The 90,812-nt window shown below is 46.4% G+C and carries 54 protein-coding genes and 1 riboswitch; of the genes, 8 read left to right on the top strand and 46 right to left on the bottom strand.

The features are described from left to right. Nucleotides 1–189 precede the first annotated feature (189 nt). Nucleotides 190–2,976 (top strand): transglycosylase domain-containing protein, encoded by a 2,787-nt coding sequence (locus ACLTL4_RS00270; protein ID WP_412290291.1) that lies wholly within the window; start codon nucleotides 190–192, stop codon nucleotides 2,974–2,976. A gap of 179 nt (nucleotides 2,977–3,155) precedes the next feature. On the opposite strand, the gene ACLTL4_RS00265 is transcribed toward ACLTL4_RS00270, so the two are convergent. The 4 genes from ACLTL4_RS00265 to ftsH form a co-directional block, all read right to left on the bottom strand. Further along, on the bottom strand, nucleotides 3,156–4,088 hold the full coding sequence (locus ACLTL4_RS00265) for an ROK family glucokinase (RefSeq protein ID WP_412290292.1): 933 nt from the start codon (nucleotides 4,086–4,088) through the stop codon (nucleotides 3,156–3,158). Further along, entirely contained in the window at nucleotides 4,085–5,035 is a 951-nt protein-coding gene (gene hprK, locus ACLTL4_RS00260) for an HPr(Ser) kinase/phosphatase (protein ID WP_147631930.1), read from the bottom strand. Before hprK ends, ACLTL4_RS00265 begins: the two co-directional genes overlap by 4 nt. Nucleotides 5,036–5,261: 226 nt before the next feature. Then, nucleotides 5,262–7,118, bottom strand: a complete 1,857-nt coding sequence (uvrC, locus tag ACLTL4_RS00255; protein ID WP_173897651.1) for an excinuclease ABC subunit UvrC — start codon at nucleotides 7,116–7,118, stop codon at nucleotides 5,262–5,264. A gap of 18 nt (nucleotides 7,119–7,136) precedes the next feature. Continuing rightward, entirely contained in the window at nucleotides 7,137–9,125 is a 1,989-nt protein-coding gene (gene ftsH, locus ACLTL4_RS00250; protein WP_147631946.1) for an ATP-dependent zinc metalloprotease FtsH, read from the bottom strand. Between the two features lie 249 nt (nucleotides 9,126–9,374). Here ftsH and ACLTL4_RS00245 point away from each other — a divergent pair, with 249 nt between their 5' ends. Further along, nucleotides 9,375–10,853 (top strand): DUF1846 domain-containing protein, encoded by a 1,479-nt coding sequence (locus tag ACLTL4_RS00245; protein WP_412290294.1) that lies wholly within the window; start codon nucleotides 9,375–9,377, stop codon nucleotides 10,851–10,853. Between the two features lie 145 nt (nucleotides 10,854–10,998). Next, nucleotides 10,999–12,609, top strand: coding sequence for a CTP synthase (locus tag ACLTL4_RS00240; RefSeq protein WP_022119540.1), 1,611 nt, complete (start codon nucleotides 10,999–11,001; stop codon nucleotides 12,607–12,609). A 174-nt stretch (nucleotides 12,610–12,783) separates the two neighbouring features. Here ACLTL4_RS00240 and ACLTL4_RS00235 read toward each other — a convergent pair whose 3' ends face one another. From ACLTL4_RS00235 to ACLTL4_RS00135, 21 genes are all read right to left on the bottom strand, one after another. Then, a complete protein-coding gene (locus tag ACLTL4_RS00235) occupies nucleotides 12,784–14,124 on the bottom strand; it encodes a polysaccharide deacetylase family protein (protein WP_412290296.1) in 1,341 nt (446 codons plus the stop codon). A gap of 6 nt (nucleotides 14,125–14,130) precedes the next feature. Continuing rightward, the gene (locus tag ACLTL4_RS00230) at nucleotides 14,131–14,358 is read right to left on the bottom strand and encodes an HPr family phosphocarrier protein (RefSeq protein WP_147631926.1); all 228 of its coding nucleotides are present in this window, start codon (nucleotides 14,356–14,358) and stop codon (nucleotides 14,131–14,133) included. 112 nt (nucleotides 14,359–14,470) lie between these two features. Then, nucleotides 14,471–14,947, bottom strand: a complete 477-nt coding sequence (locus tag ACLTL4_RS00225; RefSeq protein ID WP_022119537.1) for a COG2426 family protein — start codon at nucleotides 14,945–14,947, stop codon at nucleotides 14,471–14,473. Between the two features lie 198 nt (nucleotides 14,948–15,145). Further along, nucleotides 15,146–17,575: a transglutaminase-like domain-containing protein gene (locus ACLTL4_RS00220; protein ID WP_412290298.1), complete on the bottom strand. Its 2,430-nt coding sequence runs from the start codon at nucleotides 17,573–17,575 to the stop codon at nucleotides 15,146–15,148. A 9-nt stretch (nucleotides 17,576–17,584) separates the two neighbouring features. Next, nucleotides 17,585–18,682, bottom strand: a complete 1,098-nt coding sequence (locus ACLTL4_RS00215; RefSeq protein WP_173895253.1) for a DUF58 domain-containing protein — start codon at nucleotides 18,680–18,682, stop codon at nucleotides 17,585–17,587. A gap of 9 nt (nucleotides 18,683–18,691) precedes the next feature. Then, a complete protein-coding gene (locus ACLTL4_RS00210; RefSeq protein ID WP_412290300.1) occupies nucleotides 18,692–19,621 on the bottom strand; it encodes an AAA family ATPase in 930 nt (309 codons plus the stop codon). A gap of 146 nt (nucleotides 19,622–19,767) precedes the next feature. Then, entirely contained in the window at nucleotides 19,768–21,123 is a 1,356-nt protein-coding gene (locus ACLTL4_RS00205; RefSeq protein WP_412290302.1) for a prenyltransferase/squalene oxidase repeat-containing protein, read from the bottom strand. After that, on the bottom strand, nucleotides 21,117–23,276 hold the full coding sequence (locus ACLTL4_RS00200; RefSeq protein WP_412290303.1) for a DUF4430 domain-containing protein: 2,160 nt from the start codon (nucleotides 23,274–23,276) through the stop codon (nucleotides 21,117–21,119). The genes ACLTL4_RS00205 and ACLTL4_RS00200 overlap by 7 nt, the downstream gene beginning before the upstream one ends. 82 nt (nucleotides 23,277–23,358) lie before the next feature. Further along, nucleotides 23,359–27,327, bottom strand: coding sequence for an InlB B-repeat-containing protein (locus ACLTL4_RS00195; protein ID WP_412320132.1), 3,969 nt, complete (start codon nucleotides 27,325–27,327; stop codon nucleotides 23,359–23,361). Nucleotides 27,328–27,492: 165 nt separating this feature from the next. Then, nucleotides 27,493–34,740 (bottom strand): Ig-like domain-containing protein, encoded by a 7,248-nt coding sequence (locus ACLTL4_RS00190; RefSeq protein ID WP_412320131.1) that lies wholly within the window; start codon nucleotides 34,738–34,740, stop codon nucleotides 27,493–27,495. Nucleotides 34,741–34,926: 186 nt separating this feature from the next. Beyond that, nucleotides 34,927–35,120, bottom strand: a riboswitch (cobalamin riboswitch). A 213-nt stretch (nucleotides 35,121–35,333) separates the two neighbouring features. Continuing rightward, nucleotides 35,334–35,855 (bottom strand): flavodoxin domain-containing protein, encoded by a 522-nt coding sequence (locus ACLTL4_RS00185; protein ID WP_022119529.1) that lies wholly within the window; start codon nucleotides 35,853–35,855, stop codon nucleotides 35,334–35,336. Between the two features lie 177 nt (nucleotides 35,856–36,032). Then, nucleotides 36,033–37,760: an ABC transporter ATP-binding protein gene (locus ACLTL4_RS00180; RefSeq protein ID WP_147631918.1), complete on the bottom strand. Its 1,728-nt coding sequence runs from the start codon at nucleotides 37,758–37,760 to the stop codon at nucleotides 36,033–36,035. Then, nucleotides 37,757–39,502: an ABC transporter ATP-binding protein gene (locus ACLTL4_RS00175; protein WP_412320130.1), complete on the bottom strand. Its 1,746-nt coding sequence runs from the start codon at nucleotides 39,500–39,502 to the stop codon at nucleotides 37,757–37,759. Before ACLTL4_RS00175 ends, ACLTL4_RS00180 begins: the two co-directional genes overlap by 4 nt. A 218-nt stretch (nucleotides 39,503–39,720) precedes the next feature. Next, nucleotides 39,721–44,445, bottom strand: coding sequence for a glycoside hydrolase family 2 TIM barrel-domain containing protein (locus ACLTL4_RS00170; RefSeq protein WP_173895246.1), 4,725 nt, complete (start codon nucleotides 44,443–44,445; stop codon nucleotides 39,721–39,723). Between the two features lie 780 nt (nucleotides 44,446–45,225). Beyond that, nucleotides 45,226–46,338 carry a peptidyl-prolyl cis-trans isomerase gene (locus ACLTL4_RS00165; protein WP_173895245.1) on the bottom strand — a complete coding sequence of 371 codons (1,113 nt, stop codon included), beginning with the start codon at nucleotides 46,336–46,338 and terminating at the stop codon, nucleotides 45,226–45,228. 176 nt (nucleotides 46,339–46,514) lie between these two features. After that, nucleotides 46,515–50,036, bottom strand: a complete 3,522-nt coding sequence (gene mfd, locus ACLTL4_RS00160) for a transcription-repair coupling factor (protein WP_173866563.1) — start codon at nucleotides 50,034–50,036, stop codon at nucleotides 46,515–46,517. Between the two features lie 30 nt (nucleotides 50,037–50,066). Beyond that, on the bottom strand, nucleotides 50,067–50,642 hold the full coding sequence (gene pth, locus ACLTL4_RS00155) for an aminoacyl-tRNA hydrolase (protein ID WP_022119523.1): 576 nt from the start codon (nucleotides 50,640–50,642) through the stop codon (nucleotides 50,067–50,069). A gap of 158 nt (nucleotides 50,643–50,800) precedes the next feature. Beyond that, entirely contained in the window at nucleotides 50,801–52,219 is a 1,419-nt protein-coding gene (locus ACLTL4_RS00150; RefSeq protein ID WP_412320129.1) for a sensor histidine kinase, read from the bottom strand. Next, nucleotides 52,200–52,895, bottom strand: a complete 696-nt coding sequence (locus ACLTL4_RS00145) for a response regulator transcription factor (protein ID WP_412320128.1) — start codon at nucleotides 52,893–52,895, stop codon at nucleotides 52,200–52,202. Before ACLTL4_RS00145 ends, ACLTL4_RS00150 begins: the two co-directional genes overlap by 20 nt. A gap of 233 nt (nucleotides 52,896–53,128) precedes the next feature. After that, on the bottom strand, nucleotides 53,129–54,247 hold the full coding sequence (gene glgD / locus ACLTL4_RS00140; RefSeq protein ID WP_173866566.1) for a glucose-1-phosphate adenylyltransferase subunit GlgD: 1,119 nt from the start codon (nucleotides 54,245–54,247) through the stop codon (nucleotides 53,129–53,131). Then, a complete protein-coding gene (locus ACLTL4_RS00135; RefSeq protein ID WP_022119518.1) occupies nucleotides 54,244–55,518 on the bottom strand; it encodes a glucose-1-phosphate adenylyltransferase in 1,275 nt (424 codons plus the stop codon). The genes glgD and ACLTL4_RS00135 overlap by 4 nt, the downstream gene beginning before the upstream one ends. Nucleotides 55,519–55,832: 314 nt before the next feature. Here ACLTL4_RS00135 and murC point away from each other — a divergent pair, with 314 nt between their 5' ends. From murC to ACLTL4_RS00115, 4 genes are all read left to right on the top strand, one after another. Beyond that, nucleotides 55,833–57,212, top strand: coding sequence for a UDP-N-acetylmuramate--L-alanine ligase (gene murC, locus ACLTL4_RS00130; protein WP_173895242.1), 1,380 nt, complete (start codon nucleotides 55,833–55,835; stop codon nucleotides 57,210–57,212). Between the two features lie 209 nt (nucleotides 57,213–57,421). Further along, nucleotides 57,422–58,525, top strand: a complete 1,104-nt coding sequence (locus ACLTL4_RS00125; RefSeq protein WP_173895241.1) for a DnaD domain protein — start codon at nucleotides 57,422–57,424, stop codon at nucleotides 58,523–58,525. Between the two features lie 10 nt (nucleotides 58,526–58,535). Then, nucleotides 58,536–59,534, top strand: a complete 999-nt coding sequence (locus tag ACLTL4_RS00120; RefSeq protein ID WP_147631909.1) for an ATP-binding protein — start codon at nucleotides 58,536–58,538, stop codon at nucleotides 59,532–59,534. A gap of 100 nt (nucleotides 59,535–59,634) precedes the next feature. Further along, complete coding sequence (locus tag ACLTL4_RS00115; protein ID WP_022119515.1) at nucleotides 59,635–60,807, top strand: ribose-phosphate pyrophosphokinase; 1,173 nt, start codon at nucleotides 59,635–59,637, stop codon at nucleotides 60,805–60,807. Nucleotides 60,808–61,687: 880 nt separating this feature from the next. Here the strand turns inward: ACLTL4_RS00115 and ACLTL4_RS00110 are convergent. The 9 genes from ACLTL4_RS00110 to ACLTL4_RS00070 all read right to left on the bottom strand — a co-directional run bounded on the left by ACLTL4_RS00110 (nucleotide 61,688) and on the right by ACLTL4_RS00070 (nucleotide 71,365). Then, nucleotides 61,688–63,424 (bottom strand): ATP-binding protein, encoded by a 1,737-nt coding sequence (locus tag ACLTL4_RS00110; protein WP_173866570.1) that lies wholly within the window; start codon nucleotides 63,422–63,424, stop codon nucleotides 61,688–61,690. Nucleotides 63,425–63,430: 6 nt separating this feature from the next. Next, nucleotides 63,431–64,483 carry a metallophosphoesterase family protein gene (locus ACLTL4_RS00105; RefSeq protein WP_412320126.1) on the bottom strand — a complete coding sequence of 351 codons (1,053 nt, stop codon included), beginning with the start codon at nucleotides 64,481–64,483 and terminating at the stop codon, nucleotides 63,431–63,433. A 17-nt stretch (nucleotides 64,484–64,500) separates the two neighbouring features. Then, on the bottom strand, nucleotides 64,501–65,451 hold the full coding sequence (locus tag ACLTL4_RS00100; protein WP_022119512.1) for a serine O-acetyltransferase: 951 nt from the start codon (nucleotides 65,449–65,451) through the stop codon (nucleotides 64,501–64,503). Between the two features lie 76 nt (nucleotides 65,452–65,527). Further along, the gene (locus tag ACLTL4_RS00095; protein WP_412320125.1) at nucleotides 65,528–66,949 is read right to left on the bottom strand and encodes a DUF6034 family protein; all 1,422 of its coding nucleotides are present in this window, start codon (nucleotides 66,947–66,949) and stop codon (nucleotides 65,528–65,530) included. Between the two features lie 9 nt (nucleotides 66,950–66,958). Continuing rightward, on the bottom strand, nucleotides 66,959–68,353 hold the full coding sequence (locus ACLTL4_RS00090; protein ID WP_412320124.1) for an ATP-binding protein: 1,395 nt from the start codon (nucleotides 68,351–68,353) through the stop codon (nucleotides 66,959–66,961). 1 nt (nucleotide 68,354) lies between these two features. Then, a complete protein-coding gene (locus ACLTL4_RS00085; protein ID WP_173895236.1) occupies nucleotides 68,355–69,014 on the bottom strand; it encodes a response regulator transcription factor in 660 nt (219 codons plus the stop codon). A gap of 63 nt (nucleotides 69,015–69,077) precedes the next feature. Further along, complete coding sequence (locus ACLTL4_RS00080; RefSeq protein WP_412320123.1) at nucleotides 69,078–69,665, bottom strand: Maf family protein; 588 nt, start codon at nucleotides 69,663–69,665, stop codon at nucleotides 69,078–69,080. A 118-nt stretch (nucleotides 69,666–69,783) separates the two neighbouring features. Beyond that, the gene (locus ACLTL4_RS00075; protein WP_283094988.1) at nucleotides 69,784–70,842 is read right to left on the bottom strand and encodes a branched-chain amino acid aminotransferase; all 1,059 of its coding nucleotides are present in this window, start codon (nucleotides 70,840–70,842) and stop codon (nucleotides 69,784–69,786) included. Between the two features lie 127 nt (nucleotides 70,843–70,969). Beyond that, the gene (locus ACLTL4_RS00070; RefSeq protein ID WP_412320121.1) at nucleotides 70,970–71,365 is read right to left on the bottom strand and encodes a hypothetical protein; all 396 of its coding nucleotides are present in this window, start codon (nucleotides 71,363–71,365) and stop codon (nucleotides 70,970–70,972) included. A gap of 353 nt (nucleotides 71,366–71,718) precedes the next feature. On the opposite strand from ACLTL4_RS00070, the gene ACLTL4_RS00065 reads away from it, so the two are divergent. Continuing rightward, nucleotides 71,719–72,228 (top strand): Gx transporter family protein, encoded by a 510-nt coding sequence (locus ACLTL4_RS00065; protein ID WP_412320119.1) that lies wholly within the window; start codon nucleotides 71,719–71,721, stop codon nucleotides 72,226–72,228. Between the two features lie 149 nt (nucleotides 72,229–72,377). Here ACLTL4_RS00065 and ACLTL4_RS00060 read toward each other — a convergent pair whose 3' ends face one another. The 12 genes from ACLTL4_RS00060 to ACLTL4_RS00005 all read right to left on the bottom strand — a co-directional run. Further along, a complete protein-coding gene (locus ACLTL4_RS00060) occupies nucleotides 72,378–78,566 on the bottom strand; it encodes a glycoside hydrolase family 2 TIM barrel-domain containing protein (RefSeq protein ID WP_412320117.1) in 6,189 nt (2,062 codons plus the stop codon). Nucleotides 78,567–79,002: 436 nt separating this feature from the next. After that, entirely contained in the window at nucleotides 79,003–79,359 is a 357-nt protein-coding gene (locus ACLTL4_RS00055) for a hypothetical protein (RefSeq protein WP_173895232.1), read from the bottom strand. A gap of 268 nt (nucleotides 79,360–79,627) precedes the next feature. After that, nucleotides 79,628–80,698, bottom strand: a complete 1,071-nt coding sequence (locus ACLTL4_RS00050) for a galactose/methyl galactoside ABC transporter permease MglC (RefSeq protein WP_173895231.1) — start codon at nucleotides 80,696–80,698, stop codon at nucleotides 79,628–79,630. A gap of 14 nt (nucleotides 80,699–80,712) precedes the next feature. Next, the gene (locus ACLTL4_RS00045; protein ID WP_173865927.1) at nucleotides 80,713–82,209 is read right to left on the bottom strand and encodes a sugar ABC transporter ATP-binding protein; all 1,497 of its coding nucleotides are present in this window, start codon (nucleotides 82,207–82,209) and stop codon (nucleotides 80,713–80,715) included. A 138-nt stretch (nucleotides 82,210–82,347) separates the two neighbouring features. Next, nucleotides 82,348–83,574 carry a galactose ABC transporter substrate-binding protein gene (locus ACLTL4_RS00040; RefSeq protein WP_412290327.1) on the bottom strand — a complete coding sequence of 409 codons (1,227 nt, stop codon included), beginning with the start codon at nucleotides 83,572–83,574 and terminating at the stop codon, nucleotides 82,348–82,350. Nucleotides 83,575–83,735: 161 nt separating this feature from the next. Further along, the gene (locus ACLTL4_RS00035; protein WP_022119497.1) at nucleotides 83,736–84,755 is read right to left on the bottom strand and encodes a substrate-binding domain-containing protein; all 1,020 of its coding nucleotides are present in this window, start codon (nucleotides 84,753–84,755) and stop codon (nucleotides 83,736–83,738) included. Then, complete coding sequence (locus ACLTL4_RS00030; protein WP_412290328.1) at nucleotides 84,742–86,469, bottom strand: sensor histidine kinase; 1,728 nt, start codon at nucleotides 86,467–86,469, stop codon at nucleotides 84,742–84,744. The genes ACLTL4_RS00035 and ACLTL4_RS00030 overlap by 14 nt, the downstream gene beginning before the upstream one ends. After that, the gene (locus ACLTL4_RS00025; protein ID WP_173865930.1) at nucleotides 86,453–88,057 is read right to left on the bottom strand and encodes a response regulator transcription factor; all 1,605 of its coding nucleotides are present in this window, start codon (nucleotides 88,055–88,057) and stop codon (nucleotides 86,453–86,455) included. The genes ACLTL4_RS00030 and ACLTL4_RS00025 overlap by 17 nt, the downstream gene beginning before the upstream one ends. 98 nt (nucleotides 88,058–88,155) lie before the next feature. Further along, nucleotides 88,156–88,770 carry a TIGR04100 family radical SAM protein gene (locus ACLTL4_RS00020; protein WP_412290329.1) on the bottom strand — a complete coding sequence of 205 codons (615 nt, stop codon included), beginning with the start codon at nucleotides 88,768–88,770 and terminating at the stop codon, nucleotides 88,156–88,158. A 15-nt stretch (nucleotides 88,771–88,785) separates the two neighbouring features. Further along, a complete protein-coding gene (locus ACLTL4_RS00015) occupies nucleotides 88,786–89,619 on the bottom strand; it encodes a pyridoxamine kinase (protein ID WP_412290330.1) in 834 nt (277 codons plus the stop codon). Between the two features lie 12 nt (nucleotides 89,620–89,631). Then, a complete protein-coding gene (locus ACLTL4_RS00010) occupies nucleotides 89,632–90,171 on the bottom strand; it encodes an ECF transporter S component (RefSeq protein ID WP_022119492.1) in 540 nt (179 codons plus the stop codon). A 156-nt stretch (nucleotides 90,172–90,327) separates the two neighbouring features. Continuing rightward, nucleotides 90,328–90,812: hypothetical protein (locus ACLTL4_RS00005; RefSeq protein ID WP_412320116.1), on the bottom strand; the 485-nt coding region annotated here is incomplete at its 5' end.

Genomic DNA, 90,812 nt, shown 5'->3' with positions numbered 1-90,812 from the left:
GTAGGATTGTGAAAGTACGCAGTACGGAACAATCCGTATGGCATCATGGGTTCCGCTAAATCATGAGAAAGCAGCCATTTTTCGCTGAAAAATGAGCGAATTTTGAATGATTTTGTAGCACATCCTGCTTTTTAAACGTTATCGTTTTTACATAGCAAAACTTACTGTCTTTTTTCGGAGGTATTTTATATGAATTTTGACAAAAACCACGTTGCCCACAAGAAGAGCATTCCAGCGGGAACCAGGATCTTCAGGCGTATTTCGCTTACGGCTCTGAAGATTTTTCTGGTACTTCTGCTGTTTTGCGTCATCCTTGGCACGGCGGCCGGTGTCGGCATGATCAAAGGGCTGATCGCCAGTGCCCCTAACATCGATTCTCTCTCGGTTGCACCGGCAGAATCGGCCACCTACATCTATAACACCGGCAATAAACCGGTCCAGAAGCTTGCCGAATCAACTTCCAACCGTATTCTTGTGAAGCTGGATCAGATCCCAGAGGATCTGCAGCATGCGATCGTTGCCGTCGAGGATGAGCGTTTTTACAAGCATCACGGCATCGATATCCAGGGTATCGCCCGTGCCGCGGTGATCGGCATCACCAGTGGGGATTTCTCAGAGGGTGCCAGTACGATCACGCAGCAGCTGATCAAGAATAATGTTTTTACGGACTGGGTGACGCAGACGGCTCTTTCTCAGAAGCTGCGTCGTAAGTTCCAGGAGCAGTATCTGGCTCTGCAGCTGGAGAAAAAGATGTCGAAGGACCAGATTTTGCAGGATTATCTGAACACGATCAACTTAGGTGCCAGCTCGTACGGCGTACAGGCTGCTGCCAAACGCTATTTTAATAAAGATGTATCTCAGCTGAATCTCTCGGAATCTACGGTCATTGCCGGCATTACACAGAATCCGACGCTGTACAATCCGATCATCAATCCGGATGAGAATGCAAAGCGACGCAAGATCATTCTTCAGAAAATGGTCGATCAGGGCTATATCAGCGAACAGCAGCAGCAGGATGCCCTTGCGGACGATGTGTATTCCCGTATCCAGAAAACGGCTCAGGAGACGGACGAGGTTTCTATTTACAGTTACTATACGGACGCTCTGATCGAACAGGTTATGGATGACCTTGTGGAAGTCAAGGGATACACCAGACAGCAGGCTTACAAAGCTGTTTACTCCGGCGGTCTGAAGATTTATTCCAATCAGGATGAAGAGATTCAAAAAATCTGCGATGAGGAGTTTGCCAACCCGGAGAATTATCCTTCGGTGACGCTGATCGGTCTCGATTATGCTTTAAGTATCCAGAAATCCGACGGCGAGATTATCAATTACAGCAGTGAAATGCTCCGCAGCTGGTTCCAGAAACAGGACAGCTCTTTTAACATGATGTTTGACGATGAGGAATCTGCAAAAGCTGCCGCAGAGACTTACAAAAACGCCATGGTTGAAAAAGGCGATACTGTGCTTGGCGAGCGTGTTTCTCTTGTTCCGCAGCCACAGGCCTCTGTCGTGATCATCGACAATGAGACCGGATATGTGAAGGCGATCGTCGGCGGACGTGGCGAAAAGGAAGCCAGCCTGACGCTGAACCGTGCCACGGAAACCCGCAGACAGCCTGGTTCGACTTTTAAGATCGTCAGCACATACGCTCCGGCTCTTGATGCCGAGAATATGACGCTTGCTACGGTATTCGACAATGCACCTTACAATTACACAAATGGTGTCCCGGTCAATAACTGGGCAGGTAAAAATGCCTACACCGGACTGACTACGATCCGTCAGGCGATCGCAGGTTCAATTAACGTAGTAGCAGTCAAATGTCTGACCGAGATCACACCGCGGCTTGGTTTTGAGTATGCCGAAGCTCTCGGCATCAGCACACTTTACGATGATGAAAATCTGGACGTACGCCAGCCGCTGGCTCTTGGCGGTATCACGGACGGTGTCGTAAACATCGAGCTGTGCGATGCCTATGCAACGATCGCTAACGGCGGCAAATACAACGAAGCGAAGTTTTATTCCCGTATCGAGGATTCCGAAGGAAAAGTGATCATTGACAACACTCCGGAAGAAAAGACGGTTTTAAAGGACAGCACCGCTTTCCTGCTGACACAGGCGATGATGGATGTTGTAAAAGCCGGCGGAACAGCCTCCGATGTCAGCCTCGGCGAGATGCCGATCGCCGGCAAGACCGGTACGACTTCGGACGACCGTGATATCTGGTTTGCCGCATACAGCCCGTATTATACGTGTACGGTCTGGGGCGGCTATGACAACCACGATACGCTCCCGTCCGGCGATCTTTACCACACGTATCACAAAAAACTGTGGACTGCGATCATGAGCCGCATCCACGAAAATCTTCCGGTCAGACAGTTTGAACAGCCGGACAGTGTAGAAACTGCCTATGTATGTAAGAAATCCGGACTGCTCGCCGTGGATGGTGTCTGCACCGGAGATCCGCGAGGCTCCATGGCTTACACGGAATATTTTGCAAAAGGCACGACACCGACCAAGAGCTGCGATGTGCACACGGCTGTAAAGGTCTGCTCTTCCACCGGACTGCTCCCGACTGCGACCTGTAGCACGACAACGAAAATCTTTGTCAAACGACCGGCCGGAAGCGAGGGCACAACGGAAGATTCCGCTTATGCTCCGCCAAGTGCGACCTGCAAAGGGCACAACATCCTGGATAAGATCACGGATATCCTGAATCCGAAAAAAGATGCGGCAGATATGGATGCCGATGATTCGAAGAAGGATGGTGCGACCACGCCGGGTTCTGATGCAAATTCCGGTTCAACAACTACACCTGACGGCAATTCCGGCTCCGGCGATTCTTCCGGAAGCGGAGGTAGCGGCTCTGGCACAGGTTCCGGCTCCGGCGGCAGCACTTCCGGCGGTGGCTCCGGCGGAGACTCCGGAGGCACCACGGCTCCGGGCGGAGATGACATCCTGGAGATCATTCCATAAAAGCATCTGCTCTGGTGTTCAAAGCATGTGTTGTCTGAATCTTAAAATTTCATTTGGATACAAAAAATTCCATGAGGATATTACTTAAATCAAGTAAATTCTCATGGAATTTTTATTTATCTCAATCGGAGAAGACTCTCACTTCTGCAAGTATTGCGGTGCTGACTGCCGTTGTTTTATTACAGCATCAGTTTTGCTGCACCGTAGATACCGGCATCATTGCCCAGTGTTGCCAGTGCAAATTTTGCATCTTTGCAGGATGGAAATGCATATTTTTTGTAATATTTCTCGATATAATCAAAGAGTATCTTTCCGGCTTTGGAGACGCCGCCGCCGATTACAAATACCTGCGGATCTACCACACCTGCGATGTTTGCACATGCAAGACCGAGGTATCTGCCGAATTCTTCTGCGATTTCCTGTGCAACTGCATCGCCTGCTTTTACGGCATCAAAGACGCTTTTTGCACTGACTTCTCCGTCACGCAGAACGGAAGGGGTATCGCAGGATGCCAGCTTTTTGTTTGCCAGATATACAACACCTGTCGCAGATGCAACCTGTTCCAGACATCCGGTGTTGCCACAGTTGCAAGGTTTGTCAACGCTGTCGGTTACATGGATATGTCCGATCTCACCGCCGGCTCCGTTGCTTCCGGTTACGATCTTGCCATTGATGATGATGCCGCCGCCGACACCGGTTCCAAGTGTCACCATAACAACATTGTGATAGCCGACTGCTCCGCCTTTCCACATTTCGCCGAGTGCTGCCACGTTTGCATCGTTTCCGACGCGTACCGCAAGGCCTGTCTTCTCGGAAAGCTCTTTGGAAAGTGGTACAAATCCCCAGTGCAGATTGACGGCTACCGGAACGTTGCCTTCTTCATCTGCCGGTCCCGGTACACCAACGCCTGCTCCAACGATCTCTTCTTTGTCCAGACCTTTTTCTGCGATCTTGGCATTTATCGTCTCTGCGATGTCTGCGATGATATTTTCGCCGTTGTTTTCGGTTCTTGTCTTAATTTCCCATTTATCCAGGACTTCTCCGTCTACATTAAAAAGTCCGCATTTTACGGTTGTTCCGCCGATATCGATTCCAAAACAATATTTTTTCATTTCTTCTGCTCCTCTTTTTTCTTTGCAAGTGACTTCTGAACACGGTTATAAAGCTCCTGAGCTGCATTGTAACCCATCTTTTTCTGTCTGTGGTTGACAGCAGCAGACTCTACGATCACAGCCAGACTTCGTCCCGGACGGATCGGAATGGAATGGCATACAACGCGGTTGCCGAGGAACTCGGTGTATTCTTCCTGAAGTCCAAGTCTGTCGTATTCTTTGTCCTTGTCCCACTCTTCTAATTTGATAACCAGGTCAATGGTCTGTGTATTTTTCACGCTCTCCACACCAAATAAGGTCTTGGCATCAATGATACCGATACCGCGAAGCTCGATAAAGTGGCGGGTGATATCCGGAGCACTTCCGACCAGGCTCGCATCGCTGACTTTGCGGATCTCTACGACGTCATCGGATACAAGACGATGGCCTCTCTTGATCAGCTCCAGAGCTGCCTCACTCTTACCGATGCCGCTCTCGCCCATGATCAGGACACCTTCGCCGTATACATCTACCAGCACGCCGTGGATAGAGATACAAGGAGCCAGCTCTACATTCAGCCAGCGGATGATCTCCGCCATAAACGGAGATGTATTTTTCTCTGTGGTAAAGACCGGAATACCGTTCTCTGTGGCGATACGCAGGATATCTTCATCCGGATCCGTTTTCGATGTAAAGATAATGCACGGAACCTTATGGGCACAGAACTGCTCATAGGCATGCACTCTCTGATTTCTCGTCATATGCTCCAGATAAGTAAATTCCACATAACCGACAATCTGTACACGCTCGGATGCGAAATGTTCGAAATATCCGGTCAGCTGCAGTGCCGGTCTGTTGATATCCGGTGTGGTCACCACGATCGATGAAATATCAACATCCGGTGTCAGATTCTTCAGTTCCATGCTTTTTGCAATTTTTGTCAATTCTACACTACTGTTACTGTTCATCTGTTTTTGTCCTTTCCTGTCAGTAAAGCGAACATTCACAATCCGCTTCGCTACTTGCTCATGAACGCACACAACATCGTCAAATCCATGCACGTTCCTTCGATTTCATGCTCTCATTCTATCACATCCGCACACATCATACAAGAAACAAAACAGATTCTGTAAAAAATTGTATATTGTTCACATGAAAATTCAAGAATGCCAGAGGCATTCTTGCTGCATACAATCATCCTTGTTCTTCTTTTTTCTTTTCATGGAAGAAAGCGTAGACTTTTCCTGCACTTAAGGCGGTCATTGAAGGCACTGCTGCCAGTTCCTCTTCGCTCGCCTCGCGGATCGCTTCCAGGGAGAGGAAATGACGCATCAGAGCCTTTCTTCTTGCCGGACCGATACCGTCAATGTCATCTAGGATCGAATGTACCTGATCTTTGCTTCGCAGGGAGCGGTGATACTCGATGGCAAAACGGTGGGCTTCATCCTGCACGCGGGTGATCAGTTTAAATCCCTCGCTGTCGCGGTCGATCGGGATCTCTACGTTATTATAATACAGGCCTCTGGTGCGGTGCCGGTCATCTTTTACCATACCGCAGACCGGGATGTTAAGATCTAGCTTTTCCAGAACGCCAAGTGCGATATTGACCTGACCGCGGCCGCCGTCCATCATGATCAGATCCGGCAGTTTTCCGAAACTGTCATACTCTTTTTTCTCAGGGTCACTCTCGTGTGTAAAACGTCTTGTCAGGACTTCTTCCATGCTTGCGTAGTCGTTTGGCCCCTGCACGGTTTTGATACGGAATTTGCGGTAATCACTTCGTTTTGGTTTGCCGCGTTCAAAGACTGCCATGGATCCGACCGACTCGAAACCGCTGATATTGGAAATATCATAGGCTTCCACTCGTACCAGATCTGGCAGATCCAGCCAGCCGGCAATTTCTTTCATCGCCCCGATTGTGCGTCCTTCTTCTCGTTTGATACGATCTTTGTCCTGTCGCAGGACAATCTCTGCATTCTGCGTGGCAAGCTCAACCAATTTTTCCCTGGTACCTTTTTTCGGTACTTTGATGTGCACCTTCTGCCCTTTTCGCTTTCCGAGCCACTCTTCTAAGACAGACTGATCTTCAATCTCACACGGGATCATGATCTCCCTTGGAATAAACGGCGTGCCGGAATAGAACTGCTTCATAAAACTGGAAATCACGATATTCTGCGAATCGTGCGGTGCGATCCGCAGGAAGAAATGGTCTCTGCCGATCAGCCTGCCCTGTCTGATAAAAAATACCTGGGCTACTGCGTCGCTGCCGTCCATTTTCACGGCGATCACATCTTTGTCCTCGCCGTCGCTGCTTGTGATCTTCTGCTTCTGTGCGATCTGGCTGACACTGTTTTTGAGGTCACGCCAGGTCGCTGCCTCCTCGTACTCCATACGCTCCGAGGCATCCAGCATCCGCTTTTCGAGCATTTTCAGGATTGGTCCGTAGTTTCCATTCAGAAAATCCATCGCTCCGTTTAAGGATCTGCGGTACTCTTCCTGACTGATATAGCCCTGACATGGTGCATCACACTGTTTGATGTGATAATTCAGGCAGGGACGCTCTTTTCCGATATCCTGCGGCAGTCTGCGATTACAGGTACGGACTTTGTAGATCTTACGGATCAGCTCGATCGTATCTTTGACTGCCCCGGCACTGGTGTACGGTCCGTAATATTTATTTTTATCCTTTTTCATGCTCCTTGAAAACAAAATCCGAGGATATGCCTCCGATGTCGTTACTTTTATAAATGGATAAGTCTTATCATCCTTGAGCATCGTATTGTACTTCGGGCGGTGTTCCTTGATCAGATTGCACTCCAGAACCAGTGCCTCCAGCTCGGAATCCGTCACGATATATTCAAATCTGGCGATCCTTGTGACCATCTGCTCGATTTTGGCACCTTTATTGCGGCTGGTCTGAAAATACTGCCGCACCCTGTTCTTCAGGCTGATCGCCTTGCCCACATAAATAATGGCATCTCTGTCATCATGCATAATATAAACTCCCGGCTTAGCCGGGAGCTTTTTTAATTCTTCCTGAATATCAAACATCTGCTTTTACATCCTCACTTACTCGGTTGCGGTGTCTGCTGTGTTCTCTTTTGAAAGATTTACTTTTGTGCTGTTTTCTTCGGTCTGTATTTCGCTGTTTTTCTGTGCTTCTTCTGCCTGTACTTTACGCAGGATCTCCATAAATTCCTTTCCGGTGATCGTCTCTTTCTCGATCAGGAAAGCGGCGATGTGATCCAGAATGCTGCGGTTTGCCGTAAGCATGTCTTTTGCTTCCTTATATGCCTTTTTGAGCATGGCAGTAATCTCTTTATCGACCTCGGCCTGTGTCACCTCACTGCAGTCCAGAACCGTCTGATTATCGAGGTACTGGTTTGCCGCACGCTCCAGACCGGTCAGACCGAATTTCTCAGACATACCGTAGCGTGTGATCATTGAGCGGGCAATGGAAGTTGCTTTCTCGATATCATTGGATGCTCCGGTTGTCACCGAACCAAATACGATCTCCTCTGCTGCACGGCCGCCGGTAAATTCTACCAGTCTCGCCCACAGTTCTTCTTTTGTATAGAGGCATTTCTCCTCTTCCGGAATGTTCATGACATATCCGAGTGCTCCGGATGTACGCGGCACGATCGTGATCTTCTGTACTGGCTCTGCATCTTTTTGCAGTGCACTGACCAGTGCGTGTCCGACTTCATGATAGGAAACGATCTCCCGCTCTTTTTTGCTCAGGATCTTGTTTTTCTTTTCTTTTCCCATCTCAACCAGCTCGACTGCTTCCGATAAATCTGCCTGAGATACGGCACTTCTTCCTGCTTTTACAGCAAGGATGGCTGCTTCATTGACCATATTTGCTAGGTCTGATCCGACAGCTCCGGCTGTTGCCAGGGCGATTTCTTTGAAATTGACCGTCTCATCAAGATTAACGTTCTTTGCGTGTACACGCAGAATATCTTCTCTTCCTTTGAGATCCGGGCGGTCTACGATCACTCGGCGGTCAAAACGTCCCGGACGCAGAAGTGCAGAGTCCAGAACTTCCGGACGGTTCGTTGCTGCAAGGATCAGCACACCTTTGGAGGAATCAAAACCATCCATCTCCGCAAGCAGCTGGTTCAGTGTCTGCTCACGCTCGTCGTTTCCGCCGCCATAACGGCTGTCACGGCTCTTACCGATCGCATCGATCTCATCGATAAAAATGATACACGGTGCACTCTTTTTGGCCTCTTCAAACAGGTCTCGCACACGCGATGCACCGACACCGACAAACATTTCTACGAAATCGGAACCGGAAATGGAGAAGAACGGCACGTGTGCCTCTCCTGCGACTGCCTTTGCCAGCAGTGTCTTACCGGTACCCGGAGGGCCGACAAGCAGTGCTCCTTTCGGCAGCTTCGCTCCGATCTTCACGTATTTCTGCGGATCTTCGAGAAATCCTACGACTTCCTGAAGCGATTCTTTTGCTTCATCCTGTCCGGCAACATCCTGGAAGGTCACACCGGTTTCCTTCTCGCCGTAAACTTTTGCCTTGCTCTTGCCGACACCCATGACTCCGCCGCCTGATCCCATACGACGCATGAAAAAGTAGAAAATAAATCCGATCATAACCAGCGGCAGAACATTTGCCACGATATTTAAGATCAGGTAAGAAGAATTGTCCGGTACGGTTTTGGTACACTGTACGCCTGCCTTGAGCAGTCGGTCTGTCAGTGTCGGATCGTCCATGATACCTGTATAACAGGTGATCTTCACACCCGGTATTGGCTGATTTTTCAGGTTGATGTCGATTCGATTGGAACCGATCTCTACAGATTCGACCTCTCCGCGGTCAACCATGTTAATAAACTGATTATAAGTGATCTCACGCTCGGTTGTATCTTTTACCATGCTGGTAACGATATTCGTGGCAAGCATCACAATCAAAGTAATCACCAGAAAAACCAGAATGCTTTTGCCGCCGCCTTGCTTTTTCCCATTGTTCTTATTGCGACCATTGTCCGGCTGTTTTTGTCCACCCGGTCCCTGTGGTCTGCCAGGACCGCCGCCCTGCATCTGATTGTTGTCCATTTTTGTCCTCCTCATATGCAAACTCCAACTTATCCCATTATAAGTACAGTTTCAGAAGAAATCAATATATAGATTGTGAAAAAAAGCTCACAATTATGAATCTTTTCTAAAAAAACGGTAGCCGAACGGGTATGATTTATTGTATACTAGTGCAAGAGTTACTTTGTAACAAGGAAATGCACGCCGGTTCTTGCGTGCATCCGACTTGAATTTTTAGGAAAGGTTCTTAATCATATGAAAAAAGGATTTGACAACGAAAAATATCTTGCTACACAGTCTCGCTGTATCCGCGAGCGTATTGACAAATTCGGAGACAAACTTTATCTGGAATTTGGCGGAAAGTTATTTGATGACTACCACGCTTCCCGTGTACTGCCGGGATTTGAGCCGGATTCCAAGCTTCAGCTTCTGATGCAGCTGTCCGAGCACGCAGAGATCGTCATCGTCATCAGTGCGGTGGATATTGAAAAAAATAAAATCCGCGGCGACCTCGGCATCACTTACGATACCGATGTACTGCGTCTGATCGACTCTTTCGAAGAACGTGGACTTTTTGTCGGAAGTGTCGTTATCACAAAATACTCCGGACAGACCAGTGCAGACCTGTTTAAACAACGTCTGATCAAACTCGGCATCAATGTTTACACCCTCTATATGATTCCGGGTTATCCGAATAATGTTTCTCATATCGTAAGTGATGAGGGATTCGGTAAAAATGACTACATCGAAACTTCCCGCCCTCTGGTCGTGATCACTGCCCCTGGTCCTGGAAGCGGAAAGATGGCTACCTGCTTATCTCAGCTTTATCAGGAGCATCGCAGAGGTATCCGTGCCGGATATGCGAAATTCGAGACTTTCCCGATCTGGAACATTCCGCTGAAACATCCGATCAACCTGGCATATGAAGCAGCAACGGCTGACCTGAACGATGTCAACATGATCGATCCGTTCCATCTGGAAGCTTATGGATTTACCACGGTAAACTACAACCGCGATGTGGAAATCTTCCCGGTTTTAAAAGCAATGTTTGAAAAGATCTACGGCGAAAGCCCTTATCAGTCTCCGACTGACATGGGCGTCAACATGGCCGGGAACTGCATCTGCGATGATGCACTCTGCCAGGAAGCTTCCCGCCAGGAGATCATCCGCCGCTACTTCAACGCACTGAACGGACTTCTGACCGGACGCAATCAGGAAGAGGAAGTTTATAAGATCGAGCTGATCATGAACCAGGCCGGCGTTACTGCAACCGACCGCAAGGTTGTTCCGGCTGCAAGACGTGTCGCAGAACTGACCGGTGCTCCGGCTGCTGCTATAGAACTGCCGGACGGCAGGATCATCACCGGAAAGACTTCTGACCTGCTCGGTGCCGCTTCTGCGGTTCTGTTAAATGCCTTAAAAGAGCTTGCCGGCATTGACCACGAGAAAAATATCATTGCACCGGAATCTCTGGAGCCGATCCAGCGTCTGAAAACTGCTTACCTCGGAAGCCGCAATCCGAGACTGCATACCGATGAGGTCCTGATCGCCCTGTCCATCAGTGCCGCCACTCATGAAGATGCTGCTCTGGCTATGAAACAGCTGCCGAAACTTGCCGAATGCCAGGCACATACTTCTGTTATGCTCTCCCCGGTGGATATCAAAAAGCTGAAACAGCTCGGTATCCAGTTCACGATGGAAGCAAAATATGAGAACAACAAAAACTATCACTAAAATTTCTTTGCACTTTTTTGAAAAATCCAGTATGATTTACTGGATTTTTTTCTTTGCATAGTGTATAATCTTTTCCGTATTTTTTTTAGGAACTTAATATCTAGTCAAAAAAAATGCGTGTTTTGTGCACAGAACGGAGGAAATTATGTCAGTAAAATATGTATTTGTAACAGGAGGTGTTGTTTCCGGACTGGGAAAGGGTATCACAGCCGCATCCCTCGGACGACTTCTGAAAGCACGTGGCTACAAAGTAACGATGCAGAAATTCGATCCTTATATCAATATCGACCCGGGAACGATGAATCCGATCCAGCATGGTGAGGTATTTGTAACCGACGACGGTGCTGAGACAGACCTGGACCTTGGACATTATGAGCGTTTTATCGACGAAAGTCTGACGAAAAATTCCAATGTCACAACCGGTAAGATTTACTGGTCCGTTCTGCAGAAAGAACGCCGCGGAGATTTCGGCGGTGGAACGGTACAGGTCATCCCTCATATCACCAATGAGATCAAGAGCCGTTTCCATCGCGATTTTACATCAGACGAAACCAGCATTGCGATCATTGAAGTTGGCGGTACGGTCGGCGATATCGAAAGTCAGCCGTTCCTGGAATCCATCCGTCAGTTCCAGCACGATGTCGGACATGAAAATGCGATCCTGATCCACGTTACTCTGATCCCTTACCTGCGTGCCTCAGGTGAAATGAAAACCAAGCCGACACAGGCCAGCGTAAAGGAGCTCCAGGGTATGGGAATTCAGCCGGATGTGATCGTGTGCCGTTCCGAGCTGCCGCTTGACAATGGCATCAAGGACAAGATCGCACTGTTCTGTAACGTGCCAAGTGACCATGTTCTGCAGAATCTTGATGTGGAATATCTCTACGAAGCACCGCTTGCCATGGAAAAAGAACATCTGGCACAGGTTGTCTGCGACTGCCTGAAGCTTGACTGCCCGGAGCCGGATCTGGAAGACTGGAAAGCTATGGTAAATGCTCTGCGTCATCCGACAAAAGAAGTAAATATCGCTCTGGTAGGCAAATATATCCAGCTGCACGATGCTTACATCAGTGTTGTGGAGGCCCTGAAACACGGCGGTATCGCACAGCATGCGACTGTAAATATCAAGTGGGTGGATTCCGAACTGCTCAACAACAGTAACGTCGAAGAAGTACTCGGTGATATGGATGGCATCCTGGTACCTGGCGGTTTCGGTGACCGTGGCATCGAAGGCAAGATCACAGCAATCGAATTTGCCCGTATCCGCAAGATCCCATTCCTTGGGCTCTGCCTTGGCATGCAGTTATCGGTTGTTGAATTCGCCCGCCATGTGGTTGGCTACAATGACGCACACAGCATCGAACTGGATCCTAATACTACCCATCCGGTCATTGCACTTCTGCCGGAGCAGGACGGCATCGAGGATATCGGCGGTACCTTAAGACTTGGTTCTTATCCTTGTGTACTGGATAAATCTTCCCTGGCTTATAAGCTTTACGGTGAAGAAACGATTCATGAACGTCATCGTCATCGTTATGAATTTAACAACGATTACCGCAAAGTGCTCACAGAAAACGGCATGATGCTCTCCGGTATTTCTCCGGATGGACGTATCGTGGAAATGGTAGAACTTCCGGATCACCCGTTCTTCATCGGAACACAGGCTCATCCGGAACTGAAGTCCCGCCCGAACCGTCCGCATCCGCTGTTCCGTGGATTCGTAGAAGCCGCTGTCGCAAAACACGAAGCAGAATAGATATGATGCCAGGGATTGTGGGAATGCGACGCACGGAACAATCCGCAGGCATCATAAATCTCACATCACAAAGTAACGAAAAGCTGGGGTATATCTTTCGATTATACTCCAGCTTTATTTCATATCAAGCGGATATTCGCAATCCGCTTTGCTACTTGGATCCGTAAAATCCACTCAGCGGTAAAAGGCATTGTACACGCCTCCGCTGTACATAGCCACACTGCGGTATTTTGCCAGTTCACTGACCGTAACTAACTGATAACCGGATGCGATCAGTTTCGGGATCAGCACTTCTGCTGCATCCACAGACGGGCTGTGGATATCGTGCATCAGGATGATCGAACCGTCTTTCACTTCATTCATAACCACATTTATCGTATTCCTGGCGTTTCTTGTCTTCCAGTCCAGGGTATCAATGCTCCACAGGATCAGCGGTGCTCCCGCATTGATCTGCACATTGCTGTTGTAGGCTCCATACGGCGGACGCACCAGCGTCGCATTGTGGCCGGTGAGTGCACGGATCTGAGCATTTGTGCTTTTGATCTCACTCTGTATGGAACTGCCGTTTAAAGATGAAAGGCTTGCATGATCCCAGGTGTGATTTCCGATCTCGCATCCCTGCTTCGCCATCTGCTGTATCGTATCCGGATAATTTGCGATACTCGTCCCAACCAGGAAGAAAGTCGCTGCTGCCCGGTTGTTCTTCAGACATTTTAACAGACGGTCGGTATAAGGTCCCGGACCATCGTCAAACGTCAGTGCCACCATCTTTCCTTTCGGGTTGATCAGCCGCTCTTTGATCTTTTTGTCCTTATGATAAACACCTTTTTTGTCAAAATAATAAGCTTTGTTGCCAATGTAACGGCTCTTTGTCACTTTGACGCCTTTTTCATCGATATAGTACTTTTTGCCTTTTACTTTGACCCAGCTGCTTACCACTCGCTTTCCTTTTGCATCTACATAGGCATAACCGGTCTTTGTCCTGATCCAGGACGCTTTCTTCATGGAACCGTTTTTGCCGAAATAGTACCAGTGCTTTCTGATCTTCTGCCATCCGGTGACCATCGCTCCCTTTTTGCCAAGATAGTACGTCTTTCCATTGCGATAGCGGAACAGCCCCTGGCGGCGGAAACCATTTTTATCAAAATAATAATATCTGCCTTTTATGTTTGCCCAGGTCTTTGTTGCATAAGTCTTATCCTGTAAAAGAAACCGAACCTTTCCGTGCTGTTTTACCCATTTTCCGGAAAGCTTCGGTGCTTTTTTAACATTTTTCAGAGGAAGTGTCTCACTTTGGCCGGTCGTTTCGGACTGCTGTGTAGTCTCAGGCTGCCTCTGCATCTCGGACTCCTGCGGCGTTTCACTTTGCCGCACGGTCTCAGACTCCTGTACACTTCCTGCCTGATCTGCAATCTCTGCCGCATTTGCTCTCTGTATCCCCCCGGCTCCTGCGGCGAACATGGCTGCTGCCATGCCAAAAGCGACTGCATATCTTTGTATTACTTTTTTTAACATCTGCAATTACTGGATAAAAGCTTTGAACTTTTCGTCAATCAAAGCTTCATCGTTTGTATTTGCACACAGCTCTAATGGTTTTTCCATGTCCAGACTGAAAATGCCCATGATGGATTTTGCATCTACCAGGTATTTGCCCTGTGCCAGATCCACATCAAAATCCATATGTCCGCAGATTCTATTGAACTCCTGAACATTTGCTACATTGCCAAGTACGATATTTCTCTTTACCATAACAATTCTCCTTTCCCGGTATCAGATACCACGCTTTATTGAAAGGAAACTATCTGTTTCCCTTATCTCTTAGCATACCATTATCTGAAAATAAGGTCAACCATAAAAAACCTTACACTGCAAACAATGCACTGACTGCCCCGAGCAGTCCTGCGGATGCAAGTCCCATGATGATGCCGGCGAGCATAACGCCGAGCATGACTGCGATGATACTGGACTTAAAATCCATATCCAAAAAGCTTGCCGCAAGTGTCCCTGTCCATGCTCCGGTTCCTGGAAGCGGAATACCTACGAACAGCAGCAGTGCTACAAACAGGCCTTTTCCTGCGGTCGCCTGAAGTTTCTTTCCGCCTTTTTCACCTTTCTCGATACAGTAGGTGAAGAACTTTCCGATCACCGGTTTGTCGGCTCCCCAGAGCAGTACTTTTCTGGCAAACAGATAAATAAACGGCACCGGAAGCATATTTCCGAGGATTGCTATGATGTAGGACGGCACATACGGCAATCCCTGGGCTATGGCATATGGAATCGCTCCTCGAAGTTCGATCAGCGGAACCATTGATATGAAAAATACAATAATATAAGACATACGTTATCCTTTCCTGTTTCTGTATCATTCAGCAGTCCATTTGGCTGATCATGATACCCCTTTTATGGATGCCGGACGGCACCGATTTCTGGTCACAATATTCGTATGATAAGCTGATTTGCCGGAAATGTCAAGCAATTACCGGCTCTGCTTATCCTTTTGTGCCCCTGTGATCTGCCGGAGATCCTGTCCGGTGTTTCAGGAGAGGACTTTCAGCTGCATCTTCCATTTTTGAAACAGATTCTTTCCATTTAATATCTGTTTTTGGGTACTCATAAGAAATGCCCGGACTTCTTCTGCCTGTTTTTCTTCCATGGCATGGCTGCTGTATGCGGCTTTTTCTGCCAGTCTTGTCACTTTCCGATACTGATCTGCCATCTCGGAGCTATACTTTCTGCTCAATTCTTCGCAGATCTGATATCTGGAGCCTCCCTTTATCCGGACTCCGTCGTACATAAGCCAGCACCTTAGCTGTGCATAACAGCTTCGGATCGCCTGTGAGGCATCTTTCGAATACATCGCCCGATTCTTTTCTTTCCATTTTTTGCGGTATTTTAAAATCTGATAAGCGATCCACAGGATCAGTGCCAGTATCAGCAAAAGGATCACAACGATCAGAATTTTCCGAACCGGCAGCTGTTTTCTGCCTTTCCTGGTTTCCGGCTTTGTCTGCTCTTCATCTTTGATCTGTTCTGCTGTGTCCGTCTGCTCAGAAGCTCCCTGATTTTGTGCTCCCTGCCAGGAAACCGTCTCGAAATCCGGGCGTTCCATCTTATCGAGATACGGCGGCGTCACTTCCATCGGGATCCATCCGATGCCGTCCTGATAGATTTCCACCCATGCATGGGCCTCTTTTCCAGTCACATAGATCGTTCCGTCATCCTGAGCATTTTCTGCCATCTCCGGCGTGACCAGATAACCCTCGACATAGCGTGCCGGGATTCCGAAGCAGCGGTACATCAGAACAGCCGCCGATGCATAATGCACGGAATAGCCTTTCTTCTCCGTCATCAGAAAATCGGTCACAAAATTTCCGGTCTTTGCATCTGTTTTCTGATCTTCTCCGGATGCATCTGTATTCTTCGGATCGATCTCTTCTGTATAAGTGATGTTCTCATTTAAATATCCGGTAATCCTGGTATTTGCCTCTTCATAGGAAATATGAGACGTAACATTTTCGCTGTCTTTCTCATCCGAATCAGAAGCAAGCACTTTTGTAAGCATCTGTTTCAGAGAATCCGGTACCTGCAGATAGTGGTCATATACATATGCATTGTAGCTGTTTTCGCATTTTTTGTATTCTGCAAATGCCTCCGTATCCTGATCCTGATAATATGCGGATGCGATCTGCGGATACTTTCTGATCAGATTGCTGTGTACCGGAAACGAAATCGTCTTTTGCGGCCGGAATCCTTCCGGGATCAGGCGGTCATCTCCAAAACTTCGGACATTTTCCAGCGTATCCGGAAGCGTACTCAGCTCATACGGCACATAAGCATATTTCCGGCTCGCACCAATGGTCGTGACCGTCATATTTCCGGTGTCATCGTCTGCAGGATTTTCCAGCTGATAAAGAGCGGTAAGCTGCTGAAGCCCGGAAACGTTTTCTTTGTGAAGCCAGTAAAACAGATCTTTTTTATCATAAATTTCATCTGCATCCTGTTGTTTCCAGCCGTCTTCTGTGTAAATACTGCCGACAAATCCACGAAGATAGAGAGAATCCGGATGTTCCATGGTCACTTTCAGAGCGGCTTCATCGGTCAGTTTCAGGTTTCCAAGCCCCCGGAACTGTCCTTCCGGCAGGGAATCCACCGTCTTTTTCCCATAACGGATCTGTTCTGCAAATTTCTGTACTTTCTGCGAGAACGGATTGTCTGGCGAAAAACTCGAAGCTTTTCCCCGAAGCATGAAAAATCCGGCTGCCGCCACTGCCGCAAATAACACAAGCAGCATCACATCTGTCTGTAACTGTGCCAGACCTTTTTCTTTTTTCCGAAAGGCAACAAGGCAGAGAAGACCTGCATAGATCAGAAGTACCGGAAAAAGAACAGCTTCTTTCTGCCAGATCAGAAGCAGAACTCCCGGAATAAGGCTGACGAGAATCGTTCCGATGCAGCTTTTGCTGACCCTTAAAAATTCCAGAAGAGCTGCCAGAACCATGCCTGCTGTTACATAAAAAACGGCTGTAACAAATGGCTGCAAAGGTTCGGAAATCGTAAGTGCATAATCCGGCTCAAAGGTTCGCATATTTCTCCCGATTGTCTCAAGCAGCCCGTTTCCGGCGATCAGTGCTCCCTGAAAGATCCAGCCCTTTCGGATCGTAAAGCTGATCAGAAAACAAAGAACTGCCGCTGCCAGAATTTCATGCACGCTTTTCCGTATGAATTTCTTTTCTTTTTGTCCATTTATAAGAACGGCCATCACAAGCAGAATCGCTCCCACACTGCCAGAAAGAGTCATCGCCAGAGATGCCCTGCAAAACTGCATCACCATAAGATACCATCCGACATAAATGCAGAAACAGGCAAGTGCTTCTCCGACATTTTCTTTCTGGTTTTCCGGCTTCTCTGCAACCTGAACGTACAGTTCTGTTTCTTGCTTTTTTTGAATTTTTCTGTGTTTCTTCATGTTTCACTCCTAAATCAGCAGGATACCGACATCTTCTCCTGGCCGTACGGTCTGGAAACTGCACTGCCATGCAAAGAGATCTGCCAGATTTCCCGGATCTTCTGCGGTAAAATAGAGAATATGTCCAAATGGCTGTTCCTGATATTTCTGTGCATATTCCTGCAAGCCTGTGAATGTTTTTTCTTTTCTCTCCAGTGAAAGTAAGCCGTGTATGATCTGGGCAAGGTTATCTGCGGAGTCGATTTCTTCCATACAAAGCTGCTCTTTTTTCTGATCGTACCAGCCGATCTTGTGATGCATCCCTTTCTCCGTCAGATTTTCGGAAACGGAGATCAATTTTTCCATCAGTTCTGCCTGATCTGAAGTTCTGCTATCCCCGGTCAGTTTTGCTGTCTCAAAAAACAGAAGCACTGCATTTTCTACCGGAAGTCCCGGTTCCTTCACATAAAGTTCTCCCAGTTTCTGTGAGATTTTCCAGTGAATCATCTTCGTGCTGTCACCTGGCTGGTATTCCCGGATCCCGAAGGTTTCTCCCGGATCGTCCCCTTTTTTCTGTTCGGAATATTGTATGCTTTCCCAGTCGGTCGTAAAACTGTCCCCGACCTGTACTTCCACCGTTTTCATTTCCGGAAGCACGATCATGGTATCGCTGATGTTAAGCTTCTGCTCGGTCAAAAACAGTCCCAGCATGTCACTGACCAGAAGTTTCTGCACGGATATTCTGATGGCCCCGCAGCAGTTGCTGCAAACACTCCATTTCGTTTCTGTCTTTTCTTTCCCCGCTGCCATACTGTCAAGATGGCAGATTTCTTTCTCTCCGGTCAGCAGATTTTGAAACAGAAGTTCTGCCCTTAAGCGTCCTGCCGGCAGCAGGCTGTGGTTTTCAAAGATCAGTTTCCCGTAAACCTGCTGTTCTTTTTCTGCCATGTCCGGCACTTCAAAATAGCAGGTTACTTTATTTTTCATGGCAATCGAAAGAAAAAAGCAGAAAAAGCAGAGCAGAACGGTTGCCACAGCTGCAATTCCTATGGTGATGCTCGCACTTACCAGATATGCAAGCACCAGAAACAGCATCCAGATGCCGGCAAGGATTCTGGATTTTTTCATGTTCTCCTCCTATCTGATCTCCGGAATGGAAATCTGATGTGTGATCTGCTCCATGATCTCCTCTGCCTGGATACCCGCAACTTTGGCACGCGGATGCAGGATCACGCGGTGTGCACATACCTTTGCAAATACGCGAAGGACATCATCCGGGATCACATAATCACGCCCGTTTATGTAAGCGGATGCTTTTGCCATGTTGTTGAGGGCCAGTGCTCCTCGCGGGCTGACGCCGAGCTGGATCTTGTCGTTCTGTCTGGTCGCTTCTACAAGCAGTGTGATGTATCTGAGGATATCATCTGCCACTTCTACCTCTTTTACTTCCTGCTGAAGCTGCTGTACTTCTTCTCGAGATGAGATCATCTGAAGCAAATCCAGCGGCTGCTCCGTCTGACGATCCCGCAGGATATTGATCTGGCTTTCAAAGTCCGGATAACCCATGGAGAGTTTGACCATAAAACGATCCATCTGAGACTGCGGGAGCATCTGTGTTCCGGCAGAACCGAACGGATTCTGTGTGGCAATCACAGTGAATGGCTTCGGGATTTCATAGGTTTTTCCATCTACCGTGGCATTTCCTTCTTCCATTACTTCAAGCAGGGCTGCCTGTGTCTTGCTGGAAGTACGGTTGATCTCATCTGCCAGAAGCATGTTGCACATGACTACCCCCGGTTTGTACTGAAACTCTCCACTCTGCCTGTCGTACAGGGAGAATCCGACCACATCGGAAGGGGTAACATCCGGCGTAAACTGAATTCGATGATAGTCCACGCCCATGACTTTTGCAAAGCTCAGTGCCAGCGTTGTCTTTCCGACTCCCGGAATATCTTCCAGAAGCACATGGCCTTTCGCCAGGATTGTCATCAGCACCTGTTCGATCACTTCTCTTTTTCCAATGATTACTTTTTCAATCTCGTTTATCATTGCTTCTGTTTTTCTCATATGCCCTCTCTTTCTCATAACTGTCCTGTTATATTTATACTGTTTACTTTCTGCAAAATCCGTTAAAATTTTCTTTCCAACCGTATTTTTGCACACCTGAATCCTGTTTTTGCTGTCATGGCATCCCATGCTTCTCCTGTGCCGGATCATTCTTTTTTGTTTCTTCTTTTTAACATCAGTACCACTGCCACTGCGATCACTGCAATCACCACTGCGATGACCATGACCGGCATGGCACTGCCATTTTTCGAAAGCAGGGATGCTTTTTCCGGACGCAAGTTAAATAAATTTTTCATATTGTTTTTGTAGCGGCAGAATGCGGTCAGTGCGTATGCCGCCTGGCCTCCTGCCAGGAAATCGGATTCATCCGGTATGGATGCCGGATTGGATGCATCATAAACATAAGCATGGACAAATCCGCCATCTTCCTGACGAAAGCTCATCAGATTATCAAGCACGGTATTTCCGTTTTTGATAAAACGACTGTCGCTCTGCGGATCGATGCCTAGACTGCAAAGAGCCGTCAGAACCTGTGCACAACTCTCAGAGCTTTCTGTGCCGGTATCCATGGAAGAACAGAATCCTCCGTCACTTTCCTGATGTTCGGAGATCCAGGACAGTGCAAGATCTGCTGCCGCTTTCGCCTCGCTGTTTTCTTCGTAATATGGTGCCAGGGCAGTCAGTGCCATGGCAGTGATATCTACATCTGTCTGCCCGGAACCCGCTGAGAGGGAAAATCCGCCGTCACTCTCCTGTGCTTTTAAAAGTTCTGCCAGGATCTCTTCCCGGCTCTGGTATGCATCTTCCGGCACTTCATAATCCCCGGAATCCAGTGCGATCAGTGCCCAGATCAGTGCATTTGTTCCCTGCGTATCGAGCGGTTCTGTCTTTCCGCGGTTATACGTTCCGTCTGCGATCAGATTGATGGTCTTCTCTCCTGCCATGTCACTTACTGCCTGTGGATCACCGCCAAGAGCCGCGATCACCAGTGCCGCTCTCTGATATTCGGTCGCTTTTCCGAGTTTTTCTTTTTTTGTGCCATATTTTTTGGCGATCGCTGTTTCCATCGCTTTTCGATAGCTTTTATAGTCTTCCTTGTATCCGCTTCTCGCTGCTGCAAAGGCAAACCAGTCATTGAGCGAAGTATCCGCCCCTTCCAGAAAGGTCTTATCGATCAGCTCGTCAGCATTTGTGAGGCTCTTGGCCCACTCAAAAATACCCTGGATGCTTTCTTTTACTTCTTCTGTCGTGTATTCGTAATGTGTGACAGTTACTGCACTTTTTGTTGTATTTTCTGCTATATTTGCTGTATTTTCTGTCGTAACGTCTGATTCAGAAGCTGTTTGCGTCTCACTGTTTTGGGATGCAGACTGTGCCCGTACTTCCTTGTTTGTGCCGGAAACCATCCCAACGCACAGGATCAGTGCCATGAGCAGGGCTGTCATTCTGTTTTTTCTTTTTTCTGCATTTTGTTTTTGATCATTTCCCTTTTTCATTACCATTCATACCCCCAGTTATCTGAACCGCCGGTCATGTCCTGCCCGATATCAGCTCCGTATGCCAGCGTGAAACGCAGCCGCAGTGTATCGCCGTTCTGGAAACAGTAATCGCTTAAGCCATAGTTCGGGTAAACGCCGTTTACCTGATACATCCAGCCGCTTCCTTTTGTAAAATCATAATCTCCGAGGCTGTTCGGTGTAAAATCATAGATTTCAAAGCCGTGTTCTTCCAGTTTGGTCCTTAAATCCTCCGGAATATTTCCGGTGACAAAATTGCTCTCGGAATTAATCCTTGCCAGATAAAAACCGGTCTCATAGTTTCCGGTATAGTCAACAGAATAGCCATTATTCTGCAGCATGCGTACTACCGTCTCCGCCGCAGTCTCTCCCTCATAAATATCTACATCCTGTGACAGCAGAATACCGCTTCCTACGGTCGTTGCTTCCACGCTGATGTGGACCGTTCCGATCCGCTCCCCGCTCTCTGCCGCCGTACAGAAAATGCTGTAAGTCAGTTCCGTTGTGTTGTCCTCTGCATCGGTGACGGTGATCACCATGGTATTATAGCCTTGGGACAATTCCGTATGGTAACTGACATCGCCACTGTTCTCCCAGATCAGACCGGTAATATTGTCTCCGCTGTCACCGAAACAGGAAATGCGGATGTTGTCTGCACCAAGCCCGTTTCCATGATAATCGGTTGCCTGTACCTGGAAACTTAAGCTCTTTCGCTGCGTCTCAAGACTGTTTCCGGAATCACCAAGCGTACAGGTAACTCTTGGTGCCTCCACATTGCCTTCGCCGTCTCCGTCTCCGCTGTTCTGTTTGACATAGGTTACGGTATAGGTAATCTCTTCACTGCTTCCGTTTTTTTCTGCATACAGCGTGATCTGGTTTTCACCCTCTTCCAGCAGCACTTCATAGTTGTCACCATCTGTCGGTGAAAGCTGCGTTCCGTTCAGCCAGGCGGTCAGATCTTCGACTTTGTCACTGCCCATAAAGGCCTGTGCATAGAACCGGTATTTCTTTTTATATACTTCTTTGTCCTCCAGATCGGTGTCAAAGCGGATATTCTGGTTCTGCGGTCGTTCATAAGTTATGGTATAAACCTGCTGTTCGCTCTTTCCGTCTTTTTCTGCATCCAGAACGATCTGATTTTCGCCCTCCTGCAAAGGAACGTCTTTATAATCCCAGTTTTCATCGGCACTGATCGGTGTACCGTTTAGCGTTGCCGTCAGTGCAAACGTCTCTTTGCCAAGCTGTGCCCAGGCACGGAAGGAAATGTGATCGCTTTTTACCGTCTGATCGGACAGATTTGTCTGGATCAGCAGTTTTTCTTCGTCGTAATAGATGGTATATTCTTTGGAAACAGTAAATTTGGTACCGTCTTTCTGCTGATAAGTGACTGCCACCAGAATCTTATTTTCGCCGTGTGCCAGTTTCAGACTTCCCCGATAAGTGGTCACTTTGCCGTCGTTTAAGGTGTTTTCTGTTTTCAGTACTTTCAGATCCGTCAGCTGTTCAATCTGATAACTGTAATCTGCTTTTGTGACCGTCCCGCCGTTTTCAATCGTTGTCCGGAAATACTGCCTGTCTTTTTTGCCGTTTTTGTCTTTGTTTTTATTTCCGGAGTGATTCTTATTCGGCTTTTTGTTGTTTTTATCGTCTCCATCCCTCTTTTCGCCGCCTGTTCCGTCTCCGTAATTGCCTCCGTTTGTTCCTGATGCAGTCCCGCTGCTATTGCCGGAATTGTTTCCGGAAGCATCTCTGTTTGCCTCTGTTGAACTGCCGTTTTCGTTTTTACTTCCGCTCCCTGTGCTTTCTGTGCCCTGGCTGTCAGCTCCGCTTTCTTTTGACGATTCGCTCTCCGTCTCCGGCATATCCTGATTTTCTGACTGCTGATTCTGCATCTGCTGCCGGCTGCTTCCATTCTCTTTTGTCTGCTCTGCCAGCACTTCTTTCGTGCCGGTCAACATGACCATCGAGCTTTTCTCCATACCATCGATCGGATTTTCCGGCACACTTTCTCTCTGCGTACGGATTCCCAGGATCATCACTCCCGAAAACAGCACAATAAGCAGCAGTGCCGCAATGGCACCTGCTGCTTCTGAATGTTTCCGCAACTTTTTCATCATTTTTTGAAAAAGCTCTTTCATATGCTCCTCCTGTTATTCTGAAACTGTAAAATATTCTGATCCATTTTTCACTGTAATTGTGATGTTCCGGATCAGTCACCGCTTATTTTACTTTTACAGAACGAATTTTGCTGTATTTTCCGCTGTATTTCTTTCCTCCGACGATCTTATAGGCCTGGATCTTAAAGTAATATTTTTTCCTGGATTTCAGTTTCTTCCAGGTCAGTTTTGTGGTGTTCGCCTTTTTGATCGTCTTCGCCCGCTTCCAGTTTTTCTTCTTTCCGATTGCGTAGAAAATCTCATATCCGGACACGCCTTTGATCTTCTTCCACTTCAGCACTGCTTTTTTGCTCCTGGATGCCTTCAGGGAAATAAAGGAAACTTTTGGTACGGAAACGGTGATATTCTGGTTTGGATCAGTCGGTTTCGGCTGTACCTGCTGTGTTTCTTTAACTGTCACTTTGATCTGTGCCAGGATCTGAGGCTGCTCCACGCAGTACGCTGTGATCAGGGTCTCTCCGGATGCAAGTGCACGGACCTGTCCGTCTGCATCCACAGATGCCACCTGTGGATTAGCACTGCGATAACGGATGCTGACCGCTACATTCAAATCTTCCGGGAGGAGCTGTACTTTTAACATATGACTCTCGCCCTTTTTCAGCGTCACGCTGTTTTCTGTAAATGTAAGTTTCTCCAGCGGAACTTCCACTTTTAAGGTACAGGTCGCTGTCAGCATTCCAACATGGGCGGACACCGCCGTTTCTCCGCCGCCGATGGCTGTCACTGTGCCGTTTTCCACGGTTGCCACGGAAGGATCTGCCACATTCCAGATGATGGTTTTGTCACTGATCGTATCTTCCGGATCGTAAGTCACATGAAGTGTCACCCGTTCTCCTTTTTTCATGTTGACTTCTGTTTTATCCAGCGTGATGTTTTTCAGAACAAGGGACTCCAGTCTCGCATATTCTGCCTCCGCATCGGTCAATATTTTTAAGATTTCTTCGCTGACATACTGTTTCTGATCTTCCAGAAGTGCATCGTACGCCGCCCTTGCTTTTGCGATAGCTTCACGACTGTTCAGGGTCACTTCTCCTATGGCATTTATTTTTTCAACAGCTGACTCTGCCTGGCTTCTGTTGTATTTGAGATCTGCCAGTTTATTTTCTGCCTGTGCAAGCAGCTCATAATTTCTGACCAGATTTTTCTGTGCGGTTGTCAGTGCAGTGTAATCTTTTCGCAGTGCCGTCAGCCTCTCTTCACTTTCAAAGGTGATCTCGCCAAGTGCTGCAATTCGCTCGCTGATGGCTTCTGCGATGGCGGTATCTTTTTTCAGCTTCTCCAGATCCATTTCCTGTGCAACGAGAGAATAATAATTGACAACCATCGCCTGCCGGATCTTTGTCATCGCATCAAAATCACTTCGGATCTTTTTCAGGGTCTCTTCATCCTCAAGTTTCACCTCACCGCTTGCCGCAGCAATCCGCTCTTCCATCTCTTTGACTGCCGTATAATCCTCATCCGTTGCCTCTGCCTGTGCAAGCTCCTGCAGTTCTTTTTCTTTTTCTTTGATCTGTTCGATCAGCTTTCCATCTACCTGTGCTCTTTCTTCATCGTTCAATTTCAGCCATGCGGCATGGGCATTCATAAGAAGTGAAAGACTGTCATCTGTAAGTGACACTTTTTCCGGGATCCGCTTAACGCAGCTTGAAAATGCATCGATCCTGTCTTTCTTCTCCAAAAGCTCTGTGATCTTCTTTTCTGCATTCTCCAGAAGTTTTCTCACACGCTCCGGAACAAGTGCCTGCTGGCTCTCTGTCAGTGCCTGGAATGCTTCTCTTGCCGCTGTGATCTCCTCTCTGGAATCTAAGTTCACATCTCCGATTGCTTCGATCTGACGAATCACGGCATCTGCCTTTTCTTTGTTCTCCTTCATCTGTGAGATCTTTTCTTCTGCTTTCGTCAGAATATCCAGATTTTCTACCATCGCTTTTTCTGTTTCTGTCAGTGCATCGTAGGCATTTCTTGCACGCACTACCGGCTGCTCATCTGCAAGCGTCAGTTCTTTATCCAGTGCTTTGATCATCGCACTGACCTGTTCTGCCTGATCCATGCTTGCAAGCAGTTCCTTCAGTTCTTTTTCCTTCTTCAGGAAAGTATGGTAAGTACTTGCCGTGATCCGCTCCCGCTCGATATCCAGCATTGAATCATACAATTCTCTCGCCTTTTCAATGTCTTCTTTATCAGAAATGGCTGTCGCATGGCCGGACAGACGATTCACGATCGCATAAAACTGATTTGCTTTTTCAGTATTTACCGTCCATTTTGCATAAAAAGTCTTATCGCCATAACTGTGTGCCGGTATTTCGGTCACTTTGCTTCCGGTAAATTCCGCATTGGTGTACCATCCGTCAAATTTACATCCTGCTTTTGTGATCTCATCTGCGGTCGGCAGTGTGATCTGGTCTTTCGGACTGTAGGTGTCCGGAAGAATGATGTCATCGGAAAGAGTACCACCGTTTAATTCAAATTTCAGTGCATAACTTGGCTGTCCGTACTGTGCGTAAAGCGTGATATCCTGCTCCGGCATGGAAAGGAGCTCTCCCGGATAATAGCTGATCCCACTTCCGTCCGGTTTGGTATTCCACTCCGTCAAAAATGCTTCCTGTTCATCGGTTACTTTTCCTTCGGATAAGAGTACTTCTGCATAAGGGGAAGCTTCTGTTGTGAAGGTCTCGCCCTCTTTCTGACCGTCATAGGTGATCGTATAAGTATCTGCCGTGGCATTCAGATAACTACCGTCCAGCTGATCCTGCATATCAAAAAGGGAATTCTGTTTGTGTGCAAAACGGTCGTATGCGATCAGTCCGTAAAGTGCCTGGTCGGTTGCCATCGGATTGACCGTTGTGCCGGAACCGCCACCTCCGTCGTAGCCTGCCGTTACATGTTTAAATCCGCCGATCGACGCACTGCTTCCGCTTCCGGCTGCCCAGAAGGTCAGAAGTGCATCTACCATATTGTCGGTGTAAACGCCGTCCCGTGTCGCTCCTTCTTTGACAAAGCTGCATGTTTTTCCGATATGCGGCAACGTTACCTTATCTGATTTCGGATCGATCCCCATTTCCAGAAGCGGCATCATCGCCCATACGGTCGATTCGCTGTTGACCGTTCCCCAGCTCTCAAAACCGCCGTTCGGCTTCTGCATATTTGCCAGCACGAGAATACCGCGTTCTACCGCACTTGCAAACTCATCATAACTATAGGTTGCATCTGTTTGCTCATATTTTTCCTGACTCAGATAATATGGTGCAAATGCTGTCAGTGTCATGCCAGTGATATCGGCATCCGGTACATTTCCTGACAATGCCCAGCCGCCTTTGATTCCGTTTGCATCAGTGATCTCCAGATTCAGAATGTAATCCAGCATTTTTCCAAAGGTATTTGCTGTTTCTGGATGATCCGTCTGGTCAAATTCATAACCGCCGCTGTTCATGGAAATGATCTCCCAGATCGGACCGTTAATGCCCTGGCGATACGAAAAACTGAATGAATCAGATAGTTTTTCAATAAAATCATAGCCTGCCACGCTTCGGATATCATATCCCATTGCAGTCAGCGGCAAGATCAGTCTTGACCACTCGGTAGACTTTGCCGCATGCAGATTTCCTTTCTTATTTTCTACATGTGCTTCCACACGTTTTAAATAGTCAGAAAAATAATTCTCCGGTATGCTGTTGATATAATCTGCCCCTGTATACATGCCGCGCAGCAGATCCCATACTGACCATTCTCCAAACGTACTTCCTACAGTCGGGTAGCTGTTTCCTGTTTTTTCTGACTGCTCCTGCTGGTTTTCCAGAATATATTTTGCCGCTGCATTGATATAAAAACGCACTCCCGGCTTTTCATTGTTCCAGAAACGCAGCTTCAGACTGTCTGAAAATTTATTCTGATCCCACGCTGCCGCATGGACAGCAGTAACAGGCATCTGGACAGATGACAGAGCTACAACTGCCGACAGAACTCCTGCAAGAATCCGTTTTCTATAACCACATTTTTTTGTTTTTCTGCTCATTTCTCCACACTCCTGTTCTTTCTGTAAGTGCATCTCTTTTTCTGAAATTGTAATCTTTGTAATGGTGATCCGGGGGCAGATTTCTGCCCCCCTGATCATCCATCTTCCTTGCTGATAAGCATATATTTCATATTTTTATGCTCTCAGCATACGGAAATTTAATTGTTATTTTTTAATCTTTGCAGACTTGGTATTTGAGTACTGACCGTAGATCACTTTATTTTCTACTTTCTGGAATACACGTACTTTGTAGGTATATTTCTTACCTGCTTTTCCTTTCAGTTTGTAGCTTGCCTTGCTGCCCTTATTGAGCGTCTTCACAAGTTTCCACTTGCCTTTTCCAGTCTTGCAGTAGATTTCGTATCCACTTGCACCCTTAACCTTGTTCCATTTCAGAGTTACTTTTTTGCCTTTCACCTTTGCAGATTTCAAAGTTGTCTTCTCATTAAATCCATACTTGTCTTTCTCTGCTTTCAGTTTTTCTTCCTGCTCTTTCAGTTTTGCATCCTGAGCCTTCTGTGCCTCTTCAAGTGCTTTCTTTGCTTCTTCCTGCTGTCTCTTTGCTTCTTCCTGCTGAGCTTTCAGGTCTTCTGCTGCTTTCTTTGCTGCTTTAAGTGCAGCCAGGTCTTTTTCTGCGATAACCAAGTCAGACAGGTTCGTTACTTTTTCTTTCACATCTGCTTCCAGGGCTTCATATGCACTTCTTGCTGCTGTGATCGCTTCTTCACCGTCAAGTGTTACTTCTCCGATTGCTGCGATCGCATCGACTACCGGCTGTGCTTTGGCTTTCAGAGCTTCCTGTTTTGCCTGCTCTGCCTTGTCTGCTTCTGCTTTGTCTGCTGCCTCTTTTACAAGTGCTGCAATGCGGCTCTCTGCGGCCTGCAGATCGCTGTAGTTTGTTACCAGTGATTTCTGGACATCACTCAGAGTATCGTATGCGGCTCTTGCTGCTGCGACTACGCCTCTCTTATCCAGCGTTACTTCTCCGATTGCTGTGATCGCACTGCTTACGGATGCTGCTGCCGCTGCATCTTTGTCCTGACTCTCTTTCTCTGCTTTCAGCAGTGCCAGATTCTTCTCTGCTACGACCAGGTCAGACAGGTTTGTTACTTTTGCTTTCACATCTGCTTCCAGGGCTTCATATGCACTTCTTGCTGCTGTGATCGCTTCTTCACCGTCAAGTGTTACTTCTCCGATTGCTGCGATCGCATCGACTACCGGCTGTGCTTTGGCTTTCAGAGCTTCCTGTTTTGCCTGCTCTGCCTTGTCTGCTTCTGCTTTGTCTGCTGCCTCTTTTACAAGTGCTGCAATGCGGCTCTCTGCGGCCTGCAGATCGCTGTAGTTTGTTACCAGTGATTTCTGGACATCACTCAGAGTATCGTATGCGGCTCTTGCTGCTGCGACTACGCCTCTCTTATCCAGCGTTACTTCTCCGATTGCTGTGATCGCACTGCTTACGGATGCTGCTGCCGCTGCATCCATCTGGTTTTTCAGTTCTTCCTGCTGTTTCTTTGCTTCCAGAGTCTGAATGGTCTTTTCTGCCTGAACCAGAACATCATAATTGGAAACCAGTTTCTTCGCATCTGTGGAAAGTGCATCGTATGCATTTCTTGCTGCTTCTACGCTTTCTTTTTTCTCGAGTGTTACATCTCCAAGTGCTTCGATCAGTGCTTTTACTGCATCTGCATCGGTCTGTGTCTTTTCATCCGCTGCAAGTTCTGCACTTGTTTTCAGTTTGTCCAGATCTGCTTTTGCATCGCTTAACTGTTCGGCAATTTCTTCTGCTGATTTTGCATTGTTGATCAAAACAGCTGCATTTGCAAGGATCTTTGTGATCTTTGCTTTTTCAGCATCACGATAATCATCTGCATTTTTGTATGCGTTCAGTTCTGTGATAGCTGCTTCTTTGTTTACAATCGTCACTTTCAGCATATTGCTGGTATGTGGCTGTGCATCGTTATCTTTTACAACCATATAAACATCACTGATTGCAGAAGGCAGATTTGTGACTTCTACGGTTGACTCGCCAACCTCAATGCCGCTTCCCTCTCCTGTTGTATCAATAGATTCTGGTGCAGTTTCTCCATACGGTACTGCTTTATAATAGAATGCTCCATACTCGTTCGAAGTAAGGGTGATACTTCCGGCTGCTTCATCTTTGCTTACGCCTGCAGCATTCGAAATAACCGGTGTATTTCCTGCTTTCTGTTTTATAGTTACAAAATAAGAAGCCTTTGCGTAACCGCCTTCTGAAATAACTTCCACACGTACCTTCGCACAGTCATTATTTCCAAAATAAATAGCATAGCGGTTATGTGTATTCGTTGTTGCTGTAACCGGAATTGTTCCATCTGAATTTACTGCTGTACTGCTTCCGACCAGAACCGGATATACTTTTACGGTTGCATTTGCATCCTGTGCCAGTGCCCATACATTTAAAAAGCTCTTTGTACTGCTGTATTCTGCACGATATTCATGCACATCGTTGCTGAATGTCGGTGTCATTGGCACCATACTGCTTGAACTTGGTACTCCATTACTGGTAGTCACACAAAGCTCACCAAGTTTTACATTTGGCTCTTTTCTCTGTACGATCAGCGTATAAGTTCTGCTCTCCACACCCTTTTTCACAACAACTGGTACCGTAATTTCTTCATCCGTAAGATCCAGATTGTAAATGTTTCCTTCTACACCATTAATGGTCACAGTACTTCCTGCGGACGCTTTTACCATCAGTGTTGTCTTTTCTGCTTCTGAAAAAATATTGATCTTATGTGAATTTGCTTTTGTATCAAATGCTGCACCTGCGTCAATACTGCTGCCTTCTGCACTTGATGTTACGCCGGTCATATATGCCTCACTGGATGCAACCGCCATAACGCATGCACTGTCGTTCTTATAGTACAGCGTACCGTTTTCGTCACAGATAATACTTGTGATGCAGTACTGCTGTCTTGCTTTTTCCGGTGTGAAAATTTCTTCTACATCCGGAGTTGTCTGTCCTTTTTTATCACGGATCAGAGTGATACCACCCGGATTCTTGTTATAAGTTGCATACAGATAAACACTTCCGTCTTCTTTTTCATAAGCGGTTGACAGAAGTACAGAGCACTGTGGATATCCTTTCAGCGGTGCTTTGTAGATCTCTGTCATCGTTGCCGCATCAATCACGCTGATCGAATAGGTTCCGCTGAAGTTACTTCCGCTTGTCACACCGATATAGATTCTTCCGTTGTATACAACCGGTGTGCTGGTGCTCATGCTTCCAGGCTGTACGGATTTCAGCGTATCTTTATCAAAGGTTCCGTTGGATTTCAGTTTTAGACTGTAGAGGTAGCCGCCTTTTGTTGTGAAATACAGTCTGTCTGTTTCTTTGTCATAAGCAATCGTAGAACGCTGGTCACCGATTACATCGACGCTGTCCATAACTTCTCCGGTCTTCTTGTTCAGAGATAATACATGTCCGGTTCCGTCTGAACCGCTTGTGCCGTCATCCGTACCAAATACAACATAGTCACCGCGTACCACAGAACCTGCCCAGTAGAAACCGCCAAGGCTTGTGTACTGCCATGCTGCTTCTTTTGCTTCCTGTGTGTTCGTCGGATCTTCATCCGTAACCGGGATGCACACATAGTTTGCATCTTTTGTCTCTGCATTCCAGAATCCGGTATAAATATAACCGTCACTGTAAGTGATCGGGCTTAAGGACTGGCCTTTCAGCGTATCCTGGTAAACCCACAGAGATTCCAGTGTCTCTGCATTGAACGCCTGTACACGTCCGTCTGCCAGCGGTGCAAAGATCATGCCGTCTGCATAGGTTGGCGGTGTGTATCCAAAGTTTGTCGCTGCTACCATATCGCCTGTCTGCAGGATATCACCTGTATTCAGATCCAGTTTGTAAATATGGTTTGCACTCATGACGATCAGGGAATTATCCACGATGATCTGCACACTCGGTGCTGCACCCCAGCCGCTTCCCAGTTTCTTAAACCATTTTTCGTAGGTTGTCGCCTCGCTCGTTGGTGTTTTTGCAGAGGTAATACCCATGTTGTCATCACTGTTACGGAAGTTTTTCCATGCTGCGGATACATCTTTTCTGGTGCTCTCCGGTGCTTTTTCCATTGTGATGGTTTTCTCGGTGTTTTCTGTAATAGAAATCGTATCTTTCTTTGTAACATATCCGGCTTTTACGGCAACATAGCTGTAAGTTTCTTCTGCCTTCAGTGTGTATACACCGTTCTCTGCTTTCAGCTTTTTGCTGTCAGCATCTTTCAGTGTGATCACTGTATCTGCCGGATCTGCTTTCAGTGTCAGTTTTACGGATTTTTTTCTCAGAACATGAATCTTGTATTCTCTTGCCTGAGACGGTGCATCTTCCATTGCTGCTTTGACGGTGATCACAGTCTCATCTCCGCTCAGAGGAACTGATGTTTCTCCTGTCACTGCGGTACCGTTGACAGAAACTGCTGCGTTTTCCAGAAATGCTGCTGCATTTATTTTTACGCTGTCGTTGTTGTCGGTTACACTGACTGTGTAATCTGTTACATTTTTATCAAAGCCAGGATGAAGTACTTCTTCTCCATCTGCAGATGCCACACTTAAGGATGTCAGAGTGGATTCACGAACAACATCAAATTCATAAGTTGTTGTCTCGTCTCCCTTCTTCACATCTACATACAGTGTGTTGCCATTCATGTCTTTTTTGGTCAGGTAGGCGGCACTTGATGTCGCACCACTTCTCAGTGTAATATTCTTCGCAGATCCGTTATTTGCCGCTGTGTAACGTGCTGTTACCGTTGCAGTTACATTATCTGCAAGTTTGGAGTAGAGATATACATTGGTAATTGCATCCGGGATGACAACCTGATATTTGTTTTTCGTAATATTATATTCCGGTGTGATCTCGTATGCAAAAGAAGTTTCTGCATTGGTTCCTGCCAGGATCTTGAACTCTTTCATGCCGGCTGCTACAACGGTTACCGGAATATCTACGCTCTTCTGTCCTGATTTTGCTGTGATCACTGCTGTTCCCTTTCCGGTTGCTGTGACCACTGCTTCTTTTCCAACCTGCATCGTATTCTCTGCTGACTGTGCTGCTGCCAAAGACTGGTCTGTGCTGACTGCCACAACTGCCGGATTGGAAGAAGTCCATACGACCGGATCGGTTCCATTGCCTACATCTGCCATAATCTTCTGTGTATCAGAAACGCCACATCCAATCTCTTTCTGATTCGGAGTGATGGATATGGTGCTGAACACGTCTGCATTTGCAGGCAGAACTTTTACATAACATTCTGCAGTAAAAGCACCGCTTATGAATGTGATGATCGCTTCGCCTTCACTGACTGCAGTTACCCTTCCTGAACTGGAAACGGTTGCCACATTTGTATTGCTGCTCTTCCAGGTTCCGCTCTTGGTATCTGTGGTATCACTTGGAAGATAGCTTGCTGACATATAGGTGAACTGTTTTACTTTCAGTGATTTAGAGCCATAGCTGATCTTTACGCCGGTCATCGGCACTTCTACAACTTCTATTTCAATGGAAGCAGTCATGTCACCGATTTTTGCCGTGACCGTAGTCGTTCCTTTTTTCAGTGCACGTACGTATCCGCTTGTGGAAACACTTGCAACGCTCGGCTCTGAGCTTTCCCAGGTCGCTTTTTTTGCATCCGTTGTATTGGACGGATCAAATCTCAGAGATAAGGTTTTGTTCTTTCCTTTATTCAGGGTCAGTTTGCTGTCATCAAAATAAATCCGCTGTGTATGGACTTCTTTGACTGTTACCGTACAGCTGGCCTCTTTGTCACCAACCTTTGCTGTAATGACAGCCGTTCCTTCTTTTTTACCGGTTACTCTTCCGCTCTGATTTACCGTTGCGACATCTTCTGCATTTGTGCTCCAGGTAACAGTTCTGTCATCTGTGGTATTTGCCGGAACCAGTGTCGCTGTCAGTGTTTCACTGTCATTTTTCAGGATTTCCATTTTTGATTTATCCAGCCGGACTTCCTGAAGCGGACTTGCATTTACGGTTACTTTACAGGTTGCTGTCTTTTCGCCGCAGGTTGCCGTGATCGTGGTCGTTCCTGCACCGACAGCTGTTACCAAACCATTTTTCACCGTTGCAACAGAAGGTTCTTCACTGTTCCATTCGATTGGCTCGGTCGGTTTGCCTGTCAGCTCCACTTTTGCATTTAACTGCATGGTACCTTCGTTTTCCAGTGTGATCTCACTCTGATCCAGTGTGATACTTGTGATCTCACCGCCAAGCAGTTTGTTCAGTTCATCGTTTACTTTATCTACTTCACTCTGTTCTGCAACAATATTTTGCAGAACTTCTTTTGCTTCTGTGATCTTTGCTGCGATATCCGGATCTGCCTTCAGCTCGGCACTGTTCGGTGCAGAATTGATCTTTGCCAGAGTGGTGGTCAGCACATCTTTGTTTGCGACGCTGTAAGAATCATCATAGCCGCCGCCCATACCGCTGGAACCTCCGATATCACCGCCGTACTTCAGAGTAAACTGTGCACGCATGACATCGCCGTCAGACAGATAATAATCTGCAAATCCTACATTCGGGAATACCGTATTTACACAGTACATCCATCCTGACATGTAGTTGTAGTCAAATTCACCAAGAGAACCTTCTGTTCCGCCGTCGGCGTCAAACATCAGATCCGGAAGTTTTTCTGCCATATGCGGCTCAAGTGCTGCACCGGCAAGATCCAGTTTCTTTGTCGCATTCTTTGGGTTTTTTGCATTAGATCCTACGATATGGGACAGATAGAAACCGCTGGTCAGACTTCCGGTGTATTCTACATCATAGCCTTCTTCACGGATCAGGTTTACAAATGCTTTCGCTGCATTGTCACCTTCGTAAACCGGCATCAGAACTGGTTCTACGATATAACCTTTTGAGATTGTAAAGGCTTCAATGCTGACCGTTGCATAACCGATAAATTCGCCTTTTTTGGCTTTCTGATAAATAACGGTATAAGTCTGTGTTTTCGATGCTCCTTTTCCGTCTTCTGCGGAAATAACAACGGTATGCTCTCCTTCTTCCATGCCCTGGAAATCCAGCGTAAAGCTTGTCTTTACATTATCACTCCAGGTTGCCGAAAGTACCTGTCCGTCAAGAGTTGCTGTCGGTTTGAGCGTGTTGTCCTCAGCATCTCTTGCCCAGACATCGAACAGCTTGCGCTGTCCTTTTACCTTAAGCTTGTCCGTCAAAGTTGTCTTTAAAAGAATACCATCCTGCGTTGTTTCATCCGATGACGCATCCTCTGAAACAACTGCTCCCGTGTCCTGTGCCGGCAGTGCTGCGAATGCACTTGTCGGAATCATGGTTGTGATCATCAAAAAGGTCAGAAACCATGCCAGAATTCTGGAAGCAAATCTTTTTTCTCTTCGTTCCATTTGTTCCTCCTCATTCGCTTTTTGGCGATTCGCTTCTGTTTGCTTTTTTTATTTTACACATGCTCACATCTGTGTTTTCCTTTTTCGTTTTCCTCCTTCCCTTTCTGTGTGTTCTCCAATTTCATAATTTTCAGACACCGGGCAAAAGGGGACAAAAAATACACCTCCGCTATGCCTGCGGACGTTGCTGATAAACCGGTTTTGTGTTTGTGTTCTGACTTGGGTTCCTCCTACTCAAGATGCCTTCCCAGTTTGACTAACCAGTGGCAAATAATCTTTTTCGTCCCCCATACAGCAGGGAATAACTGTTCCGGATTCTCACCGGATTCCTTTAAAGAGATCACATAAACGCAATCTCACCACAAAACTCCTATGAAATTAGCCCTCTATTACGCCAACAGTGTACCCCTATTTCCTATAATTGTCAATCAAATCCACTTTTTTCTTTTTGCTGAAAGTCCTTGATATAACTGAATTTTTTCGTATCTTACATACGTTTGTTCGATTCGTATAACAGATGCTTTTTATTATATAAAGTCAAAAAAGCAGGAATGTCACATCTCATATTCTAATCATGTAACATTCCTGTTTTTTTATAATCCCTGTATATAGTTGAGCATCGGTTCGAGATTTGCCTTTTCACAGACATCAAAGGATTTCTGCATCTGTTCAAAAAGGGCTTTCTCTTCTTCACTGTGTGCTTTGCGGCTCTTCATCATCTTGCAGAAGACTTTCATCATAAGCTTATCGCCAAGATTCATCGCTTCATAATTCAGCCCGCTTTGCAGGTAGAATACTTTTACTTCTCTGTCCTCTCCTTTGCCCAGCTGCTGTTCAATAGACTTGACAGCGTCTGCAGAAGACGGCGGCATCGCCCCGGTCACAAACAGCACGTTTGTCTTTTCAAACGGCAGAATCGTCTCTTTGTACCATTTCAGCTCTTCTACATTTCCTGCACGGAAGCTGCTCCCGAAAATGATCACATCGTAATCCGAGAGCCTTTCTCCGCCGACATCTTCCTGTGGTATGCACTCACAGTTTAACGACTGTGCAAGCCACTTTGCATATTTTTTCGTAAATCCGGTTCTCGATTTATATATGACAATCTGTTTCACTTTAGCACCTTCCTTCTGTTACGTTCTTTTTTTACTGATGCCCACGAATTGCTCCGTTACGAAGTAACTCTTACAATCTACGCTCCGCTTCGGTCGGCACTAAACGAGTGCCACTGGTATCAGGTATAATCATATCAGAATTTCTTTACAAAACAAGGACACTACTTTACAAAACTATCACAATTCATACTGACTGTTATATAATTTTGCATAAAATCCTTTTTCCGCCAGCAACTCTTCGTGTGTTCCCTGTTCTATAACTTTTCCACTGTCCATCACAAGAATAATATCTGCTTCACGTATCGTCGAGAGACGATGTGCCACGATAAAGCTGGTGCGGCCTTTCATCATGCTGGCAAAGGCCTGCTGGATCTTGATCTCGGTACGGGTATCGATGCTGGATGTTGCCTCATCCAGGATCAGCATCGGCGGCAGGCAGAGCATGACTCTGGCGATACACAGCAGCTGTTTCTGTCCCTGGCTGATATTGCCTCCGTCTTCTGAGATCACGGTGTCATAGCCGTCCGGCAGTCGCTTGATAAAGCTGTGGGCATGAGCCGCTTTGGCAGCTTCGATGACCTGTTCTTTTGTGGCATCCGGCCTGCCGTAGGCAATATTTTCATAAATCGTTCCTGATTTCAGCCAGGTATCCTGGAGCACCATGCCGTAACTTCTGCGAAGGGAAATGCGGCTGATATCACGGATATCTGTTCCGGAAACGCAGATTTTGCCGGCATCTACATCATAGAAACGCATCAGCAGATTGATCATCGTCGTTTTTCCGCAGCCGGTCGGTCCTACGATCGCCACTCGCTCGCCCGGTTTTACGGAGAGATTGAAATGCTCGATCAGTTTGCGGTCCGGCACATAGCTGAAGGAAACATCGGAAATCTCTACGGTTCCGTCAACCTGTTCTTCCGTCAGTACTCTCGCATCTGCTTTGTCCGGAGTGCGTTCTTCTTCATCGAGCAGCTCAAAAATGCGGCTCGCACATGCCATGGCATTCTGAAGCTCTGTGACAACACCGGAAATTTCATTAAACGGTTTTGTGTACTGGTTTGCATAACTTAAAAAGCAGGACAGCTGACCGACGCTGATGCCGCCGGACACGGCAAACAGTGCTCCGACAAGAGCCACACCGGCATAAACCACGTTGTTGACAAAACGGGTGGCCGGGTTTGTGATGCTGCTGAAAAAGATGGCTTTCAGGCTCGCCTTCTGAAGACGCTCGTTCATCTCATCAAACTGATCCACATTTTCTTTTTCATGACAGAATGCCTGTACCACTTTCTGTCCTTCGATCATCTCATTGATAAATGCAGTCTGCTCGCCGCGGACTTCGGTCTGCATATGGAAATTACGATACGTTTTCTTTGCGATAAAGCCTGCCACTATAAAGCTGAGCGGTGTGACGCACACAACAACGAGCGTGATCGGCACATTGACATACAGCATAAAACCCAGTGTTCCGAGGATCGTCAGAACTCCGGTAAAAAACTGGGTAAATCCCATCAAAAGTCCGTCTGCAAACTGCTCTACATCGGCGATCACACGGCTGACCAGATCTCCGGTCGGATGTGCATCCAGATAAGAAACCGGCAGTCTCTGGATCTTGGCGATCGCTGCATTTCTCAGGTCACGACTGACATTATAAGTGATCTTGTTATTGCAGATACCAAAGATCCACTGTGAGATCGCCGTCACGGCAGTCGCTGCCACGATCACTCTTACGATCGCCGCCACGCCCGCAAAATCTACTTTTCCGACTCCGATCATATGGTCAATAGCATTTCCGGTCAGGATCGGCACATAGAGCTGGGATGCAACAGAAAGAGCGGCAAAAATCAGACTGCATACAATATAAAACCAGTATTTTCGAATATGTTTCCAGATTCTCATGATCATGCCGTCTCACCTGCCTTTCCAAACTGACTTTCATAAATTTCCTGATAAACCGGGCAGTTTCCGAGCAGTTCTTCATGCGTGCCCATGCCGACGGTCTTGCCGTCATCCAGCACCAGGATCAGATCGGCATGCATCAGGCTGGATGTTCTCTGGCTGACGATAAATACCGTCATCTCTTTATCCAACTCACGGATTGCTTTTCGAAGTGCCGCATCCGTTGCAAAATCCAGTGCACTTGCACTGTCATCCAGGATCAGGATCTCCGGATCTTCCACCAGAGCACGGGCGATCGTCAGACGCTGTTTCTGACCTCCCGACAGATTGCGTCCTCCCTGCTCCACCGGTTCATCCAGCTGTTTCTCTTTTTTCTGTACAAATTCGGCTGCCTGTGCAGTCTCAAGAGCTGCCCAGAGCATCTCATCGGTCGCTCCTGGATTGCCCCAAAGAAGGTTCGAACGGATCGTACCGGAAAACAGCTGTGCTTTTTGCATGACCATACCAATCTTGCCACGCAGCTCTTCTCTTGAATAGCTTCTGATATCGTGACCGCCGATGCGGATTTGTCCGTCCGTTGCATCATAAAAACGTGCCAGCAGATTGACCAGCGTGGATTTTCCGCTTCCGGTTCCGCCGATGATACCCACGGTCTGTCCTTTTTTCACCGTAAAATGAATATTGGAGAGCGTTTCTGCACCGGCACCGCCGTAAGTGAACGATACATGGTCAAATGCCACTTCTTCATCTGAAGTTCCTGTTTTTCTGTTTTTTGCATTGTTTTCCGGACAGGAAAACTCCATTTCCGGCTCTACGTTCAGAACAGAAGCAACACGCTCTGCACACGCCATTGCTTTTGTCACCTGAATGATCAGGTTTGCCAGCTTGACCAGCTCGATCAGAATCTGGTTCATATAATTCACAAGGGCTACCACATCGCCCTGCTGCATATTTCCAAGATGGATCTGCACCGCCCCAGTATTTAAGATCACAACAACCGCAAGGTTGATCATCACGTAAGTCAGCGGATTCATCAGTGCGGAGATCTTTCCGACCAGAAGCTGGCTGCGTACCAGAAGTCCGTTGTTCTCCTCAAAGCGATCCTTCTCCTGCTCCTCTCTTCCGAAAGCACGGATCACACGCACACCGGTCAGATTCTCCCTGGTGACCCCCAGGATCCCGTCAAGGCTGCCCTGTACCTTCCGGTAAAGTGGCATCGTGATCAACATAATGCCAAAGACAACGATGGAAAGCAACGGGATCGTTACAACAAAAATAACAGCCGCCTTCGGACTTACGATAAATGCCATGACAACGCTTCCGAATACAATAAACGGAGATCTCAGGAACAGTCTCAGGAACAGATTCAGTCCGCTCTGCACCTGGTTGATATCACTCGTCATTCGCGTGATCAGTGTGGAAGTACCCAGCTTGTCCATCTCCGCAAATCCAAGGGACTGGATATGTGAGAACAGCACATGCCGCACCTTCGTACAGAATCCAACGGATGCTTTCGCCGCAAAATACTGTGCGGTGATACTGCAGGTCAGACCGATCACTCCAAGCAGGATCAGAAGTCCGCAGTGTGACAGAATGTATCCTTTGTCTTTGTTTGCAATTCCTGTGTTGATGATCGCAGCCATAACAAGAGGAACCAGAAGGTCAAACGTTGCCTCCAGCATCTTGAACGCCGGGGCAAGAATGCTCTCTTTTTTATAGTCGCGAAGATATATAAGAAGTTTTTTCAAAATTTCTCCTTTCCGTTCTCACTGCAATTTGAAAGAAACTTTCTCTTTTATACCAAAATGGTAAAAACAGACCGCTTTTGGCATCCTATATATCTTATCCATTTTTTACATATTTTACAAGTAAAAAAACCGCCCCGGCAGTTTTTCACTGCCGGGGACGATTTTCCGATGGTTATAAGTTCCGATCGGGCTGTCTTTGTATCCGCTTTTCTATGTGCTTATTTTGTGATCTTAACGCCTGCTTTCTGTCCTTTTCCTTTCAGCAGTCTTTTGTAAGATCTCAGCTTCTTAGCCGGTACTTTGATCTTTGCTTTCGCATGGATACCCTTGAATGCTTTTTTGCCGACTTTCTTCAGAGAAGTGGATTTGATCGTGATGCTCTTCAGGTTTGTTGCTTTTTCAAACGCACTCTTGCCGATGGTCTGAACGTTTTTGCCGATCACAACTTTTTTCAGTTTCTTATCGCCCTTGAATGCTTTGTTTGCGATCGCAGTTACCTTGAAGGTGTATTTGCCGTTCGCACTCTTAACGGTTGCCGGAACAGTAAAGGCTGTCTTCTTGTTATTTCTCTTAACAAGTGTTACCGTACCACCCTTTGCTGCAGATTTTGTCACCTTGTAAGTAGCGTTTTTGTACTTGATCGTAGCACCTTTTGCCGGAACATCGTTGGCCGGAGTCGGGTTCGGTGTCGGGTTTGGTGTCGGGTTTGGTGTCGGTTCCGGCTTTGGTTCCGGCTTTGGTTCCGGGTTCGGTTCCGGCTTCGGATCAACGCCTTTTACAAGATTTGCTCTTGCTGTCTGCAGTTTTGCAAGTGCTGCATTTACTTCTTCTCTTGTAGCTCCGTCTTTCTTTACGATATCCTGAGCTTCTTTCAGAGCTGCTTCATATGCTGCATAAGAGCTTGCTGTGTACTCTGCTTTCTCAATTGTTTCTGCCAGCTTGATCTCACCCTGGATTTTTTCGATCGTTTCTTTGTCTGCTACTTTTTTCTCTGCATTCAGTTTGATCTTGTAAGTATTGGTCTTCTTACCATCTTCGGAGGTAACGATTACCTTTACAACGTCATCTTTATCAAATGGTACTACTGTTACAGATGCATTGTCTCTTGCAGTTGCTTCTACAACCGCTTTGTCTGCTCTGTCTACGTTTACGGTATAACCATCCAGTTTGCCTGCTGCAAAGCCGGCTACTGCTGTTCCGTTTACTTTCAGATCACTCAGTTCCGCTGTGCTGTTGGATGTATAACCGTTTGTGCTTGTCCAGATCTCCAGCTCAGTCAGACCAACATAGCCTGTTCCCTGCTGTTTCATGGTAAATTTCAGTGCTTTTGCTTTCTGGACATCTTCAAATACCAGTTCGTTCTTCTGGTTTACCTGGTAATCTCCCTTGGTAAATGCAACTTCTTTGAAGTTTTCACCATCTTCGGACACTGCGATGGTTACGCTTTCCGGTGCGGATACGAACGTATCACCGAAGAACCATGCATTGATGCTTGCCAGTTCGTAAACTTCATCCCATGTAAACGTAATAACCGGTGAAGAGTTCAGCAGATGGTCGTTCCAGTTTGTCCATCGCATATTCGGCTTATCCAGAACATTGTTTACACCATCTACGATGGAGAGCAGATTATCTGCAGGCTGTCCGCAGCTCTCTGTCAGAGTCTTATATTCCTTTGCTACGTTGACTGCTTCTTTTACTTCGCCTTCTGCGACACGTACGGTTGCCGTTGCAGTCATCTCTGTGCCGTCTACGTCAACTTTACCATTTACTGTTACAACATCACCGACGTTTGCCAGATCCGTTGCTTTGATAGACTCCCAGGTAACTGCATACGCACCATAAGCTGTGCCATCCGGAAGGATACCGGCTACAGTTGAAGGCAGGGTCGGAACCAGATTTTTTACGGTTGCTCTTGTGTAGTTCTGTACTGCCACGATGATCGGTTTTACATGAAGGTTTGCAGATACTGCTACTTCTTCGTTTCCAACTTTCAGTGTTCCGTTCAGGACTTTTTCGCCAGGAGTGTTGTACATCTCAGCTGTCAGATTCCAGGTGATCGTACCTTTCTGTGTGGAATCATCACTCATGATACCGGTTACGGCTGTCTGAAGCTGTGGTTTGGTTCCCATGGTAACGGTGTATTCTGATTCAATCTTGTAATCTTTCAGGAATACTTCACCCTTTTTGTCACCTACGGTACTTACAAATACAGAATCCCCTTTCAGACCTGCGGATTCTGCTTTCAGTACGAAACCGCCTGCACCTTCGGTGCTGCGTACGATAACGAGTGCTTTTCCGCTGAATGCCTTGATTTTTGCGGTCTTGTCGCTTGTCAGAACGGATTTCTGCTGGAATTTATCTACGGTAGATGGATTTCCGTTATCCACACCAACGATTGTTCCGTTACCTGTTAAGGTAAAGCGGATGCTGTTGTCTGCGGCACTTACAAAACGTCCGTCTTTGTCGTTGACATCAATATCAATGTAGCTTAAGCTGCTGCCGTCAGCCTGGATCTCTGTCTTCTCTGCGGTAACTGCAAGGCTGCTTCCTTTGTCGCTGTTTGTCGTAACGGAAGCAGAACCAAGCGTGTCTGTGATCTCGTTTCCACTTTCATCATAGGCTTTTGCACTGAGCGTGCCTTCTGCATATTTTACCTTGAACTGGATTGCCTGGGCTTTCCACTGCTGTGATTCGTTGACTGCTGTACACTGGTCTGCATCGTTTGATACATTGCTGTAAGTAGCCCATTCATGACCGGCTGCTGTCTTGATCGGGGTTCTTGTGGAAGTACCGATCAGCTTGTCGTTCAGGTAAAGTTCTACTTTTGCTGCGTTTGAATAAACGTATACCGGTACTTTGCCGCCGGAGATACTTAAGTCTTCTGCATTCCAGCTCTGCGGTACGACGTGCAGTGTCTTTTTATCTTCTCTCCACTGGCTTGTGTAGAAATAGAAGGAATCCTTCTCAAAGCCTGCTGTATCAATCACACCAAAGTAAGAGGAGTTCGGTACTGCCAGTTTGTCACCGCTGACGCTTCCTGTTCCGGTTCCGTTCCACGGTGTCGGCTCGCCGATGTAGTCAAATCCGGTCCAGATAAACTCACCGGATACAAAGTCATCTTTGATCGTGTACCACCAGGACTCACGTGCTGTGTTGCCCCAGGATACGGCGTTGGTATCGTATGCGGTACACTGATAGTCACCTGTCTTGTTGTACTGAGACAGTGTATTGTAGATACCACGGCTGTTGCTTGGAGAAGCTGACTCTGTAGCAATGATCTTCCAGTCCGGATGTGTCTTATGGATACCTGCCATAGATCCCATAGAATAGTTGGCTCCTGCAAGTCCCTCACCGTTCTTCGCCAGAACAGTAGATACTTTGTTACGGAACTCCTGTGTATTGGCATTCTGAAGACCATTTGGATTGTTATCACCAACTGTGATCGGTCTTGTCTTATCGATTGCTTCGATGTAGCTCTTCATGTTCTTTGCGTACTGCTCGTACTGGCTGGAATCGGTAACACCGAAGTTCAGCTCATTTCCGATATCCCAGATGATAACGGACGGATCGTTTTTATCACGCTCGATATTTGATTCCAGAATGAATTTATACCAGGTGTCGCCTGTCGTTGCACCAAGCAGCTTGTTGTCTGCACTGATGGTCTGGTTGAAGTGTGTGCTGAAGTCCTGGCTGTTGCCGTTTTTCGGGAATGCCCATCCGTCAAACGTCTCATCCATAACCATCATACCCAGCTCGTTGCATGCTTCAAGCAGTACAGAAGACGGTGTGTTGTGAGAGGTACGGATCGCATTACATCCCATTTCTTTAAGCTTTTCAACCTGACGGTATACTGCATCACGTTCTGATGCGGCTCCGAGTGCACCCTGGTCATGGTGCATACATACACCTTTGAGTTTTACATTTTTGCCATTCAGACTGAAACCGGTGTTTGCATCAAAATTGATGTAACGGAAACCGTAGGTTGTCTTGTAAGTGTCCTTCACTTTGCCGCCAACCAGAACTTCGGTCTGTACATAGTACAGGTTCGGATTTTCTGTGCTCCACAGTGCCGGTTTGTTTACTTTCAGGGTCTGTTCTTTTTCTGCTGTGCTGTTTGCTGCCAGTGTCACATCTGTGGTTACTGCCTCAGAAACTGCTTTGCCCTCTGCATCCAGGACTGTTGTGCGGATCTGGGCTGCTGCCTGTGCACTGCTGTCATTCTGGACATCGGTCTGTACTTTAACGGTAACATCGCCGTCTTTTTCTGTCGCCAGATTTGGTGTAGTCACGTATGTGCCGTTTCTGGAAACATGCACGGCATCGGTAACGATCAGCTCTACGTCACGGTAAATACCAGATCCTGAATACCAGCGGCTGGACGGAGTCTGATGTACCACTTTTACGCTGATCACGTTCTCTGTGGTGCCGTCGCAGGTCAGGTATTTTGAAATATCAAATGCGAAATCATTATATCCATAATGGTTTTCGCCTACTTTTGTTCCGTTTACATATACATATGTATGATTATAAGAGCCGTCAAAGTTCAGGACAACACTCTTGCCTGCGTAATCACTCGGCAGGGTAAAGCTCTTGCGGTACCATCCTGTACCACCCGGCATGAATCCGGACTCTGCTTCGTTTGAGTTGGACGGCTCCTGTGTGATGCTGAAGTCGTGCGGAAGATTTAAGTCTCCCCATTGATCTGCCTTGGAATCATCGTAATCCTTTGTTTCTGCACCGGTTACATCTCCAAAGTGGAACTTCCAGCCTTTGTTGAAATTGATCTCTCTGCTTTCAGATGTCTCTACGCCGGCTTCTGCCAGAGCAGACTGTACCATAGCATCGTCAACCGGTGATGCCATAACCGGAACGCTGATGCCGGACATAACCATAGCGGTTGCCATCAGTACAGAAAACAACTGTTTGCTGCTTTTTCTTTTCATACTTTTCCTCCTTAAATGACTAAAAGCGGGGATATCTCCCTTTGAAATGTCCCCGAGTTGTTCAGTAATACGAAATCCCGATTCGCGTCACCGAAAATATTCAATATTATCATACAATAAAACCTGTGGAACGTCAAGGTTTTTAGTTTGAACTTCACTATAGTTAAAGAGGACGTCATAACATCAGAAAGTAAATCCGCTGACACGCATCGTTTCCTGTTCGGTTCGCTCGTGTGTTAGCCGCCCTTCGCCTAAACTCGCCTCTTCGAGGCTCAAACAGCGGCTCTCCGGGGCGGCAACATCGCAAACCTCACGACGGAAGCCTCGCTACCGTCAGCTTGACTTACTTTCTGATTGTTATGACTGTGCTGTTTTTCCCACTAATGCATCTGGCAGTTCCAATCTTCCTGATTTCAGAATACGTTTATTATTTTGCCAAAAGATGTATATCATACATTATATGTTCTTCTGCACACTCATAAAATCTACCCGTATCTATACCCTAGCGATTTTATCACCAGTTTCTGAATCAAAAGAAACTCCGTACCATCTTGCGGTAATTTTGAAAGCCTGAGAAATGTATATGCTGGACAGAAAAAAGGCAGCTGCACAGTGACGGTAGCAAGGTTCCGTCGTGAGGTTTGTGTCTAGTTTCCGCCGCCGAGCGGTGTCTGAGCAGCGAAGCTGCGAGTTCCAGCGAACGGCGGATCATAGACGGCACAAACCGAACAGGAAACGATGCGTGTCACGTGCTCTGCCTTTTTACGTCCAGCATGATAATTATTCTGTTGCAGCTGCACTCTCTGTCTCACTTGCAGCCTCGGTTGCCTCTGTGCTTCCGGCATCTTCGGTACTTTCTGTACTTTCCGTTCCGGTCTCGCTCTGAGCCTCGGTTGCCATCTGGTAAATATCCTTGAAGGTGATCTCTTTTAACAGAGCATCATCCTGTGTGTAGTCTGCTGCACTTTGCCATGCATCGTAGACTTCGCTGAATTTGCTGCTCTTTCTTTCGTTGATGATCCGTTCTTTTTTGCTTGCAGTTGCATCCGGATCATAGGTTGCTTTCATCTGGATGACATAATATCCTGCATCTGTGGTGATCACTTCATCTGCCACTTCTCCGTCTTTCAGTTTATCTGCCGCATTGCGGATCGCTTCATCCAGGGTGTAACTTTCATCATTATCACCATAAGAGGTGCTGCTCACGGTCTTGGTGTCATCGACATCTTTGACTGCATCTTCCATGCTCTTGCCGCCTGCTGCTGCATCACGTACTTTCTGTGCATTTGCAAGCAAAGCTGCTTTCTCATCATCCGTCAGTACCACTTTATTGCCATCCGAATCGGTCGTATCTGCAGTGCTGAATACCACGTAATTGATCGTTTTCTGGGCTGCTTCGTCATCAGTTACGTTGGTATCAACATCTGCAACGATCGCATTTGACATTTTATTGCGGATCGTGTACAGTTCCAGAACACGTGCCACACGTTCTTTTGTCGCACCCATGGATTTCAGGGTTGCCTGGTCGTTGTCATCCATAAACTGCTGTGCAGCTTCATCGATCTTCTTTTTGTCATCGTCTGTCAGGCTCACATTATACTCGTCCTGATGCTGTTCGAGGATCAGCATCTGTTTGAGGGTATCCATCATCGTGCTCTTTGTGGAATCGCCGTACTGTGACCACAGATTATCTCCAAGATAAGCTCCGTAAAATGCCTGCATCTGTGCCTGGCTATAACGAAGCATGATATTTGCCACTGCATATTCTGTTTTCTGTCCGTCCAATGTAATGATCGCCTTGCCTGAATTTCCACTGCATCCGGTCAGCATCCCTGCTGTCAGCGTAAAGCACAGTCCTGCGACTGCCAGTCTGTTTTTCATTGTTTTTTTCACTGTCTTTTCCTCCTGATCAACTGGTGCCATTCATTCAAGAATACCTCCGGCATCCGGCCGCAAAAAATCCTCTTTCAGGCACCATACTGTCTGCTATTATATCCTTTTTCACCCGGTACGTCAATTGCCATCCGATATTCTAAAACATTCCTGACATTCTTATTTCAAGGAGCTTATCATACATCACATGCCAGATTTTTTATCATCTTTTCCGTCAGGCTGCGTACCAGTGTCAGCACATCCTCATTATCTTTTCCGTTTTTACGCGGCTTCATATAAATAAAGTAAGGATTGGTATCTATGACAAATTTCATTTTCCCTTTGCTCTCTTTTACCAGAAGCTCGATCCCTGCCGGATCTGCCTTTGCCCGCTCAAACATGGTAAAGCGGATCTGGTCGCCTTTCTGTGCGATCTCGGTCAGCCATGCCCGGTGTGCCATCGCTTTTAAATTTGCCACAGCAAGCAGGTTCTGCACCGCTTTTGGCGGCTCTCCGAAACGATCCATCAGTTCTTCGAGCATATCATCGTATTCTTCTTCGCTCTCGATCGTGGCGATGCGTTTATAGACATCCAGCTTCTGGAATTCATTCTTAATATAACGTTCCGGGATAAAAGCATCAATATCCAGATCGATGACGGTATCAAATTCTTCTTCCGGCTGCGTCTCACCTTTGAGTTCTTTTACGGACTCGTTGAGCATTTTGCAGTAAAGATCGTAGCCGACTGCCTCCATATGGCCGTGCTGCTCTGCCCCGAGGAGATTGCCGGCACCACGGATCTCAAGATCACGCATGGCGATCTTGAAGCCACTGCCAAGATCGGTAAATTCCCGGATCGCATGGAGACGTTTTTCCGCCACTTCCCGCAGCATTTTGTTTCTGCGGTACATCAGAAAGGCATACGCCGTCCGGTTCGAACGTCCGACACGCCCGCGGAGCTGATAAAGCTGCGACAGGCCAAGATTGTCCGCGTCATGGATGATCATCGTGTTGACATTGGAAATATCCAGTCCGGTCTCTATGATCGTCGTGGATACCAGCACATCAATCTCACCATTGATAAAGTCATACATGATCTTTTCCAGTTCACGCTCTTTCATCTGCCCATGTGCAAATGCCACTCTGGCCTCCGGCACAAGCGATGCAATCTTATTTGCCGTCTCTACGATCGTGTTGACACGATTATAGACATAGTAGACCTGTCCGCCCCGTGCCAGTTCCCGGCTGATCGCTTCCCGCACCATCTCTTCGTTGTATTCCATGACATATGTCTGGATCGGCACACGCTCCATCGGTGCTTCCTCCAGAACGCTCATATCGCGGATCCCAACCAGGCTCATATGCAGCGTCCGTGGTATCGGCGTTGCCGTCAGGGTCAGTACATCGATGTTTTCCCGCAGCTTTTTGATCTTTTCTTTGTGCGTGACACCGAAACGCTGCTCCTCGTCGATGATCAGAAGACCGAGATCTTTGAACTGCACATCTTTTGAGAGCACCCGATGCGTGCCGATCACAATGTCAACCAGTCCTTTTTTGAGGTCTTCCAGCGTTTTTTTCTGTTCTGCTGCCGTGCGGAAACGGCAGAGCAGATCCACACGCACCGGATAATCTTTCATCCTCTGGACGAAATTATTATAATGCTGCTGGGCAAGGATGGTCGTCGGCACCAGAAATACCACCTGTTTGCTCTCCTGTGCCGCCTTGAACGCCGCACGGATCGCCACTTCCGTCTTGCCATATCCGACATCGCCGCAGATCAGGCGATCCATGATCTTACTGCTCTCCATATCGTGTTTCACCGCTTCGATCGCCTCCAGCTGATCGTCCGTCTCATCAAACGGAAACGTCTCTTCGAACTCTTTCTGCCAGATCGTGTCCTCTCCATAGCAGAATCCCTCTTCCCGCTGTCTCGCCGCATAGAGCTGCACCAGATCTTTTGCGATGTTTTTGACCGCACTGCGTACTTTTGTCTTGGTACGCCCCCACTCCTGCGTCCCCAGTTTGTTCAGTTTCGGGCGTTTTGCCTGCGAATCTGCATATTTCTGGATGACATCGAGCTGCGTTGCCGGCACATAAAGGTTGCTTCCGCCGGCATACTCCACCTTCATGTAATCTTTTGTGACTTTATCGACTTCTATTTTTTCAATCCCGCGGTAAATGCCAAGTCCGTGGTTTTCATGCACCACGTAATCGCCAACAGAAAGCTCTGAAAAACTGTGGATCGTCTTACCTTCGTAATGTCTGATCTTTTTGCGTTTTTTCTTTTCTTTGCCGAAAATATCGCTCTCCGAGATCACCAGGAACTTGATCAGCGGATATTCATACCCGCGGTGGGCACTTCCGTAAAGCAGCATGATCTCGCCTCGCTGTACGATGCGGTCGGCATCTTCCGAATAAAATGCCCGCAGTTCATGATCACGAAGGTCCTCTGCCAGACGTTTCGCCCTGGTTCTGGATGCACACAGCAGGATCACGCGTTCTCCCTTTTTCTTCCACTGCTGCAGATCCTTCACCAGAAGTTCAAAGCTGTTGTTGTAGGTGTTGACACTGCGTACATCGATGCTGAAATGCTCCGCAAAATGCCACTGTGGTCCTGCCGCCTCCAGCATACACAGCCCCATGCAGCGATGTTTCTGCAATTTTTCGGATGCCATCTGGCTCTCACAGAGCAGGTTCATCTGTCCCGGCAGCACATACCCTTTTTCCAGTCGGTTTGTCATGCTCTCCCGGAACTCCTTTTCGATCGCCTGTGCTTCCTCCCAGAGGCGGTTCGGTTCATCTAACACCACCAGTGCCTCTTTCGGAAAATATTCCGCAAACGAAACCATCCGGTCATAAAAATAAGGAGCCAGACCATCGAGCACAGACATCTGCTTCCACTGCGTCAGACTCTGTTTTACCTCTTCTGCAAAAGCTTTCAGGCGTGCCGATTCTTCTGTTTTCCGTTCCTGAAAGAACTGATCTGCAAGCCTTTTCGCCTCTTTTTCCAGCACCGCAAGCCCTTTTTTGATCCGCCCGTCATCAGCAATAAATTCGCCCGCCGGATAAATGCGGATTCGGTCCAGATTTTCAATGGAACGCTGGCTTTCCACATCAAAACTGCGGATGGAGTCAATTTCATCGCCCCACAGCTCGATGCGGACCGGATTTTCTTCGGTCAGCGGAAAAATGTCGAGAATACCGCCTCGCACGGCAAACTGCCCGCTTCCTTCGACCTGTCCCACCCGCTCGTAGCCCATGGCTGTCAGTTTCTTTTTCCAGAGCTCCATGTCAAATTCCGAATCGCTCTCTACCGTCTCGACCTGCTTTTGAAAAACTTCCGGCGGCAGAAGATGATCCATGATACCGCCCATGGTCGTGACGATGGTCACTTCCTCTTCTTCCATCAGTTTCTGCAGTACACGGATCCGCTGCTGTACCAGAAGATTGCTCTGCACATCGGCACTGTAAAAGATCAGATCTTTTGCCGGGTAAAACAGCACATTTTTATCAAACAGGCGATAATTTTCACACAGTTCTTTTGCACGCAGTTCACTGTATGTGACGATCAGTTTCTTTTTTGCCGCCCCTGCTGCATAGATAAAGTGTGCTTTCTGGGCATCGATACATCCTGTCACCTGGATTGACTGCTTTTTCAGTGCCTGCTGTATTTTCTGAAATTCTTCAAGCTCCTGAAGCGGTTCTGTAAAAGCTCTCATCCGTCTGCTACCTCCCATTCAAGCCTCTGTCTATTTTTCCGTCTTCTTGTTAAACTGGTTCATCGCATGTTCCATGGTGTCATTCATCATGCAGACGGCTGCTTCTCCTGCCCGCTCAAAGGCTTCCTCCATCAGCACTCTTTCATCCTTTGGAAAACGACTCAGCACATAGTCTGCCAGATCATATCCTTTTGGTTTCTCACCGACTCCGACCTTCACCCGTTTAAAAACCTGGGTGCCAAGATGTGCGATGATGTTTTTGATGCCATTGTGGCCGCCGGCACTTCCTTTTGGACGGATGCGAAGCTGTCCCGGCTCCAGGCTGATGTCATCGTAAATGACGATCAGTTCTTCTTCCGGATCGATCTTATAGAAATCAACCAGTTCCCGCACACTCTCGCCGCTCAAGTTCATAAAAGTCTGCGGTTTGGCAAGCACCACTTTCTGACCTTCGATCATGCCTTTTCCGCAGAGTGCTTTGTGTTTTTTTGTATCCACGCTGATATTATACTTGTCTGCTAATATATCTATCGTGTCAAACCCGACATTATGTCTGGTCTGTGCATACTGTTTGCCAGGATTTCCAAGTCCTGCGATTATATACATATCCTTACCTCCAACGACAATTTTGCCCGCCTTTTCCTGTGGGGGGTATCCCACTTTCAAAAGCCGGGCTTTTTACCTGTTTTTTTCTTTTCTTTTTACCAGCACATCATACTCTAAATCTGCTCTTTTTTCAAGTCTGTCTTCGGATTTCACATTTTTTACACAAGTGGGAAGGAAAACCAGAACCTTACCCCTGTTTTCTCATTCTCCACACCATATTCTCCGCCCTGCATCGTGATCACAGTCTTTACAATATGAAGTCCGAGTCCGCTGTGCCCTGCCTGTTCTTCTCCCTGGTAATATTTTTCCCAGATTTTTCTTTTCTCTTCGTCTGTGAGCGGTTCACTGTCGTTGTAAACACCAAAAACCGCTTTTCCGTCTTTCTTTGCCAGAGAAATTTTCATGTGCCTTCCCTCGCCGCAATGTGCAAAAGCATTCATGATATAGTTTCCCGCTGCCTGCTCAATGTATTCACGGTTTCCGAGGATCCTGCAGTCCTTTTCGATCTCGCTTGCGATCTTCAGATTCTTTTTGTGAAACAGTGCATCGTATTTCAGCATCATATATTCTACTGTTTCTGATAAATTCAGACGTTGCTTCTCCACATTTTCCAGTTCATGCTCCATAGAAGAAATATTCAGCAGATTCCCAACCATATCACTCATCTTCTGCACTTCTTCACGGATCGACGAGAAATAATAATCCTGATCCACCTTATCTCCCATCGCCTGCAAAAGCTCGATCTGTCCTGAAATGACCGCCAGCGGTGTCTTCAGCTCATGTGTGATATTTGCCGTGAAATCGTTCCGCATTTTATTGAAACGCTCCAGTGCATCCTTGCTGCTTTCCAGTTTCTGGATATAATCCTGCATCTCATCTGCCATCATATTGAAATTATGTGCCAGAACACTGATCTCCTGATACGTTCCGTAATTTTTTGCCCGCACGGAAAAATCACGCTCAGTCAGTTTCTGCGAAACACCGGAAAGTTCTTCGATTGGCTTTGCAATCCTTCGCGACTGCCAGTACATAAATGCACAACCGCTCAGAAGGGAAAAAACAACCACGAACAGCAAAAATTTTTCGGTATAGAACAGGGCACTGTAGACTTTCTGTACATTTTCTTTCACACACACATAATAACGCTCATCGCCCTGTTTCAGCCTTCCAAATAACCATAACGTTTCTTTTCCTCTTGCATTCCAGAACTGTACTTTTGGATCTTTTTCGAAAAATTTGCGGTATACAACAATATTGCGGTGCACCTGTCTTTCTTCCTGATATAAATTATCCTGTGAAGATCCGGTTGTATAAACCGGATCCATCTCTTTATTTGCTATGGTAAATGTCAGATTCTGCCCTTCATAGCTTTTGAATGTTTCCATCTCTTCATCGCCGATCCCTGACAGATCCATGCGTTTTACTTCTTCGTATGCTTTTTCGATCACCCGGCTCTTCTGATGCCGGTAATAAGCCGATGCAAACATATTATAAAGAAGCACACTTCCTCCGACCACGATCAGAAGAAACATCAGCTCCATCAATAGCATACTTGCCCTAAGCTTCTGCTGTTTCATTTTCCTCTCCTTCAAATATATAACCGACACCATACACCGAACGTATATAACTTCCATACGGTGCAATCTTCCTGCGAAGCTGTTTTACCAGAGTATCCACCGTACGCGTATCTCCGCTGTAATCATATCCCCATACCGATTCCAGGATGCTGTCCCTTGTCATAACGACATTTTTATTCTTGATCAGATAACTTAAAAGTTCATACTCTTTCGGTGTTGTCTCGATCGCCTTTTCATCCACATACACTCTCCAGGTATCCGGCTCCACCGCGATGTGTCCGACTTCCACCCTCTCTTTCTGTTTTCCGGCACGTTTCAGGATTGCCTCAATATGAACCTTGACGATCGCCAGTGCATAAGGTTTCGTGATATAATCATCCGCCCCGTTTGCAAAGTTCAGAAGCTGATCGTGGATCGAGTCCCTTGCTGTCACCATGATCACCGGTGTATTGGATTTTTTGCGGATCTCCTTGAGGATCTCACTGCCATCCATACCCGGCAGCATGATATCCAGCAGGATCAGATCCACTTCATGCATATGGTCATAAAACATCGACAGCCCTTCCAGTCCGTTCAGTGCCCGCAGCACACGGTATCCGTTCAACTCCAGATATTCTGCAAGTGTCCTGGATATTTTTTCTTCATCTTCGATCAATAATATGACATTTTTGTTCACGGATATGCTCCCCTTTCCTGATTTCAGATTTTTCCCTGTTCCCCCTGTTTTCGTCATTTTTGCATCTTTTATTTTTTTCGAGTTTACGCAAGAATTGTGATATAATTGTGAAAAAAATGCTTCCATCCGGTATCAGCTATCGGATAAAAGCACTTTTCGTCCCCATTTTATTATATCGTGTTTAAACCGGATATCCGGTCCCCACACCTGTTTTTGCTAAACTAAAGAATACCTTACAGCACATATCTCTCGTTTTTCTCGATCACGATCTTGACGCCGTCCTCGCCGACATGGTAAGAATTGGCACGGATCGTATCACGGCTCTCTACGATACAGTTCTCGATGTGTGTGTTGTCTCCAAGATAGACATCGTTCAAAATAATCGAATTCTTGATCACGCAGTTTTCTCCGACGAAAACTTTCTTAAACAGAACAGAATTCTCCACATAACCATTGATAATACAGCCGTTTGAAACAAGGCTGTTTTTCACTTCACAACCCGGGTTGTATTTTGCCGGCGGATTGTCATCTACTTTTGAATAAATATTCGGATACTGATGGAAGAAATAATCACGTACTTCCGGTTTCAGGAAATCCATATTTGTTTTATAATAAGAGTCTACAGATGCAATATTGCTCCAGTAATCTTTGATCTTATATCCATAGATACGTTTCAGATTTTTGTAACGGATCAGGATGTCTTTTACAAAATCGTGGCGGTCTTCCAGTGCACACCGCTCGATCAGCTCGATCAGCTGTCTTCTTCGAATCACATAGATACCAGTAGAAATGCAGTTGGAATTGCTTACCATCGGTTTCTCTTCGAATTCTTCGATCCGGCTGTCTTCATTCATTTTGATAACACCGAATCTTGTTGCGTCTTCTCCTCTTGGAAGGTCTTTACATACCACGGTGATATCTGCTTTTTTCTCGATATGATATTCCAGCACTTTGTTGTAATCCAGCTTGTATACACCATCACCGGAAGCAATGATCACATACGGCTCATGACATTTCTTCAGGAAATCCAGATTCTGTGCGATCGCATCTGCCGTACCGCGGTACCAGAAACTGTTGTCTGCAGTTGTGGTCGGTGTAAATACAAACAGACCTCCCTGTTTACGTCCGAAATCCCACCATTTGGAAGAACTCAGATGCTCGTTTAAGGATCTTGCATTGTACTGTGTCAGCACTGCAACTTTCTGGATGGAAGAATTCGTCATGTTGCTCAGTGCAAAGTCGATTGCACGGAAACCACCCGCGATCGGCATGGCAGCAATCGCACGCTTCTGGGATAACTCTCTCATCCGGTGGTTATTTCCGCCTGCTAAAATAATACCTACTGCTCTCATGCCATATCACCTTCCTTTATAATAGATTCACCGCTCTCCAAAATACCATTTGGATAATCTTCTGCTGTGGTAATTCCTGAAATCGCTGTATTCTTTCCTATCTTAACACCGGCAGGGATGACGGATTTCTCACCGATAACAGCCAGTCCGAAGGCATATACAGCAGGTTTGAACTTGTTCGGTGCTTCTTCTCCGATACCGATCTCTACGTCATTGCCAACCGTAACACCTTCTGCGATAATGCTTCGGTCTACCGTTACGTTCTCGCCGATCGTCGTGCCTCGCATAATAATAGAATCACGCACAACCGCACCTTTTTTGATCGTAACGCCAGGTCCGATCACAGAATTATGTACTTCACCGTAAATCTCGGTACCGTCTCCGACGATACATTTATCCACTTTTGCATCTGCTGAAATATACTGCGGTGCAATGATCTCGCTGGATGTATAAATCTTCCAAAACTCTTCGTAAAGATTGAACTCCGGAATGATATCAATCAGTTCCATATTTGCTTCCCAGTAAGAACCAAGTGTTCCGACGTCTTTCCAGTAACCGTTGAACTCGTAGGCAGCCATGCGGTCTCCACGCTCTTTGAGCCATGGGATGATGTGCTTGCCGAAGTCACAGTTGCTCTGGTCTTTCAGTGCGATCAAAGATTCTCTCAATGCTTTCCATGAGAAAATATAGATACCCATGGATGCAAGATTGCTCTTTGGCTCTGCCGGTTTTTCCTGGAAATCTGTAATGACGTTGTTTTCGTCTGTGACAACGATACCAAAACGGCTTGCTTCTTCCATAGGAACAGGCATAACCGCAATCGTTACATCTGCGTTGGTTGCTTTATGGAAATCAAGCATTACTTCGTAGTCCATCTTATAAATATGGTCACCTGACAGGATCAGGACATACTCCGGATTGTAAGTTTCCATATAATTCAAGTTCTGGTAAATGGCATTTGCTGTACCTGTGTACCATTCTGTCTTTGAACTCTTTTCATAAGGCGGAAGTACGGTAACGCCGCCGACATTGCGGTCAAGATCCCACGGAATACCGATCCCGATATGAGTGTTCAGTCTCAGCGGCTGATACTGTGTCAGGACTCCGACTGTGTCCACACCGGAATTGATACAGTTACTCAACGGAAAATCAATAATACGATATTTGCCGCCGAATGCTACCGCCGGCTTTGCCACTTTTGAAGTCAGGACACCGAGACGGCTTCCCTGTCCTCCGGCAAGCAGCATGGCTATCATTTCTTTTTTAATCACGCTATCACCTCTTAATATTATTTTCACATCAGGAACCATTTTCCCGTTCCCATGATGCCTGAAATGCATCATCTATGTTGTATTTTTTATTATATCACAGGTTTCTTAAATAGTGAACATTTTTTACAAATTTTTGAAAAAATTTTCCTGTTTTTTATTATAATTGCATTATGTCGATTTTTCTGCGAAAACTCTTTGAATTATCTGCCTAAAAACACGGTAAAAGTTATGCCGGATTTCCAATAAGCTCTTTCTTTTTTCCAAAAAAAAGTTTATACTAAAATCAGACTTTAACAACAAAGGAGACTACAACTATGTATCAGATAGATTTCAAGAAACCAATGCATATACATTTCATCGGCATCGGCGGCATCAGCATGAGCGGGCTTGCTTCTATATTATTGAAGCAGCATTTCAAAGTATCCGGCTCCGATGCCCACGAATCCGAGCTCACAAAGCAGCTGGAAGCCGAAGGAGCCATTCTCTACTACGGTCAGCGTGCTTCCAACCTGGATGACACACCGGATCTGGTGGTCTACACAGCCGCCATCCACCCGGACAATCCGGAATATGCCGCTGCGGTAGCAAAACAGATCCCGATGCTCTCCCGTGCCGAACTGCTCGGCCAGATGATGCACAACTTCAAAACGCCGGTTGCCATTTCCGGAACGCACGGCAAAACGACAACCACCTCCATGGCTTCCTACATTTTCCTGGAAGCAGATATGGACCCGACCATCTCGGTCGGCGGTATCCTCGATGCGATCGGCGGCAATATCCGTGTCGGCGGCCATGACACGTTTCTGACCGAGGCCTGTGAATACACGAACAGTTTTCTTCATTTCTTCCCGAAGATCAGCGTGATCTTAAATATCGATGCGGATCATCTGGATTTCTTCAAGGATCTTGATGATATCCGCCATTCTTTCCGCAAATTTGCCCAGCTGCTGCCGGACGACGGCACGTTGATCGTCAACAGTGAGATTGAACACCTGGATCAGCTGACAGAAGGACTGACCTGCAAGATCGTAACCTACGGTATGGACGCTTCCAGCGATTATTATGCTTCCAATATTACGTTTGACGAATTCGCACATCCGTCCTTTGACTGCTATAAAGGAGATACCCTGCTCGGTCATTTTGTGCTGCACGTTCCTGGTATCCACAATGTCAGCAATGCTCTGGCTTCCATCGCCCTGGCCGATCAGATGGGCGTTTCCATGGAACATACCCGTATCGGTCTTGAGAAATTCGGCGGCACCAAACGTCGTTTCGAGAAAAAAGGCGAGATCGGCGGCGTAACGATTATCGATGACTACGCTCACCATCCGACTGAGATCGAAGCTACACTCCACGCTGCACACAACTATCCGCACAAAAAGCTGTGGTGCGTATTCCAGCCGCATACTTATACAAGGACAAAAGCTCTGATGGATGACTTTGCAAAAGCTCTGACCCTTGCCGACCATGTCGTTCTGGCTGATATCTATGCTGCCAGAGAGACGGATACCCTCGGCATCAGCTCATCCATGCTGGCAGAGAAAGTGAACGCTCTTGGCGGCTGTGCGGATTATTTCGACTCCTTCGACAAGATTGAGACCTGTCTGCTCGAAAACTGCAAGCCGGGTGATGTCCTGATCACCATGGGTGCCGGCGATGTTGTCAAGATCGGTGAGAAACTGCTCGGAGAATAAAATCTGCACACGTTTTTCCGGTCTTGATTCCTTTGATCCACATGTTTCTGCATATTCTTTTTTTGCAGAACATGTGGATTTTTCTGCCCTTATTTCCCTTATTCTCAATGCATCTCTTTTATGCTATACTAGTGGACAGAAATGTCGGGGAAAAGCCTTTTTTCCTCAACCGATGCCTGCGAATTGCTCCACAGGAGGGGAGTTACCTTATGAAAAATATACGTTTACATCATCCGTTTTCCAACAACATGACTGCCGTATCCAACTATTTTATCGATTACTATATGCCACAGGCCGGCGGAGAATACGTCAAGCTCTATCTCTGTCTGCTGCGTCATGCGGCGGACTATGGCAGTATTCCTCTGGAATCCATTGCGGAACTTTTTGATTATACTGAGCGGGATATCTACCGCGGCCTGCAGTACTGGGCAGACCAGGGACTGATCGACCTGGCATTTGACCAGGACGGCAGCATCAGCGATCTGGTCTTTCTGGAAGTTCGAAAGCCGGAGAGCGTGCAGCAGGCTGCTGCTTCTGTCTCTTCCGGAGTGCTCCCTGCATCTGCAAAGGCACCCGTTTCCAAAAATGCAACAAAAAAAGTGGCTTCCGAACCGAATGATTCCACGGAAGCAAAGGTCCTTTCTCCAAAATTGAAGATTTCCAGAGACCGTATGGCTGCCCTTCAGGGAGAACAGGATATCAAGCAACTCCTGCTGATCGCAGAATCTTACCTCGGTCACAGTCTTTCGCCGACTGAAATGTCTTCTATTTTATATTATTATGACTCGCTGCATTTTAATTTTGAGCTGATCGAATATCTGATCGAGTACTGTATTTCACGGGGAACGAAAAGTTTTCATTACATAGATAAAGTAGCTCTGGCATGGGCAGAGGAAGGCATCACAAATGCCGGGCAGGCAAAGGAACGCCAGTCTCAGTACAGCCAGAAATATTATTCTGTGTTAAATGCTTTCGGCATCCGCGACCGGGGTCCCGGCAAACCGGAAGTGCAGATGATCGACCACTGGTTTGATGACCTGCATTTTACTTCGGATATCATTCTGGAGGCGTGCAGCCGCACACTGACCCAGACGCAGAACCCGAGTTTCCAGTATGCCAACAAAATCCTGGAAAGCTGGCACGCAAGCGGTATCCACCATCTGAATGAAATCCGGGAACTTGACCAGAAACATCAAAAGACGGGAAAAGCGGCATCGAAACAGCGTCCTGCCGTGACTTCCGGAAGCAAATTCAACAATTTCTCGCAGCGTGACTATGATTTTGATCATCTGGAATCGCTGCTGAACCAGTAGGAGGACTGCCATGGCACTGACGAACACACAATACGATACGATCATCCGCGAATACAACAAAAAACAGCTTCAGAACCGCCGGGATCAGGAGGCACGCATCGCCCTTGCAGAAAAGGAACTGCCGGAGCTTTCACAGATCAATGGAGAAATCGCTTCTTTAAGCATGAAATGTGCCCGCCGCCTTCTGGAAGGGGAGGCTGCTTCGATCGATGACCTGAAAACAGAGATTGCCGCATACGGTATCCACCGCAAAGCTTTGCTGAAAAATGCCGGATTCCCGGAAGATTTTCTGGAAATGCATTATTCCTGCCCGGACTGCAAAGACACCGGCTATATCGGAAATGAGAAATGTCACTGTTTCCGCCAGGCAGCGATCAACCTGCTTTACACCCAGTCAAACCTGACTTCAATCCTGGAAGCGGAAAATTTTGACCATTTCTGCTTCCATTATTATCCAGAAACGATGAAAGACCGCGTGACCGGCAGAAATGCCCGCGAGAACATCCAGAAAATCGTCGATGAATGCCTGCACTTTGTACAGAATTTTGATATGGAACACGACAATCTGCTCTTTTACGGTGCGACAGGCGTCGGCAAAACCTTTCTGACGCACTGCATTGCCAAGGAACTGCTTGAAAGTGCACATTCTGTCATTTATTTTACGTCTTTTGACCTGTTTGAAGTGCTCTCAACGGCCACGTTCGGCAAAAAATATGCCGAAGATGAAGTTTTGCAGCAGCACAGTGCCATTTTTGACTGCGATCTGCTGATCATCGACGACCTCGGAACGGAAATGACGAATACATTCGTCGCTTCTCAGCTGTTCCTTTGTATTAATGAGCGTCTGATGAACAAGAAATCCACGATCATTTCCACCAATCTCTCTCTGGAATCTCTGCGGGATCTGTATTCCGAGCGTGTCTTTTCGCGGATTTCCAGTAATTTCAAAATGCGAAAACTGATCGGCAAAGATATCCGCTTAATGAAAAAGCTTGGTGAACAGGGCTGAAAATGGCTTGACTTTGCTTTACTTTATGTTAAAGTAGGTATGTATAAGATTGGGTTTTCATTTAAAATGTAGTAAGTATGCGTAGGAGGACAACAACAAAATGCAGACAACAAAAGAACGATGTATAGAAACCATCCCGGTAGGACCACTGGGGCTGATCGCACTGGACAGCCATAAAGAGCTGGGCAAAAAAGTCAATGACTACCTGGTTTCATGGAGACAGGAGCGGAACCATGAACACAAGAACAGCCTTTCTTTCCAGGGTTACGAACGGGATTCTTATTTGATCAACGCAGAAGTGCCAAGATTTGGCTCAGGTGAAGCAAAGGGCGTGATCCGTCAATCCGTCCGCGGAGCAGATCTTTATCTTCTGGTAGATGTATGTAACTACAGCATGACCTACAATCTCTGCGGATATACAAACCATATGTCACCGGATGACCATTTTCAGGATCTGAAGCGTATCATCGCAGCAGTAGGCGGAAAAGCAAGACGTATCAATGTCATCATGCCGTTCCTTTACGAGAGCCGTCAGCACAAACGTACCGGAAGAGAATCTCTGGACTGTGCACTGGCACTGAACGAACTGGTCCGCATGGGCGTTGACAATATCATTACCTTTGATGCTCACGACCCGCGTGTGCAGAATGCAATCCCTCTGAAAGGTTTTGAGACGGTTCAGCCGGTTTACCAGTTTATCAAAGGTCTGTTCCGTGCAGTTCCGGATCTTCATCCGAACAAAGACACCATGATGGTCATCAGCCCGGACGAAGGCGGTATGGGACGTGCTATCTACATGGCAAACGTTCTGGGAACCGACATGGGTATGTTCTACAAACGTCGTGATTATGCTACCATCATAAACGGTACAAATCCGATCGTTGCACATGAGTTCCTGGGTTCTGATGTGAAAGGCAAAGATATGATCGTGATCGACGATATGATCTCTTCCGGCGGAAGTGTTCTGGAAGTCGCTGCAGAACTGAAAAAACGCAAAGCAAACCGTGTATTTATCTGCTCTACGTTTGGTCTGTTCACAAACGGTATGGAGAAATTTGACAAGGCTTATGAAGCCGGCATGTTTGATTTCATTCTGACAACCAACCTGGTATACCAGACACCGGAGCTGCTCCAGAAACCATATTATATCAACTGCGACCTCAGCAAGTATATCGCTTACATCATTGATACGCTGAATCATGATGCATCCATCAGCAGTCTGTTAAACCCATTAGACCGGATCAATAAATTCTTAAAAGAACACAATTCATAATGTTTGTCCTGCACAAACAGATGTGATTTAAGAATGAAATAGTTTTGGAAAACAGAACGCCATAATGGTTCAAAAACAATCTTCTGACACGCTTCGTTTCCTGTTCGGTTCGCTCGTGTGTTATCCGCCCTTCGCCTAAACTCGCCTCTTCGAGGCTCAGACAGCGGCTCGGGGGCGGAAACATCGCAAACCTCACGACGGAAGCCTTGCTATCGTCAGTACGATTTGTTTTCGAATCATTATGGCTGTTCTTATTTACATACCACATGTACCTCAAATATCACGCATTTTATTTGCACATGAGCAAACAGGATTCATACTACCAAGATGTGGGCACTACTTTTTCTCCATAAATGAAAGCAACTTCTTATTTTACACTTTTCTAACAACTTCCAATATTTTTATAAAATTGCAACAATAAGTCGGACAATTCTATTGTATATTTGTTCAAGAATGCTTCTGGCTTTCTTGCTGCAAGGTGCACATCATACATCGCATGACATATTCTTCTGTGCACATCTGATATAAAATAACCTGATAATCTATGTTATTACAACACAAATCATCAGGTCATTATCTATGATATCGTTTTAGATCAGTTTGTATAAAAATTATGTCTTTATCTTTTTCCGAGTGAAGTAAAAAGATTTGTGTCTAGTTTCCGCCGCCGAGCGGTGTCTGAGCAGCGTAGCTGCGAGTTCCAGCGAACGGCGGATCATAGACGGCACAAATCGAACAGGAAACGATGCGTGTCACGGGTTCTGCCTTTTTCGTCCGGCACTCTATACACTTCTATACTCTCATTTTTATACATTCCATACACTTACAAAAATATCCGTGCGTGCCTTCGGGGAATTCGTTCGTTTGCACATTCAAAAATTTAGTTCTCCTGCTTTATCTCATCCAGAATCCTCTGTTCTCTTCCATGGCAGGTAAACAATATCACCTGTCTTCCGCTGTGATAGAGCCATTTCAGTGTCTGTTTCAGTCTCTTATCATCATACATCACAAACGCATCGTCCAGTATGATCGGCATGGTCTCATCCTGGCAGAACATCTCACCGACCGCCATACGCAGTGCAAAGTAGATCTGCTCCATCGTGCCGCGGCTCACCTGTTCCAGGGAGAGCAGCTTTTTCGGCGTATTGATACGTACTTCCATGTTTGCATCGAGAAATACACTGGTATAACGTCCTTCTGTGATCTGGCTTAAAATATCGGAGATTTTCTGATTCAGATGTGCGGCAGATTCTTTGTAAATATCCTCAGAGATCTGGTTCATCGTCATGATCGCCAGACGTACCGCATCGAGTTCTTCCTGGATACTTCCGCTCTGCTCATTCTCTTCCTGCAATTCCTGGAGGCTCTCTTCCAGATTGTTTAAAATAACCTGTTTTTCTTTGCTCTCCGCACTGATGCGTTCCTGATTCCACATCTGCTTTTCAAATTCCAGGTTCAGCTCTTTTTCACGCTGAGCCAGTTCATCTTCTTCATGGTATTTTTCTTCCAGAAGCTTCTCACGCTTTGCGGAACGCTCCCGCTCGGCCTGGATCTCTTTTTTCATACGCTCCTGCATCCGTTTCTGGATACGCTCCTGCCGCTCCTGCTCCTCCTGATGGCGGCGGTAGATCTTCCATACAAAAATAGCAGAAATCCCAAGCCATCCGGCAAGCACAAGGGCACTGATCCAGATATGCGGCACAAGAATGCAAACCAGCAGTGCCAGCACACCGCCTCCTAAAAGCCAGAGCTCCTGGTTACGCCACAGCATTCTGCGTTTGTCCTGTCCTGCTTCCATTCGCATTTTCCAGGACTCCATCTCATCTTTACCGGCATTCTCTTCCAGCGGAATATCCAGTTCCCGCTTCATTTTCTCCAGGCTTCTCTTTTTTTCTGTCAGTCTCGCCTGAAGTGCGATCCGCTCTTTTGCGATGCGTGCCATCTGGACTTCACAGTGTTTCTGTTCTTCGGACAGCTCCAGCAGTTCCTGACGCACGTACTCCAGACGCATCTGCTGGCTTTCCAGCTCTTCTGCCTGTTCTGCATCCAGACGCTTCTGTTCGGATTCCAGATGCCGTCTCTGGCTTTCCAGGCTCTTGATCGCCGCACTGACGTTCATCTCACCGTCTCCGGAATTCTGCAGATTGGTCATGTAATTTCGCAGTTCTCTTGCCAGACCTTCGTCCGTCGCTGCCGACTGCTGATTAAAAAACACGGTATTGCGAAAAGCATCCTCATTCATGCCTTCCATCAGAACCTGAAGATCGCCCTTTTCTACGGACAGTACTTCACCGTTTGTCTCGCATACCAGGCTGACGCTCTTTTCCTTGCGGTAAAAATTCCGCTCCAGACGAAAGATTTTGCCGCCGCTCTCAAATCGCATGATACCTGCAAACTGTCCTGCATGAAACCACGGTTCCCTGATGCTGTATTCATCTTTTCTGGCTGCCCGCCCTCTCTGCTTTTCAATCCCGAAAAACATACCGCGGATAAATGAATGAAGCGTTGTTTTTCCCATTTCATTCTCGCCATAGATCAGATTCATTCCATCATGAAATGTGACTGTCTCGTGGTTGAATTTTCCAAAATTAATGATTTCTAATTCCAGTATCCGCATGTACTTTTATCCTCTCATCTCCAGCAGTGCATGTATTCCGTAATACAATGCCTTTCTCTCTGTATCACTCATGTCTTTATGATACAGAGTCTGGATGTATCTTCCGGCAATATCGCCCGCATGGACACGCATAAGCCGTTCAAAATCATAGTCCGGAACGCTCTCATCCTGTACGCTTACGATATTTCCAAGCTTCCTGCAGGCATCCAGATCGTATACAATATCCGGATCACGATATCCCTGCAGAAGCACTTTATAAATATGCTGCATTCCCTTTGCTGCCATCCGCATCCGCACTGTCTCCTGAAATGCCAGGTTGGTCGGACATTCTTTCGTGTCCAGCTCAAGTGGGATATACTCTCTGCACGCCCACGGCACAAACGAAATACTCAGCTTGCCTTCGTTATATTCCCCTTCAATGAAGCCATGAGGACCGATATCATTCTGGTCGATCGGCTCTAACGCCCCGGCATACGCCATACGGTCCGGCTCTATCATCTCCGGTCTGTGGATATGTCCAAGTGCAATATAGTCAAAGCCCGACAGAAGCAGCTTTTTGCGGTCGATCGGAATATGCTTTGCATCTCCGCCGTGCCCGAGCAGAATGGAAAAACCGGCCTTTTTCTCCGGCTGCAGATTATTATATTTCGGCTCTTTGATCTCCCTTGTATGGTAACTTAATCCATACACTTCCGTATCCAGATCCTCAAACACGACACTTTCACATTCCTTGCCCCGGAGGCAGGTCACATTCTCACTCCACGGAAAATCCAGATAGTACGAGTCTACTTTCAGGTAATCATGGTTTCCTATGATAAACACGACTTTTGTTTTTTTCAGCGTGGAAAACAGATAGTTGACTTCTTTGAGCTCGCGCATCAGTGGCTGTCTGTGAAACAGATCTCCTGCGATCAGCAGCAGATCCACTTCCTCTCGATCTGCCTTTGCCACAACACTGCGAAAGCTCTCCCAGATCTCGCTCCTGCGTTCTTCACTCCACGCAAAACCGGCATCCGGGATCGCTCCCAGGTGTGTATCTGCTATATGAAAAAACTTCACGATACTACTCCTTTTCTTTAGTCCTCTTCTTTGCGGTTGAAGAATCCTTCCTGACCAAGCTCAGATGCCTTTCTGGAGCGGTCTTTAAACTGCAGTTCCGGATTTTTGATGCTGACTCTCGTCTGAGCCGGTACGGAAGATGTAATAAATGCATTACTTCCGATCACCGCTCCGGTGCCGATCACGGTCTCTCCGCCAAGGATCGATGCTCCGGAATATACGGTTACGTTGTCTTCCAGGGTCGGATGACGTTTCACACCGCGAAGGCTCTGTCCTCCTCTGGTGGAAAGTGCACCAAGTGTCACACCCTGATAAATCTTGACATATTTTCCGATCACCGTGGTCTCACCGACCACAACACCGGTACCGTGGTCGATAAAAAAATATTCTCCGATCGATGCTCCCGGATGGATGTCGATCCCGGTCAGGCTGTGTGCATGTTCGGTCATCATACGCGGGATCAGCGGCACACCGAGCAGATAGAGTTCATGTGCAATACGGTTGACCGTGATCGCATACATACCCGGATAAGAAAAGATGACTTCATCGGTATTAAACGCAGCCGGATCGCCCTCGTATCCTGCCTGGACATCGGTCGCCAGCACATCACGCAGCTTCGGGATCTTCTCCAGAAAACGGTGCGTGATCTCTCTTGCACTTTCCATCAAGGTCTCTTTATCCGCCTCACGGTACTTGCTGCTGTGCGGCAGTGCCATCATGACCTGCTTGGTCAGGTTATACTCTATGTTTTCCAGAAGTTCTCCGACATGATATTCGATCGAATCTTTTCGAAGATTTTTTATCTCAAAATAGCCCGGAAAAAGGATCTTGCGAATCATTTCCAGAAGGTCGTTGACACTCTCACTGTTGATCCGGCTGCGGCAGTCGATGTTTTGAATGACCGGATATTTATCATAACTTTCCAGAACAGCATTTACAAGATCTTTGATTTCTCCATATTTTTGCATACGATTTCTCCTTCTTTCACTTCCTAGATAATAAGAGTATAACAGAGTTTTCCCCTCAAGGCAATCTGAACCGTAATTATAATTCATTTCCCCAGTCTACGATGGTTCCGTCGTTTGCATTGATCGTAAGCAGACTGTCTGTCCGTTCCTGTCTCAGGTAACACTGCACCCAGAGATCATCCGCATCTGCCAGCAGCTGTTCCGTCTGCGGACTGCTGTAAGTACCGATAAAATCCCAGACCGGGATGATCTGCTCTTTTTTCTTTTTTCCGTCTTTGTCTTCGGTTTCAATCCTGCGGTATCCAAGCCGGATCGTCTGAATGGTCGCGGAAACCTCCAGACCGTTGCCGGAGAGCATCTCGAGAATATACTGTTTGGTGATCGATTTCTGAAAGACCTGCAGAATATCTGAAAACGGAAGCAGAAAAACTCCTCCGCCCTCATTTTCTTCTACGATACATGGGTTGATCCAGGTCACTTCTGCAAGACCTTCATCATCAAAGGTAATATAAAAGCTTTCGGCTTCCCGGCTCGGTTTCCAGTTTTCCGTCCCTGATCCTGTTCCGTCGTATCCCTCTCCCTCGTTTTCCGGGGAAGCCATATCCAGATTGCCACCCAGTCCGAACAGGATATCTCCTGACAGGCTGTGGTCTGTGCTCTGGTTGATCCGTGCTTCGTCCACCTGCCTTGTATAGTAAAACCTCCAGCCCATTTTCTGCTCCGAGGCTCCGGTATCGCCTGTTTCCGTTTCTTCCCCGGTATTTTCATTCACAGAATCTTCCGTACAGTAAACCGCCCGTGACTGCATAAAATGAAACTCTTCTGCAAGTCCCAGAGTCTGAAGCAGAGCATCTGCTTCTTTTCTCATCCGTTTTCTTCCAACCTTTGTATGCAGAATTTGCCAGCTGTCATCCCTGCTCCACGGTACATATTCACATTCTTCCCTTCTGAGTGAAACACCGGATTCTTTGTAGCCGTCTTCCAGCAGATTCTGCATTTCAAACTGATACACTTTCTTGCCTGCCGCCGCCCAGGAGGCATACGGATCTGTCATCTTCACCGTTCCGGTAAGTTCCTGCTGTGCCCGCCAGGGAATCGTATCTCCGCTGTCGTTTTTCAGCGGCTGTCCCTGCGTCAGGATATGGATCCAGCCATTCATATCTTCCTGTGTGAAATAGCGTGTCTTTGCCTTGTAGATCTTCATGCTGTTTCCCTGTGGGAGATAAACACTCGCCTGAAGATCCACATGAATCTTACCTTCTTCCACACTCAGCATACAGGGACTCGCTGCCTGTACCTGTTCTGCTACGCTGACATTCTCCACTGCCTCTGTGCCGGAAGAATAAGAACGGATACTGTCTCCGGTCTCTGTCTCTTTTTCCTTTACAATACAGTCATCTTCCGATGTTTCCATACAACCGGTCAGAAATCCTGCAGCCATCAGGATCATTCCGATCCATACGATCCTTCGTAAGATTCTTTTTTTTGCCCTTTTCATTTTTTCTCCTTACTGTTCTTCCGAAAAGATCACCAGGATCTGCGTACCGACGCCCGGTTTGCTTTTGATCTCCATCTTTGCACCATGAATCTTCACGATCTGTGTGCAAAGTGCAAGCCCCAGCCCGATCCCACCTGCTTTTTTGCTTCTGGATTTGTCAACCATATAAAAAGCCTCCGTGATCTTCGGAATCTCTTCTGCCGGGATTCCTCTTCCGTGGTCTTCCACCAGAATGCATATTCCGGCTGCTTCAACATAAATGGTATCACCTTCTTTGGAAGCTTTCATGGCATTATCGATCAGATTCACCAGAAGACTCTCCATCAGATCCATGTCCATGAGCAGAACGGTGTCATCGCTCCTGGTTTCCAGTGTGATCCCCTGTTCTTTCAGATGATACTTCTCAAGCTCCGCCACTTTTCCGATCAGCTGGCTGACCGGATGCTTCTCCATATGGATCGTCTCGTTGTTGTAAAGCTCCAGCAGATTCATCATCTTCCCAGAAAGTCGCTCCAGACGGCGACACTCATTGTTGATGTGCGTCAGTGCCTTTTTCTGCTGTTCTTCGTTGATCCTCACATGCAGAAGCGTATCCGAATAGCCGATAATGGAAGTCATCGGCGTTTTCAGCTCGTGTGCCAGACTGCCAAGAAGCTGTTTCCTTCGCTCAGAAACCTGTGCCAGCTCCTCCATCTGACATTCTATCTGGTCTGCCATCTGATTAAAAGAGACGCTCAGTGCCCCTACCTCGTCATTGGAACGCACACGTACACGGCGGTCCAGCTGTCCCTGGCTGATCGCACCGGCTGTCTCTCTTAAGTCACGCAGCGGTTTTAACATTCTTCGTATCATCCAGAACACCGCATTGATCGCCACCGCAACGATTGCACCCAAAATGATCAGGAACATGCCGATCTGCGTCAGCACATTGTTATAAATTTCCGAAATATCCCGCACCAGCAGAAGCTGATACGATGTATTTTTACTGTCTGAAAGCGGGATCTTCTGTCCGACGATCATCAGATGTCTGCCGGTTTTCTGCTGAAAAGCTGCCACCGGCTCATAAGAATCAAACTGTTCAAGCCGGTTTCCGGTCAGCTCGAAATTCGTGGTATTAGCTGCAAGCTTCCAGTCCTGAAGCAGCATATAATCTCTGCTGCTGTATCTGCGCAGCAAAAACTGGAGATAAGCTTTCCTTGCGGTGTCGCTCATCTCCTCCGTAGCTGCATTTTCAAGACTCTGTCCCAGTGCATAAGCGGTCGCACGCACCTGTCGTGACGCTGCACTTGATGTCTGCCTGATGTTATAATTTGATGTCTCATACACTGTGATCCCACCGTAAACTACCATGGAGATCAAAAGAATCGCTGCCGTGAGCAGAGATATTTTCTGCCAGAGCCTCATACTACTCCTCCAGTCGATATCCGATTTTCGGAATGGTCTTGATGACATCCGACAGATCCAGTTTCCTGCGAAGCTGTCCGATATGTACATCGATCGTCCTTGTCTCACCCAGATAATTGCTGCCCCATACTTCATTCAGCATCTGTTCTCTGGTAAATGCCACATTTTTATTCTTTGCCAGTAATACCAGCAGATCATATTCCATCGGCTTCAGACTGACTGTCTGCCCGTTTCTGGTCACTTTATGCTCTGATAAATGGATCTCCAGATCTTTCACCTGTATGATCTCTTTTTGCTTTCCGGTACGCTCCAGCACTTTCTCCACACGCACCAGCAGCTCCAGAACCTCAAACGGTTTGACGATATAATCCTCTGCTCCCGATCTCAGTCCCTTGATCTTGGAATTTACATCTGCCTTAGCCGTGATATAAATGACCGGTATGCCATGTTCTTTCATAACTCCGAGAAGTTCAAAGCCGTCTTTGCCCGGCAGCATAATATCCAGCAGTGCCAGGTCAAAATCCTCCTCTTTCTCCAGTGTTCCCTCAACTTCATTGCCATCCAGAACCGGAACCACTTCGTAGCCGGTCACTTCCAGATTCATACAGATCAGCTCTGAAATCGCCGTATCATCCTCTACCACAAGAATGCGGTTTGCCATAATTCTCTGCCCCCGTACTTCTACATTTTATAACTGCCCGCCATCGGTGCAGTTACCCTGCTTTCATTCTTTCCGGTCATCCTCCGCTTCCAGGCTCTTCAGTTCCCGGCAGAGTCTGGAAATCGGAAGTCCGACCACGTTATAATAATCTCCTTCAATTCTTTCTACGAAAATTCCTGCACGTCCCTGTATTCCATAACTGCCTGCCTTGTCAAACGGCTCCCCGGTGGCAATGTACGCTTCGATCTCCTGATCACTCATCGATGTCATAAAGACATCGGTCCTTTCATAGAATGACCGGATGATCCTTTCATCCCCTTTTTTCTGTAACAGTGTCACGCCCGTATAAACCTGATGCTTCTCTCCCTGAAGCATGGCAAGCATCTGATGTGCATCTTCGGCATCTTTTGGTTTCCCAAGTACTTTGTTTCCTTTGGCAACGATCGTATCTGCCCCGATGATCACAGCGTCTCCTGTCACGGCTTCTGCAACTCCCTTTGCTTTTGCAAGTGACAGTTCTTCAACGATCTCTCCCGGTTCTTCTTTTGTGATACATTCTCTGGTACTGCCGATCAGTATCTCAAAATCGATCCCGGCCTGTTCTAAAAGCTCACGCCTTCTCGGCGAAGCGGATGCAAGTACAATTCTCATACAGTCCTCCTGTCGCGGTGCTGCCTGCGGCAACCCAAAAGAACCACCCCTCGCTATTACTATAACAAAGAGCGGTTCTTAAAATCTTCTAATTTTTGTAAACAAAATGTAATTTCCGTTAGCGGATTACCTTGATCCATCCTTCCGGTGCTTCCAGACGACCCATCTGGATACCGGTCAGTGTCTCATACAGTTTTTTGGTAACCGGTCCCATCTCTGTCATACCGCTTGGCATGCAGATTTCTTTGCCGTGATCTACGATCTTTCCAACCGGTGAGATAACAGCGGCTGTTCCGCAAAGTCCACATTCTGCGAAATCTTTTACTTCATCGAAGTAAACTTCTCTTTCTTCTACTTCCAGTCCCAGATATTCTTTTGCAACATAAACAAGAGAACGGCGTGTGATAGAAGGCAGAATACTGTCTGACTTCGGAGTTACGACCTTGTTGTCTTTTGTAACGAACAGGAAGTTTGCTCCGCCTGTCTCTTCTACTTTGGTTCTTGTAGCCGGATCCAGATACATGTTCTCGTCAAATCCCTGACGGTGTGCATCCATGATCGCATGCAGGCTCATGGCATAGTTCAGACCTGCTTTGATATGTCCGGTTCCTCTTGGTGCTGCACGGTCGAAATCGCTGACACGGATCGTGATCGGCTTTACGCCGCCCTTGAAGTACGGTCCGACCGGTGTACAAAATGCACGGAACTGGTATTCATCAGCCGGTTTTACACCGATAACTGCATTTGTTCCGAACATGTACGGGCGGATATATAAAGTAGCACCTGAGCCGTATGGCGGTACATAATCTGCATTGGCTTCTACCAGTTTTACGATTGCATCTACGAAACGATCTTTCGGGAATACCGGCATTTCCAGTCTTTTTGCGGAATTCTCCATACGCTCTGCGTTGAGGTCCGGGCGGAATACAACGATGCGTCCGTCTTCTGTTGTATATGCTTTCATACCTTCGAATACCGTCTGTGCATACTGTAATACGCAGGCACACTCACTGATTGTAACCATGTCATCGGTACTTAATGTACCTTCATCCCAGGCACCGTTTTTAAAATTTGATACATAGCGATAGTCTGTTTTTACATAGCCAAATCCAAGATTTGACCAGTCAATATTTTTTCCCATGTTATCCTCCTGACGCCTTACCTGCTGCTTTTTCAATCCATAAATACTGGTACAACAGTCTGACAAAATATTTTTGATATGTTTCTAAGTATAATACTTTTTTCTGTGATGCACAAGCATATTTCCTGCAATTTTTAGCAAATTCATGCAAAAACTGCAAGAATCAGGTCCGTTTGATAAATTTACTGCGGCAGGAAGGACAGGTGATCTCGATTTTTCCCTTCCCTCTCGGGACACGGATTTTCTGTTTGCAATGCGGACAGCGGTAGATTTTGTGTGTTTTGGAATCGCTGATCACACTTTTGTCCCCTTTGCAGAACCGGATAACCTTCTCTTTTGTGTCCATATACATACGCTCTTCTTCGCATCGTTTCCGGATATTTTTGGAAAACATGCGGTAATACATCCAGATCAGCAGAATCCAGCTGACATAGTTCAGTGCCGATGCCCGCAGCAGACCGGAAAGCAGGATGCATACCAGTGCTCCCACCAGTAAAAACCTGGAAAAATGGTCGATTCCATATCTGCCCTGCATAAATTTTTCGAATTTCTGTCTCATACTATACCCTTTCTTCTGACCCGGCCTTTCTTTTGCCCTTATCTTTCTTTTACACCGCTCTGATCCGCCTGAGGCTATATCAGAAAACGCGATGGGTCATACGTGATTTTTGTCTCTTGACTCATCTTAATACTCCGCCCGCAGAAAATCAATAAACTGGCTATTAAATAATTCTAAAGTTGCATCCCTTTCTTAACATCGTAAAGCCGAGTGTATGTGAGACGTCTCACTGCTGCTCCAATATTTCTCCAAAGTTCCGCCGAAGTCTCTTGCCAGTGTCCGTATGTTTTGTTATAATGCAGTTAGTTTTGTCAAACTATGTCGCCCGATCGGGCGACGGAATGGAGTTTTGTATGAAAGTAAAACATATGACGTTTCTGGCAATGTACACGACCATTGCCCTGACGATTTTTGTGGTGGAGGCAATGCTGCCGCCGCTCGCCCCGATCCCCGGGATCAAGCTGGGACTTGCCAATGTCGTTACGCTGTGGCTTCTGTATTATGCTACCTGGAAGGATGCTCTGTGCGTACTTCTGATGCGTATCCTGATCGCCAGCATGGTGACCGGGCAGATGGTATCCTTCTCCTACAGCCTGTGCGGCGGTCTGTTCTGTTTCATGGCCATGGCACTGCTCTTTCGGCTGCTCGGGAAAAAGCACATCCCTTTTATCAGTGTGATCGGTGCCCTTTTCCATAACCTCGGTCAGATCTGTATCGCCATGGTGATCCTTCGCTCGGCAAGTATTCTTGTTTATCTGCCGATGCTGACCATCAGCGGAATTCTCACCGGAGCATTCACCGGACTGTGTGCATGGTTTGCATCCAGAAGGCTTCGAAAAAACCAGGTGTGGTTTATCCGCTGATCCACGGCTTTCAGAGACATACATGCCTGGATATCCTGAACTGCTGTAACAAAAACAGAGTCCCAAAAACGGGACTCTGTTTTTGTTTTGCAGCTTTTCATCCTAGATGATGCCTGCGAATCGCCCTGACACAAAGGACAATTGCATCCTTATTTCGTTTTCTTATAAGATGCCTTCTTTACGCCTGCTTTTTTCAGAGCTTTTTTCAGCTTGTTCAGCTGTGATTTTTTCATCTTCTTCGGTACTTTCACCGTTACTTTTGATTTTCCGGACTTGAATGCATTCTTTCCAACGCCCGGTGCTTTGATTCCCTTGAAGGTGATCGTTGTCAGTTTCTTGCATTTGTAGAAGCTGCTCTTGCCAATGCTCTTGACATTTGCTCCGATCACAACGCTCTTCAGTCTGGATGCATTTTTGAATACATTGTTTGCAACTGCGGTTACTTTAAAGGTGTATCCGTCAATGGTCACCGTTGCCGGAATCGTTACAGTCTTGACCGTTTTCTTCAGAAGCTTGCTTACTGTTACCGTACCATTCTTAGCATCTGATTTTGTTACTTTGAATGCCAGTTTGCCGTCAGCACTCTTATGAACAGATCCTTTTGCCGGAACTTTCTTCGCTACATCTGGTTTTTCTGTCTCCGGAGCCTTTGTCTCGGTCTGCGGAGCTTTTGTTTCTGTTTCGCTTTCCGGTTCTTTGGTCTCTGTCTCGTTATCCTTTGCCTTTACGTTGATCTCAACCGTTGCTTTCACATCCGGTCTTGCCGCACTGCTTACGGTAATCACTGCTTTTCCTGCTGCCTTTGCGGTTACCACACCTGCATCACTGACTTCTGCGACTGCTTTATCACTGGATTCATATTTCAGATCTTTGCTGTCTGTAGTATCTTCCGGAGTGATCACTGCGGTCAGTTTTGCAGTTTCGCCGACTTTCAGTTCGCTCTTGTCTGCTTTTACAGAAACTCCTGTGATTGGTTTTTCCACAACCGGTTTACCGTTTACTTTTACTGCAATTTCTGCATATACATCGCTGTCTTTTACAGAAACTTTGATCTTGGTCTCACCGGCTTTAACTGCTGTTACATTGCCTTTGTCATCTACCGTTGCTATGGTTTCATCTTCGGATGCAAAGGTAAGCTCGCCTTTTGCATAATATGGTGCGATTGCTGCACTTACCTGTGCACCTTCTTCTTCTTTCAGTTCCAGTGCATCTGTGGAAACGTTTACACCGGTTGCTTTGGTATCGATGTTATTGTAGCTGTAATTATCGAAATCATACCACAGCACAGTCTTTTCATTATCTGCTTTGTAAGTTCCGTTATCCAGATCATCTTTGCTCAGTGCTGCTGAGTAAACGCGGATGTTCTTCAGATATCCGGAAGAAAGACGTTGTGTCTCCGGACAATATCCGATACCAAGCGGATAGGTCGTTGCAGCTACGCTTCCCACATTCTGTGTGGTTACCATTTCTTTTCCTTCTACATAAACAGAAATATTGTTTCCATCGTAAACTGCTGCTACATGCAGCCACTGATTCATTTCTTCTGAAGTAAGAGGAACCTGTACGATCTTCCAGCTTCCATTCGTATTCTTGATAAAGAAGTACACCGTCTGCTCAGAAACACGGAATGCCGCACTGCTGTCACCTTTTGATGCGATCATATTGTAGTCAGAACCATTGTATCCTACATTATTCGGATTAAATACAGCTTCAATTGTAAAGGCTTTATTTCCCCCGATCAGACTGTTGAAGGTTTCATCTGCTGTTTCTCCGGTTACATCTGCATAACCTTTCAGAGCAATTTCGCCGTCTTTTTCTGCCAGATCTGCTGTGGATACGCCACTGATATCCATGTCATAACCATTTGCACTCTGATCTTTTACAACAACGGCTGCATCTTTCGTATCTGCAAGTTTCTGTGCCAGTGCGATTGCCTCCTGCAGTTTCCGGTAACGGATCTCTCCTACGATTGCTTTGCCTTCCTCTGTGAGTGCATTGTAAGATACAAGCATTTTCTGGAGTTCTTTTGTATCACTGCCTGTTACCAGAATACCATCGATTTTATCGCTCAGTTCTTTTGCTGCACTCTGGATGATATCATCCTCAGAAACAGATGCCACCGTGCGGTATGCACGTGTTACATCCATCGGATCGCTGTCATTTGTGGTATATGGTACCATGGTGTACTCATAAGTATAAGCTTTGTTATTTGGAATCAGGTATGCGGAAAGTGTATCCTGACCGCAGCTCTTGTTTCCGGTTCCCTGTGAACGATAGTTTACTGTCAGGATCGTGGAATCCAGTTTGGTCAGTTCATATGGATGCTGTGCCTGATCCAGATCATCTACTGTGAAATGCAATGCAGACGCTTCTACCGTATCAGTTGCTGCGATTGCCATTGCACTCTTTGCAGATGGGTTGGTTACGCTGATCCATTTTACTCCGGTTACGGTACCGGTATCCTGTGTATCCAGGTACGGATAGAACATTCCGGATACGGTGTTGCTATATCTTCCAACCGTTGCGAAATCTTCTCTGTCCCACATAGCCTCTACCGGGCCGTTACCATACCATTCTACGTTTTCATATCCTTCCGGCAGTTCCATAACAGTACCGATACGGATATAACGTCCAAGGCTTGTTCCGGTTGCGTCTACGGTTGCATCTACAGTCACTGCACCGCTTCCGTCTACCTTATAAACCATGGTCTGTTTCAGGTTTGCCTGGCTTGCACTTGCCAGTGTCACACGGATCGTCTTCTGTCCTGCATCGTTTGTTCCGACCGCAATATCAGAAGCCGTTACATTTTTGTTGACATTCTTCCAGTTTCCGTCGTAGTTACCGTTATCGTTGTTGAGAATACCTCTCCAGTAATTCGGAACCGGTCCGCTTGTCAGCAGAGTTTCACCTTTGTATACATAATTTTTCAGTGTTCCGGTTGCTTTTTCTACTTCAAAGCTGAAATCGGTACCGGAAACTTTGATCACATCTTCTGCACTGTCATCTACGGTTACGTTTGTGTTGATCGTCGGTTCTACTTTTGTAACTTCTGCCGGGATCTGGAACTGCTCGTAAGCAACTTCGTGTCCTGCTTTTGCCCATTCGGTATCCTCTTTGAGCTGTACAGACAGGTTCAGATAATACTCTGCTCCTGCTTTCTTTTCTTCCGGCATAGATGCACGATACGGAACTTTGATGCTTCCGCTCTCTCTGCCTGCGATGTTGGTATCTTCCGCTGAAAGTTTACCGGAGCCAATCTCTTTTCCGTCTTCAGTCAGTGTCCATGTCACGTCAAAATCATTCAGATTCAGGAAGTTATTTTCATTGTAAACATCGATGGTCTCGCCGAGCAGCATGCTGTCATCTGTGCTAAACCATACGCTCTGATACTGATATTTTACTTCATAAAGTTCCGGTTGAACATCTCGATCCGGAGATACCAGACCGTTTACACAGAAGGAGTTGTCGTTCGGGCTTTCGCCGGAGTCTCCGCCGTATCCATAGAAGCTGCCTTTGATTTCATCAGAGTACAGATTTGCATGAGCATCTTTCTCTGCATAGTAATCATATGGTTTGGAAGATTCATCAACGGTCAGTCCTGCAAAATCTGCCCACAGAAGTACATCATCAGATTTCTCTGTGATTGCCGGTGTCGTGCTGTTCTGAGCTTTGATCTCCTCCAGGGACAGTGCTCTGCTGTAAACGCGGCCCATAGAAATTTCACCGTCAAAGGTTCTGCCGTTGTCAGCACTGCATCCTACTCCCAGTGCTACGCTGCTGGATGCAATGGTTGTATTTCCGTTTCCGCTTCCGATCAGCTCTCCATCACAGTAGATCTTGATCGCACCTTTATCGTACGTTGCAACAACCTGATGCCAGTTTCCTACCCAGTTATCCGGTTTTTTCGCTGTCACAGAATTCCAGTTGTTGTTATAGTAAGCAAAGAACTCCAGCTGTTTACTGCTGTTTGTCTTTAATGCAAACTGATGGTCACCTTTTGCGATCAGGACTTTTTCTGCTCCGTCCGATTCCGGTTTGCAGATAACTTCTACGGTAAAACTCTTGCCGCTTCCGGAGAGTGCTTCGTTGTATTTATCGCTCTCAAACAGTGCATAACCATTTGCACTCTTGCCGGTCAGTGCTCCGCTGTCTGGATTTTCATTGACCGAAGAAATGCTTGCAGATCCTACCACGCCGTCTTTCTTTTCTGTTACAACGTAAGACTGTGGCAGATTGTCAAGGCTTAAGATTCTGGACTGGTCAACCCAATCCCAGATAAATCCGCCGAGCATATTGTCGGAAGAACGGATCGCATCCCAGTATTCTTTCAGGTTACCAACCGCATTACCCATCGCATGGTCATATTCACACAGAACATATGGCATATTTGCTGCTGCTCTGGAATACAGGGTATCAACACTTGGGTACATATTGCTTCGCATATCGGTTCCATTGTTTCCATCCGAAGATTCTGAATGAATCGGTCTTGTACTGTCGTTGTTCTTGAAGTACCAGATCAGATCATAGAACATGCCATTTGCATAAGAAGCACTGCTGCTGTAATAATTTTCGTTTCCGGTTGACCACATAACGATGGCAGTGCGGTTTTTCAGTCTGTTGAATGCGGTAACCGTACGGTCCATTGCCAGGTTCTTGAAGTTTACCTGTTTTTCTCCCTGATTCATCAGTGCATGAGATTCCAGGTTGGTCTCACCCATCACGTAAATACCGTATTTATCACACAGATAATACAGATACTCGTCGTTGCTGTAGTGAGAGGTACGCAGTGCATTTAAGTTGTACTGTTTCATCAGTTTAATGTCTTCTTCCTGTGTCTCATGCGGTACATATTTGCCGTATTCCGGATCGGTATCATGACGGTTTGTACCTTTGAGCAGAAGCTGTTTACCGTTGATCGTGATCGGTTTGTACTCAGAATCGGTTGTGGTACGATTACCATTTGTATCTACTTCTGATTTTGTAAACTCGATCTCACGAAATCCAAGCTGCTGGGAAACGCTTCCCATGTAGGTGCCTGTCTTGGAATCGTACAGGGACAGAACCATCGTATACAGATTCGGTGTCTCAGCAGACCACAGTTCCGGTGAAAGAACCAGTTTGCTGCCAGCTGCCGAAACACTGCCATCGTTATCACCGTCTGCTGCCGGAACGGTATCCAGATCCATCGTCATATCGTTGACAAACATCTTTCCGTCCTGATCATAAAGACGTACATCCACTTTATAACCTTCTGCTGCTGCCTTGGAAGCATTTGCTACGGTTACATTCAGCTTCATCGTTGCATTTTCGTAGTTCTCATCGAGATCTGTCTCTACTTTATAGTCCTGGATATGTACCAGCGGTGCAGAATACAGGTATACATCACGGAAAATACCGCCATCATAATACATATCCTGATCTTCCATCCAGGTACCGTCACAGAATTTGTGAACTTCAACTGCCAGAAGGTTGTCGCTTCCGTCTGTTGTCAGATAATCGGTAATATCAAAGCTATGTGGACTGTAGCTGTCCTCGCTGTATCCTACTTCTTTGCCATTTACATATACATAATAGGAAGATTCTACGCCCTGGAAGGAAAGATAAACTCTTCCGTTTGCTGCCTTCATGTCATCAGTCACCTTAAAAGTCTTGCGGTAAAGACCTACCGGGTTATAATTTGCCGGTGCATTCGGGGCACTGACATTACTGTCATATTTTGACTGCCAAGGCATAGTTACATTGGTATAGATAGAAAAATCAAATCCCTGTCTCGTCCAGCTGCAAGGAAGCTGCAGATTTGTTTTCCAGTCGTTCGTCGTTGCTTTGTAGTCGGTCTTATAGAAATCTTTGTATGCATCACCCTGTGCGAGTGCCTGGTTCTGTAACACAACAAGTGACCAGTCTGCCTGATCCGTCCCTGTTAAGAACTGTACATATTTTGATGCTGCTTTGTCGTAATCTTTTGCACCTTTGATTGCTTTCTCTACGCTGTCATACACCACATTGGTCGTTGCAAAAGTGCTTGCCGGTTCTGTGTTGATGCCATATACATCTGCTGCTTTGGCCTGATTGCCATCCACATCGGTATAGGTTTCTCCGGTCCATTCTTTGTGCGTGAATTTTGTTTTGTCCACGTCGGATGTTACTTTTGCGGCCTGATTTGGGACAGCTGTTTTTGTCCACGGGTCGGTGTAGCTGGCATTGGTGTTGGACTTACTGTCTGCCTGCGTCTGCAGTGCAGACTCGGATGCTGCTTCAGCTGCAGGTGCTGCACTTACTGCCTGTCCTGCGATCATGGAAGCCGCCAGGGAAAATGCCATAACTTTTCTCCACTTCATACTTCTTGCTCCTTTCTTTTTGCATCTTTTGAAGCTGCAGTCTGCAGCTTCCTTCTAATGCATGCTCTAACAAAAATTTCAGTCCTCTTTCACCGGACTTAGTAAAATTTTACCATATTATTCACAATTTGTCCATAACATTTCTATATATTTTACAGTGTTTTGCAAGATTTTTACTAAACTTCTCACTATTTTTCAGTAATTCACACAAAAAAAGTGCGATATTTTTGTCACACTTTTTTCTTGCAAGATTTCGCTAAAAGTTGAATGTGCAAACGAACGGTATCATAAAAAATAATACAGCCATGATGAATCCAAAAACAAATCGCTCTGACGGTAGCAAGGATTGTTTTCGAATCATCATGGCATTATATATTTTATAAAATCATTTCTATGGCGTTCATTTGCACATTTACACAAACTCCACCACAATTTTTTATTTATCTGCATCCTCTGATGCATCTTTGCTTTCTTCTATTTTATCTTCCAGCTCTGCCACTTCTTTTGCTTCTACGGCAGCTTCTTCACCTTCAGAAGTCTCTGCATCTTTTTTTTCTTCTTCCGGTACTGCATTATAGTCTTCTTTGATTGCTTTATAGCTCTTGGTGACTCCCATGATCACCATCCCTGCACCGATCACAGCAAACACTACCATAAAAATGGACATCAGTATTTTATCGGTTCCGCTGCTGGTCGGGATATCTTTATACATATAGTAGGCCTGTGCCAGCAGATATACGCCTGCCATGGCATAGATCGCCATACGTCCTTTATACTTTGCTCTGTCATTCATAATATTATGCTCCTCTCTTTTTGCCTGTATTTCACATATTATGATGTCTGGTCAAAAGATATTTGCCCTCTTTGATACTGGATTGTTCCGTAGGCATCATAGTTGGAGACTTTTGACACCCACATCATAATATCACATTTCCAACAGAAAAGATAGATAATACTTATCCGTTTTTCTATTTTCAGTTCAAATACAGGCGAACGTTTTCTCCGATCAAGAGAAAAAAAGAGCCGAACAATATGTCCGGCCCTTGAGATTCTGTAAAAAATTATTTACGAACCAGGTATTTTCTCATATCGATAGAGCAAGCTACCAGGATGATGAGACCTTTGATGATGTACTGCATACTCTGGTTGATTGAGAGGAACTGCAGTGCAACGAAGATAATTCTCAGGATGAATACACCAAGAACGATACCACTGATCTTACCAGTACCACCTACGAAAGATACACCACCGATAACGCAGGCTGCGATAGCATCACACTCGTAGTTCAGACCTGTGTTGGCCTGGTTGGAACCGATACGTGCTGACTCGATGAAACCTGTAATACCATACATGCATCCAGCCAGAGTATGTACTGCGATTGTTGTCCAGAATACACTTACACCAGATACGTTTGCTGCTTCCGGGTTAGAACCTACAGCGAACATATTTTTACCAAATGTTGTTTTGTTCCACATGAACCACATGAAAGCAATCATGATAATTGCATACCAAACATAGTTCGGGATTGGAACGCCAAAGAATTTAACTAAACTTCCTGTTACGAAGTTTTTGAAGGAATTGTCCAGACCTGACAGAGGCTGTCCATTGTTTCCGTTGATCATGATGTACAGAAGCAGTACACCGTATGTAATCAGCTGAGTTGCCAGTGTTACGATGAATGGATGCAGTTTAAACTGTGCTACGAACCATCCATTGACGAAACCTACGATACCACCAACAACGACAACGATCAGGATTACTACCGGGATTGGCAGTGGCTGAAGATTCGGGAACATCTTTGTTGCATAGTCCATAGACTGCAGTAAAGATGCGGAAATACATGCTGTCAGACCTACAACTCGACCAGCAGAAAGGTCGGTACCGGTCAGTACGATACATCCTGCGATACCAAGTGCGATCGGAATATTTGCAGCTGACAGAGAAATAATATTTACGATAGAAGATACACTCAGGAATTTTTGGTTCTGTGTGTATGTATAGATTGCAGCAATGATGATCAAGATATACATCAGGTTGTTGATGAATCCCTCTTTCCAGAAGGTTTTCTTGTCTTTGCTGTCCAGTGTTTTATAATTTGCGATACTTGCTTTTAAATTTGAAAATGCTCTCACTTACTTCAGCCTCCTTATACATATTTTGCCGCAAGGGTCATGATCTCTTCCTGGTTCGTCTCGCTGACATTTACTTCACCTGCAAGACGTCCACCGGACATAACGAGAATTCGGTCACAGATTCCCAGAAGTTCTGGCATTTCAGAAGAAACTACCATAACTACTTTGTTCTTATTTGCAAGATCCAGAATCAACTGGTAAATCTCGTATTTAGCACCAACGTCGATACCACGTGTCGGCTCATCCAGCAGCAGTACTTCCGGATTGGTCAGCAGCCAGCGTCCAAGGATAACCTTCTGCTGGTTACCACCTGACAGTGAACGGATTTTTGTTTCCTGTGTCGGTGTTTTGGTATGCATCGCATCGATGGACCACTGAGTATCCTCTCTCATGGACTTCTCGCTCAGATACAGACCTTTCTTTTTATGTTTCTTAAGGCTGGAGATAACCGTATTTTCACGAATACTGAGGATTCCGAAAATACCGGTTGCACGACGTTCCTCTGTCAGAAGGGCGAAACCATTCTTGATAGATTCACGTGCGTTGCGGTTTGTGCAAACCTTACCGTCCAGTTTGATCGTTCCTGATTTTCTTGTTGCAATACCGAAGATGTTCTCCAGTGTTTCGGTACGTCCGCTTCCGTCCAGACCGGCCAGACCAACAATCTCACCACGGCGAACTTTGAAAGAAACATCACGCAGCAGAGAGTACTGTGCAGTCAGGTTTTCTACTTCCAGAGCAACTTCGCCCGGTTTGTTTGTCTTTGGCGGGAACTGGTTTGTCAGCTCACGACCTACCATCAGTCTGATGATCTCATCCATTGTCATTTCTTTTGCCGGTTTGGTAGCTACCCATGTACCGTCTCGCATGACTGTGATGTCATCAGAAATTCTGAGGATCTCTGCCATTTTATGGGAGATGTAGATGATACCACATCCCTGATCTCTCAGCATATTTATAATTTTGAACAAGTGCTCTACCTCTTCTTCCGTCAGGGAAGATGTTGGCTCGTCGAACACGATAATTTTCGAATTAAAGGAAACTGCTTTTGCAATTTCTGCCATCTGACGCTGTGATACCGGCATAGTGCTCATGATCCTCTTCGGATCAACATCAATCTCCAGTTTGTCGAAAAGTGCTTTTGTATCATCATACATTTTCTTTTCGTCTACCATCGGACCTTTTTTGGGATAACGTCCCAGCCAGATATTGTCCATAACACTACGTTTCAGGGCCTGGTTCAACTCCTGATGAACCATTGCTACACCATTTTCCAAAGCTTCCTTGGAGTTTTTGAAATTGATTTCTTTCCCTTCCAGAGAAATGGATCCGCCGTCTTTTACATACATCCCAAACAGGCACTTCATCAATGTAGATTTCCCAGCGCCGTTTTCTCCCATCAGTGCGTGAACCGTTCCTCTTCTTACGGTCAAAGAAACATTATCCAACGCCTTAACGCCTGGGAACTCCTTGCTGATATTTTTCATTTCAAGCAAAACATCATGCTCCATATCCTGACCTCCTGTCTTTCTACTACTTACCTTTATACTTAAGGAACGGCCGCCGACCAGCGGCAGCCGTTACCCTTGTATACTATTTCACGAATGAATTTCCATCATTCATTTTCCGTTCTGTTTCAGAATCAGATCTTATTCTTCTCCTGTGTACATAGCGTATGGGATGTAGATCTTATTCTTAACGTTTTCAGAGATGTTGTAAGAATCTGTGTTAGCCATTACATCCTGACCTGAACCAGCGTTCTTTGTCAGATCTGCGATACAATCTGCCATACCTTCAGCATCCTGTTTGATTGTACCTGTCATCTTACCGTCTTTGATCAGCTGTTTAGCTGCATCTGTAGCGTCTACACCGAATACAGGGATTGTCTTGCAGTCATCTGTACCCAGGTTGTATCCTTTGTCATTCAGAGCAGAGATAGCACCTTCAGCCATACCATCGTTGTTGCAGATAACAAGTTCGATCATGTTCTTGTTTTCTTCGTTGTACTGTGTCAGGTTGGTTGTCATGTAGTTGTTTGCAGCTGTTGCACTCCAGTTACCATCCTGGTCAACCTGGTAGCAGTCTGTGTTGGAAGAATCAAAGTATTCCAGAGCCGCTTTTCCGTTCTCTTCCAGAACTTTGTTAGCATCTTCTACACCATACTGTGTACGGTAGATAGCTTCTACGTTACCAAGCTGTCCCATGAACATAGCGTAGGAGATCTTTCCGTCGCCGTTCAGGTCTACTGCATCGTAGTTGTCAACCAGGTAGTTACCGATCATTTCGCCCTGCATATGTCCGGCTTCCGGAGCATCTGTACCAACGAATGCACACTTGTCATAGCTTCCAAGTACTTTTCCTTCGTCTTCGTCGCCTTCAACTGCACGGTTGAAGAAGATTACAGGGATATCTGCTGCTTTTGCTTTTTCAACGATCTGAGAAGAAGCGTCTACAGAACCAGATGTTACGATGTTAACGATCAGTACGTTTGCACCTGTCTGGATAGCTGTATCGATCTGCTCGTTCTGTGTTGTCTGGTTGTTGTTTGCATCGTAGTCCTGATATTTAACACCCAGTTCGTCCAGTTTAGCATCCAGTGCTGTACGTACGGAAGCGATGTATGTATCGCCGTATGTATAGTACATAACTGCTACGTCTGCGTTAGACAGGTCAACATCGCCTGCTGCATCTGCTACGGACTGTGCTTCTGACTCAGCATCAGCTGCTGCTGTATCAGCTGTTGTATCAGCTGCTGCTTCTGTTGCTGCTGTTGTATCAGCTGTTGTATCTGTTGTGTTGTTAGATGATCCGCATCCTGCAAGCAGAGATGCTACCATTGCTGTTCCAAGTAAACCAGCGATTACTTTTTTCTTCATGATAAGTTCCTCCCAAAAAAAATGATTTGTTTTTCATTACTCTAACAATATAGCACAAAGTTCTCAATTTTCCAATATGATAATTTACGATTTTGATATAATTTTCTATTTTTTTCTTAAGATTTAAACCACCGTTTCATACTTTTGCACGAAAACGAGATTTAATTTTTGTTACTTTTTTCGAAAGCAAAGAGTCTTCTCTGACATTCTTCATCATACATGTTCTCTTTGTCCACTGCAATCGTATCCGTATAAATGGTATCTTTGATGGAATATCCGTTGATCAGCTTGTAGGCGGTCTCCACGCCGAGATACCCCATGGCATAGGAATTCTGTACGATCAGGGTGTCCACTTCCCCCGTCTCTAGCATGCCGACCGAAACCACATTGCTGTCAAATGCAACCACACGGACATTGTCTTTCAGCCCAAGTTCCTGGATTGCATAGCCGACCCCGAGTGTTGTCCATTCGTTAAAGGTAACGATCACATTAATCTTCGGATGCTTTTTCAGCATTTTCTTTGTTCGTTTTTTTGCATTTTCTGTATCGGAAAGCACATTGATCACGGCATCAATTCCGGCTCTTTCATCACGCAGAATGCTATCCCGGAATCCTTCTTCTCTTTTCTGTCCATTGTCCGAGTTTTTATCGTAATTCACAATGCCGATATGGATTTCTTCGTTTTCATCTTTCATGGCTGCTTCCGCTGCCTTACATCCAGCATCGTAATTATCGGTTCCGATCCGGCAGCTGACCGCATCGCTGTCCACGTCGCTGTCGATGACCACAACCTTGACCCCTTTGCCTGCCGCATCATTGATCGCATCGGCATTTGCCTCATAATCTACCGCAGAAAAAATAATGACTTCCGCTCCGTCTTCCACTGCCTTTGCAATCATCTGATTCTGTGTCTCATAATCTTCTTCGTTTTTCGGTCCCTCGAAAGTCAGATCCAGATTGCATGCCGTGGCAGCATTGCTCGCCCCTGCATATACCGATTTCCAGAATCCGGAAACGGTTGACTTTGCAATAAAAACAACTTTGTGCTTCTGATCGCTGCTGCTTTCACTTTCTTTTCCGTTGAGAATCGGACGGTGAAAAGCCGTCAGGCAGAAGATCAGCACCAGACAGACCAGAAATGCCATCCACAGGATGCGGTTTCTCCACCTATTTGTCTTCATAGCTTCCCTCCGTTACTTTCGGCATCATAATCGTGACACAGGTGCCTTCATCCAGCTCACTCTTTATGGTCAGGCCGTATTCTTCCCCGAAATAGATCTTGATACGGTCATTTACATTCTTGATTCCGATTCCGGCACGGTCGCTTCGCTCCTTTTTCAGTACTTCCTCGCACTGTTCTTCTGTCATGCCAACTCCGTTGTCCTCCACCGTAAAGATGATCTTGTCTTCGCTCTGATGGATGCTGATCCTGATCATGCCCTCATCTACCATACGATCCATGCCGTGATAAATTGCATTCTCGATGATCGGCTGCAGTGTGATTTTATTACAGTAATAAGAAAGGCATGCCTCATCAACGTCAAATTGATACCGGAACTGATTTTTATAGCGGAAATTCTGAATATGCAGATAGCTCTGTGCATGCTGCAGCTCTTTCTCAATCGGGATCAGCTCATGTCCGCGGCTGATGCTGATGCGGAACAGCCTTGCCAGGGCATTGACCATCTCCACGGCATCTTCATTGCGTCCGGCTTCGCACATCCAGGCGATCGCATCCAGTGTATTATAGAGGAAATGTGGATTGATCTGTGCTTGAAGTGCCTTCAGTTCTGTTTTCCGAAGGCTGATTTCTTCTTGGCGGACTTCTTCCATTAGCTTCTGTATCCGTACTGCCATATGTTCAAACGAATCCGACAGGGCGGAAATCTCTTTGGTTCCCGTCACCGGATGATAGACAAACTCGGCACTGTTTCCCTCGAATTCTCCCATCGCACGCACCAGGCTTGTAACCGGTTTTGAGAACAGATCCGAGAAAACGCTGCCAAGGAACACCGTTCCGGCAAGTACGATCGCCAGGATCACGACCAGGCTGCTGACTACGCGTTCCACTTTGTTTGTGATCATTTCATCCACATAGCATACTCCCACGATATGCCAGTCGCAGTTCTGAAGGGAGTTGACGGTGTAAATCACATTAGACTTGATGTACGTCCCGTTCTCCATATTTTTCTGGTTTTCTTCTTTTAAAGAAACGTAAATGAGCTGCTGCTGCGGATGATAGACAATGTTTCCGGCATCATCGGCAATATAGCAGTAACCATGCTGCCCGATCCCGACATCATCCACATAATCGGCGATATTGTAAAAACTGATATCCACCGCTACCTGGATCGTATTCCCGTTTGCATCCTGCATGTTCTGGGAAATCGTTACCACCCACGGATAGTAGTCCACAAACAGGGATTCTACATGCGGTTTTGTGATATTTAAAATTCCTTCTTCCTGCGGCAGATCACGCACATAAGAAAGATTTTTGATATAATTTTCTTTTAATTTCTGACCATTTGTCCAGCATTTTAAGATCTTGCCGTTCATATCATAGGAAGTAACTGCAACAACATCGGATCTTATCTTCAGAAGATTGGAGAAAAAATTATTTGCTTCTTCCTCCTCTTTCTGAATGTTAGCACAGATCATCTGCATGATATCGCTCATGTCTTCGGTATAGTTGAAAACGGTATTTTTCACCTGTACAACGGCCTGCTCGCTCGTTGTGATCGCATTCTGCTCCATATCATTACGGTAAAGATTGACAAATATAAGCAGTGATACGACTGAAGTGATCATAACGATCACGCTCACCAGGATGACAAACAGACTCGACAGTGAAATCTGCTGAAACCGCTTCACCGCCTGTTTAATCCTGTCTGCCATCTTCATACGTTCTCCTGCAGCTGTTCGGTGAAACACCGGTATATTTTTTGAAGCAATAGCTGAAATAATGCTGATCGTTGTAGCCGCATTTTTCCGATATCTCACGGACTTTCATGTTGGTGTCCATCAGAAGCTCTTTGGCTGTCTCGATACGCTTTTTCGTAAGCAGCTCTTTGAACGTCTCACCGGTATCCTTTTTCAAAAGTGCACTTAAGTAGTTCGGGCTGACGGAAATCTCGGTGCTGACCGAGACAAGGGACAGATCCGGATCGGCAAATTTCTCGTTGATGATGCGGATCGCACGGTTGCAGAGCATCACACTGCTTTTCTTTCGCTGGTCTGCGATCATCAGGCGTGCCGTAGTGCAGATATCTACATAGAACTGCCTGGAATCTCCGATATTGCCGAACATTTTCATGCTGTACATCGGGAACTTCTGCTGCATCTGCTGAACCACTTCTTCTCCGGCAACCGAATAAAGTACCTGATAAACCGTCGAAACGATCAGCATCAGGATAAAATCCGTCTCAGACTGAGAGATCTTGTGCTGTACGACCTGGTCAAAAAAGTTCTGCAGATAGCCGCTGATCTCCTCCGGTCTGCCTTTTCGAAGCAGATTTTCGATATCTTCCACGGTCTGATGCACCATCACCTTGTCAAAGCTCTCTGTCCGTTCATCGTCTGATATAAAATGAATGTTTCCTTCTTCTTTTCCGTAATTTGCAGCCGCACTCATCGCCTCCAGATAGCACTCATGACATCTTTCCAGCTTTTCGACTACTCTGCTGACTCCGATCACGCTGTCCATCCCCATAATACGCTCCACACTTTGACAGATGTCATCCACCAGAATATGCAGATATTTATCAAAGCCACGCGGCGTTGCCAGAAGCAAAGATACTACGCGTCCCTGTAAATAAACGCTGCAGTACTTGGTGTACTTTTTGAGGATGGAATCGATCGCCTTGACGCTGCCTCTTGTCGTGCAGTTCTTTCCGTCTTTATCCAGGATTCTGGTGACCATCACCGCATAATTCAAGGCTTCCGGCTCTTCCCCGTCGAGCAGTCCGCATGAAATTGCCTCTTTCATCAGCATCCTGTGCTCTTCTTCCGGAAGTTCCCCGCCAAAACCATCCAGAAGCAACGGTGTCAGAAACTCTCTTTTCTCAATATGCTCCTGACGCATCCCCGGCTGGGAAAATACCTGAAACTTCTGATCGATCTTCTCTTTCATCTTCAGGAGCTCTTTTTCAAGTTCGGAAGATGAGATCGGTTTTAACAGATAGCTGATAATATTATATTGTATGGCCTGCTGTGCATAAGAAAAATCATCAAATCCACTCAGAAATGCGATCTGGGTAGCCGGCCTTATCTCCCGCACCTGGCGTGCAAGCTCGATGCCGCTGATAAATGGCATGCGTATATCCGTCAGAAGCAGATCCGGCTCCAGCTTTTCCGTCAGTTCCAAAGCTTCCGCACCGTTTTCCGCCTCTCCGATCACCTGAAAACCGACGCTTCCCCAGTCTACTTTCCGGATCAGGGAACGACGGATCTCTTGCTCGTCATCTGCAACAATCACTGTGTACATGGTGTTCTCCTTTACTAACTTTTCGGTATTCTCACAGTTACCTTTTTTCCTTCCATTATACCCAGAATTGCAGATTTGTCAAAAAAAAGGAGGACTTTTCAGTCCTCCCACGGGCGAATGCGGTATTTTGCCCCTACGCGGTCACAGATTTCCTGACACTGCTTTTCTTCTTCGTGTGTGATGGTCGTCTCTACGGTCGTCATCACAACATTTGGAATGTATTTTGTACATTCTTTTGTGAAATCGATCATGGCATCAAATGACTTTTCTCCGAATTTGCTGCGTACCAGCCTGTGGTACTCATCTGCATTCGGGGTATTCAGGCTGACAGAAATCGTATCCACAAGACCTTTCAGTTCCGGAACGATGTCTCTTTCATTGATCAGACTGCCAAGTCCGTTTGTGTTGATACGGATCGGCATATTGTACTTTTCTTTGATCAGCTTTGCACTCTGTTTCAGCACATCGAGTGCCTCGGTCGGTTCGCCGAATCCGCAGAATACCACTTCTTTATATTTTGAAAAATCTACGGCTTTCATGGCTTCCTGCACTTCTTCAAAAGATGGTGCATGCTCCAGCCACAAAACATGGGAATTTTCCATGTGATCTCTGGTCTGACGCAGGCAGAAGGTACAGGCACATGGACATTTATTGGTGAGATTTACATAGATATTATCGTGTACTTCATAGAAAATCGTCATTTCTTTTTTCATAATGCAGCATTCCTTTCAGTCTGTTTTTAATTTTCCTAAAACTTCTTCAAAACATACGCCGTCTGTCAGCGGAATATTCAGTTCCTGTGAGCGGATAATACATTTTTTGATAAAATCGGAAGCTTTCTTCACGGATTTATAGAACGGCACTCCGTTGACGGCATCGGCTGCAATGATGGATGCAAAGATATCGCCGGTTCCGGAACGCTGTGTTCCTTCTTTGTGGGTACGCAGCACTTTCGGCTGCTGCCCTTCTTCGTAACAGAAGTTTGCAATAAATCCGCCCTGGACGATACCGGTGATGGCAATTTTTTTGGGTCCCATCTTGTGGATCTTTTCTGCCATTTCCTGGATTTCTTCGATCTTCCATTTTTCTTTGTACGGTGTATCGGTAAGCACGCAGGCTTCTGTGACATTCGGTGTGAGAATGTCGGCAAACTCGACCAGTTTTTTCATTTCACCGCACATTTCTTCTGTGTAGGTCGGATATGGTTTTCCATAATCGCCCATTACCGGATCAACGATGATCTGTGTTTCTTCTGTTTTAAACTCTTTAAAAAACTTTTTTACAATCTCGATCTGTTCTTTGGAACCTAAAAATCCGGAACAGATCCCGTTAAAATGAAGATCCAGTTTTTTCCATTCCTGCATATAAGGAACCATGCGGGAAGTATAGTCTTCGAAAAAGTAGCTTGGAAAACCCGTGTGGTTGGAAAAAATGGAGGTCGGCAGCGGACAGCACTGCACCTTCATAACAGAGAGAATTGGAAGTGCTACTGCTATCGAGCATCTGCCAAATCCTGAGAAATCATTGATCACTGCAATTTTTTTCTGATTGTTGTGAGACATATTTCACCTTTCCTACGCAAGTCGTTTGATAAATACCGGAATTTTGGCTTTTTCAAATGCAAATCCGATCACATAGAACAGCAACAGTCCGATCACACCTTCTGTGGTCAGGCCCGGGATCTGGGCAAAACCTGCTGCCATGCCGCCGTAAAGGAAGCATCCTGCAAACGTATAGCCTGCAATCATGATCACGATACCTGCCGCTGCTCCGAGAAATGTACGGAGACGCATCATACGGATCTCTTCGCCTTCGCGATAAGCGATCATAGCGATCACAAGTCCCATGATCCCTTTGATGATCAGTGTCGGAATGATCCACTGTGTATAGCCGCTGAGCAGATCTGCCAGACAGGAGCCAATGCCGCCTGCCAGCATTCCGGTCATATTTCCAAAATAAACACTAACCAGCAGAATGCAGCAGTTCCCAAGATGCATGTAACCAAGCGGGATCGGGATCTGGATCACCATGGTCGATACACAGACAAGTGCGATCGCCAGAGCATTGATTGCCAGTTTCTTTGCTGTCCAGTTTGTACTTTTCTTTTCGTTCATACTTTTCTCCTTCATGACGCACTTGCTGCGTCAATAATGGCAGATTTGGAAGTCAACTTCCAAACTTTCACCTTCCTGTTTTTTCTTGCTGTTCAGTATAAGCTTTTTTTGTCATTTAAAAAACAGACAATATTCAGCATTTTTACAGGGTCAGTTTTAAGCATATGCTTTGATAAAGCGGAAAAGAAACTTCTTTTTGCGGCTCATGCCCTTCAAAGCCATACGGCAGGTGTAACGATAAAGTCCCTTCAGCTGCATGGTTTCCTCTTTTGTCACCGGATCACCCGCAAAGTTTGCCCGCATCACAATGTCCATCGCCTGATCAAGTTCTTCTTTGTTCAGCCACTGGAACTGTTCACAGACCTTCGCCGTAAATCCGTCTTTCATGCAGTCCAGTCCCTGCGGCATTCCGGCAAAAACGAGCACTTCATAAAAATCCCTGAAAATCTCCTGTGCATTTTCGCCGCTGCGTCTGCGAAGTCGGATCGTCCGTCTTGCAAACAGGATCAGCCCTGCAAAGATCAGAGACAGAAGAACGGCTGCGATCGATACGATCCCTGTCTGTGTGCCCGAAAGACTTCCATTCATGCCATTTGCACCATATCCGTTTTTGCTGTCAGAATCGCTGCTCTGGTCTGCAT

Source organism: Hominisplanchenecus sp. (assembly GCF_046967715.1).
In the GTDB taxonomy this organism is placed as follows: domain Bacteria; phylum Bacillota; class Clostridia; order Lachnospirales; family Lachnospiraceae; genus Hominisplanchenecus; species Hominisplanchenecus faecis.
The sequence above is the reverse complement of the archived record's forward strand: the minus strand, read 5'-3'. Positions and strand labels throughout refer to the sequence as shown.

Coding starts and splice junctions, on each gene's coding strand:
- ACLTL4_RS00195 (WP_412320132.1), bottom strand. CDS start 27,327: ATGAGCAGAAAAACAAAAAAATGTGGTTATAGAAAACGGATTCTTGCA.
- ACLTL4_RS00225 (WP_022119537.1), bottom strand. CDS start 14,947: ATGTCTTATATTATTGTATTTTTCATATCAATGGTTCCGCTGATCGAA.
- ACLTL4_RS00245 (WP_412290294.1), top strand. CDS start 9,375: ATGAAAAAAGGATTTGACAACGAAAAATATCTTGCTACACAGTCTCGC.
- ACLTL4_RS00150 (WP_412320129.1), bottom strand. CDS start 52,219: ATGAAACAGCAGAAGCTTAGGGCAAGTATGCTATTGATGGAGCTGATG.
- ACLTL4_RS00170 (WP_173895246.1), bottom strand. CDS start 44,445: ATGAAAAGAAAAAGCAGCAAACAGTTGTTTTCTGTACTGATGGCAACC.
- ACLTL4_RS00220 (WP_412290298.1), bottom strand. CDS start 17,575: ATGAAGAAACACAGAAAAATTCAAAAAAAGCAAGAAACAGAACTGTAC.
- ACLTL4_RS00120 (WP_147631909.1), top strand. CDS start 58,536: ATGGCACTGACGAACACACAATACGATACGATCATCCGCGAATACAAC.
- ACLTL4_RS00015 (WP_412290330.1), bottom strand. CDS start 89,619: ATGTCTCACAACAATCAGAAAAAAATTGCAGTGATCAATGATTTCTCA.
- ACLTL4_RS00095 (WP_412320125.1), bottom strand. CDS start 66,949: ATGAAAAGGGCAAAAAAAAGAATCTTACGAAGGATCGTATGGATCGGA.
- ACLTL4_RS00270 (WP_412290291.1), top strand. CDS start 190: ATGAATTTTGACAAAAACCACGTTGCCCACAAGAAGAGCATTCCAGCG.
- ACLTL4_RS00025 (WP_173865930.1), bottom strand. CDS start 88,057: ATGTACACAGTGATTGTTGCAGATGACGAGCAAGAGATCCGTCGTTCC.
- ftsH (WP_147631946.1), bottom strand. CDS start 9,125: ATGCAGGGCGGCGGTCCTGGCAGACCACAGGGACCGGGTGGACAAAAA.
- hprK (WP_147631930.1), bottom strand. CDS start 5,035: ATGAACAGTAACAGTAGTGTAGAATTGACAAAAATTGCAAAAAGCATG.
- ACLTL4_RS00265 (WP_412290292.1), bottom strand. CDS start 4,088: ATGAAAAAATATTGTTTTGGAATCGATATCGGCGGAACAACCGTAAAA.
- ACLTL4_RS00235 (WP_412290296.1), bottom strand. CDS start 14,124: ATGTTAAAAAAAGTAATACAAAGATATGCAGTCGCTTTTGGCATGGCA.
- uvrC (WP_173897651.1), bottom strand. CDS start 7,118: ATGTTTGATATTCAGGAAGAATTAAAAAAGCTCCCGGCTAAGCCGGGA.
- ACLTL4_RS00115 (WP_022119515.1), top strand. CDS start 59,635: ATGCAGACAACAAAAGAACGATGTATAGAAACCATCCCGGTAGGACCA.
- ACLTL4_RS00040 (WP_412290327.1), bottom strand. CDS start 83,574: ATGAAGAAAAAAGTAATCGCTGGTTTACTTGGAACAGCAATGGTAGCA.
- ACLTL4_RS00215 (WP_173895253.1), bottom strand. CDS start 18,682: ATGAAAAAATCCAGAATCCTTGCCGGCATCTGGATGCTGTTTCTGGTG.
- ACLTL4_RS00030 (WP_412290328.1), bottom strand. CDS start 86,469: ATGGCAGACAGGATTAAACAGGCGGTGAAGCGGTTTCAGCAGATTTCA.
- ACLTL4_RS00200 (WP_412290303.1), bottom strand. CDS start 23,276: ATGAAAGAGCTTTTTCAAAAAATGATGAAAAAGTTGCGGAAACATTCA.
- ACLTL4_RS00060 (WP_412320117.1), bottom strand. CDS start 78,566: ATGAAGTGGAGAAAAGTTATGGCATTTTCCCTGGCGGCTTCCATGATC.
- ACLTL4_RS00090 (WP_412320124.1), bottom strand. CDS start 68,353: ATGAGGCTCTGGCAGAAAATATCTCTGCTCACGGCAGCGATTCTTTTG.
- ACLTL4_RS00035 (WP_022119497.1), bottom strand. CDS start 84,755: ATGAAGACAAATAGGTGGAGAAACCGCATCCTGTGGATGGCATTTCTG.
- ACLTL4_RS00210 (WP_412290300.1), bottom strand. CDS start 19,621: ATGAGAAAAACAGAAGCAATGATAAACGAGATTGAAAAAGTAATCATT.
- ACLTL4_RS00100 (WP_022119512.1), bottom strand. CDS start 65,451: ATGCAAAAATATGGAGAAATCAAAGATCTTGTAAATGCTGTTCTGGAA.
- glgD (WP_173866566.1), bottom strand. CDS start 54,247: ATGAGAGCAGTAGGTATTATTTTAGCAGGCGGAAATAACCACCGGATG.
- ACLTL4_RS00230 (WP_147631926.1), bottom strand. CDS start 14,358: ATGGTAAAGAGAAATATCGTACTTGGCAATGTAGCAAATGTTCAGGAG.
- mfd (WP_173866563.1), bottom strand. CDS start 50,036: ATGAGAGCTTTTACAGAACCGCTTCAGGAGCTTGAAGAATTTCAGAAA.
- ACLTL4_RS00020 (WP_412290329.1), bottom strand. CDS start 88,770: ATGAAAAAAGAAATGACGATTTTCTATGAAGTACACGATAATATCTAT.
- ACLTL4_RS00010 (WP_022119492.1), bottom strand. CDS start 90,171: ATGAACGAAAAGAAAAGTACAAACTGGACAGCAAAGAAACTGGCAATC.
- ACLTL4_RS00085 (WP_173895236.1), bottom strand. CDS start 69,014: ATGGCAAACCGCATTCTTGTGGTAGAGGATGATACGGCGATTTCAGAG.
- ACLTL4_RS00070 (WP_412320121.1), bottom strand. CDS start 71,365: ATGAGACAGAAATTCGAAAAATTTATGCAGGGCAGATATGGAATCGAC.
- ACLTL4_RS00125 (WP_173895241.1), top strand. CDS start 57,422: ATGAAAAATATACGTTTACATCATCCGTTTTCCAACAACATGACTGCC.
- ACLTL4_RS00065 (WP_412320119.1), top strand. CDS start 71,719: ATGAAAGTAAAACATATGACGTTTCTGGCAATGTACACGACCATTGCC.
- ACLTL4_RS00055 (WP_173895232.1), bottom strand. CDS start 79,359: ATGAATGACAGAGCAAAGTATAAAGGACGTATGGCGATCTATGCCATG.
- ACLTL4_RS00045 (WP_173865927.1), bottom strand. CDS start 82,209: ATGGAGCATGATGTTTTGCTTGAAATGAAAAATATCAGCAAGGAGTTC.
- ACLTL4_RS00180 (WP_147631918.1), bottom strand. CDS start 37,760: ATGATCATGAGAATCTGGAAACATATTCGAAAATACTGGTTTTATATT.
- murC (WP_173895242.1), top strand. CDS start 55,833: ATGTATCAGATAGATTTCAAGAAACCAATGCATATACATTTCATCGGC.
- ACLTL4_RS00110 (WP_173866570.1), bottom strand. CDS start 63,424: ATGCGGATACTGGAATTAGAAATCATTAATTTTGGAAAATTCAACCAC.
- ACLTL4_RS00205 (WP_412290302.1), bottom strand. CDS start 21,123: ATGGTAATGAAAAAGGGAAATGATCAAAAACAAAATGCAGAAAAAAGA.
- ACLTL4_RS00240 (WP_022119540.1), top strand. CDS start 10,999: ATGTCAGTAAAATATGTATTTGTAACAGGAGGTGTTGTTTCCGGACTG.
- ACLTL4_RS00080 (WP_412320123.1), bottom strand. CDS start 69,665: ATGAGAATTGTACTTGCATCCGCTTCGCCGAGAAGGCGTGAGCTTTTA.
- ACLTL4_RS00190 (WP_412320131.1), bottom strand. CDS start 34,740: ATGGAACGAAGAGAAAAAAGATTTGCTTCCAGAATTCTGGCATGGTTT.
- pth (WP_022119523.1), bottom strand. CDS start 50,642: ATGTATATAATCGCAGGACTTGGAAATCCTGGCAAACAGTATGCACAG.